This is a genomic window from Sphingopyxis sp. GW821-FHT02C12, from assembly GCF_059421785.1.
Genome location: NZ_JBWKVQ010000001.1, coordinates 3040929 through 3153067, shown reverse-complemented (window position 1 = coordinate 3153067; position 112139 = coordinate 3040929). Strand labels below are relative to the sequence as shown.

Genomic DNA, 112139 nt, shown 5'->3' with positions numbered 1-112139 from the left:
TGGCTCGCCTGCCCGCCCATCGGCCCCAACCCCGCCATTTGCCAGGTCAGCCAGGACAGGGCAGAAGCGCGCGCGGCGCCCGACGTGGGCAAAAAGCGCCCGCTCTTTTCGGCGAGATATTGCAGGATCGCGCCCGATTCGAAGACCGCGACCGGATCGCCGCCGTCCACCGGCGCCCGGTCGACGATCGCCGGCAACTTGTGGTTGGGGTTGATGCGGCCGAATTCGGCGGTGAGCTGGTCGCCGTTGAAGATGTCATAGGGGATGACCCGATAATCGGCGCCGATCTCCTCGAGCATGATCGCGACCTTTTGCCCGTTCGGGGTCGCCGAATAATGAAGGTCGATCATCATAGCACCTCGTAGATCTGGTGGCGGACGCCGAAGTCGGTGCGCTCGCCGACCCCGATGGCGAGGAGGCCGTTGAGCCAGTCGTATTTCGCGCTCGCGGTTTCGAACACCGGGGCGATTCGCAGATAATAGCGCGCCGAATCGACCGGCGGCGCGGCGGGATCGGCAAATTCGGCGCGGACATCCTCGGGGACGAGGCTGCGGCCGCTGTAGCCGAGCTGGATGAGGTCGCCGTCATCGGTCCGCCACACCGCGCGGGCATCGAAAGTGCCGACCGCGGCGCCCGAGGCGAGCCGGCCGCCGCGCGACCAATTGCCGCCGCCGGGCAGGACGATGCCGTTGATTCGTGGGCCGAAAAAACGGCCGCCGCTGATATATCCGATGCGCTGATCGCCGAACGGCGACACGCCGATGCCGAAGATTCCGCCACCGACCTCAAACTCCACGGTGCACAAAAACCGGCTCGAAAGGCCCGTGGGAACACCCGCTGAAAAATCCTGCTCCATCATTCGACTCCTGCTTGTGAGGCTCTGGACAAGCATAAGACCATTAGTATACTAAGGGTCAATGAGATTGACGGATCGGACCCGCATGTCCGGTATCGCCAGCAACCGTTCAATGGGAGGGTAAAGATGAATTTTCGTAACCAGATTCTGCTGGCAGGCGTCGCATCGATCGCGACGCTGACCTGTGCCGCACCGGCGATGGCACAGGATGCCGCCGCCCCTGCCGACACGACCGAGACCGAGGCCGACAGCGGCACCGACGAGATCATCGTCACCGCCCGTTTCCGCAATGAATCGTTGCAGGACGTGCCGCAGGCGATTTCGGCCTTCGGCGAACAGACGCTCGCCAAAATCGCCGCACGCGACATCACCGACCTCGCGCCCTCGACGCCGAACGTCAGCATCCAGCCCGTCGCGACCTTTTCCAACTCGGCGGCGATCTTCATTCGCGGGCTCGGCGCGCAGGGCATCGAATCGACCGAGGAAAGCCCGGTCGGGGTGTCGATCGACGGCGTCTATGTGACGCGCCCGGTCGCCACGATGCTCGACACCTTCGACCTCGACCGCATCGAAGTGCTGCGCGGGCCGCAGGGCACCTCGTTCGGCAAGAACTCGCTCGCCGGCGGTATCGCCGCCTATACCAAGAATCCCGGCCGCGACTGGGGTGTCCAGACCGAGGTCACCGTCGGCAACTATGGCCGGATGGATGCCCGCGCGGCGGTCAATATGCCGCTCATTCGCGACACGCTCGCGGTCCGGCTGGTGCTGAACAAGGAAACGTATGACGGCTATTTCACCAACCGCCTGAACGGGAAGAAGATCGGCGGGCAGGACCGGCTGACCTTGCGCGGCACGGTGGTGTTCACCCCGACCGACAATCTCGACATCAACCTCAAGGCCTTCCTCGTCCGCGACCGTTCGAGCGCGCCGGGCGGCGACACCGCGCCGAACCGGAACCAGTTGCTGTGGCAGGTTTTCCGCTTCGAAGAGCCGAACGACGGCGCCTATACGATCGGACGCGATTTCCCCGCCGATCACGACACCGACCAGCTTGGGCTGATCAGCAACATCGGCCTCGACATGGGGTCGTGGCAGGCCAAGTCGATCACGGGCTATATCGAGACCGACGATTTCAACGACAGCGACTTCGACCAGTCCGAAGTCTTCTTCTTCCCCACCTTCCGCCTGCAGTCGCACCGCCAGTTCAGCCAGGAACTGCGCCTGCAGTCCGATTTTTCGGACCGCACCGACGCGCTGTCACGCCTGAGCCTGGTGTTCGGCGGCTATTTCCTGAAGCAGAGCTTTGAACTGGCGCAGGCCTTCCCGACGCTGCCGGTGCTGCTCGCCCCGACCTTGCGTTTCGGCAGCGAGGACTTCGTCGCGCAGGACAACACCGCCAAGGCGCTGTTCGCGCAGGCGATCTATGGCATCACCGACCGCCTGAACATCACGCTCGGCGTGCGCCAGAGCTGGGAATCGAAGGATTATTTCCGCGACCCCACCGGCGTCCTGTTGTCGCCCGCCTTTTTCTCGACGCGCGCGACGGTCAAGTCGCTCGCCGAAATGGAGGCGATCGCGAACACCAACCTGGCGGCGGGCAAGGCCTTCAAGCTGGGTTACAACCGCGATCGCATGACCTTCAAGGCCGGGCTCGACTATCGCCTGACCGACGATGTGATGCTCTACGCGGGCTTCAGCCAGGGGTATAAGGGCGGCGGCTTCGGCGCGCGCTCGGCGACCACCTCCACCGCGGGGCCAACGGAAGACAACACCGCCAACCTGTTCGAGGCCGGGGTCAAGGGCGATTTCTTTGACCGCCTGCTTCGCCTCAACCTCACGGGTTTCGTCACCAAGTTCAAGCAGCTGGAATTCGGCGTCTTCTTCCCCAACCCCAATGTCGCATCGGGGCAGGAAACGGCGCAGTTGAACATCGGTTCGGCGACGACGAAGGGGCTTGAACTCGAAGCCACGCTGAAGCCGACGCAGAATTTCCGCCTGTCGGCGAATGTCGGCTATCTCGACGCGAAATATACCAGCTTCTGCGCCGATATCGACGGCCCCTCGGCTTTCCCGACGCCGCCGACGTCGACCTGCGGCGACGTCACCGCGCTGCCCAACGGCACCTATCTGGTCGACATCGATCACACCGGCAAAAAGCTGGTCCGCGCGCCGAAGTGGCAGACGCAGTTGTCGGCGGAATATACGATCCCGCTCGGCAGCGCCGGCAATATCAACCTGCGCGGCGCGATGTCGTATCGCAGCACCTATTATTCGACCGTCGCCAATGATTTGGCGGGCAAGACCGGCGACTTCACGCTGGTCGACGGCTCGATCGGCTGGGAAAGCGAAGACGGACGGTTCCGCGCGATGCTGTGGGGCAAGAACCTGACCAACAAGACCTATGTCGCGGCGCTGACGCCGACGGCGCAGTTCTTCACCCAGCGTTTCTACAACGCCCCGCGGACCTTTGGCCTGACCCTTGGCGCGAGCTTCTGATGGCGTGCCGCCGGGCCTTACGGTCCGGCGGCATCGCGATGCGGATGGACCGCGAGCTTTGAATATTTTCAGCCGTCCGGAATCGGCGGCCTTCGGGGAGTGTTATGACTGAGGCCACCACCCTCGCCGGAGGTCCCGCGGGCGCCGACCACGGACTTGCCGGGCGGCGCAACATCGCCCTCGCCATGCTGTTCCTCATCGGCACGATCAACTTCGTCGACCGCCAGTTGCTCGCGATGCTGATCGAACCGATCCGCGTCGACATCCCGCTCAGCGATACCCAGTTCGGGCTGCTCACCGGGCTGGCCTTCGCGCTCTTTTACGCCGGCATGGGTGTACCGGTCGCCATCCTCGCCGACCGCTGGAACCGCGTCAAACTGGTCGGCATCGCCTGCCTGGTGTGGAGCGTCTTCACCGCGGCGTGCGGGATGGTCTCCAATTTCTGGCAACTCGCCCTGATGCGGTTCGGCGTCGGCGCGGGCGAGGCGGGCGGCACCGCCCCCTCGGTTTCGGTCCTCGCCGACTATTATCCGCCGCACCAGCGGCCGATCGCGATGGCGCTGTTCACCTGCAATGGCCCCTTCGGCGTCTTCGTCGGCGCCGCGTTCGGTGCCTGGGCCGCGTCGACGATCGGCTGGCGCAACGCCTTTCTGTTGATCGGGGCGGTCGGCATCCTCGTCGCGCCGCTGCTAATCTGGCTGGTGCGCGAACCGGCGCGCGGCCAGATGGACAAGGGTGCGGGCGACGAGCCGATCCCCTTTGCCAAGGCGATGGCGCTGTTCCGCGCCTATGGTTCGCTGATGCTGCTGTTGCCGGCGACGGCGCTCGCCGCTTTCGTGAGCTATGGCATGCTCAACTGGATTCCGGCCTATCTGATGCGGGTGCAGGACATGCCGTTGTCGGCGATGGGGACCTGGTTCGCCCCCGCCGCCGGGATTACTTTTGCCGCCGGCACGCTCGGCGGCGGCTGGCTGGTAGCCCGGCGCGCGCGCACCTCGCCGCGCGCCTATGGCCAGGTCCCGGCGATCGCGACGCTGATCCTCATCCCGTCGCTGATCGCCTCGCTGATGGTCGACAGCTGGCCGCTCGCGCTGGCGCTGATGCTCGTCCCGCTGACCGCCTGCACCTTCTACATCGCCCCCGCCCTGGCGCTGGTGCAGAATCTGATGCCGCCGCGCGCGCGGGCGACGGGCACGTCGATCCTGATGCTGATGTTCAACATCATCGGGCTGGGATTCGGCCCGCTGTTCGTCGGGTTCGTCAGCGACACGCTGAAACCCGACTATGGCGTCGAAAGCCTGCGTTGGGGCATCATGGCGCTGATTCCGTTCGCCGCCGCCGCCTGCGCCGTGCAATTCGCGATGACGCGGCATCTGGATAAGGATTTTGCCGAATGATCAGGGAGACGCGATGATGGCCGAACTGGACGACATCCGCACGATGGCGACGCGCTTCTTCGACGCGATCGAGGAAGGCGACATCGCCGCGATTAAGAACAGCTTCGCCGCCGATGCCGAGATCTGGCACAACACCGACGAGGTGGTCGGCACGCCCGAGCAGACCGCCGCAGTGCTGACCGGCATGGTCGCGCGGATCAAGGACCGCGAATATGCCGAGCGCCGGCTCACGGTCTTTCCCGGCGGTTTCGTCCAGCAGCATGTGCTGAAGGGCCGCCGCACCCACGACGACGGCGCCGTACGCCTGCCCTGCGCGATCATCTGCAAGGTCGAGAACGGCAAGATCACGCGGCTCGACGAATATTTCGACAGCGCCCACGTTGCCGAATTCCGAAAGTTCGCCAATGCTTGATGCACGCCCTCGTCATGGCTCGTCATTGCGAGGAGCGAAGCGACGCGGCAATCCAGAGTCTGCGTGGACCGCTCTGGATTGCTTGGCTTCGCTCGCAATGACGAAGTTTCGAGTTCCAAGTTTTATTTAGGAGTATAGCATGCCCGTCCTGCGCCAGGTTCCGCGGTCCGAAGTCACCGACGAGACCGTTCTCGCCTATTACAACCGCCTGTTCGGCGACCGTGATCCCGTCGCCGAACCCGGCACCGCGACCGGCACGCCGGGCGACTGGTGGACGGTGTTCGCGCTGTCGCCCGACATCTTCGAACATGCGGTCAAGGGTTTCGCCGTGTACCGCAACCCCGCGCGCACGATCGATCCGGTGCTGCGCGAGCTCGGCCAGACGCGTGCGGGCTGGGTCAAGGGCAGCCAGTTCGTCTTTTCGCAGCATTGCAAGTCGCTGCGCGGTCTCGGCGTCAGCGACGAGAAGATCGCGGCGATCGCGCACTGGCAGGTTGCCGATTGCTACAACGAACAGGAACGCACCGTGCTCGCCTATGCCGACTGTCTGGCGCAGGCGAGCGGGCGCGTACCGCTCGAGGTGTTCGACAAGCTCAAGACCTTCTGGAACGACGAGCAGATCTTCGAATTCACCTACATCACCTGCCTTTACGACATGCATGCGGTGATCACCCGCGCGCTGCGCATGGAATATGACGCGCGCGAGGATCCGATCGTCGAGGTCGCCGCGCCCGAAGGCTTCAGCGCCGCCGACTTCCTCAGCGCGCCGCGGCCCGCGGGCCAATGAGCGCGGCGCCGATAACCGTCAATTAACTTGACGGTTATCGGCGCGCGTGATAAACAGACCAAGAGAGGATGGGCATGAAATATTATAACTCCATCGGCCCCAACCCACGCGTCGTGAACATGTTCATGGCCGAAAAGGGCATCGAGCTGCCGCAGGTCACGATCGACCTGCGCGGCGGCGAGAACCGGCGGGCGCCGTATAATGTCGAGGTCAATCCGGCGGGGCAGACCCCCGCGCTCGCACTCGACGACGGATCGGTGCTGACCGAGATCGTCCCCATCTGCGAATATCTCGACGAAAAATTTCCCGAACCGACGCTGATCGGATCGACTGCGGAGGAGCGCGCGGAAACGCGCATGTGGGTGCGCCGCATCGACCTCAAGATCTGCGAACCGCTGACCAATGGCTTCCGTTTCGCCGAAGGGCTGCCGCTGTTCGAGCCGCGCATGCGCTGCCTGCCCGAAGCGGCGGCGGGGCTGAAGGCGGTCGCGCAGGACGGTATCCAATGGGTCGATGCCCAGATCGCGGGCCGCAGCTTCGTCACCGGCGAGCGGCTGACGCTCGCCGACCTGATGCTGTTCGCCTTCCTCGATTTCGGCGCCGGGGTCGGCCAGCCGATCGACCCGGCCTTTACCAACATCACAAGCTGGTACGAGCGGATGAAAAGCCGCCCCGGCATCAATCCCAACTAAGCGCAAGGAGACGGACAATGGCTGCAGCAAACCCCGAATTCGAGTTCCGCGGCGTCAACCACCTGGCACTGGTGTGCAAGGACATGGCCAAGACGGTGGAATTCTACCGCGATATCCTCGGCATGCCGCTGATCAAGACGCTCGACCTCGCCGGCGGGCGCGGCCAGCATTTCTTCTTCGACGTCGGCAATGGCGACGCCCTCGCCTTCTTCTGGTTCAAGGATGCGCCCGAAGCGGTCCCCGGCATTTCGGCGCCCGAGGCGCTGCCCGGCGAGGGCAATTTCATGTCGGCGCACGGGTCGATGAACCATATCGCGATCAACGTCGCCGCCGACAAGTTCGATGCCTATTGCAACCGGCTGGTCGAAAAGGGCGTCAAGGTTTCGGGCGTTCTGAACCACGATGATTCAGAGACAAATATCGCCGCCGAAGTGCATCCCGGCGTGTTCGTGCGCTCGGTCTATTTCTTCGACCCCGACGGCGTGTGCCTCGAGTTCGCGGCGTGGACCAAGGAATTCGACGACAGCGACGTCGCGCATGACCCGATGCAGGCCGACGGCACCCGCCGCGATGGCTTCATCACCGGCCGCACCCCGGTGCCGGCCGAATAAACCTCTTCCCCAGGGACTCCTCTTGGCCCGGTGTGCGAGCACCGGGCCTTTTTTAGTGGCGGCTTGGGAGTGAAAAGCGGAGGCTCCGCCACAACCCGTTCACCGGCGAAGGCCGGGGTCCAGAACTTAACAACGCAACGTAGGTCCTACACCGTTCTGGGCCCCGGCCTTCGCCGGGGAGCAGATTGCATATGTCCCCTTTCGCCCGTTACCCGCCATTGGCGCGATGATATGCGGCTTGCCGGAACCTATCCCACCGCACGGCCCTTGCCCTCCCAGTAAGGCGCGCGCAGTTCGCGGCGGAGCACCTTGCCCGAGGGGTTGCGCGGCAGCGCTTCGATGAACTCGACGCTCTTGGGCAGCTTGTACGCGGCGATGCGCTTGCGCGCCCAGGCGATGACGGCGGCGGGGTCGGGGGCCGCGCCCGCGACGGGGACGATCAGCGCCTTCACCGACTCGCCCCATTTTGCGTCGGGGACGCCGATCACCGCGACGTCAGCGACGCCGGGGCAGCCCATGATCGCGCTTTCGACCTCGGCCGGGTAGATATTCTCGCCGCCCGACACGATCATGTCCTTGATGCGGTCGTGGACGAAATAAAAGCCGTCGGCGTCGCGGTAGCCGACGTCGCCGGTATGGAGCCAGCCGCCCGCGAGCGTCTCTTCGGTCGCGGGGCCGCGGTTCCAATATTGCTTCATCACGATACCGCCGCGGATCGCGATCTCGCCGATCTCGCCGTCACCGAGTTCCTTCCCCTCGCCGTCGAGGATCGCCATCGCGATCCCCGGCCAGGGCTTTCCGCACGAGGTGAGCTTGCCGGGCAGGTCGTGTGCCGAGGGCGAGAGATAGGAGCCGCCGCCGGCGGATTCCGTCATGCCATAGAATTGCACGAAGTCGCAGCCGAAGGTCGCGCGCGCGCGGCGCAGCACATCTTCGGCGATCGGCGAGGCCCCATAAGCGATCGACCGGAGCGCGGGATAGCGGCCGGCGGCGGCCGAGGGCTGCATCAGCATCATCTGGATCATCGCGGGGGCGAGGAAGGCGTGGGCGACGCGCTCGTGCCGAAGCATCTGGATCGCGTCGTTGGGGGTGAAGTCCTTGATGAGCAGCAGGCGGCCGCCCTGCGCCAACCCCGAGAAGCTGACGTTGGTGCCCGCGACGTGGAAGAGCGGCATGACGATCATCACCGTCTCGTCCTCGCCATAAGCGAAGCCGTCGACCTCGGTCGCGGCCTCGAGGAAGGTACGGTAATTGCGGTGGGTCAGCACGACACCCTTGGGCAGCCCGGTGGTGCCACTGGTGTAGAGTTGCAGCACATCGTCGGCGAGATCGGGGCCGCGCAGCGCGGCGTCGGACGCATCGCCGAGCCACTGGTCGAACGGCTCGAATTGCGGATGTTCGCCATAGAGCGCAACGAGGCGCGGCGGGTTGGCGAGACCGGCGACGGCGGCGAGCGCGCAGTCGAAGAAATCCTCGCCGACAAACAACAGCTTCGGCGCGGCATCGCCGACGATGAATCCGACTTCGGCGGGCACCAGCCGGTTGTTGATCGGGGCGAAACAGGCGCGTGCGAGCGCAGTGCCGAAGAAGAGCGGATACCAGGCATCATGGTTCTTGGTCAGCGCCGAGATGCGGTCGCCGGGCTGGATGCCCGCGGCGATCAGCGCGTTGGCGACTCGGTTCGAGCGCTTGTCGAGGTCGGCGAAGCTGGTTTCGCGGTCGCCATATTTCACCGCGACCGCCTCGCCGCGCACGCGTGCCTGCGCGCCCGGGATGTGGGCCAAGGTCCGGATGGCATCCAGATCGATCATTTCGCTCTCCCCAAGGTCAATTTTTCTTGAATTAGATAGAATACTAAGCAAATGCTTGGCCAGCAAAAAATCGAGAGGACAAGCCTTGGCTCCACTTCCCTTATTGCCGACAACGATCGTCGGAAGCTACCCCCAGCCCGACTGGCTGATCGACCGCGAACGGCTGAAGGCAAGCCTGCCGCCGCGCGTGCGCGCCGAAACCTTGTGGCGCATCCCCGAACCCTGGCTGGCCGACGCGCAGGAGGCGGCGACGCTGATGGCGATCCGCGATCAGGAAGAGGTCGGCATCGACATCGTCGGCGACGGCGAGATGCGGCGCGAAAGCTATTCGAACCGGCTCGCGACCGCGCTGTCGGGCATCGACACCGAGAAGCATGGCACCGCGATCGACCGCACGGGCAACGCCAATCCGGTACCGCTGGTGTCGGGTCCGATCCGCCGCGTGGCGCCGATCGAGGCGCAGGATGCGGCCTTCCTGCGGCGCCATTCGAGCAAGCCGGTGAAGCTCACCCTGCCCGGCCCGTTCACGATGACGCAGCAGGCCGAGAATGGCTATTATCCCGACGCGCGCTCGCTCGCGATGGACTATGCCGATGCGGTCAATGCCGAGGTGAAGGATCTGTTCGCGGCGGGGGTCGATGTCGTCCAGCTCGACGAGCCCTATCTTCAGGCGCGCGCGGCGGAGGCCAATGCCTATGCGATCGAGTCGATCAACCGCGCGCTCGACGGGGTCGGCGGGACGACCGCGCTGCATATCTGTTTCGGCTATGCGATGGTGCATCACGGCGCGGGCGCGACGGGGCCAAAGCCCAAGGCCTATGACTTCCTTGCCGAGCTCGAAGCCTCGAACGTCGACGTGATCTCGATCGAGGCGGCGCAACCGGGGCTCGACCCCGCGATCCTCGCCGAACTGCCGACCAAGACGATCATGTATGGCGTGCTCGACCTGTCGATCCCCGAGGTGGAGACGCCCGAGGTGGTTGCGGGGCGCATCCGTGAGGCTTTGCGCTATGTCGACGCCGAGAGGCTGTGGATCGCGCCCGATTGCGGGATGAAATATCACAGCCGCGCGCATAGCCAGGCCAAGCTGAAGGCGATGGTCGATGGGACGGCGCTGGTGCGGGGGGAGCTCAAATAATATTGTCATCCCCGCGAAAGCGGGGACCCAGGGGCTAGCTAAGTCGATGCACGCACTGGGTCCCCGCTTTCGCGGGGATGACAGAAAGTCAGGCGTCGATGAAATCGGCCAGCAATGGCACCACAACCTCGGGCGCCTCGACGGTCGGCAGATGACCGGCCCCCGCGATCACCTCGAGCCGTGCGCCGGGGATCGCGTCCAGTATTTCATCATGATGCGCGCGGCTGGTGATGCCGTCCTTTTCGCCCCAGATCAGCAAGGTCGGCACCGCGATCTCGCCAAGGCGCGGGCGGCTGTCGATGCGCGCCATGATCGCGCGCTGCTGGGCGAGGAAGGTGTCGGCGCCGGTGTCGGCCGCCATTTGCCGCGCGATGCCGAGCAGGTGGGCGTCGTTTCGCTTGTCCTCGGGGAAGAGGATCGGGATGCGTTCCTCGACGACCTGCTCGAACTGGCCGCTCTCGACGAGGTCGATATAGCCCTGCCGCCGCGCGGTCTGCGCGGGCCCGTCGGCGGAAGCGAGCGTCGAAATGAGCGCGAGCTTGGCGACGCGCTCGGGGGCGCGGCGCATGACTTCGAAGGCGATGAAGCCGCCCATGGCGTGGGCGACGAGCGCGAATTTGGGCGGGGCATTGTCGAGGAGGCGCTGTGCGAAACCCTCGATCGTGTCGTCGCTTTGGTTGTCGGCGACGATGATGTCGCGGTCGGGCCAGGCGTCGAGCAAAGGCTGCCAGACGGCGTCGGTCAGGAGCTGGCCAGTGATGAGGACGATGGGGAGAGGCATTAGATCACCTGATGCAGAAGCGGTTCGCCGGCAGCGAGGCGACGGCAATTTTCGTGCGCGACGGTGAGGCTGCGCATAAGCGTTTCGGGGGTGAGCCAGGCGATGTGCGGCGCGAGCACCGCGTTCGGCAGGCCGAGCAATGGATTGCCGCGCGGCAGCGGCTCCTCGGCGAAGACGTCGAGGCCCGCGCCGCGGAGATGGCCGCTGGTCAGCGCCTCGACCAATTTGCCTTGATCTACCAATTCGCCGCGCGCGGTGTTCACCAGCACCGCGCCCTTCTTCATCACCAAGGGATCGATGCCGGCGCGCGTTTCGTCGGTCAGCGGCATGTGCAGCGAGACGATGTCGCTGGTGGCGAGCAGTTCGTCGAGCGGCAGGATTTGGTAGGGCACATCGCGCTTGCTGCGCGCCGCATAGACGATCTTCGCGCCGAGCGCGGCCAGCGCGGGCGCGAGCAATTGGGCCGAATTGCCGAAGCCGACGAGGCCGATGGTGCGCCCGCCGATCTCGCCTACCTGATCGAGTTCGGACGGGTCGGCGGTCCAGCCTTCGCCGGCGCGGGTGCGGGCGTCGAAGAAGCAGGTGCGGCGCAGCACCGCCATCATCAGCGACAGCGCCATTTCGGCGACCGCCTGGCTGTTGGTGCCGGGCATGTTGCACACCGCGACGCCATGGTCGCGGGCCGCGTCGAGCGCGATGGTGTTCACCCCGACGCCGAGCTTCTGTATCAGCTTCAATCTGGGCGCCGCGGCGATGAACTCGGGCGTCACCGGGGTCAGGACATGGAGCAGCGCGGTGATGTCGGGCGCGACGGCGTCGAGCGGTTCGGCCTCGTCGACGTGGGTGACGACGCCCGGACCGAAGATGGCATCGACCGCGTCGCGGAAACCGGGGCTGGGACGCGCGTGGAGGACGATCATGCCGCGACCGCGCCGATCGTGCCCGCAAAGGCCGAGAAGCCCGCGAACACCGCGTCGGCGCCCATCGTCTCCTCGATGCGCAGCATTTCGTTCCACTTCGCCATGCGTTCGGAGCGGGTGAAACTGCCGACCTTGAGCTGCCCGGCGTTCCAGCCGGTCGCGAGATGCGCGATGGTGACGTCCTCGCTCTCGCCCGAGCGCGCCGAGACGATCGCGCCCCAGCCGCGCGCGACTGCGGCGTCGAGCGCGGCCTTGGCTTCGGTGACGGTGCCGACCTGGTTGACCTTGATCAGCGCCGCGTTGCAAACCCCCGCGTCGCCGGCGCGGGCGACGCGATCGGCATTGGTGACGAGCACATCATCGCCGATGATCTGGACGCGGTCGCCGAGCGCGGCGGTGACCGCAGCCATCGCGGTCCAGTCATCCTGCCCGGCAGGGTCCTCGATCGACAGGATCGGATAGCGACCCGCCCATTCGACAATGCGCGCGGCCATCGCCTCGCTCGTCAGGCGGCCGTCGTCGAGCGCGAGGCTGTAGCCCGAGGCGTCGCCGAGTTCGTTGGCGGCGATGTCGAGCGAGATGAAGACATCTTCGCCGGCGCGGTGGCCGCTTGCCTCGATCGCCTTGGTGAGCGTGTCGAGCGCATCCTCGTTCGACGCGAAATTGGGCCACCAGCCGCCCTCGTCGGCGACGCCGCTGAGTGGGCCCTTCGCCTCCATCAGCCTGCCTGCAGCGCGGTAGACATCGTCGGTGATTTCGAGCGCGCGGCGGAAGCTGCCGGCGCGCGGCGCCATGACCATGAAGTCCTGGACGTCGGTGCGCCGCCCGGCGTGGGCGCCGCCGCCGAAAATCTGGATTTCGGGGAGCGGAATGCGGACCTTCGCATCACCCGCGAGATAGCGCCACAGCGGCAGCCGCGCATCGGCGGCGGCGGCGTGGAGCACCGCCATCGACACCGCGACGACGGCGTTGGCGCCGAGGCGCGCCTTGTTCGGGGTGTTGTCGAGCGCGCAGAGCGCGGCGTCGACCGCGGCCTGATCGTGGGCGTCCATGCCGGTGATCGCGGGGGCGATCTCGGCGCCGATGCCGGCCACGGCGCGATTGACGCCGAAGCCGCCGAAGGCGGTGCCGCCGTCGCGGAGGTCAATCGCCTCGTGCGCGCCGCGCGAGGCGCCTGCGGGGGCGATGGCACGGCCGACGGCGCCCGAGGCGAGGATGACTTCGGCCTCGATCGTGGGGCGTCCGCGCGAATCCCAGAGCTGGCGGCCGGTGACGGAAGCGATAGGCGATGGCATTCTAGGTCCTTTTCCAATTGGCGACGAGCGCGTCGATGGCTTGCGGCGCGCGGATCAGCGCGCGCGCCTGATCGCGCACGATATGCTTGTGAGCGGGGTCGGTGAGATAGGGGGCGGGCGATTTGCCCTCGACGCGCGCGAGGAGCAGCGCCGCGGTGAGCTTGCCCGCGCGGAGCAGCAGATCGTCCGCATCCTCCCAGTCGATGCCCGCGCGATAGGCGGCGACGAGCGCGGCGGCGGCCGCGCTCAGCTGCGCATCGCCCGACCACACCGCCTTGAGCAGCAGGTGCGTAGCGCAGAAAGCGAGGTCGAAGGCGGGGTCGCCATAGACCGCGCATTCGGCGTCGAGGAAGACGGGGCCATCGGCGCTGACGAGGATATTCTTCGGGCTGACGTCGCCATGGACGAGCGCGATCTTGCGGCCCGACAGGTCGGCGGCGAGCGTCGTGAGCGCCGGCGCGAGTTCGGCGTCATGCTGTGCAACATAGAGCAGGAAAGGATCGACGCGCAGCGCGCGGAACATGTCGTCGTTGGGGAAGTCGGCACGGTCGCCGTCATTGTGCGCGGTCGCGGCGTGGACGGCGGCGATCCCCTCCCCCACCTGCGCCGCGAAATCGGCATCGACGCGGCCCGCCATCAACTCGTCCTTCCACACCGGGCAACCGGGGAGGAAGCGCATCGCAAAGGCGTGGCCGGGCAGTTCGGCGAGCACTTCGGGCACGATATGCGGATCGACCCCGCGCGCGCGGCGCAGCCAGCGCACCTCGCTGGTCCCGCGTTCGACGGGGGCGAGCCATTCGGCGGCGACGCGCAGTTGCGGCAGCGGGCGCTTGACGACGATCGGCCCGGCCGGGCCGTCGACCTTCCACACGTCGCACGACACGCCGCCCGTCAGCGGCTGGAGGACGACCTCGCCCTCCCCCGCCAGCCCGGCGCCGCGCAGCGCTTCGATGATGTCGGCGTCCGCCGTCACGTCACAGCTTCTCCCGGATCCACGCGCCGACGAGGTCGGCGGCGTCCTGCCGTTCCTTGATCGAATCCTCGAAATAATGCGCGCCGGGGATGAGTTCGATCTTTTTGTCGGTCGAGCCGAGGAAATCGAAGATCTTGCGCGCGTCGCTGGGGAAGACGCCGGTGTCGGCGAGCCCCTGCACGACCAGCGCGGGGGTGTCGTGCTTCGCGAGGTGCGGCTGACCCTGGCACGGCGAGGTTTCGAGGCTCCACATGTTGAGCCAGGTCCTGAGCGTGTTGGCGCGGCCGATGCTGGGGGTGCGATTGGCGAGCGCGGGATCACCGCGATAGCACCAGTTGGGCTTACGGTCCGACGGGTCGATCGCGGGGTCGACGCAGCGGATATCGCCCCAGCAGCGGAACATCGGGAAGATGCGGTCGGGGATGCCCGCAGCGTTGAGCCGCGCGAGTTCGGCCTTCGCCCAGTCGGTGATGCGCTGGTTGCGGGCGCGCTGACCGGCGCGGTATTTGGCGATGAAGGCGTCCGAATAGGGCGGGCCATTGTCGGGGTTGAACGGGTCGAGTTCGGGGTCGGTCAGGGTCGGGTCATTCTCGTCGATGACCGAGGCGTCCATCCAGTCGGTGAGGACTTCGGGGCGGCCCTGGTGCGCGTTGAAGCTGATGTAGAGATCGCCCTTGATGAGCTGCGCGAGCGCATCCTGTCCGACCGACGGCAGGCGATCGGTGAGCGTCGGGGCGATCGCTTCGGCCTGATAGGCGCCCATCAGCGAGCCGCCGCCCGAATTGCCGAGGATGACGACCTGTTCGACCCCGGCCTCTTCCTTCAGCCATTTCATGCCGACGCCGATGTCGAGCACGGCATGTTCGAGCAGGAACTGGTCCTCGAACCCGCGATAGCGGGTGTTCCAGCCGAGGAAGCCGAAGCCCTGCCGCGCAAAGTATGGCGCGATATAATGTTCGGAGAAATCAACGTTATAATGGGTGGCGATGATCGCAACCTTGGGGCGCTTGCCCGCCTCGGTCCAATAGATGCCCTGGCACGGGTGGCCGCCCGCCTGGATACGCGGCGCGGTCGGCGGCGCGCGGCCGATGAATGTCGCGTCGAGTCCCTCGATGCCATTGGGGTCCATAAGTCTCTCTCCTGTTTCCGGTTGTTCTAGCGGGTGACCTCGAAGGGCAATTCATAGCCCTCCAGCCCGGCGCGGATCGCCTTCTTGTCAATCTTGCCCGTCGGGCCGAGCGGGATGTCGTCGACGAAGATCACGTCGTCGGGCATCCACCATTTGGCGATCTTGCCGTCGAGATAGGCGGTCAGGTCGGTCGCCGTCGCGCTGGCGCCGGGCTTCAATTGACAGAGCAAGATCGGGCGTTCGTCCCATTTCGGATGCGAAACCCCGACGACTGCGGCGTTGGCGACCGCGTGATGTCCCATGGCGATATTCTCGATCTCGATCGAGCTGATCCATTCGCCGCCCGACTTGACGACATCCTTGGCGCGGTCGGTGATCTGCATATAGCCTTCGCGGTCGATCGTGCTGACGTCGCCGGTGTCGAAGAAACCTTCGGCGTCGAGCACGTCGCCGCCTTCGCCGCCGAAATAGGCGCCGGCGATCGTCGGACCCTTGACCATCAGCCGGCCGGGGGTCTTGCCGTCGTGCGGCAGGCGATTTCCGGCATCGTCGACGAGCTTCATCTCGAGCCCGCAAAGCAGGCGGCCCTGCTTGAGCTTATAGGCCATTTGTTCGGCATCGGACTTGGCGGCGACCGCGGCATTGGGCACCGACACGGTGCCGAGCGGCGAGGTTTCGGTCATGCCCCAGCCCTGGATGACGTCGACGCCATAATCGTCACGGAAGGTGCGGATGATCGATTCGGGGCACGCCGAACCGCCGATGGTGACGCGTTCGAGCGTGGTGAAGCGTTTGCCGTTCTCCTGCATATACTGGAGCAGCATCTGCCACACTGTCGGGACGGCGGCCGAGTAAGTCACGCCCTCCTGCTCGATCAGATTGTAGATCGATTCGCCGTCCATACGCTGTCCGGGCAGCACGAGCTTGGCGCCGACCGCAGGCGCCGAATAGACCACACCCCAGGCATTGGCGTGGTACATCGGGACGACAAGCAGCACCGTATCGCGCGCCGACAGGCCGAGCGCGTCGCGCTGGAGCGTCATCAGCGCGTGGATATAGTTCGAGCGGTGCGAATAGAGCACGCCCTTGGGATTGCCCGTGGTGCCGCTGGTGTAGCAGAGGCCGCAGGCGGCATTTTCGTCAAAGCCGCCCCACGCATAGTCGGCGGGCTGACCGGCGATCCAGTCGTCGAAGGCGATAGCGGGAAAGCTGGTTTTCGGCAGAGAAGCAGCGTCGCAGAAGAAGATCACCTTCTCGATGCTCGGCACCTGCGGCAGCAATTGCTCGACGAGTTCGGCGGTCGCGGGGTCGGCGATCAGCAGCCGGTCGCCGGCATGGTTCGCGATATAGGCGATCTGTTCGAGGAAGAGCCGCGGGTTGAGCGTGTGGAGGACGGCGCCCATGCCCGCCGCGCCGTACCAGGCCGACAGATGGCGCGCGCTGTTCCAGCCCATCGTCGCGACCCGGTCGCCCTGCGCGATCCCTTCGGCGGCGAGCGCGTTCGAGACGCGCTTCGCATCGGTGTGAATATCGGCATAGATCGAGCGGGTGACGCGGCCTTCGGCATCGCGCGACACGATTTCGCGGGTGCCATGCCAATTCGCGGCATGATCGACGATGCGGTCGACCGTCAGCGGCACATCCTGCATCAATCCCATCATCGCGCCATTCTCTCCTGTTCCCGATGGCGTCTAGCGCCTGTTTAAAGGATAGTATACTAAGTACTTTGCCTTGGCAACGCTCCCGCGCGCCTTGCGTCCCCCCTGCCCTTCTTCTAGCGTCGAAACAAAGGCAACGGGGGCCCATCGCAGCATCTTATGCGCACAAACCAATTGATCATCGCACTTTTCCAGCGCTTTTGCTGGATGGACGAGGGGCTGCAGGCGCGGCTGCACGACCGCGGCTGGCCTGACGTCAACCGTCCGCAATCGATGGTGATGACCAATATCGTCAGCGGCGTCGTTCGTCCGTCGGACATTGCCCGCAACCTGGGCCTGTCGCGGCAAGCCATCCACAGCACGATCAACCAGATGATCAAGCTGGACATCGTCCGGATGGAGACTGACCCCGACGACCGGCGCCATATGATCGTGTCGCTGACCGAAACCGGCGCGCGGATGCGCAAGGATGCACAACGCGCGATGGACGCACTGACCGCGCAGATCGCCGAGGTGCTGGGCCAGGACCGTTTCGACGCCCTGCTCGCCGCGCTCGAGGCCGACTGGGGCGACAATATCGAACGCGAACCGGCGCCGGCGAAGAAGAAACGGGCTTGATCCACGCACCGTAGCCCTAAGGGCGCTTCTCCGAGAAGCGCCCTTCGACAGGCTCAGGGCTACGGTTGATATTTAGACCGCGAGCGCTTTGGCAACAGCGACCAGCCGCGCGCTGGTCATGTCGACGAGCGAGGCGGGGAGCGGCTCCCGGAGTTGCCCGGCCTCGTCGAAGGCGGCGTGCGCGTTCGGGATCAGCACCTGGTCGGGAATCACGAGCATCTGAATCGTGCCGAGAATCTGGCGCAAGTGCGCGAGGCCGCGAATGCCGCCGAACGGGCTGACCGATGCGCCCATGATCGCCGCCGCCTTGCCGCGAAAGGCGTTCAGCGCGACAGGACCCTCGTCGCCGGTCGGACGCGAGGCCCAGTCGATCGCGTTTTTGAGCAGCGCCGGGATCGAGCCATTATATTCGGGCGACACGACGAGCAGCCCGTCCTGCGCGGCCAGCAGGTCTTTCAGTTTCAGCGCGTCAGCAGGAAAGGCATCGGCTTCGAGCGCGGCGGTGTAGATCGGCAGGTCGAGCGCGGCGAGGTCGACGACGGTCACGTCGGCCCCATGCGCCGCCAGCCGCGCCGCCGCGAGCGCACCAAGCGCCCGGTTGAACGATCCGTCGCGCGTGCTGCCGACGATCACCGCAATTCTGGTCATAATGCCTCCCGCTGCATTTGGTTAGAATACTAACCGATTCGCGGCGGGCATCGCAACTTAGCGCGGCCGGATCAAGCCTTGACGTCCGACAGCACCGACAGCTTTTGCGTTTCGTCGGCGAGGTTGCCGATCACGCGGCGCATCAGCGACTGCAGCACCTCGACCTCCTCATCGCTCATTCCGCGCGTCGCGATCTCGTGGATCTCGGCGTTCATCGGCGCGAGCACCAGCTCGAGTTTGCGCGCATGGGGAGTGAGGAAGATGAAGGTCTTGCGGCGGTCGTCTTCGGTCTTCTTGCGGGTGATGAAACCCGCCTTTTCCAAACCTTTGAGCGCGACGACCGTCGTCGGTTCGCGCATGCCGACGCGCTCGCTGAGTTCGCGCTGGGTGATGCCGTCCTCGCGCCACAACTGGCGCAGGAAGCGCCACTGGCCCGCGGACACATCATGGGTCAGCGTGCGGCGTTCGAGCAACCGCGAAAAGGATCGGAAGACGACGCGCGCGAGATAGCCGATGCTGTTTTCGGGATCGGTGTAAAATTCGGCGGGATGCCGAAAGCTCTGGTTGGTTTTGGCCAATGCACTGCTCCCCTGTGGCCGCTCGCGCGGCCTTGTGCCTGTCCCGATTCTTAGAGGCCGAAGAATCGGGCGGCAACCTCTATCGTCGCCGCACCGGTTCAAACCGTCGATAAGATTGGACAAAGCGGCGAAAGCAATTTACTTAGACTGCTAAGTTATTTGTTCGGAGATGATCGTGCAACAATTCGTCCGGGTGCGCGGCGTCGCGGCGCCGCTGCCGCTGGCCAATGTCGATACGGACATGATCATTCCGGCGCGATTCATGAAGGCACTGACGCGGAACGGGCTCGGCGCGCATCTGTTCGAGGAACTGCGTTTCGCGCCCGACGGCAGCGAACGCCCCGATTTCATCCTCAACAACCCGACCTGTCGCCGTGCGGAGGTCCTGATCGCCGACCGCAATTTCGGCTGCGGGTCGTCGCGCGAACATGCGGTGTGGGCGCTCGACGATTTCGGCATCCGCTGCGTGATCGCGCCGAGCTTCGGCGACATTTTCGCAAGCAATGCCCGCAAGAACGGGTTGTTGCTGGTCCGCCTGCCCGAAGCGATCTGCGCGCGGCTGTGCGCCGAGGTAGCCCTGTCGCAATATGCGCCGGTCGAGGTGGATCTGGCGGCACAGGAAATCCGGCTCGCGTCGGGCGAGGTCGTGGCGTTCGTGATCGATGCCGACGACCGGCGGGTGCTGATGGAAGGACTCGACGACATCGGACGGACGCTGCGGCACGAAGCGGCGATCACGCGGTACGAGGCCGCCTAGCCCAGCATATCGGGCGACGCGATCACGCCCGCTATCGCACTTGCCGCCGCGAGCGCCGGGCTCATCAGATGGGTGCGCCCGCCGCGCCCCTGGCGGTTCTCGAAATTGCGGTTCGAGGTCGCGGCGCAGCGCTCGCCGGGAGCGAGACGGTCGGGGTTCATCCCGACGCACAGCGAACAGCCGGGTTCGCGCCATTCGAAGCCTGCGGCGCGGAACACCCGGTCGAGCCCCTCGGCCTCGGCCTGCCGCTTGACGAGCCCCGAGCCCGGCACGACCATCGCGCGGATATGCGGCGCGACGTGCCGGCCGCGGGCGATGGCCGCCGCAGCACGCAAATCCTCGATCCGGCTGTTGGTGCAACTGCCGATGAAAATCCGGTCGAGCCGCTGGCCAGCGATCGGCCGACCGGGCGTCAGGTCCATATAGGCGAGCGCCCGTTCGGCCGTCGCGCGCGCATCGAGGTCGGGCAGTTCGGACGGATCGGGCACAAGCTCGCCGATGCCGACGACCTGCGACGGATTGGTGCCCCAACTGACCATCGGGCGAACGGCGGCGGCGTCGATGCGCAGTTCGCGGTCGAAGGTCGCATCGGCATCGCTGGTGAGGCCCCGCCAGCGGGCGACCGCCCCGCCCCATGCGTCCCCGGTCGGCGCCGCCGGACGCCCGGCAAGATAAGCAAAGCTCGTCTCGTCGGGCGCGACCAGGCCGGCACGCGCACCCATTTCGATGCTGAGGTTGCACAAGGTCATGCGCGCCTCCATCGACAGCGCGCGGACGGCCGCGCCGGCATATTCGACGACATGGCCGGTGGCACCATCGACGCCGACGGTACGGAGCAGGTGCAGCGCCAGGTCCTTGGCCGAAACATCGGCCGGAAGCGCGCCATCGACCGTGATCCGCATTCCCCGCGACTTGCGTTGGCGGATCGTCTGGGTCGCGAGCACATGTTCGACCTCGCTGGTGCCGATGCCGAAGGCGAGCGCGCCGAAGGCGCCGTGGGTCGAGGTGTGACTGTCGCCGCAGACAATCGTCATCCCCGGTTGCGACCGCCCCTGTTCGGGTCCGACGACATGGACGATGCCGTTGCGCGGATCGCCCATTGCAAAACGCTCGACGCCCGCACGGTCGGCGTTGACCTCCAGCGCCAAGAGCTGCGCGCGCGCCGCTTCGTCGGCGACCCCCGATGCCCCGGCCGCCTGCCCTTCGGTCGGAACATTGTGATCGGAGAGGGCCAGCGCCCGTTCAGGCCTGCGCACGATGCGGCCCGAGGCCGCAAGCGCCGCGAAGGCCTGCGGCGAGGTCACCTCATGAAGCAGGTGCAGGTCGATGTAGAGGATCGATTCGCCATCGTCCTGCGCCACGACATGCGCGTCCCATATCTTGTCATATAATGTGCGCGCTCGCGCCGGATTGGTCATGCCGCATCACCCCCGCCGGCACGACTTCGGGGCGCGCCATAATACTTAGATATCTAACTTATATGGCATGTTCGCGGCTCGTATCAAGCGCTTTTCCGCCAATCCCGATTTTCACAATCATGCAATACTTAGTAGTTGAAGTATTATTTCGGCATGATATGAGAGCCCTCGGGAACGAGGATAGAACCGACGGTACGAACCGAGGATGGATAATCCCGACCGGCGACAACACGGCACAAGCCGACACACCCGTTCCTTGGACAGACGAGCCGGATGCGTGCGCCGCACTTCCGAACGCGATTATCCGTGCGGAAACGGATTCCGCGCGCCGGCGAACGGGAGGACGACATGAAGACCGCTTTGCTATTGCTTTCGACCGCCGCAATCGCGCTTTCAGCCGCGCCGGCGCACGCTCAGGATATGGCCGCCCAGGCCGCGACCGACGAAGGCACGACCGCCGACGACACCTATGGCGAAATCCTCGTCACCGCGCAGCGCCGTTCCGAAAGCGTGCAGGACGTGCCGATCGCCATCTCCGCCTTCAACAGCGAGATGGTCGAGGCGAGTGGCAGCACCAACATCACCAGCCTCAACGGCCTCGCGCCCAATGTCGTGCTGCAGACGCAGGGCCTGGTCGCCAACGTGCCGATGATCTCGATCCGCGGCATGAGCACCGCCGACCCCGATCCGAACGCCGACCCCAAGGTGAGCACGATCATCGACGGCGTCTATATACCCTTCGTGTCGAGCACGATGCTCGACCTGTTCGATGTCGAGCGGATCGAAATCCTGAAAGGCCCGCAGGGGGTTCTGTTCGGCAAGAACAACCTTGCCGGCACGATCAACGTCATCAGCGCGCGCCCGACCGACGATTTCGGCGGCGAAGCGCGCGTCTCGCTCGGCTCCTACGGGCTCAAGCAGTTCCGCGGCAAGATCAACTCTGGCCGCTTCGCGAACGACGCGCTGGCGGCCAAGATCGCGGTCAATTTCCGCGACTATAATGGCTATGCGCGCAACGTGATCACCGGCAATCGCCTGAACGGCGCCAATGTGAAGTCGGTGCGCGGCGCGCTCGAATATGATCAGGGCGGCGCGTTCGATTCGACGCTGATCGTCGACTGGCTGAAGCAGAAGACGATCGGCCCGGCGCCGCATGTGCTCGACAATGGCGATCCCAATTGGGACCTGCTGCCCGACGCAGTGAAGACCGACGTCTATAAGGCGGCCGTTCTTTTCGATCCCTATGCCAAGACCGAAAGCTATGGCGGGTCGTGGAATTCGAACCTCGATGTGGGTTGGGGCACGATCAGTTCGGTGCTCGGCTATCGCCACCTGACCTATGTCACGCGCGGCGACTTCGACGGCCTGATCACCCCCGCCCCGCAGCTCGACGTCACCCGCGATTTCTCGGGCGAATCGAAGAGCGCCGAACTGCGCTATGTCTCGCCCGCCGGCGAGCCGGTCGATTTCGTCGTCGGCCTCTATTATCAGGCGGATAAATGGCGTCAGTTCAACACCGTGCTCGCCAACCCGACGACCACGACGCTGGCGCAGCTCCACCAGGATACCGAAAGCTATGCGTTGTTCGCGCTCGTCAACGCGCATCCCGCCGAGGGCCTCACGCTGTCGATCGGCGGCCGCTACAGCAACGACCGCAAGAAATACGACATCGCATCGCAGGCCTTCGTCAACGGTAACCGAATCTCGTCCTTCGCGAGCAGCCTCGAGGCCTCGTGGGCCGAGTTCACGCCGCGCCTGACGGTGAATTATGAAGTCACCCCCGACGTCATGGTCTACGCCAATTATTCGCAGGGCTATAAGGCCGGCGGCTATAACTCGCGCGGCACCATCCCCGAGAATGTCGGCCCCTATGATCCCGAGCGGGTTACCGCATTCGAGCTTGGCGCCAAGACCGACCTGTTCGACCGGCTGCTGCGCCTGAACGTCGCCGGCTTCCTCAACAATTACCGCGACCTGCAAAGTTCGGTAACCAAGATGGGATCGGTCCGCGCCGAGAATGTCACGACAAATATCGCCGCAGCGAAGATTTATGGCTTCGAGGTCGAAAGCGTGCTGCGCCCTGCAACCGGCTTCTCGATCGGCGCCAATGTGGCCTATCTGCATGCGCGCTACACCGACTTCTGCGCGGACACCAACGGCGTGTTCACCAATGGCGCGCCAGAGCCGGGCCAGTGCGGGCCGGCGGTGCCGGTCCTGCTCAACGGCGTTCCCAACGGCACCTTCGCGGTTCCGGTCGATTCGTCGGGGTTGGACCTCGCCAATGCGCCCAAGTGGAGCGGTAGCCTGTCGCTCGACTATGCGATCCCGACCTCGTTCGGCGAGGTGAAGCTGCACAGCGACGCGCGCTATTCGTCGCGCTTCAACACCTGGGGCCGCAGCAACAATCCGGGCTATTACCGCAACGAGGTGGTGCTGGTGAATGCGAGCATCGCGGTCGCCGGCGATGACGAGCGGTGGAAGGTCACGCTTTATGGCACCAATCTGACCGACAAAAAGGTGATGTCGGGCGCGACCAATGCGGGCGCAACGCCGATCAGCCAATTCTATCAGGCGCCGCGCGAGTTCGGGGTCGACTTTGCGGTGAAGTTCTAAAATCCTGCGCCCGCGGTGCGTGAGGCGCGCCGCGGGCCGGCAACGATCGGGAGAGAGACATGGGCTGGGATGTGAATCGGCGAACCTTCGTCGGCGGCATGGGCGCGCTCGCCGCGGCGGGGCTGGCGCTGCCGACCTATGCGAAGAACGGCAAGAAGCTCAACGTGCTGATGATCGTCACCGATCAGGAACAGAGCGTCGCGAGCTACCCTGCCGGGCTGCTCGAAAAACTGCCGCATCACCGCGAGTTGATGGAACGCGGGATGCTGGTCGAAAACTACCATGTCCACACCACCCCCTGCACCCCGTCGCGCTCGACGATCTTCCAGGGCCACCACACCCAGCAGACCGGGCTGTTCCTCAACAGCGACAATGCGCCGAACCCGGTCGCGGCGGAGGACATGCCGACGCTGGGCCATATGATGCAGGCCGCGGGCTATTACACGAGCTACAAGGGCAAGTGGCACCTCAGCCGGATGAATTTCGAGCGCAACTGGAACCGCGTGCCGGGCGGCATCTACCCGAGCACCGAGCGTGCGATGGAGAAATACGGCTTCCACGACTATGGCTTCGACGGCGAGGAGCTGGGGCTGACCTGGGACGGCTATCGCGCCGACATGTTCGTCGCGGGCGACGCGGCGCGCAGCATCTTCGACTTCGTGCGCCGCGACAAGGCGGGCGGGAAGCCGTGGTTCATGGTCGTCGGGCTGATCAACCCGCATGACATCATGTTCTATGACGCCACCGGCGAGCAGGCGAAGCATCGCGTCCATCCCGACATCCTCGCGCCGCTGCGCCGCGAACCGGGCGACCCGATCTATGAAGTCGACAACAAGTTCGACCTGCCCGAGAGCTTCTACAAGGACGATCTCAGCACCAAGCCCGAGGCGCACAAGGGCATCCAGCGGCTCAACGATCTTTTTTATGGCCCGATGCCGCTCGACGACCTCGACAGCTGGCACCGGTTCAACAATTATTATTACAATTGCCTGCGCGACGTCGACCGGCGGCTGGGGCAATTGCTGTGGGCGCTCAAGGAAAGCGGCCAGATCGACAATACGATCATCCTGTACACCAGCGACCATGGCGAACGCGCCGGGGCGCACGGGCTGCGCCAGAAGGCCGGCACGATGTACCGAGAGGAAACCAACATCCCGATGATTATCGCGCATCCCGATGTGAAGGGCGGACAGACCACCAAAGGGCTGATGGGCGCGATCGACATCGCGCCGACGCTGATGACGATCGCCGGGCTGTCGGCGGACGAAGGGAAGAACCGCTTCCCGAACCTGCCGGGGGTCGACGTGTCAGAACTGCTGACCTCACCGACCGTCCCGACCGAGCGCGACAAGCGCGGGCATTTCTTCAACTATGCGGTCGCGCATATGTGGGAGCCCAATTCGACCAAGGTCGTCGGGCCGCGCCCGCCGGGCGAACAGGTCGCCGACTACAGCAAGATCTACGATCTCGAAAAACGTCGTCTGCACCGCGGCGTCCACGACGGACGCTGGAAATTCGCGCGCTATTTCGCGCCGGCGCACCACCACCAGCCGAAGGACTGGAAGACGCTCAATGCCCGCAACGACCTCGAGCTCTACGACACCCACGCCGACCCCAGGGAAATGGTCAACCTCGCGAATGATCCGAAGCACCGCAAGGAGGTGATGCGGCTCAACGCGATGGTGAACGCGCTCGCGGACCGCGAGATCGGCGTCGGGCTCGACGACGGCCGCGAATATCCGGGGCCGACCGAGATGTACAACCAGCCCGGCTAGTCGTGCAGCGACGCCGCGTCGGCGCAGGGCGCGGTTTCGGGCTGGATCGTCGCGTGATGGATTTCGAACCGCGCCTCCAGCATCGCGGCCAACGCGACGCGGACCACGTCCACATCGCCGCCATCGGAGACGACGACATGCGCCGTCAGGCTCGCATCGTCGCCCGCGACCGACCAGATATGCAAATCGTGCACATCGGCGACCCCCGGCTGCGCGCGCATCGCCGCGCGCACCGCGTCGAGATCAATGCCGCGCGGTACGCCCTGCAACAGGATATGCGTCGTGTCGCGGAGCAATATCCACGTCCGCGGCAGCACCCACAGACCGATCGCTATCGCTACGACGGGATCGACCCAGTTCCATCCGGTCCCCCAGATCAGCAACGCCGCGCCGATCACGCCGACCGACCCCAACATGTCGGCCCACACCTCAAGATAGGCACCCTTGACGTTGAGGCTGTCGTCCTTGCCGCCCGCGAGGATACGCATCGCGAAGAGGTTGACGAGCAGCCCCGCGCTCGCGACCAGCAGCATGCCGAGCGACTGGACCTCGGGCGGCGCGAAGAAACGCTGAACACCTTCATAAAGGACGAAGCCCGCGACGAGGAACAACAGCACCGCATTGAAGGCCGCGGCGAGGATTTCAAAGCGGCGATAGCCATAGGTGCGTCGCTTGTCGGCGGGACGCTGGCCGATGCGGATCGCGGCGAGCGCGATCGCCAGCGCCGCCGCGTCGGTGAACATATGCGCGGCGTCGGACAGCAAGGCGAGGCTGTTGAACAGCCATGCACCGACGAGTTCGGCGACGAGGAAGGTCGCGGTCAGCCCGAGCGCGATCGACAGGCTGCGCGCATTGGCACCCGCGCCGTGATTGTGCGCGTGCCCCGCCTCGCCATGATCATGTCCTGCGCCCATGTCGCTTCTCCGTCAGGATGCCGCCAGCGCGGCGGCCTGCCGCAATTCGCCGCGCGCCTGGCGGAACACTTCGAGGCTGCCCCAGATCGCGAGGCCCGCCATGATCGCGGCGACAGCGAGGTCGGGCCAGCCGCGGCCGGTGCCGAACACTCCGAGCGCGGCGGCGAGCACCGCGAGGTTGCCGATCGCGTCGTTGCGCGAGCATATCCACACCGAGCGCATGTTCGCGTCGCCGGTGCGATAACGATAGAGCATCAGCGCGACGACGACATTGGCGGCGAGCGCCGCGCCGCCGACGAGGCCCATGGTTTCGGCGTGCGGCGTCGTGCCGCTGACGAAACCCCATACGGTCGCGCCGAGCACGCCGAGCCCGAAGAACAGCATCGTCGCGGCCTTGAACAGCGCGGCGCGGGCGCGCCAGGCGAGCGCCATGCCGGCGACGCCGAGGCTGATCGCATAGTTGGCGGCATCGCCAAGGAAATCGAGCGCGTCGGCCTGAAGCGCGCGCGAGTCCGCCGCGACGCTCGCGACGATCTCGACCGCGAACATCGCGGCGTTGATCAGCAGCGCGATCCACAACACGCGCCGCCACTTGGGATCATTGAGCGCGGTCGTGCCGCTTTTGCCGGCACAGCATTGGTCGGCCATCTGCCAAATCTCCTTGGGATTTCGAGTCGACATCGACTATGCACCCTGTAGCAACTACAGGGTCAAGACATGAAAATCGGCGAACTCGCGCGCACCACCGGCGCCAATATCGAGACGATCCGCTATTATGAGCGGATCGGCCTGCTTCCCGAGCCCGACCGCACCGCCGCCAATTATCGCAGCTATGGCGACAAGCACCGCTCGCGGCTGGCGTTCGTGCGCCATTCGCGCGAGCTGGGGTTCACGATCGAGGAAATCCGCTCGCTGCTCGACCTGTCGGACCATCCCGAGCGCGACTGTTCGGAAGCCGACCGGATCGCCACGGGGCATCTGGAGCAGGTCGAGGCGAAGATCGCGCAACTGGCTACGCTGCGCGACGAACTGGCGCGGATCGTCGGGCGGTGCCGCGGCGGGCTGGCGGGCGATTGCCGGGTGATCGAGGCGCTGGGCGATCATCAGCTGTGCGAAGCCACGCACGCATGAGCGCGCCGCTGGCGACGATCGGCTGGTATGTGCTGGCGGCGCTCGGCGAGGTCGGCGGCTGCTTTGCGGTGTGGGCGGTGTTGCGGCTGGACAAGCCGTCCTGGTGGCTGGCGCCGGGCGCGATCGCCCTCGCCTTTTTCGCTTATGCGCTCACGCGGGTGGAGGCCGAGGCAGCGGGGCGCGCGTTCGCGGCCTATGGCGGCATCTATATCATCGCCTCGCTCGTCTGGCTCAAGCTGGTCGAAGGGGTGTCGCCCGACCGGTGGGATTTGCTCGGCGGTCTCATCTGCCTCGGCGGCGCGGCGCTGATCCTGTGGGGTCCGGGGCGCAGCTAGAGCCGATGGGCAGAGCGAAGCGTCATTTTGAGTTATATAACTACGTTTACTTTCTATCGCGATTGACATATTGGCGGGGGAAAGAGGACAGACGGCCCATGGTCGCCGGTCACGGGAAAGGACGAATGGCATGGATTTGAAGCCGGGTTCGCGCTGGAAAAGCGCGGTGTGCGACGCGCAACTGGTGGTCGTGCGGCCACCGAGCGCGGCGGGCGAACTGCAGTGTGGCGGCGTTCCGGTGCTGCCGATCGACGATGCGAGCGCGCCAAGCGGCGATGTCAACGCCGATTTCGCCGAGGGCGTGATGATCGGCAAGCGCTACACCGATGAGGCGAGCGGGATCGAAGTGCTCGGCGCCAAGGCGGGCAAGGGATCGCTGGCGTTCAATGGTGTCGCGATGTCGATCAAGGGCGCGAAGCCGCTTCCCGCCTCGGACTGACAGATATGCGCACGCCGCTGCTCCTCGACATTGCCGCCGATGCGTGTAGCGACCGCCTGGCGATCGGCGGGCGCGACGGCGGCCTCGATTTCACCGCCTACCGCGCGCGGGCGAGCCGGGTTGCCGCGTGGCTGGCCGACAAGGGCAAGGCGAACACCGCGTTCCTCGGCATGAACGGCGACGCGCTGCCCGTGCTGCTGTTCGCGAGCGGGATGGCGGGGACGCCGTTCGTGCCGCTCAATTACCGCCTCGCCGATGGCGATTTGAACAAACTGGTCGCACGCACCGCGCCCGCGATGCTGATCGCCGACGACGATATGCTGCCGCGGATCGCGCCGGTCGAGGGCGTCGAACTGGTCGCGCGGAGTGATTTCGAGGCCGCGTTCCTGCGCGGCGACGTACCCGAACCCGTGATGCTGGACGAGGCAGAGAATGATATCGCGGTGCTGCTGTTCACCAGCGGCACGACGGGCGATCCCAAGGCGGCGGTGCTGCGCCATGGCAATCTGACCTCCTATGTGATGTCGACCGTCGAGTTTCTCGGCGCCGATGAGGATGAGGCGGCGCTGGTCAGCGTGCCGTCCTATCATATCGCGGGCATTTCCGCGATTTTGACCGCGGCCTATGGCGGGAGGCGGATCGTCTATCTGCCCGCCTTTACCGCCGAGGATTGGGTCGCGACGGTTGCGGCGGAGGGCATCACGCATGCGATGGTGGTGCCGACGATGCTCGATCGCATTCTCGATGTGATGGCGGCGACGGCCGAGACGCTTCCGACGCTACGCGCGCTTTCCTATGGCGGTGGCAAGATGCCCGAGCCGGTGATCGCGCGCGCGCTCTCGGCGTTGCCGCACGTCGCCTTCGTCAACGCCTATGGGCTGACCGAAACCAGTTCGACGATCGCCTTGCTCGGCGCCGAGGATCATCGCGCCGCCTTCGCCTCCGACGACCCGGTGATCCGCCGCCGCATCGCCTCGGTTGGCCAGCCTTTGCCGAGCCTCGAACTCGAAATCCGACGCGACGACGGGACTTGCTGCGACGTGGGCGAGCATGGCGAGATCCATGTCCGCGGCGAGCAGGTGTCGGGCGAATATCTGCACAAGAAGGCGATCGCCGACGACGGCTGGTTCGCGACCAACGACGCCGGCTGGCTCGACGAGGGCGGCTATCTGTTCGTCGAGGGACGGCTCGATGATGTCATCGTGCGCGGTGGCGAAAATATCTCGCCGGGCGAGATCGAGGATGTGCTGCGCGGGTTCGACGATATCGCCGATTGCGCGGTGCTCGGCATTCCATGCGTCCAGTGGGGCGAGAAGGTGGTGGCGGTGATCGTGTCGCGATCGGGCGCCCCCGACACCGATGCGATGGCGGCAACGATCCGCGCCAGGCTGCGTTCGACCAAGACCCCCGAACAATGGTTTGTGCGCGATGAGCTGCCCTACAACGAGACCGGAAAGCTGCTGCGCCGAATCCTCAAGGCCGAACTGGCCGAAGAGGTCTGCGCCGGGTAGGACGGCGCGATGACCGCACCCGATTGTCACGCCGATCATCTTGGGGCCGACCGTCTGTCGGCGCCGGGCGGCACGCCGGTGCTGGTGGTCGATGCGGCGCGATGGTCGCGACCGAAGGCACCGATCCAGGCGGTGGTGATCGGGGTCGATCGCGAGGGCGCGTTGCCTGCCGTAGTTGTCGATGATTTCGACATATTGGTCACAGCGGCGGTCGGTGCGCCGCGACCATGGGTGTCGCTGGGCAGCTTTTCGCATGTGGAAGAGCTTGCCGATGCGGTGCGGGCCAATCCGCTGGCGGCGACGATCGCGGCGCAAGTGTTGCGGCTCACGGCTAAAATGCCGCTGGCCGACGCGCTGACGGCTGAATCCTTTGCCTATTCCTCGTTGTTGGGCGGCGCGGAATTTACGCGCTGGCTGGATGCGGCGAAGATCGACGATGGTCCGCCCACGCCCGCCGAACCGATCGCGATCGCGCGCGAGGGCGACCAGCTGACGCTGACCCTGAACGATCCCACCAATCATAATGCGATGACCGCGGCGATGCGCGACGCGCTATACGAGGCGCTGGCCAACGCGCTCGACGATCCGAGCGAGCCCGACGTGCTGCTGCGCGGCGCTGGCAAATGTTTCTCGACCGGCGGCGACCTGCCCGAATTCGGCAGTGCGCGCGACCTGGCGGAGGCGCATCTGGTGCGGACATTGCACAGCTGCGCGCGCGCGCTCGATGCGCTGGGCGATCGGGGGACGGTGCGGCTGCACGGCGCCTGTGTCGGGTCGGGGATCGAGGTCGCGGCGGCGGCGCATCACCGCATCGCGGCGCCCGACGCATGGTTCCAGCTGCCCGAGCTTGGCATGGGGTTGATCCCCGGCGCGGGGGGCACCGCGACGGTTGCCCGTGCGATCGGCCGGCATCGCACGATGTGGATGCTGCTGTCGGGCAAGCGCGTCGGCGCGGCGCAGGCGCTCGACTGGGGCCTGGTTCACAAGATCGAGCGTGGACCTTGACCGCCTTGCTCGACGCGGTCGCGGTGGCGGGCGACCGGCTGGCGGCAGCGGCGAGCAAACGGATCGCCTTCGACCCACGCCGCGCGCTGTCGCGGCATGACGATCTGACGCTCGCCGAGCCGGGCCTATGGTCGCCAAACCGGCATTGCCGGCTGCTACCGTGCCGCGACGGGTGGATCGCGGTGTCGCTGGCACGCGACGAGGACCGCGAACTGGTTCCGGCATGGACCGGCGCGACATTCGACGACGAGCCGTGGGATGCGATCATGGGCTTTGCGGCGGAGCGCGCGGCGAGGGTGGTGGTTGGCGGGGCCACCGACCTGCATATGCCGGTGGCGCGGGTCGGCGAAGCGGAGGCGCTGGCGGTTTCCGACCTCGGGTCCGGCAAGCCCAGCGACGGCATCATCGTCGACCTGTCGGCGCTGTGGGCGGGTCCCTATTGCGGGGCGCTGCTCGCCGAGGCGGGGCATGCGGTGGTCAAGGTCGAAAGCCCCGAACGACCCGACCCGACCCGGCTGCATACGCCGCACCTCGACAAAAGGCTGAACGGCGGCAAGCGACATCTGGTCATGGCGCTCGACGGCCCCGACCTGATCGCGATGATCGCCGAGGCGCGGGTGCTGATCACTTCGGCACGGCCGCATGCGCTGGCGCGGTTGGGGCTTGACGAGGCGCGGCTGTTTGCGATCAATCCCGACCTGTTGTGGATCGCGATCACCGCGCATGGCTGGTCGGGCGATGCCGCGATGCGGGTCGGTTTCGGCGACGATTGCGCGGCGGCGGGCGGGCTGGTGCGGTGGGAGGATGGCCGGCCGCGGTTCATCGGCGACGCGCTGGCCGATCCGTTGACCGGGCTGACCGCGGCGACGCTGGCGCTGGAGGCGTTGGCGGCGGATGAGTGCGGGTTGCTCGATGTTTCGCTCGCCCGCACTGCCGCGACTTTCGCCAAGGCGATGGCATGAGCGAGCGGTTCGACCTGATTATCCGCAATGCGCGCGCCGCCGATGGGGAGCCGCGCGCTGTCGCCGTTCGGGATGGGCGCATCGCGGCCCTCGGCACGGCGGTGGATGGCCATGGGCCCGAGATCGACGCCAAGGGGCTGACTTTGGGGTCGGGCCTGCACGATCATCACCTCCACTTACTGGCGACGGCGGCGCGGATGGAGTCGGTCGATCTCGCCGATTGCCGGACGGTCGGCGCGGTGGTCGCCAAGCTGCGCGCCGGAGCCGGAGTCCCTGGAACCTGGGTACGCGCGATCGGCTATGACGAGCGGGTGGCGGGGTTGCCCGACCGGGTCTTGCTCGACGCCTGGCTGCCCGATCATCCGTTGCGGGTGCAGGATCGGACGGGGGGCTATTGGCTGCTCAACAGCGCGGGCGTCGCGAAGCTCGGCGAACCGCCCTTCCCCGATTGCGTCCAGCGCGATGCTGACGGACGCGCAAACGGGCGAATCTGGCGCGGCGATGCCTGGCTGCGCGGGCGGATCGGCGGGACACCGCCGTCGCTTGCGGCGTTGGGTATGAAGCTGGCCGAGTGGGGCGTGACGGGCGTGACCGATGCGGGTGCGTCGAACGGGCCTGCCGAGGCTGCGCTGCTCGCGGGCGCTATGCCGCAGCGGCTGGTGATGATGGGGAGCGAGGAGCTACCCGCGAGTGAAGGCTATGTGCTGGGGCCGCTGAAACTGCTGCTCGACGAGAATGATTTGCCTCCGGTGGACGCGGTCGCGCGGCGGATTGCGGCGGCGCGCGCTTTGGGACGCAATGTGGCGGCGCATTGCGTGACGTTGGGCGAACTGGTCTTTTATCTGGAAGCGTTGGTTGTGGCAGGCGGGGCGCAGACGGGCGACCGGATCGAGCATGGCGGGATGATCGCCGACAGCCTGATCGGCGATATCGCGGCGGCAGGATTGACGGTGGTGACCCAGCCGAATTTCATTCACGACCGCGGCGATCGCTATCGGGCGCAGATGGAGGCGGACGATCTTGGCGATCTCTATCGGCTGGGTTCGCTGACGCGCGGCGGGGTGCGAGTGCTTGGGGGTTCGGACGCGCCTTATGGCGATGCCAATCCTTGGGTGGCTTTGCGGGCGGCGACCGATCGGCGGACGCGCGGGGGCGACATCATCGGGGAGAGCGAAGCCGTCGGGCGGGCGGAGGCTTTGGCGCTGTATCAGGGCGCGCTTGCGATCGGGGCTCCAGCGGACCTGATATTGTATGACTGGTCCCAGGATATGGGTGCGTTGGGGACCGTTGGTTTGTCCATGATCGGCGGCGAGATCGTCTGGCAACAGTGAAACCGACCTCTGTCTGGATCGTCATTGCGAGGAGCGAAGCGACGCGGCAATCCAGAGTAGGCGTAAACCGCCCTGGATTGCTTCGCTGCGCTCGCAATGACGACGTTTATATGTCCGGGACGCGCTGCTTCAATCCCGCACCAGCAGCATTGCCCCCGCGAGCGGGCCGCCTGAGGTCGAGGTGGCGCAGACCTGCGGGTCGCCCTTCACCTGCCGCGCCCCGGCGCGGCCCCAGAGCTGGGTGCAGGCTTCGTGGACCGCACCATAGGCGTGGAGGCGGCCGCCCGACATCGCGCCGCCGCCGGTGTTGACCGGCAGTTCGCCGCCCAGCGCGATACGGTGGCCGCCGTCGATGAAATCCTTGGCGCCATAACGTTCGCAAAAGCCGAAATTTTCGAGCCAGTTGATCGTGTGGAAGCTGAACCCGTCATAAAGCTGCGCGATGTCGACGTCGGCGGGTTTGAGGTCGGTGCGGCCCCACATCATCTCGGCAACCTTGGGCTGCGCCTGCGTGTCGAGTTCGGCCAGTTGGGTCCAACTGTTGCGGTAGCGCATCGACGAGCCGATCGACTCGATGCGGATCGGCGGATTCTTCAGGTCGCGCGCGACGTCCATGCGCGAGACGATGATCGCGGCGGCGCCGTCGATCGGCACGTCGCAGTCGTATATGCGCAGCGGGGTCGCGATCAGCGGCGACGCGAGATAATCGTCGATGGTGATCGGGGTCTTGTAGATCGCGTTCGGATTGAGCGCGGCGTTGCGGCGCTGGTTGACCGCGATCTGGCCGACCTGCTCGGGCTTGATGCCGCTTTTGTGGACATAGAGATTGAAGAACAGCGCCTGCTGGAGTGCGGCCGCGTAAGTGTAATAGGGCGCGTACCAGGCGAAGGGGCCCGCCTGTCGCTGGCCCTCGCGGAGCAGCGAATTGGCGTAGGCGGTCTTGCGCGCGGTTGCCTCGTACATGGTGCGGAAGATCAGGACGTTGCGGCAGAGGCCCGCGGCGATCGCACCGATCGCGTTGAACACCGCGCCATATTGGCCGGGTGCCTCGCCGCCGCCGCCGTACCAGCCGACTTCGAGCCGCAGCGCATCCTGCAGCGCCGCGCAGCCGACCGGCGAGAAGCCCGAGCCGTCGGCTTTCTCGCCGGGCCAGGTCGCGATGCCGTCGATGTCGGCGCGAGTCAGCCCGGCGTCGGCGATCGCTTCGAGCGCGGCATCGACGGTGAGTCCGAGCGCGGACTTGGTCGCGCCGCGCGAGACTTCGGACATACCGACGCCGGTGATCGCGGTGTTTTTCTCGGCGAAACGGGTCATGATTGCACCGGACGGAAGAGGGGTATCCACAAATCCTCGGCGGGTTCGAAGACGACCTCGACCTCCATGTCGAAATCGACTGCGTCGGGCGGACATTCAACGATGTTGCAGGGAATGCGGACATCGTCCTGCTCCGCGATCGCGACCAGCGCGAGGACATAGGGTTCGGTCAGGTCGGGCACCCAGGCCTTGTGATTGACGGTGAAGGTAACCACCCTGCCCCGTCCCGACACCGCGTGCGGCGCGACGTTGCGGCTTTCGCAGCGCGGACAAAAGGGCACCGGCGGATGAACATAATATTCGCAGTCGGCGCAGCGGTGGATCGCGAGCTTGCCGTCGCGGCCCCATGTCCAATAGGCCTGATTGTCCCGGTCGATCACCGGCAACGTTCGCGCAATCATGTCTCTCTCCCAGTTATTACACTAGGTCATAAACCAAGAGTTGACACATCGTCAATTTTTGCGATGATGCGCCCAACGATAAATCAACTGGAAGAGGAGAGTCGCCATGCAGATGGACGATATGGTGATCATCAGCGTCGACGATCATGCGGTCGAACCCCCCGAGGCTTTTATCCGCCACTATCCCGAGGGCAAGAAGGACCGCGCGCCGCGGATCGTCCAAGACAATGGCAAGGATATCTGGTCGTGGAACGGTCAGCGTTTCCCGACCATCGGCCTCAACGCCGTCGTCGGCCGTCCGCGCAGCGAATATGGCATGGAGCCGAGCGCCTTCGCGCAGCTCCGCCCCGGCACCTATGACCCGAAACTCCGCGTCGACGACATGAACGCCAATGGCGTGCTCGCCTCGCTGAATTTTCCGACGATGCCGAGCTTTGCCGGCGGCACCTTCGTGTCGATGGCGCAAAAGGACCCCGAGGAGGCGCTGCTCGCCTGCCGCGCGTGGAACGACTGGCATGTGCAGGAATGGTGCGCGACCGCGCCCGGCCGCTTCATCCCGATGTGCCTGATCCCGATGTGGAACATGGACGACACGCTCGCCGAACTGAAGCGGATGAGCGACCTTGGCGTCCATGCCGTCAGCTTCTCCGACAATCCGTCGAACATCGGCCTGCCGAGCATCCACAATGAATATTGGGAGCCGTTCTGGAAGGCGTGCAGCGACTATAAGATGGTGATCAACTGCCATATCGGCACCGGCGCGCGCGCGATGCATCCCTCGCCCGAAAGCCCGATCGACGCATGGATCACCGCGATGCCGATCTCGATCGCCAATTCGGCGGCCGACTGGACCTTCGCGAAATTCTGGCAGCGTTATCCCGATCTGCGCATGGCGCTGAGCGAGGGCGGCATCGGCTGGATCCCCTATTTCCTCGAGCGCGCCGATTTCACGCACGAACATCATCATGAATGGACCTACACCGACTTCAACGGCGAACGGCCGTCGGACCTGTTCAAGCGCCACATTATCTGCTGCTTCATCGACGACCAATTCGGGGTGAAGAATCTGGAATATATGAACACCGACATGATCGCCTACGAATGCGATTATCCGCATTCGGACACGGTGTGGCCCAATGTCCCCGAATATCTGTGGGCATCGGTCAATGGGCTGGAGAAGAATGTGGTCGACAAGATCACCCACCTCAACGCGATGCGCGAATACAGCTTCGACGCCTTTGCGCTGAACGGCGGGCGCGAGAATTGCACCGTCGCGCACCTGCGCGAGCTGGGCAAGGACGTCGACGTCAGCCCGCGTCACAATCTGGGCGGGCTCAAGACCGACAGCATGGACGCGATCGGTCAGGCGCGGCGTCCGGTGACGTCGGGCGACATCGAACGCATGTTCGCGTCGGCCTGAGCGGAGGATATCATGACCGAGACGACGCTCTCTCGCTGTCCGATCGCGCATGCCCCGGCGGATGCGCCGCCGGTGCCGGCGCATGTCCCCCCCGAACGGGTGCTCGACACGCGCTTTGCGCAGGGCCAGATCGCCTATGATCTGCCCGATCCCTATCTGCCCGCCGATGTGATGCGCGACCCCTACGTACCGCGCATCCTCTATTACCCCTGGCCGACGAGCGGTCGCCAGCATGGTGCATGGACGGTGTCGCATTATGACGACATCCGCCGCGTCTATGAGGACAACGACATTTTTTCGACCGAGGGCGCTGCGCAGTTTCAGGCGCTGGCGGGCGAAACCTTCCCGTCGATCCCGCTCGGCATCGATCCGCCCGACCATGGTCGTTATCGCAAGTTCCTGAACCCCTGGTTCACCCCGGTCGCGATGAACGACATGGAGCCGAAAATCCGCGCGATCGTCAGCGAGATGATCGACGCCGTGGTCAAGGACGGCGAGGTCGATATCGCCTATGACTTCGGGCGCATCTACCCGGTCCGCGTCTTCCTGAACCTGATGGGCTTTCCCTTCAGCATGTTCGACCAGTTCCTCGAATGGGAATATGCGATCCTGCACAACCCCGACATCGGCGCCAAGGCCGAGGCGGTGAAGGGCATCCTCGCCTATCTTCGCGGCTTCATTGCCGAGAAGCAGGCGAGCCCCGACGAGACGCTGGGGAGCTATATCGCCAACGGGTCGATGGACGGCCAGCCGCTGACCCCCGACGAGACGATCGGCATGACCTGGTTCCTGTGGCTCGGCGGGCTCGACACGGTCGCGTCGACGATCAGCCAGATGTTCCGCCGCATGGCGCTCGACACCGAGCTTCAGGCGCGCATCCGTGCCAATCCGGAGATCATCAACAGCGCGGTCGAGGAGTTCCTGCGGGTCCAGCCGCTGGTCAACAGCGGGCGGCGGATCAAGAAGGATTTCACCTGGCACGGCGTCGACCTGAAAGAAGGCGACTGGATCGCCTGCATCAACAGTTCGGGCAATTTCGACGAAAATCAGTTCGCCCGCCCGCGCGATTTCGATCCCGAGCGCAAGAACAACCGCCATTTCACGCTGATCGGCGGAGTGCATATCTGCCTCGGCGCGCATCTGGCGCGGCGCGAGCTGCGCGTGCTGCTGAGTGAATGGCTGACGCGCGTGCCGCCCTTCCGCCTCAAGCCCGGCGCCGATACCACCGTGATCCCGGGGCTGCTGTCGATCCGCAACCTGCCGATCGTCTGGGACACCGAAACCGCCTGACAGGAACAAGACCATGGCCTTTTTGAAATATGACGACGCCATCTATGTCGGCGGCGAATGGCAGAAGACCGACCAGCGCGAGGCGGTGATCAACCCCGCCGACGAAAGCCTGCTCATCGAAGCACCCGTCGGCAGCGCGGCGCAGGTCGACGCCGCGATCGGCGCGGCGCGTGTGGCGTTCGACCAGGGCGACTGGGCCTATATGCCGGTTGCCCAGCGGCAGGCCATCCTGACGCGCTTCCTCGACGCGCTCGACGCGCGCAAGAGCGCGATCGTCGACATGATCGTTGCCGAAGCCGGCGCGACGCGGATGCTCGCCGAGTTCCTGCAGTACGGCATCCCGATGAAACATGCCCGGCGGACGATCGAGGTCGCCTCACGCCCCGCCGTCTCGTCGCTGCCGGTCGAGCTGACCCCCAATGCACAGGGCCGCACGACGCTGGGCACCGGAGTGGTCAGCCGCGAGCCAGTGGGCGTGGTCGCGGCGATCTCGCCGTACAACTTCCCCTTCTTTCTCAACATCGGCAAGGTGATCCCGGCGCTTGCGGTCGGCTGCACCGTGGTACTCAAACCCTCACCCTATACGCCCATGCAGGCGCTCATCCTCGGCGAGATCGCCGACGAGGTCGGGCTGCCCAAGGGCGTGCTAAGCATCGTCACCGGCGATATCGAGACCGGCAAGCTGCTGACCACCGACCCGCGCGTCGACCTCGTCCACTTCACGGGGTCGGACAAGGTCGGGGCGATGATCCAGGCGCAAGCGGCGCCGACGCTGAAGCGCATCGTGATGGAGCTTGGCGGCAAGTCGGCGCTGATCGTGCGCGCCGATGCCGATATCGCGAAGGCCGCAGCGGCGGGGATCATGGGGTTCACGACGCATGGCGGCCAGGGCTGCGCGCTCACCACCCGCCACATCGTCCACAACAGCATCCGCCCGCAGTTCGTCGCGGCGATGCAGGCGATGCTCGAGCATCTCAAGATCGGCAATCCCGCCGATCCGAGCGTCAATTACGGCCCGCTGATTCGCGAAGTCGCGCGCAAACGCACCGAGGATTATGTCGCGATCGCGCGGGATGAGGGTGCGACGCTGGTCGCCGGCGGCAAGCGGCCCGAGGGACTCGACAAAGGCTATTATTACGAGCCGACCTTGTTTGACAATGTGAAGAACGACAGCCGCCTGGCGCAGGAAGAGGTGTTCGGGCCGATCGGCGCGGTGATCGGTTATGACGATGACGACGACGCGATCGCGATGGCCAACCACAGCGATTTCGGGCTGTCGGGCGCGATCTACTCGGCCGATGCGGGACAGGCGTATCGCATGGCGCTGAAGCTGCGTACCGGCGGGGTCGGGATCAACGGCGGTGCCGGGACGATGCAGTCCGACGCGCCGTTCGGCGGCATCAAGCGCTCGGGCTACGGCCGCGAATATGGCGAAGAGGGCCTGAACGAATTCACCTACCAGAAGGTCATCGGCTTCCACGCCGAATAAGGGGACGAGCCATGACCAAAGTGATGTCCGGCATTCGCGTCCTCGAGGTCGCGCAATTCACCTTCGTTCCGGCGGCGGGCGGGGTGATGACCGACTGGGGCGCCGATGTGATCAAGATCGAGCATCCGGTGCGCGGCGACGCGCAGCGCGGCATCCAGATGCTGCAGCGACTGGCGGTCAATCCGCAGCGATCGTCGCTGATGCAACATCCCAATCGCGGCAAACGCAGCGTCGGGATCGACATTTCGACCGAGGAAGGCCGCGAACTCCTCTATGAGATCGCGAAGACCGCCGATGTCTTCCTGACCAACTACCTGCCCTCGGCGCGGCAGAAGCTGGGGATCGACGTCGAGCATATCCGCGCCGCGAACCCCGACATCATCTATGTGCGCGGCAGCGCGTTCGGCGACAAGGGGCCCGAGCGCGACAAGGGCGGGTTTGACAGCACCGCTTACTGGGCGCGCGGCGGATCTGCGGTGCTGGTGACCCCCAAGGAACTCGACGGGCCGCTGACCCAGCCGGGACCGGCTTATGGCGACACGATCGGGGGCATGAACATTGCGGGCGGGATCGCCGCGGCTTTGTTCCACCGCGAGCGCACCGGCGAGGCGACCGAGGTCGATGTGTCCTTGCTGTCATCGGGGATATGGGCGACCGCCTGTTCGGTCGACGTCGCGATGGAACTGGGCAAGGACCCGTTCGAGAATCTGATGCCCGGCGGCGGGCAGTCGGTCGGCACCAACCCCTTCATGGGGGTGTTCAAGACGGCGGACGGCAAGTTCATCAATCTCACCGTGCTGTCGCCCGGACCCTATATCGAGGATGTATTCGGCCATCTCGGCATCCCCGAAGCGGCGCAGGACGAGCGTTTCTCGACTGCCGAGGCGATCATGGCCAATGCGGCGGAGGCCTATCCGCTCGTCAAGGCGGCGATCGCGGCGCAGCCTTACGCCTATTGGATCCAGCATCTCAAGACGATGCGCGGGCAATGGGCCGCATACCAGTCGGTCCATGATGTCGCGAGCGACGAACAGGTGCTGGCCAACGACCTGATCTTCGAAGTCGAGTCCGCAGACGGCGGCGCGCCGATCCGGCTCGTCGCGAACCCGGTGCAGTTCAATCACGCGGGCGTCGAAAACACGCGCGCGCCCGAGGCGTCCGAGCATACCGAGCTGTTCTTGATGGAACTGGGGCTCGAGTGGGACCGGATCGAGGATCTGAAAAACAAGAAGGCGATCGCCTGAGGGCGCGACGGTCATGCCCCCTCCCCTGCGTGTCGGCATCATCAGCGCCGCCTGGGGCGCCAAGGCGCATCTTCCCGCCTGGCGCAGCCTCGACGGCATCGAAGTGACCGCGATCTGTACCTCGCGGCCCGAAACAGCGGCGAAGGCGGCGGCGGATTATGGCGTTGCGCGCGCCTTCCATGATTTTCGCGCGATGGCGGCCGATCCCGAGATCGACATCGTCGATTGCGGCACGCGGCCGCCTTTGCGCTACGCGATGGTGATGGCGGCGCTCGGCGCGGGCAAGCATGTCTATAACGGCATTCCTTTCGCCAAGGATCTGGCCGACGCGCGCGCGATGCACGCCGCATGGCGCTCGGCCGGCACGGTCGCGGTGGTCGACGCCTTCATGCAGGCGGTGCCCGCGATGGTGCGGATGAAGGCGATGATCGATTCCGGCTGGGTCGGCGAGGTCTTCGGCGCCGATGTGGCGTTCGAGGTGCCGTTGTTCAGCGCCGCGCAGACCAATGTGCCGGGCTATGTCTGGTTCGCCGATCCCGCCAATGGCGCGAGCGCGGGACGCAATTTGGGTAGTCATATGCTGCACCTGCTGGTGCATTTTTTCGGGCCGGTGGCGTCGGTGACGTCCGATATGTCGCTTGCCTTGAAAGAATGGCCGCTGGACGGCGAGATCATCCGCCCCGAAGTGCCCGACCGGGCGTCGATGCTGCTGCGCCATGCCTCTGGCCTGCCGACGCGGGTCGAGGCGAACTGGGGCAAGATCGGCGGCGAGGGTTTCCGCTTTTCGGTGTGGGGGTCGAAGGGGCGGCTCGAGGCGCGCGCGCCGGTGTTTCCGATGGCGCATGATACGCGATTGTTCGGAACGCGCGATGCGGCGCTGGGCACGGCGGCGATGGACGAGATTATGGTCGAGGCGGACTATCGGGCGGTGGCGGGTTGCCATGCGGTGGCCGAGCGCCCCGAGACCGGGCTGTTCGCGCTCGCGTCGATCTTTGCGGCGATGCGCGATGCGATCAATGGCGAGGGTATGGCGGCGCCCGATTTCGCGCAGGGATTGCATGTGCAGGACGTGGTCGAAGCGGCGGTGCGCGCGAGCGACGAGCGGCGCTGGGTCGATATTCAAGCTTAGAAAAAGAACCCGTGCTCCCGCGAATGGGGGAGTCCATCACCGGCCGGCGCCACTTTGAACCGACCGGAGATGGGTACCCGTCTTCGCGGGGACACAGACCCTTTTTCCACCGCTGGATTTCAATCCCGCCGCAGCAGCATCGAGCCCGCGATAAATCCGCCGCCCATGCCGCACGCCGCGACCTTGGCGTCGGCGACCTGACGTCCGTCGGCCTGCCCCCAAAGCTGCATGCACGCCTCGTGCAGCAACCCGAAGCCGTGCAGCCGCCCGCCCGACAACTGCCCGCCGCCGGTGTTGACCGGGAAGCGCCCGCCGGGGCCGATATTGCCCTCGGCGATGAAATCCTTCGCTTCGCCATGGCCGCAGAAGCCGAGCGCTTCGAGCCAATAGGGCACGAAGATGCTGAAGCCGTCGTAGAGCGCGAGCATGTCGACGTCGGCGGGTTTCAGGTCGGTGCGTTTCCACATGTCGGCGGCGCTGTCGTGCGCGCCCATCGTCGTCAGGTCGGACCGCTGGTCCCAGGTTTCCTGCGAACCGAGCGCGGCGCCCATCGCTTCGATCGTCAGCGGCGCGCGCACGCAGTCCTTGGCGGCGTCGGCGGCGGAGACGATCACGACGCAGGCGCCGTCGATCGGCACGTCGCAGTCGAACAGGCCGAGCGGCGACGAGATCATGCGGGCGCCAAGATACTCCTCCATCGTCAGCGGGGTGCGCATGACGGCAGAGGGGTTTTGCTGCGCAAAGGCGCGCTGGCCGGTGGCAACGAGGCCGAGATGCTCGCGGGTCATGCCGAACTCATGGAAATAGCGCTGCGCCATCCAGCCCGCCCAGTTCGACGCCGACATCGCATTGGCGGGAACGAGGTAGGAGTACCAGCCGCCGAGCCGGGCGCGGCCGGCGCCGGGGATGCTCGCGCGCCGGGTCGCGGTCTGCGAGCTGCTTTCGGTGAGCGCGCGGAAACAGAGCACGTGCCGCGCCTGCCCTGTCGCGACCGCCATCGCCGCGACCTGGATCGGCGCCATCTGCGACGGACCGTCGGGGACGGCGCTGTGCCAGCGGGTCTTGAGGCCGAGCGCATTGCGCACCTCGCCGGTGCCGAGCGGCGACATGCCCGGCGAATTGTCGGCCTTGCCCGGATAGGTCGAGATGCCGTCGATATCGTCCTTGGTGAGGCCCGCACAGTCGAGCGCGCGTTTGACGGCCTCGGCGAGATGGAGGATCGCAGGGCGGTTCGTCTTGCGGCCGATGTCGGACATGCCGACGCCGGTGATGGCGGCGTTCAGGGTCATTGCGCGGGCTCCCACTGCGGGAACCAGACATCGTCGACGTTGGCGAAGGCCACGCGCACGGCCTGCCCTATCCTGACGGTTTCTGGGTCGGTGTTCACCACCTCGGCGGTGACGCGAACGCCCGGGGCGCCGTCGAGATCGACCACTGCGAGCGCGAAAGGCACCGGCATGTCGGGCATCCACTGCTGGTAGTTCACGGTGTAGGTATAGACGGTACCGGTGCCGGGAACGGTTTTGAATTCAACCGCTTCGCTCCAGCACTTCGGGCAGACGAGTTGGGGCGGATGGATCGCATGATCGCAATCGCCGCAAAAGGCGATGATGAGTTCGCCTTGCGCGCCGCCGGTCCAGAAGGCGGTGTTTTCGGGGGTGAGTTCGGGGAGTGGTCGCATCGATTTTCCTGCAAAACGATCTTGGAAGTTCAAACCTGGAGCGTGGCACCGCCGCTTACGCGGAGCGTTTCGCCGGTGACGAAGCTTGCGCCCGGCGACACGAGCCACAGCATCGCCTCGACGATGTCGCGCTCCTCGCCTTCGCGTTGGATGATCTGCATCGCCATCACATGGTCGACCACCGGCTGCGGCAGTTCGGCGCGGATGGTGTCGGTGAAGATCAGTCCCGGCGCGATCGCGTTGACCCGGATGCCATCGGGCGCGAGTTCGTTCGCGAAGGAGACGGTCAGGCCGCGCACCGCGAGCTTCGAGACGCCATAGGCCTTTTGCGCGCCATAGGCCGCCATCGAGGCGATGTTGACGATCGATGCGCCTTCGCGCCCGGTCATGAAGGGCCGCGCGCCGAGCGTGCAATAGACGACGCCCCAGACATTGACCTCGAACATTTGCCGCGTGCGTGCGGTACCGAGTTTACCGATGAATTCATTCGCCTCGGCCGAATGGATGCCGGCATTGTTGATCAAGATATCGATGCCGCCATGACGATCGGCGATGTCGGCCATCGCGGCGCGAACGCCCTCCTCGTCCGCGACATCGACCATGACAGCCTCGGCGCCATGGCCGATTTCGGCGGCCGCCGCCTTTGCCGCAGCTTCGTCGAGATCGAGCTGCACCACCCGGGCGCCGCGCTCCGCGAGCGCCATGCCGAACGCCTTGCCAAAGCCGCGCCCGCCGCCGGTGATGACGGCGACCTTGCCCGTCAGATCATGCACGATCACGGCCTTCTCCGCCTGCGGCAGCCGCCGTCTTTGGCAGCAGCAATGCGACCAGCACGGCGGCGGTGCACAGCGCGGCGATGACGATGACGGTGATGTCGTAGGCGAAGGGCGACGGATAGCTTTCCTTGCCACGGCGAGCGATGTCGACGGCCAGCAGCGTGGTCACCATCTGTGCGCCGATGCCCATGAAGAGCTGGCGGATGACGGTGAGCAGGCCCGAAATCTCGCTGATCCGTTCGGGCGGCGAGGCCTGGGCGATGATCGTCGGGGCGACCGAAAAGAGCATGGTGGTGCCGAAGCTGATGACGATGAGCTGGACGACGACCTTCCCGAAGCTGTCGACATCCATGACGAACCAGAGCAGCCAGCCGGAGACCGTCACGATCCCGCCCGCGATCAGCGCAAAACGTCCACCACCGCGCGCCGCGAGCCAGCCGCCGAGTGGCCCGGCGAAGACCGAGCTGAGGTTCGACGGCAGCTTGGCGACGCCCGCGAGCGTCGCGGTGAAACCAAGGCCGGCGATCGTCCAGAGCGGCGCCTGCATCAGCAGCGAGAAGAAGACGGTGATCTGGAGTGTGCTCATCGCGACGAGCGCGGTCACCGCGCTGCCGACCGCGATGGTGCGGTCCGAAAAGCTGCGCACCGCGATCAACGGATTCGGGCTGGCGAGGCTGGCGCGCAACCACCAGAGGGTGAGCAATATCCCTGCGCCGAGCGCCGCGAGCGGCAGCGGGGCGGCCCAACCCCAGTCCTTGCCCATGGTGAAATAGACGAGGACAAGTGCGACGCCGGGCGCGAAGGCAAGGCCAGAGAGCCAGTCGACGGGTTGGCTCGCGGCTTGGCGCGGCGAGCGTGGCAAGAGGCCGGCGATCGCGACCGCGGAGACGGTGCAGAGGCCCGCGCTGGCGAAGAAGACGCCGTGCCAGCTGAAATTGTCGACGATCACGCCCCCGACGACGAGCCCCGCCGCGGTGCCGATCGAGGCGCCCGAGATCATCAGCCCGATCGCCATCGGCGCGCGGTCCTTGCCGGCATTTTCGTGGACGAGACCGATGCACAGCGGCAGGATCGCGCCGGTGACGCCCTGCATCAGGCGCCCCGCAAGGAGCACCGGGAAATTGGTCGACAGCGCGCTGATCAGCGAGCCGACCGCGCCGATGACCAGCACCACGACGAGCACCTGCCGCCGCCCGAACAGGTCGCCGAGACGCCCGACGATCGCGGCGATCGCCGCGCCGACGATCAGATAGCCGGTGATCAGCCAGCCGACCATCGCGGGGTTGCCGAAATCCTCGATCAGCTTCTTGAGCGCGGCGAGGATCATCGCGGTCTCGAACGAGCCCGTGACCTCGGCGATCCAGAGCGCGCCGATGATGAGCGGAAGATTGCGGCGCGGTGTCACCCTAGCCCGCGATCGCCTTGGCGCCCTCGGGCACCCCTACCTGTGCGGCGCGGACCTCGATCAGGTCGACGCCGATGTCGGCCGGCAGGCCGATGACCGAGAGCAAAGCCTTTGCCATCGATTCGGGGGTCGCGCCCTCGCCCGTCATCGACGCATGGCCGGTTTCGACGATCTTTTTGTAAAAGGCGGCGACGGTTTCCTGCGACCAGCTCTTGCCGCCCGACCCGCCCTTGACCGACCCCGAGCGCAGCACGGTGACGCGGATGTCGTCGCTGCGCAGTTCGTCGCGGAGGCCATGGCAGAGGGTTTCGACCGCCGCCTTGGTCGCGGCGTAGAGCGCCAGCATCGGGAACGGCATGTTCACCGACTCGCTGCTGATCGCGATGACCTGACCCTTGGTTGCGCGCAGATGCGGGATCGCGGCGCGGATCAGCCAGGAAACGCCGAGGATGTTGATGTCGATATGGCTGCGGATCATCTCGTCGCTGCCCGCTTCGAAGGCGAAGGGGTGGAAGATGGCGGCATTGGCAACGACGACATCGATGCGGCCGAAATGGGTGGCCGTCTGCGCGACGGCGGCGTTCACCGCCTCCGACGAGGCGACATCGCAGGCGATCGGCAGCACGGCATCGCCATATTCGGCGGCGAGGGTCTCGAACTCCTCCGACGGACGTGCGAGGCACGCGACCTTCACGCCCGCCGCGACAAGCGCGGCGACGAAATGTCGTCCCATTCCTTTTGACGCGCCGGTTACGACGGCGACCTTGCCGCTCAGCCCTTCCATCCCGAATCCCCTGATTTTTGGTCTTTTCGTTTCATTTTTGACGATACGTCAATTTTTTGCCATATCGCAACCCCGCTGTTAGGATGGCGGCAAGATTTCGGGGCAGGATCACCTATTTGACGCAGACACAGGCTATTACGACGGCACCGACCCCGCCCGAGCGCAAGCTCGGCGCAAAGGGGCAGCGGACACGGCAACAACTGATCGAGGCGACGGTCGACCTGCTCGAAACGCACGGATTGCGCGACGTGTCGGTGGTCGACGTCGCGCGCGCAGCGCAGACGTCGCCCGCAACCTTCTATGTCTATTTCAAAGGGGTGCCCGAGGTGGTGCTGGCGGCACTCGAGCATGCGAGCCAGACCTCGCCCGCGCTCGAAGCGGTGATCGCGCGCGACTGGCTGGCCCCCGGTGCCGAGGAAGCTGCGGCGGCGTTCGTCGAGGAATATACCGGCATCTGGAATCGCAACCGGACGATCTTCGTCGTGCGCAACCTCGCGGCCGAGGAGGGCGATGCGCGTTTCTATGAGGCGCGCATGACGCAGGCGCGTCCTATGATGGATGCGATCAGCCAGCAGGTCGTACGCGCGCAGGCCGCAGGACGGACACCCGCGCACCTGTCGCCGCGGTCGTGCGCGGGCACGGTGCTGATGATCCTCGAGCGCCTGTCGGCGATCGGGCCGATGAGCAGCCATTCGGACGGTGTCGGCTATGCCGATCTGAAGGCGGCGGCGGCGCATAGCATCGCGATGATGCTGGGCGCGCGGGGGTGAGAGATATTTCCCCTTCCGCTTGCGGGAGGGGCAGCGAGACTTGCGAGCTTGCTCGCTAGTCGCAGCGGGGAGGGTTGGCGAGGTCACAGGCCCTCCCCTAACCCCTCCCGCAAGCGGGAGGGGAACATTAGCCCGCCGCTTCCGCGATCATCTTCTGGATGTCGAGTACGCCGGTCGCCAAACCACCCGCGAGGCCCGCGTCGACGGGCAAACACACGCCGCTGATGAAGCTCGCGGCGTCGCTGTTGAGCAGGATCAGCGGCAGCGCCTGTTCCTCGGCGGTCGAATAGCGGCCCTTGGCCTTCGCGAAGGCGCCGAGCACCGCGTCGCCCGCCACTTTGCGGAATTCACCGAGCATCGGGGTGTCGATCGGGCTGGGCATGGTGCAGTTGATGCGGATGTCGCGACCGATCAGGTCGGGGGCGCGGACCTGCGTCCAGGTGTTGATCGCTTCCTTGGCGAGGCTGTAGGGGTCGCCCACTTCCTCGGCACGGTCGAGATACCATTGACGCGCCTCGGCAAAATCCTCGATCGCGATGAATTCGCGCAGCAACGGCTGGCGCGTCAGCCATTTCATGCCGCCGAGCGACGAGACCGAGACGATCGCGGCGCCGGGGTTGAGGTGCGGAATCCATCCCTCGGTCCAGGCGCGGATGCCGAGGAAGTTGACGGTGACGACATCCTCACCGGGGAAGGTCTGCGGCAGGCCCGAGACGTTGAAGACCGCGTCGATCTTGCCGCCGATCTTGTCGATACCCGCCGCGATGGCATCGGGGTTCTTGAGGTCGACGGTGGTAAAGCTCGCGAGATTGACCGGCGAGGGTTTGATGTCGGCGCCATGCACTTCGGCGCCGAGGTCGACGAGCGCGCGCGCGGCGGCTTCGCCGGTGCCCGAGAAGCAGCCCATCACGACGACGCGCTTGCCCTTATATCCCAAAATGTCGGTAGCCATGTCCCAAACCTTTCCTGATTGTGTCGGATCGCCGCTATGCGAGCGCGGCAAATTTCGTGTTCGCGAGGCCGCCCATCGCGTCGGCCATCAGCGCCGCTTCGCGCACCTCGTGCGCGTTGCAGAGGATGATCGCGGGGGCGGTGGCGATGGTGCCTGCCGCCACGGCGGTGCGAAAGGCCGTCCAGGCGGCGCGATAGTCTTCGAATTCGGCGCCGAGTGTGGCTTCGATTTCCTGCTTCTCGGCCGCGTGAAATCCCGGTTCGAAACGTTCGATCGCGCGCCACCATTTGATCAGCCGCGCCATGCCCTTTGCCTTTACCGCCGCCTGCTGGTCGGCGAGGCGCGGGACGATGGTGTCACGAATATCGTCGAGCGCGATGGCGAAGCTGCGGTCGTGCGATCCCTGCGGCGCGTCGGGCATTGTGACGGACGGCAGCGCAATGCCCGCGGCTTCTGCCAAGGCGTTCGAGAGGACGCGGCGGTGGATCGTCGAATAGACGAGGTTCATGCCGAGATTGGGCGGCGGCGGCGCGTCGGGATCGTCGTAGCGCGAGCGGCGTGCGAAGCTGGTCTGGAACAGCAGCCGCCAATAGCGGAGGCGCGGCAGGTCGACTTTGTGGCCGCCTGCGGCCTCATAGGCGGCGAAGGCCTGCGGGAGCGGCACGAAGCCCTGAAACAACATGCGCAGCGCCAGCATCGCGAGGTCGGCCATCGGGTCGCCATAATGGACGAGTTCCCAGTCGAGCAGCGCGGTGACTTTGTCGCCTTCGTAAAGGAAATTGCCGGGGCCGGCGTCGCCATGGACGATGACCGGCGCAGGCATGTCGGCCGGAATATTCGCCTCGAGCCAGTTCAGCGACAGGTGGATCAGCGGGTCCCAGCCCTTGCCGCCGTTGCCCGCGCGCAGCTCGGCGATGCGGCGACGGATGAAGACCTCGGCGGGTTCGACCGGGCCCATGCCGTCGATCGGGTGCGCGCTGACGTCGATGCGGTGGAGCGCGGCGAGCTGCGCCATGAAATCCTGCGCCAGCGTGTCGCGCTGCGCGGTATCGGCGATCGCGCCGAAGCGGTCCTTGCCCGGGATCATGCCGCAGACCAGCGCACGCTGGTCGGGCACCGAGGCGTAATAGGGCGCGACGCGGACGCCGGCGTGGGCGAGCGGACCCGAGAGCGCGCGGAGCACTGCAGCTTCGCGCAGGAAGGCGGCGTCGTCCCCTGCCCCGGCCTTGTGCACGTCGTAGTTCATATAAGCGCTGGCGGTGCGGCGGTCGGGCCATTGAAGATCGAGTTCGGCGCCCTCGCGCGAGGCGCCGCCGCCGCCGCGCGGGCGAACCGCGACAACGCGCGCGCCGCTGGCGTTTTCGACCGCGGCGGCAAGTCCCGGTGGAAGGAGGTCGTGCGGGGTCATCCGACGATCTTCGCTTCGCGGAACGCCGCGATCTCGGCGTCAGAATAGCCGATTTCGCGCAGGATCTCGTCGCTATGCTCGCCGACCGCGGGGCAGCAGCGCTTGAAGACGACAGGGATTTCGCCGAAATTCCAGAAGGCGCCGGGCTGTTCGACGATGCCGTAGAGCGGTTGCGGCAGCACCGAGACGAGGTTCAGTTCGCGATTGCGCGGATCGTCGAAGAAGCGGTGCATCGCATTTTCGAAATTGACCGCGTCGGCGGGGACGCCTGCGGCTTCGAGCGCGGCGATCAGGTCGTCGGCGTCGCGGGCTTTCGCGGCCACTACGAAATCGTCGCCGAGCAGGTCGCGCATCGCGGCCTGCTGGTCGGGCTTGAGCGCGGCGACCGCGACCCATCCGTCGACGCATTCGAAGATGCGGTGGTAAGGCGAAAAGCCGGTCTGGTCGCTGGTGAGGTGATAGGTTTCGGTGAGTTCGCCGTCGGCGCCGATCAACCGTTCGCCCTGGGTGAAGGCGGCCATTCCGAGCAGCGAGGTCTGGGTCGTGTAGCCACGCCCGGTGGTGCGCCTGGTGTAGAGCGAGGCCATGAGTTCGACGAGACAGCTTTGCGCTGTGGAAACGTCCATCGTGCCGGGGCGGTTGAAGATGGGTTTGTTGCCTTCGCCGCCATTTTCGAATTCCCAGCCGGCGATCGCGTTGAAGATCGAGTCATAGCCGGGCCAGTTGCCGCGCGCGCCGCGCTGGCCATAAGCGCTGGCATAGTTGAAGGCGACGTCGGGATTGTATTGGCGGATGCCTTCTTCGCTGAGGCCGAGCTTCGCCGCGCCCTTGAAGCGCATATTGTGGTGGACGAGTTCGGCCCACTGGATCAGCCGTTCGAGGATCGGCTGGGCTTCGGGCCTGGTGAGGTCGAGCGCGAGACTGCGCTTGCTGCGCGCCGCGGCCTGATAATAGCGGTGCATGAAGCGGATGCGGTCGCCGGTCAGCGCCTCGACCTTGATGACATTGGCGCCCATGTCGCCCATCATCGACGGCCCCATCGGCCCGGCGAGGAACATGCCGAGGTCGAGCACGCGGACGCCTTCGAGGACTTCGGCGGGGGCAGCGTTGGAAGCAGGCGCGGGTTTGGCGGTCCAGACGCGGTCGCCGCCTTCGCCGAGGCGCGGCGCCGGCCGGCCCTGCGGCAGGTCGGCGTCGGTGTGGAACGGGACGTTGGGCTGGCGGGTCCGACCGAGATCGGGATCATCGACTTCGACGACATAGCCGTTTGCTTCAACGTCGTCGTGGCGAAGCATCTCGCCCATCGGAAAGGCCGGTTCGGCGGCGATGTCGGCGGCGCGGAGGTCGGCGAGCCAGTTTTCGAGCGGACGGAGCTTGAAGGCGTCGGCTTGACCGGCTTCGGTTTCGAGGTCGATCTCCGCCTCGGCCATGACGTCCCACATCGTCGGCATCGTCGCATAGTCGAACTGGCGGGTCGGATCCATGATCTGGAGCCAGTCGCCGCCCTGGCATTGGAAAAGCTGCTGCGAAATCGGGCGGGCGCCGGGTGGATAGGTGATCGGGTTCGGCATCGGCCCCTCGCTGTTGCGCGCCCAGACGAGGGGAAGCGTCGCGAGGAAGCCCTGAAAGATCGAGGTGTGCGCGGGGCCGCCCTGCCCCGTCTGCAATCGCATGACGAGCCGCGCGAGCAGGCCGGCGGCGGCGAGATGCGCGGCCGACCAACTGCCTTGCTGGTAACGGTAAACGATCGGGCCGGGACGGTAGCCGTCATTCTCGTACATCGCGCCGACGCGTGCGGCGACGAGCAGTTCGTCGTCGCTGCGTTCGACATCGGGATGGTTCGCGGGCGAGCCGGTGATCGCGGTGACGACGAGATGCGGATGGCGCGCGGCGAGGCTGGCGTCGTCGAGGCCGAGCGCTTTCGCGCGCGACGGGGTGAACTGGTGCAGGAGCGCGTCGGCGCAGGCAAGGCGCTCATTCAGTGCGACCAAGCCTTCAGGCGTATCGAGGTCGAGCACGAGGCTCTTCTTGCCGCGGTTCCAGTTGGCGAAGGGCGCGGTGCCGCGCGCGGGGTCGCCGCCGGGGCGTTCGACCTTGAGGACATCAGCGCCGAGTTCGGACATCATCAACCCGGCGACCTGGACCGCCATGCCCTCGCCGATCTCGACGATGCGAAGGTCGCCGAGCATCGGTCAGGCCTTCTTGAAGTTGGGCAGGACCCAGTCGTCCTGGATCGGGGTCCAGTCGACGGTCACCTTCATCCCGATATGGACTTCTTCGGCATCGCAGCCCGAGACGTTCGCATTCAGGCGGGTGCCCGGCGCGCCGTCGAGGTCGACGACGACGGGGACATAGACATAATCCTCGCCATTCTTCGGATTCTTGTTGCAGATCGCAAAACTGAACACCGTCGCGGTCCCGGGGAGCGCGGGCCACTCCTTCGCGCGGCTGCCGCATTCGGGGCAGATCGCGGTCGGCGGCATGCGGAAATGGCCGCAGTCGCCGCACTGGCACGCGGTGAGCTTATGCTCTTTCGCCGCCTGCCAGAAGGGCTCGGTATCGGGGTTGGTGGTGATGCGAATCTGGTCGCCGGGAAGCGCGCGGGCGGGGCCATAGGTCATGTCGGTCAGTCCTTGCGCAGGATGAGGCTGGAGACGGGGAGCGACGCCGGGCCGCCCGAGACGAGCGCAAATTCGGCGTCCTTGACCTGATTGATCGCGGTGCCGCGCACCTGTTCGACGCCCTCGACGATGTGGGTCATGCCGATGATATAGGCTTCGTTGAGATTGCCGCCGTGGGTGTTCACGGGCACGCCGCCATTGACGCCCTTGCCGGTCGCGGGATCGTAGCGCAGCTTACCCGACAGGACATAATCATTGCCCTCGCCCTTCTCGCAAAAGCCATAATCCTCGAGCTGCATCAGCACCATCGGGCTGAAATGATCGTAGATCAGCGCGACGTCCATGTCCTTCGCCGACAGGCCCGACTGCGCCCATACGCGGTCGGCGGTGAATTTGTGGCCCGAGCTGGCGAAATGCGGGTCGGGCATGCCCATCCATGCGAACGCCCTGCCCCATTCGCGCTGGCCGCCATGCGCGGCGGCGTGGACCACCGCGGGCTTGTGGCGACAGTCCTTGGCACGGTCCATCGTCGTCGTGATCACCGCGACCGCGCCGTCGGTTTCGAGGCAGAAGTCGAGCCGGCGCAGCGGATCGGCGAGCATCACCGAGGCGTCATATTGCTCCTTGGTCAGCGGTTCCTTGCGCACCGCCTTCGGCCGGTTGTGGGTGTTGGCGCGGGTCGCCATCACGACCTCGCCGAACGCGTCCTGCGTCGTGCCGTAAAGATGCATGTGGCGACGCGCGAGGACAGACATCAGATGGCCGGGGCCGACGAGGCCCGAGGGCTGGAGGAAGCTGTTTTCGGGATTGGGCGCCGCCGAGCCGAAGACGACGCCGAGCCGATGCTGCGGCAATTGCTGCAGCGCCATCAGCGTGACGGTGTAGGTGCAATCCTCGTTCATCAGCCCCGCGGTCGCGAGGCCGATCGCGCCGGGGCAGCCGCCGCCGCCGCTGGTCAGCGTCGCCGACCAGCTGATGTGCGGCATGCCGAGGGTTTCCATGAGCGACGCGGTGTCGAACTTGTCGAGATAGCCGGCACCCGCGGTCGAATAGTAAGAGAAGCCGTCGATCTGCTTGTGGCTGATCCCCGCGTCGGCGCAGGCGTTCATGATCGCCTCGGCCGCCATGTCGTTGATCGTGCGCGGCCAGCTTTTGCCGCGGACATAATAGTCGGTCGCCCCGATCCCGACGATCGCGCACTTGTCCTGATTCACCCAGGCCATGCTTCTCTCCCGATTCCCAGTTATCTAACTAGGTTGGATATGATGCCTAGGCCATATTGTCCAGCCGTCAAGCGAAATGGAGTTTGCGATACTTGCCGCGGAAATAGAGCAAGGGGTCACGACGCGGTTCGAAAATGGCCTTGAGCACGCGCCCGACAAGGAGAAAATGGTCGCCGCCGTCGTGCACCGCGTCGCGCGAACATTCGAAGCTGCTGAGCGACCCGGTGAGCACCGGGGTGCCATATTCACCGACTTCCCATGGGGTGACGCCGAAGCGATCCTCGCCCTTGCCCGCGAAGCGATTCGAGGTCGGCTGCTGGCCGATCTGGAGCACATTGACCGCGAAGCGTTCGGCGTCGCGAAGATAGGGCGCACTGCCGGCATTGTTGGCGATGCAGACGAGCAGCAACGGCGGGTCGAGCGAGACCGAGGTGAAGCTGTTTGCGGTCAGCCCGATCGGCGTGCCGTCGGGGCACATCGCTGTGACGACGGTGACCCCGGTCGCGAAACAACCGAGCGCGTCGCGGAAGGTGCGCGCGTCGCTGCCGGCGCGAAATTCGGGCGAACCGCGCGGGGCGCGGCGTTCGAGGAAATCGATGAGATAGCCGCCGAGCGCGTCGGCGCGGTCGTCGGTGACGACGAGCGCGCTATTCTCGACCTCGACGAGTTCGCCGTCGGGAAGCTGGGCGACGAAAGCGGCGGCATCGCCCTTTGAGACCAGTTCGCTGATCGCACCGCGCACATAGAGCGTCGGCAGCGCGATCTTTGCCGCGACCCCGTCGAGCCGCTCGGCCATCGCCGAGGTGTCGAGCGTGTCGAACAGGCGGACGTCCCATTGCGCCTGTCCCGGCGCGAGCGTCGCGGCTTCGCGCAGCCGCTCGCCGACGCGCTGCGCCACCTGCGGATCGACATGGACGGGCGAGTCGACGAGGACGAGGCCCGAAGCGAGGACCGCAGCGTCGCGTTCGAGCGCGGCGCTGGCGATCCAGCCGCCAAGGGTCGAGGCGACGACGACCGGGCGCGTGCCCATCTGCGACAGCACGGCGCGCAGATCCTCGACCAGCGCCTCGAAATCATAGCGCGCGTCCTCGGGCCATTCACTGCCGCCATGACCGCGCAGGTCGAGGCTGATGACGCGACGCCCGGCCTGTTCGAGCGAATTCGCAACGCTCGCCCACACCGCGCGCGTTTGCCCGGCGCCGTGGAGCAGCAGCACCGCCGGGTCATTCTCGGCGCCGATCACCTCGGCTTCGAGCCGAACACCTGCGAAGCCGCGATACTCAACGATGCTCATGCCTGATCCTTCTTTGCCGCTCCGGTCAGGTGCAGCCATGCGTCGAACTGGTCCGACCGGCGCCGCATCATCAGCCGGGCGATATCGGCATCACCGTCGATGATCGCCGTACACAGGCTGCGCTGCATGGCGCGCGTGCGTTCGCGCCGGTCAGGATCGGCGTAGAGGTCGCTGCCGCGTTCGTCGAGGCCAAAGCTGTAGCCGATTTCGAGGATCAGCTCGACGACAGGATTGCCGCTCATGCCCGAGATCAGACGCGCCATTTCGACCTCGGCCGCGATCAACTCGCGCGGCGTGTCGCGGTCGTCGATCGTGGCGACGAAGGCCTGCAACGCTTCGACATCGGCAACACTGCGGAGCCGCGCGGCGGCGACGGCAGCCTCTTCGGACACCGGACGGGTGACCTGGATGACATGGCCGAGATGCGCGCCCTTCATGCGCAGGAAGCGCGCGAGCGAATGGATCGCGTCGCGCGCGTCGGGGCGCTCGGCGTAATAGCCGCCCTGCGCGCCGCGGCGGATGCTGATCAGGCGGTCGCGCTCGACGAGCTTCGCGGCCTGGCGGAGCGTCGGGCGGCTGACCCCGAAACGCGCGAGCAGATCGTCCTCGGCACCGAGGTGCGTGCCCGGATCGGATGCGAGGCTGAGATTTGCAAGGTCGCGCGCGGTACGGCTGGCGAGGGTTTCGCCGGGCCGGCGGAGTTCGGAGCTTGTTGTCATAACAGATATCTATTTATTCGCCCTTGGATGCAATGTCTATCCCTTGAGCCGCTTGACTTATATAACTAGGTATCTTTTAATGCCGCAAAGACCGTTTGCGAGTCGACAGGAGACTGTGATGAAACCCTTTGTGTTCAGCGCCGACAGCCACATCATGGAACCGGCCGATATCTTCCTCGACGGCCTGCCCGCGTCGCTCAAGGATCATGCGATCCATGCGCGGATGGAGGGTGAATATCTGGTCACCGGGACCAGGGACAAGATCATCTACCGCCTGCGCGTCGGGCAGCATCGCGAAAAGCAGCTCGGCGATGCGCAGCGCAAGGGCATTCGCGAAATTCCGGGGCGACTCGAGGATATGGAGATGGAGGGGATCGACAGCGAAATCTGTTTCCCCTCGCTCGGCCTGTGGCTCTATTGCCTCGATAACCCCGAGGCCGAAGCCGCGTCGGCGCGGCTGTATAACGACTGGAACGACAGCTTCCTCGGTGGCCATCCGAACCGCTTCGTGCGCTGCGGCATGCTGCCGGTGCTCGATTTTTCGAACACGCTGGCCGAACTCGACTATCTTGCGGGCAAGGGTTTTACCGCGGCGATGCTGCCCGCGGTGACCCCGCCGGGGTTGCCAAAATATAACAGCGACGCGTGGGACCCGATCTTTGCCAAGGGGGCAGCGCTCGGCATCGTGTTCGTCATGCACACGGGCACGGGCCTCGAAAGCGTGATCGTCGAGCGCGGTCCCGGCGCGGGAATCATCAACTACACCAACCAGATGAACGATGCGCAGCACAGCGCGATGTATCTGGTGTCAGGCGGAGTGCTCGATCGCAATCCGGGGGCGAAAGTCGCGTTCATCGAGAGCGGCGCGAGCTGGCTCGTCGCGCTGGCCGAGCGGATGGACGAGGTGTCGGTGGCGCATGCGAATTTCGTGTTTCCGAAGCTATCGCGCTCGCCGAGCCAGATCGTCGACGACCAGATCTGGGCGAGCTTCCAGCACGACCGCGCGTGCATCGCTTCGGCGGCGGCGGGATTGCCAGGCGCGAAGAATGTCATGTGGGGGTCGGACTATCCGCACGCCGAGGGCACCTTCCCGATCAGCCGCCGTATCGTCGACGAGCTGTTCGAGGGGATGGAGGTCAGCGATGAAGTGCGGCGGAATATATTGGGGCTGAACGCGGCGCGGCTGTTCGGGTTGGAGCCCAAGGTGGCGACGAGCGAGAAGGTGGCGGCGTAACGACCAATATTCAGTCCATCATTGCGAGCGCAGCGAAGCAATCCAGGGCGGGTTTAGGCCAGCTCTGGATTGCTTCGCTGCGCTCGCAATGACGAGGCTTTAGAAGCTTACTCCGCCAGCGGCTTCGCCGTCCTCCCCGCCATGATCGCCGCGATACCGCCGACCAGCAGGCAACAGGACAGGATCGCCAGCGACGGCTGCAGCGACAGTTCGCCATAGCCCGGCGTGAAGGCCTTGCTGAGATAACCGGCGACCGTGCCGCCCAGCCCGACGCCGGCCAGCCCGATGAACATGTTGATCGTCGCCGACATCATCGCGCGCATCTGGACCGGAACCTGCGCGAAGCAGAGCGCGATGATCGGGCCGAGGTGGAGCGTCATCATGAACTTCACGACGACGAAACAGGCGAGCGCGACATAGGCGTTGCCCGCGAGCGCGAAGCCGACCCCGAAGGGGAAGCTGACGAGCAGACCGATCCCCGCGAACCAGCCGTTGAAGCGCGGGTCGGCCTTGCCATAACGGTCGCTGACCCAGCCCGCGACGAGATTGCCGATGACGAGACCCGCCGCCATCGCGCCGCCGAGCCAGAAACCGGTTTCGGTCTTGTCCATGCCATGAACGCGCTGAAAGAAGGAGGCGCCCCACAGGATGAAGGCGAAGCCGGTGAGCGGGACCATGCAAAGCAGCAGCCCGACCCAGCGCAGCGAGGTGCTGGCGGCCATCGTCCGCAGCACCTCACCGAGGCTGGTCTGCGGCGGCGCGACGGGTTGAACCACGCCGCGGCGGCGCGGCTCGGCGGCGAGCAGATAGACGAGCAGGCCGACGCCGATGCCGGGCAGGCCGACGATCAGGAAGACGGTGCGCCAGTCATACCATTGCGACAGCCAGCCGGCGAGCGCGAGCCCGCCCGACAGGCCGACGGCATTGGCGGCGAGCATCACCGAAATGATCGTCGTGCGGCGATCCTTGGGGAAGATGTCGGTGAGCAGCGACATGCCCGCCGGCCCGGCCCCCGCCTCGGCCGCGGCGAGGCCGATGCGCGCCAGCAACATTTGCACGAAGCTGTTCGCGAAGGCCGAGAGCGCGGTCGCGGCGCTCCAGATCGAGACGCAGACCGCGATGACGAGACGGCGGTCGCCGCGGTCGGCGTAGCGCGCGATCGGGAAAGCGGCGATCGCGTAGAAGGCGGCGAAGGCGATGCCGGTGAGCAGCCCGAGCTGGCCGTCGTCGAGGCCGAGTTCGACCTTGATATCGTCCTGGAACAACGTGAAAACCTGGCGATCGACGTAGCTGAGGATGGCGACAATGATGAGCAGGGTCAGTGTGAGGCCGCGGCGGTTGCTGGTTTCCGAAGACATATTCTTCCTTTCGCGGGGGGACGAAGGTACAAAAATCCCGGGCAAAAAAAGAGGGAGGTCCGGCAAGCCGTCCCTCCCCCAATGCTCCTAGGAGCGCCCTGTGGTCCTTAGAATTTGAAAGTCCCCGTCACGCCATAGCTGCGCGGTTCGTTGTACGAGGTGCCGATGTAGATGTTGCTGAGCAAAAGCGTGTATTGCTGTTCCTGATCGCCCGTCAGGTTCTTGCCCCACAGCGCCAGCTCGAAGTTCTTCTCCGGCCCGAAGCTCAGCGCGACGCGCGCGTTGAGGATGCCGAGCGAACCCGATTGCGCAACAGCCGCGACCTGATCGGCCTGCGCCTGCGTCAGCGCCAGCCCGCCGGGCCCGGTCGAGGTGAACATGTTCGTCGGAATGTCGATCTGCGGCATCTTGCCCTGCCAGGCATAGACGATGTTGGCATCGAGGCCGACGCCGCCGAGGTCCTGCTTGAAATTGGCGCCAACCGAGAATTGCTTCTTGACGATGCCGACGAGCAGATAATCCTTCTTGTCGACGGTCACGATGGTCTGGGTCGGCGGGGCGCCGGCCAGCGCCTTGCCCTCGTAGCGCGTGTATTTGGGATCGGTCAGCGCGCCGTTGGCGAAGATGGTGAAGCCATCGACGACCTCGAACGAGGTGTCGATTTCGACGCCCCAGGTTTCGGTGTCGGCGTTTTCGATCACCGTCTGGCTGATGCCGTTCGGCGCGAGAACGGGACTGCGCTGCGCACCCTTCACGACGTTGTGGTAACCCGCGACGTTGAACTTGCCGCGGCCGTCCATGAAGCTCAGCTTGGCGCCGAGTTCCTGTTCGTAGACGAGTTCGGGTTCGGCCGGGATCGAGTCCGCGAGCGTCACCGTGCGCAGCTGCATCGCCCCCGAACGATAGCCCTTGCTGTGCTTGGCATAGAGCAGGATATCGTCGCTGACGTCATAATCGACGCCGGCGGTATAGGACAGGTTCGAGAAGGTTTTCTGTCGCGAGCGCAGGCAGGGCAGCGCCACCGTCGAGGGCGTGCAGCGCACGAATTCGTCGGTGTTGTCGACGACGTCGCCCGTCTGGGTGGTCACGCGCTTGTCGTCGATCGAATAGCGCAGGCCGCCGGTGACGCGGAAGCGGTCGGTCAGCTTGTAGTTGAGCTGGCCGTACAGGCCGAAGCTGTCGTTATCGAGCGCGCCGGAGAAGTTCGACCAGCTGGTGCGGCCGACATATTGCGCCGGAACCGTCGGGCCGGCGGTGAACTTGCCGTTGAACAGGTTCGAGCGCGACTGGTCGAAGCCGGTTTCGCGGAAATAGGTCAGGCCGGTCGCGAAGTTCAGCCGGTCGTCGAAACCGGTTCCGGTGAGCTGCAGTTCGGACGAATATTGCTTCAGGTCCTGCGTGCCGCCGGTGAAGTGACCGGCGAAGCTCGTCCCGTCGAGATCGACGAGATTGTCGCTCTGGATACCACGATAGCCGTTGATCCAGCGCACCTGGCCGAAGCTCGTGTCGAGAATGAACTTCGCCGAGAAGGTCTGGGTCTTGGTCTTGTTGAAGATGCCGCGCGGATCGGCGCCGATGACCGCCGAGGGCGGCGTGATCGACACCAGGTTCGGGTTGCCGCCGAACTGTGCGCGGTCGGTCGCGGCGATGCCGTCGACGATCGGCTTGGCGGGGCCGAAGGCGGCCGGTGCGTTGAAAAAGAGGTTCTGGCGGGCCGGGCCGTCGATGTCGGTATCATACCATTCGCCCGACAGGATCACCTCGAACGTGTCGGTCGGCTTCCAGCCGAGCTTGAGGCGACCGTTGATCGTCTCGCGGCCTTCATATTTCTTGCCGGAGTCGACATCGGTCTTGTAGCCGTCGCGCTTCTGATAATAGATCGCGCCGCGGATCGCGAACTCGTCCGACAGGCCAAGGTTGACGACGGCCTGGCCGGTGCGTTCGTCGAAACGGCCATAGGTCGCGCTGACCTTGCCCGAAACTTCGCCGTAGCGCGGATTGGCGGTCTGGATCAGCACCGCGCCGGCCGAGGTGTTGCGGCCGAACAGCGTGCCCTGCGGACCCTTGAGCACCTGGACGCTTTCGACGTCGACGAGTTCGGTGTTCAGGCCATAGGCGCGCGCGATATAGAGTTCGTCGAGATAGGTGCCGACCGACGGTTCGAGCGTCGCGATATTGTCGACCTGGATCTGGCCGCGCATCGACAGCGTCAGCGCGGTCGGATTGTTGCCGGCGCCGCGAATGTTGAAGCCGGGGGTGAAGGTCGCGATTTCGTCGACCTTGTTGATGCCCTGTTCGGTCAGCTTCTCGCCGCTGAATGCGGTGATCGCGATCGGCGTATCCTGAATGTTGGCATCCTGCTTGGTGATGCCGATGACGACGATGGCATCATCGTCATATTGCGTCTCTTCGGCGGCAGGCTGGGTGGTGGCCTGGGCAAAGGCCGGGGTCGACGACAGGGCAATGGCCGCCAGCGATACCGCGGCGAGCATTCGGGCCGAATCGCGCTTCTGCTTGAAAATCATGGTCAACATCCTCCCCGCGAGGCTTCCTGGCGTCCTCGCTTCGTCAGTTGTATAACTAAGTCTAACACGTCAGACAAGTGGATTGCGTCACATTGTCACGAAACGCTACGGAAACGGTGTCAATCGTGGCTTTTCGGCAACATCGCTGCGAGCGCGGGCACGTCGGCGAGCGCGCGCAGCACGTCGTTGAGGTGGGTGCAGCCGATCGTGCCGACGAGCGTGTCGAGCACCGACTGGCGGAATTCGCCGACATTTTGCCCGACCATGCGCGCCGCCTTCATCGAGGCGCCGGGGCATTCGCGAAACGGCAGGATCAACGGCAGCGCCTGCAGCGCGAGCAGGGTGCCGTCTGCCTCGTCGATTTCGGCATAGACGCGATATTCGTGGATCGCGGTGCGCGTGCCGCCGGGATTGGGGCCGCTGTCCTGGAACCCGGCATCGACCTTGAGCACCCCCTCGGCGCGCCAGAGATCGATGCGACGGGCGCGGCGGGCGAGCGGACGCCCCTCCTGCACCGGCATGTCGTGCCAGCCGTCGGGGTCGTCGGGATTGGCGAGCGGGCCGACCTCGGTCGCCGACTGGTCGCTGTGATCGACGCTGCCGTCCTCCGACAGCGAGCTGCCGCCTTCGGTGAAGCCGGTGCAGATATTGACCATCCGCCCCTTGTTGCCCGCGGTCGATTTGAGCTTCTGGCTCGCCATGCGGGCGTGCCAGTCGTCGGTCCAGCGCGACCATATCCACCCCGCGACGAGGCTCGCTCCCGCGAAATCGTCGAGCACCTGGAACAAAGGCGTGCCACGCAGGTCGCCCAGCGTCGCCGCCAGCGCCTGGCGGCTCGCGCCCCCTGCCCGCACCCCCACCATGTCCTGCGCGCGCGCATGATGCGGGGCGACGTCGATTTCCACGATCTCGCGGATCGGCGAGGTGCGGATACGAAACTCGCCGCTGTCCAGCACAACCGGTTCCCCTTCGAACGGCGTGAGCAGGTCGCGCGCGCGGCCCGACATGATCCATGGCTGGCCGAAGCCGTCGGGCCAGTCCGAGTCGATCGAGCTGGTACGGCGGATCGAACCCGGACGGCGGAGCGGCGCCGGACCCGCCGACTGGCGTGCGAAGGGGAATTGCTGGGGTGCGTTCAAAACGGGATTCCTATTTCGGGGGCATGCGGATGGCGCCGTCGAGGCGCAGGGTCTGGCCATTGAAATAGCCGTTGCGCGCGAGTTCGAGCACGAGGCTGCCGAATTCATGCGGATGGCCGAGGCGTTTCGGGAAAGGCACCGAGGCGGCGAGGCCTTCGAAAATCGCCGGCGCACGATCCTTGACCGCGAGCATCGGCGGGGTCGCGAAGATGCCCGGCATGATCGAGTTGACGCGGATGCCGAGGTCCATCAGGTCGCGCGCGAGCGGCAGTACGAGGCCGTTGACGCCAGCCTTGAGCGACCCGTAGCCGACCTGCCCGATCTGCGCGTCTTGCGCCGCCGCCGAGGCGGTCAGCACGATCGCGCCGCGTTCGCCGTCCTCGTTCAGCGGATCGGCGTTCGCCATGCCGAGTGCGGCAAGCGACGCGAGGCGATAGCTGGCGATCAATATGCCCTGCGCCGAGAAAGCGTAATCGTCGGTCGAATAGCGGACATAACCGCCGCTGGTCTTGTCGAAGCGGACGGTCTTGCCGCCTTTCGAGATTTGCGCGCAGTGGACGAGGATGCGTTCCTGGCCATGCGCGGCGCGCGCGGCTTCGTAACCCGCTACGACGCTGTCCTCGCTGGTGATGTCGACCTTGCAGAAGACGCCGCCGATCGCGTCGGCGACCGCCCTGCCGCCCTCTTCATTGACGTCGAAGATCGCGACCTTGACTCCCTCGCCCGCCAGCGCCTCGGCGCTCGCGCGGCCGAGGCCCGAGGCTCCGCCCGTCACCACTGCCGCGATATCGTTACCCAGTTTCATGTCGATTCCTTTGATTGCTAATTATTGCAGAACTTCGAGATTGCCGCCATCGATCACGAGCACCTGCCCGGTAATGAAGCCGGCGCGGTCCGAGCAGAGGAAGGCGGCGGCCGCCGCCATGTCCTCGGGCGTGCCCATGCGCGGGATCGGATAGGCCGCCGTGCGCTCGGCGATATGCTCGTCATAGGTCTGGCCCTGCGCCTCGGCGATCTTGGTGAAGACCTGCTTGAACTGCGGGGTCGCGATCGCGCCGGTGCCGAGCGTGTTGACGGTGATGCCCATCGGGCCGAGTTCGGCCGAGATCGTCTTCGACAGCGCGAGCGCGCCGACGCGGTAGGTGTTCTGCGCGGCGCGGGCGAGCTTGCGGTGCGGCGCCTTGACCGAATTGGTACCGATCGTGAGGATGCGGCCCCAGCCGCGTGCCTGCATATGCGGGATCACCGCCTGCACCGCCCAGCGAAAGGCCATGACATTGTTGGTGTTCGCGGCGGCGAAGGTATCGTCGTCGACTTCGAGGAAACTGCCCTTCGGTCCGGAATCGACGTTGAAGATCAGGATGTCGGGCGAACCGAAAGCATCGGTTGCGGCCTGTACGGCTTGCCCGATACCGTCCTTGGTCGTGCAGTCGGCGGAGATGCCAATGGCCGTGCCGCCTGCTGCCCGTACCTCCGCTACCGCGGCGTCGATGGTGGACTGGGTGCGTGCGGCGATGACGGTGCGGCAGCCCTCGCGGGCGAATTCGTGCGCGCAGCCGAGGCCGATGCCTTTCGAGCCGCCGAAGACGAGCGCGACCTTGCCGGAAATCCCGAGGTCCATCAGGGCGCCTTTCCTTGCTGGAGCTTGAGCCGCTCCTGCAAAATATCGTTGCGGCCCGGCGAGGCGGCGACGGTCGAACCGCCGTCCATCTTGATCGTCGTGCCGGTGATATAATCGGACTTCGCCGAGGCGAGGAACAAGCACGCGTGGGCGATGTCGGCGGGCGTTCCGGCGCGCCCCACCGGGACCGTCGCACCATAAGCGGCGAGCCCTTCGTCGCCGAGCACCGATCGCGCGCGGTCGCTGGCGACGAGGCCGGGGTTGATCGCGTTGACGGTGATCCCCTCGCCCACCACATCGCCCGCCGCGGCGCGGATGAAGGCGTCGAGCGCCGCCTTTGCCATGCCATAAGCGGTCATGTTGGGGACGACGTTGAAGGTGCCGTTGATCGAACCGATCGCGATGAAACGGCCGCCGTCCTCCGCCTTGGCAAGGTGCGGGCGCGCGGCATCGAGCAGCCACCAGGCCGCCTTGGCGATGCTCGCGAAGCCCGCCTCGAGCCGTTCGTCGTCGACATGGCCGAGGCCACCGTGCGGAATGTCGGCGGCGGCGTGAACGATGATGTCGACGCCGCCGAATGCCTGCGCGGTCGCCTCGACGAGCGCGCGGCAATCGGCGTGGCGCGCGATGTCTGCGGCGAAGCATTCGGCGATGCCGCCCGCCTTTTCGATCTCGGCCTTTACATCCTGGGCCGAGGAGATGGTGCGTGCGCCGAGCATGACCTCGGCGCCGGCCGCCGCGAACGCCTTGGCGACGCCGCGCCCGACGCCCTTGCCGCCGCCCGTCACGATCACCGATTTTCCAGCGAAGCTCTCGCTCATGCGCTTACTCCTTGTGCGGTGCCGTCGCTGCCGAACTGGCGCGGCGGGAACAGCGGGATGTCCATCTGGGTCAGCACGCCCGGCGGCGCGGCGCAGACGAAAGGCACCGCGTTGACCGCGATCGTCGGCGTCGCCGAGGTGCCGCGCGGGCGGTGCAATTCCTCGCTGACCTCGGGCGCCCCTTCGACGAAGATCTTGTGGGTCACCCCGGCGCCTTTCGCGAGCGCCGGCGTTTCCCATTCGGGCGCAGCGGCGTGGTGGAGGCGCAGGATTTTCTCGTAGCGGATCATCGGTCGGCCGAGGCAATGCGCGGTGACGCGCCAGCGGGTCGCGGCGGTCCGCCCGGCGGCGACCTCGCCGAAAGCCGCGGTGTCGATGGGATAGTCGACCGCGATCGAATCCCATTGCTGTTCGATCCGATCGACCGCGAGGCCAAGGAAGTCGGCAATGCCCTTGAGCGTCGCGATGTGCCACGACGCGCCGACCTGGCTGGCGAACATCGGCGGTTCGACTGCGGGGTCGCCGTTGAAACCGTACATCAGCAGCGAGTCGGTGCCGCCATAGCCCTGCACGTCGGACATCTCGACAATCCGCACCGCGTCGAGCCGCGCGATGGTCGAGAGGATCGCGAAAAGTTGCTGGCCGAAGGCGAAGCCCGGCTCCTCACCGGTGAGCAGGAAGCTGCTGCCGCCGCGTTCGCACGCCGCGACGATCGGATCGACATGGCGCGGGTCGCCGTGCGCCGGATATTGCAAGTCGAAGTGCGAGATGCTGACGACGTTGGTGCCAGCGGCGAGGAAGGGCAGGATTTCGGCGGTCGCTTCATCGTCGCGGCCGACGGTGCTGGCGAAATAGATGAGGCAGTCGGCACCGAGCGCGAGCAGCTCGTCGATGTTGGAGGTCGCAATGACGCCGGTGGGAGCGGTTCCGGCAATCTCGCCCGCGTCGCGGCCGCGCTTGTCGTCGCCCGAGACATGCAGGCCGACAAGCTCCAGTGCGGGGTCGCCGAGGATCTGGAGCAGTCCCTGTTTGCCGAGATAGCCCATGCCCCAGGCGATGACGCGGATCGGCATCGACCTACCCCTCGAACAACGCGCGCAGCCCCGGTGCCGATGGCTTCATCGACGGGGTGCGCGGGAAATCGGGGACGATGCGGAAATGGACGGGAACCTGATAGGCGATGAGCCGGTCCTTGAGCCACGCCTTAAGGTCGTCGGTTGCGGGCGCGGCAGCCCCGTCCTTGAGGATGATCGCGGCGGCGGGTACCGCACCGAGGCGGTCGTCCGGGACGCCGACAACCGCAGCCTCGCGGATCGCCGGATGGTCATTGAGCGCGCGGACGACATCGTCGGGGTGGATCTTGAAGCCGCCGCGAATGATCGCATTGTCGGCGCGGCCCTTGATGAAGAGAAAGCCGTCGCTGTCGAGCGCGGCGCGGTCGGTGGTGCGCAGCCATCGCAGGCCGTTGCCGAGCTGCTCGCCTTTGAGTTCGAGCAGGCCTTCGGTGCCGTGCGGCAATTCCGCTCCGCTGTCGGGATCGACGACACGCGCCGCCATATTGGCGTGGACGCGGCCGACCGCGCCGCGCTTTTCCGCCCAGTGGCGATGGAAATCGTCGATCGTCCAGCCCGCGATCGCACCGGCGAATTCGGTCGCGCCATAATTGCTGCAGATCGGGATGCCGTAGCGCGCGTAGAAGGCATCGACCAATTCGGGCGCGAGCGGCGCGGTGCCCGAGATCAGCGATTTGAGGCTCGACAGGTCGGCGGGGTCGACATCGGCGTCGAGCAGCATGCGCACCGCCGACGGCACGGCCGACGCCACGGCAGGCCGGTGGCGGCGGACCGCATCGAGCCAGGCGTCAACGCTGAATTTTTCGAGCAGCGCGATCTTGCGCCCCGCCATCAGCGCGCCGATGCAGCCATAGATGCCGCCGATATGGGTCAGCGGGTTGACCACCATCGTACAGCCCGAACCGAGCCGGGGCGGATCGTCGAAGCTCTTGCCGCGTTCATATTTGGCGAAGCCGCGGAAGCTCGCGTCGAAGGCGTCGCGGCTCAGCGGCACGCGTTTCGGCGTGCCCGTCGTGCCGCTGGTCAGCATCTCGATCGCGACACCAGGCGAGGTCTGGATCGCGGCGCGGATGTCGCGCTGCACCACGCGCACGCCTTCGAGGCGCGGGCCGATCTCGATGATCGCCGATCCGGCCCGGGTCAGCGCTTCGGCGAGCCCGGGACGGGCGAGATCGGTGGCATCGGCGATGACCACGGGAAGGCGGAGCGTTTCGACGTCGGCGAACAGCCTCGCGTCGGGCAGGACCGGATTGAGCGTGACGAGGCAGCGATCGGTCGAGAGCACCGCCGCCGCCGCCGCGACATGGCCGGGACGGTTACGCAGCATCACCCCGACGCGCGCGTCCTCGGGCAGGTCCATCGCGCCCAGCGCGACTTCGATCGCGCGAACATTCTCCGCGATCTGGCGCCAGCTGTAATCGACGCCCTCGAAATCGATCTGGGTGCGATCGGGATCGAGCGCCATGATCGCGCGCAGCTTGTCGGTCATCAACGCCATTACAGCGCGAGCCCCCCGCTCGCTTCGATGATCTGCCCCGTCACCCAGCGCGCATCGTCGCCAAGCAGCATCATTACCGCGCCCGCGATATCCTCCGGCTCGCCAAGCCTGCCCATCGGGGTGTGCTTGGCGGTCGCCTCGTCCCAGCCGGGCTGGTCGCGCAGCGCGGTGATGAAGTCGGTCGCGACCGCGCCGGGGGCGACGCAGTTGCAGGTGATCTGGCGTTTCGCCACCGCGAGCGCGGTCGAGAAGGTCAGGCTCTGCACCGCACGCTTGGTCATCGCATAGCTGGCGGCGAAGGGCTGGCCGACCTTGCCCGACATCGACCCGATGTTGACGATGCGACCGCCGTCGCGGAGGCGCGGCAGCGCCGCTTGCGTCACGAAATGCGGACCCTTGACGTTGACCGCGAACAGTTCGTCGAACAGGTCTTCGCCCGCGCCCTTGAGCGTGCCATCGCGGCCGCTGCGCCCGACGCCGGCGTTGTTGATCAGGAAATCGAGATTGGGCGCGCCGCCGAACTGGGCGTCGCACGCGGTGAACAGCGCCTCGATGCCCGAGAGGGTCGAAACGTCGGCCTGCACCGCAAAGGCCTGACCGCCCGCCGCGACGATCTCCGCGGCGAGAGCATCGGCAGCGTCCTTGCTCCCCGCATAGTTGATCGCGACATGCGCGCCGGCTTGCCCAAGCCGCCGCACGATCGCGGCGCCGATGCCGCGCGAGCCCCCGGTCACCAGCGCGGTCTTTCCGGTAAAGTCGCTCATAGAAACAATCCTCCGCTGGCTTCGACGATCTGGCCGGTGACCCAATGCGCCTCGTCGCGGCACAGCATCATCACCGCGCCGGCGATGTCCTCGGGCACGCCGAGACGCTTCATCGGGGTGAGCTTCGACGTCGCCTCGGCCCAGCCGGGCTTTTCGGACAGCGTCTTGTTAAATTCGGTATCGACCGCGCCGGGCGCGACGAGGTTGCAGGTGATGCCGCGCGGGCCGACGACGACCGCGGTCGACATGGTCAGGCTCTGCAGCGCACGCTTGGTCGCGGCATAGGCGGCGAAGGGCGGCAGCGCCGAACGCCCGCCGAGCGAGCCGATGTTGATGATGCGCCCGCCGTCGCGCAGGCGATCGAGGCAGAGCTGGGTGATGAAGTGCGGCGCCTTCTGGTTCACCGCGATCATGCGGTCGAACAATTCCTCGCTGCATTTCCTGAGGCTGCCCGCGTCACCCTCACCGCCGACGCCGGCGTTGTTGACGAGGATGTCGAGATTGGGCGCACCTCCGAACGCGGCGTCGCACGCGGCGAGCATCGATGTGATCCCCGCCATCGTCCCGACGTCAGCTTGCACCGCGAAGGCCTGGCCGCCGGCCGCGACGATTTCGGCGACGAGCGTTTCGGCGGCGTCCCTGCTGCCGGCATAGTTCACCGCGACATGCGCGCCGGCCATGCCGAGTCGGCGCGCGATCGCGGCGCCGATGCCGCGCGATGCGCCGGTGACGAGCGCGGTCTTTCCGCTCAGTTCCGCCATTTCGTCTCTCCCCATGTCGTTCGACGTAATTGACTTAGTTATATATGTCGTGCAAGCCCCGTCGCAAAGAAAATGGGAGCGGGCATGTCCGAATTGATCCTGAGCGAGCGCGAAGGCGCGCTGCGTATCCTGACGTTGAACCGGCCCGACCGGCACAATGCGATGGACGACGACATGTCGTCGCTGTTCCAGAAACTGCTCGGCGATGCGCTCGATGAAACCGAGTCGAGCGCGATCCTGATCCGCGCCAACGGCAAGAGCTTTTGTTCGGGGCGCGACACCAATGTGCTGGGGCACCGGGCGCGCGACGAGAGCGATTTCCACTTCGTGCGGCGGCATCAGGAGGGGCGGCTGCGGATGCAGGAATCGACCAAGCCGATCATCGCCGCGGTCAAGGGCGGCGCGATTGGCGGCGGGTGCGAACTGGCGCTCGCGGCCGATATCCGGATCAGCGACACGACACTGAAAATTGCGCTGCCCGAAATCCTGTACGGCGTGCTGCCCGATACCGGGGGGACGCAGATGATGACCGCGCTGATCGGGCCGTCGCGGACCAAATATATGGTGATGACGGGACAGAAGATCGACGCGGCGACCGCGCTCGAATGGGGCGCGGTCGATTTTGTCGTCGCACCCGAGGAGCTCGACGCGAAGGCGCTGGAGATGGCGCACGACATCGCCGCCAAGCCGCCGATCAACCTCGCGCTGGCGAAGGAGATGATCAACCTGACGCACGGCTCGACGATCCGCACCGGCACCCGCGCCGAACTCTACGCGCAAAGCTATTTGTTCAAGACCGAGGATTATCAGGAAGCCCGCGCCGCGATCCGCGAGAAGCGCGCGCCGCTCTACAAGGGGAAATAAGATGGCCCTCCCTTCCCCTCCTCCGCTCGGCGCCAAGGCGCTGCCCGACGGCACTTATGACGGACAGGTGGTCGCGGTGACCGGCGGCGGCACCGGGCTCGGCAAGGGCATGGCGGTCGAGTTCGCGCGGCTGGGCGCGAAGATCGCGGTGCTTAGCCGCAAGCCCGAGCATCTGGAAGCCGGACTCGCCGCGATCCGCGACGTCGGTGGCGACGTCATCGCGGTGGCCTGCGATGTGCGCGATCCCGAGGCGATTGCGGCGGCGTTCGACGAGATCGAGGCGCAGCTCGGCCCGGTCGACGTGTTGATCAACAATGCCGCAGGCAATTTCCCCGCGCCGGCCGAGGAGATGACGCCGAACGGGTTTCGCACCGTCGTCGATATCGTGCTCAACGGCACCTATAATTGCAGCCGCGAATTCGCGATCCGGCGGCTGGCGGCGGGGCTGCCGGGGGCGATCCTCAACATCGGGGCGACCTACAGCTGGACCGGCGGTCCGGGGACGTCGCATTCGGCGGCGGCGAAGGCCGGGGTGACCAACCTGACGCAGAGCCTGGCGGTCGAATGGGCGCCCGACGGCATTCGCGTCAATTGCATCGCGCCGGGGCGCTTCCCGCACGACGATCTGCCCGACCATATGACGCGCCACCGTGTCGGCGAGCGCGGCGACAATACGATCCCGGGGATGCGCGTCGGCGAAGTGCGCGAACTGGGCTGGGCGGCGACCTTTCTCTGTTCGCCCTATGCGAGCTATATCAGCGGGCATACGCTGGTCGTCGATGCCGCCAACTGGCTGCGCCGGAGCCTGGTGATGCCCGAGTTCGTGCCGATCCGCGAGCAGTTCGGCCAGCGGGCGCGAGAGAGCGGGACGGCGGCGGCGGCGATTGCGAAAACGCGCGGAGACAAGGCATGAGCGCGGCGCTGGTCCTGCGCGAGGATGCCGGCGGCATCTGCACGCTGACGCTCAACCGGCCCGACAAGCGCAATGCGATCAACCGCGAGCTGTTCCGCGAGTTTCGCGGCCATATCCGCGATATCGAGGATGGCGTCGGCGATGCCGGGCTGGTGGTGATCACCGGGGCGGGTGAGCATTTCTGCGCCGGGCACGATTTGAAATCGCCGCCGCATGCCGATGCGCTCGGCTGGCTGCGGCAGGAAATGCTGATCGTCGAGCGGCTGACCCAGTTGCGCCAGCCGGTGATCGCGAAGATCCGCGGCACTTGCTACACCGGCGGGCTGGAACTCGCGCTTGCCGCCGATTTCATCGTCTGCGGGACGAGCGCGCGCTTTGCCGACACGCATGGCAAATGGGGCCTCGTCCCCGGCTGGGGGATGTCGCAGCGGCTGCCGCGCCGCGTCGGGCAGGCAAAGGCACTCGAGATGATGCTGACGTGTCAGCCCTATTCGGGTGAGGATGCCGCCGCGATGGGACTCGCCAATACTTGCGTCGCCGATGACGCGCTTGACGCGAAGGTGGCCGAACTGGCCGCGCTGATCCTCGGCAACAGCCGACACAGCAATGCCGAGAACAAAAGGCTGATCTACGACACCGACGGCCTGGCGATCGGTGCGGGCCTCAATCACGAACTGATGCGCAACGCGGGGTTCGACCCGGCGATGCGCAAGAAGGGCGAGCCGATCGCGGCCGCGAAGAAGGCAGGCTGATGGATATCGGCTTCTCCCCCGGCGAAACGCGTTTCCGCGAAGAATGCCGCGACTGGCTGCACGCCAATGTGCCCGCCGAACAGCGTCCGCTGCACGCCGCCGACGCGATCGCCTTCGACAAGGCGTGGCAGCGGCAATTGTTCGATGCCGGCTGGGCGGGGATCAACTGGCCCACCGAATATGGCGGGCGCGGCCTGTCTATCGTCCAGCAGGTCATCTGGCTCGAGGAATATGCGAAGGCCCACGCGCCTTGGATCGGCGCCAATTTCGTCGGCATCAACCATGGCGGGCCGACGCTGATCATCAACGCGAGCGAAGACCAGAAAGCCTGGCACCTGCCCCGCATCCTGTCGGGCGAGGCGATCTGGTGCCAGGGCTTCTCCGAACCGGGCGCTGGATCGGACCTTGCCGGGATCAAGACGCGCGGGCGGATCGAGGGCGACGAACTGGTCATCAACGGGTCGAAGATCTGGACGAGCTTCGCGCATGTCGCCGACTGGCAGGAACTGGTGCTGCGTACCGAAGAGGGGTCGCGGCGGCACGCCGGCCTCAGCTGGGCGATCTGCGACATGCACGCGCCCGGGATCGAAGTCCGCCCGATCCGCAAGATGTCGGGGCAGATCGAGTTCGCGCAGGTCTTCTATGACGATGTTCGCATTCCGTTGGCCAACGTCGTCGGCGGGCTCGGCAACGGGTGGAAGGTGGCGATGTCGACGCTGAGCTTCGAACGCGGCACCGGCTTTATCGCCGACCAGGTCAAGCAGAGCCAGGAAATCGCCGACCTGATCGAGGCGGCGCGCACCAACGGCATGATCAAGGACGACCGTATCGCGCACGAACTGGCGCAGATGCGCGCCGAGGTCGCGGCGCTGCGCGCGATGACCTATCGCAATATTTCGGAAGTGGTCCGCACCGGACAGCCCGGTCCAGAGGCGTCGCTGATCCGCCTGTTCACCGCCGAGCTGGGCCAGCGGCTCGACCGCATGGCGGTGGCGCTGATGGGACCCGAAATGCTCGATTTCCAATATGGCGACGACAATGCGGTCGGCGACTATCTGCGCGGTTTTGCCGGCACGATCGCGGGCGGCAGCGCCCAGATCCAGCGCGACATCATCGGCGAGCGCTTGCTCGGCCTGCCCAAATCGCGATGAGCGCGCAGCGGGCATCGCGCCCCGGCGCAGGCCGGAGCCCAGAAACGAAGGACTCCGCATGGACCTGACCCCGAACGACGATCAGGCCGCCTTTGTGGCGGCGACCACCGACTGGTGCCGCGACGCGATGCCGCTGGAGCAGGCCCGCGGCCGGCCCGCCGATATCTGGGCACAGCTCGAGGCGATGGGACTGCCGCGCATCACGGCGCCGGAGGCCAATGGCGGGCTTGCGCTCGATCACGCGACCGAGGCGCTGGTCTTTGCCGAACTCGGCCGTTTTCTCGCGCCGGTGGGCCTGCTGTCCTCGGCGGTCGCGAACCGCTGGTTCGCGGAGCCGTTCGATGGCAAGGTCGCGCTCGCACTGACCGTCGAGGAACCAGGGCCGATCCGGGTGCTCGACCCTGAGAATTCGGCGGCGGTGCTGATGCTGCAGCCCGGATCGGTGCGCATGTTCGACATCCCCGACAGCTTTACCAACCAGAATAGCGGACAGCGGCACGTCACCGAACACCGGTCTTCACTCGACCCCTCGACGATGCAGAGCTGGCAAGAGTGGACGACGACCGCGGTGTGGACCGAGGATGATGTCCGCCCGCCGCTTCACCTGCAACTGCTCGCCGTCGCCTTCGCGGTCGGCTGCGCCGATGCCGCGCGCGACATGGCGGTCGATTATGCCAAGGTGCGCGAACAGTTCGAGCGCCCGATCGGGTCGTTCCAGGCGATCAAGCATATGTGCGCCGACATGGCGGTACGCGCCGCAGTGGCGCGGTCGCAGCTTTATTATGCGGCGTGCGCGCTCGACGAAAATGCTGCGGATGCGGCCTTTCATGTAGCTGCAGCAAAGCGGCTTGCCGACCAGGCGGCGCTCGACAACGGCCGTGCGAATATCCAGGTCCATGGTGGCATCGGCATGACCGACGAGGCGTCCCCGCACCTCTGCCTCAAGCGCGCGCACCTGCTGCAGTTCATCGCGCCCGCCGATGCGGCGCTCTTGCTCGGCTGACGATGTCAGTCGTCGACGATGGCCTGGAACTCCCGTTCGAGCCATTGACGCAGGCGCGGCTCGACGCGGCCGGCGAATTCGGCGAGCGGGAGCTGGTCGCGGTAGGCGAAGAAGCCGAGCGAAACCATCATGAAGCGCGCCGCCTTCACATCGGCATCGCCGCCGCCGAACCAGTCTTTGAGCGGCTCGAACACGCGGTCGCGGAGCAGGCGCTGCGCGACCGCGCGCGCCTCGCGGTCGGAGGCGGCGCTGAACATCATCGGCAGCGGGCTGACGCGATCATCGTCGTCGGCGAAGCGCGCGACGATCATCTTGCCGAAGCCTTCCTTGGGCAGATCGGTCATCATCCGCGTGTTGAGCGCAGCGTCGAGCGCCGCCTCGAACAATTTGAGCTTGCCGCCGAAATAGCGGCTGACGAGCGACGGGTTGACCCCGGCGCGCGCAGTGATGTCGCGCACCCCTGCTTCGGAAAATCCTTTTTCGGCGAAAATTTGCTGCGCAGCAAAAAGGATCGCCGCTTTTGTGCGGTCGGCATCGCGCGTCGGTGCTTCAATCGTCGTCGTCATGACATCTCCCCGTTGACTCGTTATGTAAACCATCGTTTACTTACGTCAATGGGAGAGAGAAAATGACCGAGTCGCAGGCTCCGGCGCGTTCGCCGGTCCATGAATTCGATTATATCGCGGACCCCGGCGTTCTGGCCGATTGTCACGCGCGCTACTGGGATCTGAAGGAGACTGCACCGCCGGTTTTCTGGACGAGCGCGCATGGCGGGCATTGGGTGTGTAACACCGGCGCGTCGGTGCAGCATGTGGTGCGGCATCCCGAGATTTTCTCGAGCCGCTATCTGTCGATTCCGCCCAATCCGAACCAGCCGAAGATGATCCCCGAAATGCTCGATCCGCCCGAGCACCGGCCGTATCGCCAGATGCTGCGGCCCTTTTTCGAATCCAAGGCGATCGAACCGCTCGAGCCGCGCGTGTCGGCGTGGACCGACCAGCTTCTCGACGAAGTGGTCAGCAAGGGCGAATGCGACTTCGTCGAAGCGATCGGGTCGCGGCTGCCCGTCGCGGTATTCATGGAATTGTTTGGCTTTCCGATGGAGAAGTTCGAGGAATTCCGCGGCCTCGTTACCGGCTTCTTCCACTCGCAGGCCAGCAACGAGGAGCGCAACGCTCTCGCGCAGGCGATCGTCGGTCATCTCGCCGAACTGATCCAGCAGCGCATGGCCGAGCCGCGCGACGACATGATCTCAAAGATCGTCGCGAGCGAGGTCGACGGGCGCACGGTCAATTTCGAGGAGCTGATGTCGATCGGTTTCCTGATGTTCCTCGCCGGGCTCGACACCGTCACCAACGCGATGAGTTTCGGGATGCGCCACCTCGCGCATGACGAAAAACTGCGCCAGCGCGTCATCGACGACCCGGCGGTGATCCCCGACATGGTCGAGGAATTGCTGCGCCGCTATGCCTTTGTCGCGACGCCGCGTTATATCGTCGAGGACACTATACTGGAGGGCGCGCAGCTGCGAGCCGGCGACTGCATCCTCGCGCCGCTGCCGCTGGTCGGCTGGGACGAAGGGTTGACCGAGGACCCGAAGACGGTGTCGGTCGAACGCCAATTTTATCGCCACGCGGCGTTCGGGTCGGGAATCCACACCTGCCTCGGGCTGCACCTCGCGCGGATGGAACTGATCGTCTTCTACCGCGCGTGGTTCGCGCGCGTCGGCCATTTCCGGCAGGTTGCAAAAGGCGACGAGACGTGCCGCGGCGGCAGCGTGATGGCGCTCGAACATCTGCATCTGGCGTGGGGGTGAGCAAGATGGATCAGGCCCTGCACATGCTGATGGTGCCCGCGGGCGACGTGGCGACGCTGCGTACCTTCTATCTGGACGGCCTCGGCTGGCAGCCATGGGGTCCCGACAGTCCGGGGTCGCTGATGCTGCGCGCCGGGACGGCGGTGATCGTCTTCGTTCCGCGCGACTATCTGGCGGCCGAAAGCGGCATCGATCTCGCCGCGGCGCCGCGCGCAGTCAACGCGATCTTCGTCGAAACCAAGGCCGACGTCGACACGCAATTCGCCGGAGCAATCGCCGCCGGAGCCACCGTCACCAGTCCGATCCGCGACCGCGATGGCGGCCTCTATTCGGGCTATTTCGCCGACCCCGAGGGCAATGGCTGGGAAATCGTCTGGAGCCCGGTGATGCGTCCGGGCGCCGATGGCGGACTCGTCCTCGCCACGCCCGAAACCCACTGACCAACCGAGAAGAGGATATCATCATGGCCAGCGCAGCACCCGCAGTTCACCTGCATCTGGGGCACGAACAACGCAGCAGCGGCAGCGGCGGGACGCACCCGCATCTGCATCCCGTTACACAAGTGACGCAAGCCGATATCCCGCTCGCCGGTGCGAAGGAGGTCGAGGAAGCGGTCGCCAAGGCCGAGGCGGTGCGCGAGTCCTGGCGCCGCACGGCGCCCGAGACGCGGCGCGACATCTTGAACCGGTTGGCCGACCTGCTCGAGGCGAACAAGGCCGAATTGGCGCGCATGGCGGCGCTCGACGGCGGCACGACGTTGATGGTCGGCGAGCGCGGGGTCGATACCGCGGTCGGCTGGACGCGCTATTACGCCGGCTGGTGCGACAAGATGTCGGGCGAACTGATCAGCACCTTCGATACGCGCGGCGAACTGAGCTATACGGTGCCCGAGCCGATCGGCATCGTCGGGATCATCATCACCTGGAACGGTCCGCTGATCTCGCTGGGCATGAAGGTTTGCGCGGCGCTGGCGGCGGGCAATTGCGTGATCTGCAAGCCCGCCGAATTGACTCCCTTTGCCCCCGAGCTGTTTGCACGGCTCTGTGCGGAAGCCGGGGTTCCCGACGGCGTGCTGTCGGTCTTCCCGGGCACCGCCGAGGCGGGCGAGGCGATCGTGCGCAACAAGAAGATCCGTAAGATCAGCTTTACCGGCGGGCCGATCACCGCGCGTAAGATCCTCATCGCCTGCGCCGAGGAGATCAAGCCGAGCGTGATGGAACTCGGCGGCAAGTCGGCGAGCCTGGTCTTTCCCGATTGCGACGTGCAGGCGGCGGCCGAGCGCGCGGTGTTCTGGACCGTCGGCTGCCTGTCGGGGCAGGGCTGCGCCCTCCCCACCCGCCAGCTCGTTCATGCCGATATCTACGACGATTTTGTCGCGCGGGTGAAGGCGATCATCGGCCAGTTCAAGGTCGGCGACCCGATGGACCCGACGGTGATGGTCGGACCCGTCATCAACAAGGCGGCGGTCGAGCGCATCACCGGCATGTTCGACCGCGCCAGGGCCGACGGCGCCGCGACCTTCCTGCTCGGCGGCGGACGCTGCGGCGGCGAATTTGCCGAGGGCAATTTCATCGAGCCGACGCTGATCGTCGATGCCGACCCAGACCATGAAATCAGCCAGGTCGAGATTTTCGGTCCGGCGGTGGTAGTGATGAAATTCCACACCGAAGATGAAGCCGTCGCAATCGCCAACAACAGCGAATACGGGCTCGCCGCGATGATCCAGTCGAACGATCTGCAGCGCGTGCACCGCCTGTCGGAGCGGCTCAATGCCGGCGGCGTCTATGTCAACGGCGGGTTCCAGATCAATCCCTACACGCCATTCGGCGGGGTCGGCATTTCGGGCTTTGGCAAGGAAGGCGGCAAGGCGGGGATCGACGAATTCCTGCACTACAAGACGGTGACAATCGGCGTCGGCGCGCCGATCTTTCCGAAGCAGGAGGCGTGACCATGGCCGATTTCACCAACGACCAGTTCCGGCTCGACGGCAAGGTGGCGATCGTCACCGGCGCCGGCGGGCGCGGGAACAGCATCGGGCGCGCTTATGCAGTGGGCCTCGCCAACGCGGGGGCTAGCGTTGTCGTCGCCGACCTCAACAAGGGAGGCGCCGAGCGCGTCGCGGGCGAGATCGAAGCGGCAGGCGGCAAGGCGCTGGCAGTGGAAGTCGATATCGCCGACGAGGCGTCGGTCGCGGCAATGATGGAGGCGACCGCCGCTGCGTTCGGCGGGCTCGATATCCTCGTCAACAACGCTGCGCTGATGGTCGAGGCGGTCGGTACGCCGGCGATTCAGACGAGCATCGCTGATTTCGACAAATTGATGCGCGTCAATCTGACCGGTGCCTTGATCTGTTCGAAGGCCGCTGTGCCGTTGTTCCAGGCGCGCGGCGGCGGCAAGATCGTCAACCAACTGTCGGCGGGCGGCTTCCCCGCGCAGACCACCTACGGGATCAGCAAGGTGGCGTTGCTCGGACTGACGACGACACTGGCGACCGAACTCGGGCGGATGAACGTAAACGTCAACGCTATCGCGCCGGGGATGACGATGTCCGACGCGGGCAAGGCACTGACCCCCGAGGAAAGTCCGTTCGTTCAGGCGGCGATGGCGCGCGTGGTCAAGCAGCCCCGCGGGCTGCCGGAGGATCTGGTTGGGGCGCTGTTGTTGCTGTGCTCGTCCGCGGGTGACTGGATCACCGGTCAGGCACTGAACGTCGACGGCGGGTTCATCATGCGGAACTGAAGACCTCGTCATTGCGAGCGAAGCGAAGCAATCCAGAGTGGCGTAAACCGTCCTGGATTGCTTCGCTTCGCTCGCAATGACGGAGTTTAAGAAGCGCGCCGCAGTTCGTGCTTCAGCACCTTGCCCGAGGCGTTGCGCGGCAGTTCGTCGACGATGCTCAGCCGTTCGGGCGTTTTCTGCTTCGCGATCCCCGAAGCAAAGAAATGATCACGCACCTCATCGAGCGTCAGCGACCCACCCGGCGCGAGCACGACGCAGGCGCGCACGACCTCGCCCATTCGTTCGTCCTTCGCCGCGACGACCGCGGCATCGAGCACCGCCGGATGCGCCAGCAGTACCGCCTCGACCTCTTTCGACGAGATATTCTCGCCGCCGCGGATGATGATGTCCTTCTTGCGGTCGGTGATCAGCAGGTAGCCCCCCTCGTCGAGGCGGCCGATGTCGCCGGTGCGATACCAGCCGCCGGGGAGGAAGGCCGCTTCGTTAAGCACGGGGTCTAGATAACCCAGGAAGAGTTCTGGACCGCGGGTGCAGATTTCACCGTCCTCGCCCGGCGCGACGTCGTGACCATCGTCATCGACGAACCGCATTTCCGATCCCGCGATCGCCCGGCCCTCGGTATGGAGTTGCTTGTCGAGCGGGTCGTCGAGGACGCCCGAGGTGACGGTCGGATGCTCGCTTGATCCGTAGCAATGATAGACGGCGAGGCGCTGCGCCTGACAGCGCTCGATCAACGAAGGCGGAACGGGTGCGGCACCGACGAGATACTGGCGCAGCGAGGTCAGGTCATAGCCATGGGTGTCGGCGGCGGCGAGCATGCCCGACAGGTGGAAGGGCGTGCCCGACGATGAGGTCACCTTGTGGCGGTCGATCAGCTCGGCGGCGAGCGCCGCATCCCACTGGTCCATCAGGATCAGCGGCGTGCCCTGGCACAGGAAGCGGTACATCGACAGCGCGCCCGCGACATGGCCTGGGGGCCAGGGCGAGATCACCGCGTCATCGTCGCTGCCCGCCCGCATCGCACGCATCGTTTCCAGCTCGGCGAGGAAACCGCGCGCGCTGTGCATCACACCCTTGGGATCGGCGGTGGTGCCCGAGGTGTAGACGAGCAGGGCGAGATCGTTCGCATCGACCGGCACCGGATCGGCAATCGGCCCGTCGGCTTCGAGCGCATCGAAATCGGGGCCGATGGCGATATGGCGATCGAGCGCGGGGAGATCGCCGCAATCGGCCACCACCTGGGCATAATCGACATTGCGGAAGCGGTCGGGGGTGAACAGCCATTTCGCACCCGACTGGCGCAGGATGAAGCCGAGTTCTTTCGCGCCATAGATGGTGACGACCGGCAGCATCACCGCGCCCGCCTGCGCCGCGGCAACCGCGACGACGAGCCATTCGCGCCAGTTGGCGAGCATGCAGGCGACAATGTCGCCGCGGCCGACGCCCGCCGCAGTCATCCGCGTTCCCATGCGGCGTCCCGCCGCAACGACGTCGCCGAGCGTGGTCGTGCAGGGCAGGCTGTCCGATGCGACGGTCAGCACCGCGCCGTGCGCGCGCGCCGCAGCGGCGGTCATCGCCTCGATGAAATTCGAACTCATCCGTGCAGGGAGTCGACGGTCCGCTCGCCCTCGCCACGCGCCGCCCAGGTGTCGTTGGCGTTGCGCAGGTGGAGCCGCCAGTGCGCGACGGCGCCTTCGACGTCGCCGGCCTCGATCATCGTAACCAGTTTCTCGAAAGATTTGAACCCCGCGCGCAGGCTCTTGTACTTGTCCTCGGTCGTGCGAGGGTGGCGGCGCTGATAGTCATTTTGATGATGGCGCCCCAAATTGAGCAGCATGCGGTTCATCAAGCTCAACGTCTTGTTTCCCGTTGCCTCGACCAGCGTCTGGTGGAAAATCGACACATTGTCGACGAATTCGGCATAGCCTTCATTCTTGAGCATGTCCTCAAGCTCGGAAAGCGCTTGCCGTAGCCTTGCGAAGCCGGGCGTCTGGCCCTTCGAGGTCGCGAGCCAGCGCACGACGGTCGGCTCGATCGCGAGCCGCGCGGCATAGAGATCGGCGATCGTCGTCCCCTCGGCCTCAAGCAGGTAGCCGGCGTAACGCGACACGAGTTCGACCGACGGCTGGTGCACCCGCGCACCGCTGCGCGAACCGCGAACGACGCTGATCAGATTTTCGGCCTCGAGGATACGGAAGGCTTCGCGCAGGGTCGGGCGCGATATGCCGAGGGTGGCCATCAACGTGCCTTCGGGTGGCAGCGAGTCGCCTTCTTTCAGCTCACCGCGGACGATCTGGGCCCTGATCTGGTCGGCGACCAGTTCCGACGTCTTCGGAACCCGGATGCGCGAATTGCCACTATCCATCTGCAAAATTCCTGCCCCCTGACCCGGTCATTCTATAAGGATGCGTTACTCTAACTGCGTCTTTAGTGGCTTTGGCGCCAGCCCGCAATGTTGCTGCCATTTCCTCCATTTAGGCGCCGAAAGACAATCCTTCGTTGAGCGTCCATTTGCCGTTTTGCCCGCGTACCCAGCCCGACGATGCCCAGGTGCCGCCATCGACGGGCAGCAGGACACCGCTGATATAGCTCGCCATCGCGCTCGACAGGAAGACCGCGGCATCACCGCACTCCATGTCGACACCCTCGCGCCCGAGCGGGATGAGGCGGTTCATCGCATCGACGGCCTCGTCGCTATGCTGTTTCCATGCCGCCGGATCGACCGGGCCGGCGCGATTGCCCTGATTGCCCGGGGTGATCGTGTGGTCGGGGGCAATGCAGTTGACGCGGATGCCATGGCCCGAGAGTTCGACCGCCATCGATTTGGTGAAGCTGAGCATGCCCGCCTTGCACGCGGCATAGACGGCGAAGTTCGGCGCGGCGCGGCTCGCCTCGATGCTCGCGACGTTGACGATCGATCCGCCGCGCCCGCCCGCGACCATATGCTGCGCCGCGGCTTGGGTGGCGATCAGCATCGACATCAGGTTGATGTCGACATGTTTGCGCATGCTGCGCTCGCTCTGTTCGAGGAACGGACGCGCCGAGACGCCGCCGGCGTTGTTGGCGAGGATGTCGAGCCGGCCATATTCGGCGGCGGCGCGGTCGACGGCGGCGCGGAGCGCGGCGCTGTCCATGACGTCGCCGGGGATCGCCAGCGCCTTGCGCCCCGCTTCGCGGACCCGCTCGGCCGCCTCTTCGGCGCGTTCGGGAAAGATGTCGAAGATCGCGATGTCGGCGCCCGCTTCGGCGAGGCGGATTGCGATGGCACGGCCGATGCCGCCGCCGCCGCCGGTGACGAACGCCGCCTGCCCGTCGAGGCGGATGCGGTCAGTCATCGAGGGTGATGCCCATGACCGCGCCGGTGACATAAGCGGCGTAATCGCTGGCGAGATAGGCAGCGAGCTTTCCGAGCGTGTCGCCGGTCTCGCGCGTGAGAATGCTGTTCACGCGGATACCGTCGCGCGCCCATTCGACGCCAAGCGTCTTGGTGAGGTTGCCGAGCGCACCCGCGGCGGCGGCCTGGTCGGCGCCAAGCGCCTGTTCCGGGGCGCCGATAAACAGCACTGCCCCGCCCTGCCCGCGAGCGCGACAGGCCTCGGCGAAATCCTTCGCGCCGAGAAAGCGGCGGTCGAGACCGAGGTCGAGGCTGGCGCGCCATTCGGCGTGTGTGAGGTCGTGCGCCAGCTTTGTCGCGGACGGCGGCGCGATATGGACCCAGATGTCATGATCGCCGTCGTTCACCAGCGTCGCGCCCGCCGCCTCGAAAGCGTCGGCGATCGCCGGGCTCTCGCCCTCGATCCGTGCGCGTTTGCCCGCCAGCCAACCACTCATTTCCACCCGCGTCATTTCCACCCCCAAGGCCCGTCGGCGCGTTCGCGCGGCGGCACGAAGTCGGGCATCATCAGCGACCGGCGCAAGCTTTCGCCGCCGTCCTGCACGATCACCTGTCCGGTCATGTCGCCAAACAGGGGTGTGCAGGTCATCGCCGAAAGCCAGCCGAATTCCCAGATGCTGCCGGTGCGCCCCGCGGGGATCATATTCTGAAGCGGCTCGATGCCGCCTTCGCGGTTTCCGGCGGTCGAGCTGGCGTGCGGAAAAAACCCCGCGGCGATCGCGTTGACCCGGATGCCATAGGGCGCCCAGTCGGCGGCGAGTTTGCGGGTCATCGTCGCCTGCGCGGTCTTGGCGGCTGCGCTGTGCGCGTCGCCGGGAAAGCCAGTCCAGATATATTGGGCGCTGTTGTTGACGATCGCCCCGCCCTGCCCCGCGGCGATGCGGCGGCGAGCAAATTCGGTCGAACAAAGGAAGGTGCCGTCGATCGCGATCCGGGTGACGGCATTCCATGCGTTGGGCGAGATATCCTCGGCGAGGACCGGAAAATTGGCGCCGGCATTGTTGGCGAGCAGCCCGATCGGACCGAGCGCCTCTTCGGCCTCGTCGAAAGCCGTGGCGACAGCGTCGGGGAGCCGCACGTCGCAGCTCATCGCATGGGTGCGCACGCCAAGCGCCGCGATTTCCGTCGCACCTTCCCGCGCGCGTTCGATGCTGCGGCCCATGACCGCGACATTGGCGCCGCCCTGTGCGAAGGCCTTGGCCATCGCGAGCCCCATGCCCGATCCGCCGCCGGTGACGAGCACCGTCTGACCCGCGAAGATATCCGCCGGATAGGGCGGTGCGTCGAACGGCGGCGGGGCCGCCACGATATGATGTGCTGGAACCGGCAATTTTCTCTCCCTTCGCGCAGGGTTGCGCCTCAGCCACGTGCGTGTCAAGACATACATAACTAGGTTATATAGGAGAGGATGATGGAGATAATCGCGGAAGGTCTCGCCTTTCCCGAAGGCCCCGTGGTGATGGCCGACGGATCGGTGATCGTCGTCGAACTCGCAGGCGGGCGGATCACGCGCTGCTGGAACGGCCGGACCGAGACGGTCTGCGACATCGGCGGCGGACCGAACGGCGCGGCGATCGGGCCCGACGGCGCGCTCTATGTCTGCAACAGCGGCGGGCTCAACCTCGTTAAATTCCAGAATGCGCGCGGGGCCGGGCATGAGGGCCGCATCGAGCGTGTCGACCTGGCGACCGGCCGGTATGAGCGGATTTGCGACAGCTGCGACGGCATCGCGCTCGAAGCGCCGAACGACATCGTCTTCGATGCCGAGGGGCGGATATGGTTCACCGACCTCGGCAAGACCCACGACGGCATCCGCACCGCGAGCGGGCTGTTCAGCACGCTGCCCGACGGGTCGGACATCGTCGCGATCAACCGCCATGCGGTGTCGTACAACGGCGTCGGCCTGTCGCCCGACGGGCTCCACGTCTATGTCGCCGACACGCACCAGGCGCGGCTGTGGCGCTATGACCGCAAGGTCGAGCCGCAGCGCCCGGCGTGGGTCGCGACCGCACCCGGCCCCGTCGGGTTCGACAGCCTCGCGGTGACGGCGGCGGGCAATATCTGCGTCGCGACGCTCTATGACGGCGGCATTTCGACGATCACCCCCGACGGCGCGGTGTCGAAGTTCGCGATCGCGGGCGAACCCTATGTCACCAATATCGCCTTCGGCGGCGCGGATATGCGCGATGCCTATATCACGCTGTCGACCACCGGCCGGCTGGTGAAGACACGCTGGGACGAGCCGGGGTTGGAGTTGTATTATTATGGCTGATCTTGCCGGTGATCGCGACGCGATCCGCGACCTGCTCGCGCGCTACACCTACAATGGCGACCGCGGGCGGCTGAACGAAATGACGGCGTGTTTCGCAGCCGACGGCGTGCTCGAATATCTCGGTAAGGCGCCGCAGGGTGCCGCCGCGATCGAGGCTGCACTGTCGTCGGGAACGCGCGATGCGCGGCTGACCTTCATCCGCCACCATATCACCAACCCGCTGATCGCGGTCAACGGCGATCGCGCGACCGCGCGCAGCTATTTCGCGGTGCACAGCAATTTCGGGCCCGACCATAGCGGCACCTATGACGACAAGCTGACACGGACCGCCGACGGCTGGCGCTTTGCGCATCGCCGGGTGCGGATCGACTGGCAGGCCGAAGGGTCGCTGTTCGACTCGATGACGTCGCGCTGAACCCCAATCGAATTCAACACAGCCGCCTTTGGCATATTGACACCTTAGTGTCATTTTGACATCAAAGTGCCATGTCAGAACGTTTCACCGATTTCGAACGATTCGCCGACGAGGTCGCGCGGCTGCGCGGGCGGATGCGGGCGCTTTTTGCCGACACGCGCGCCGAGAGCGGGTTGCCCGAGATGGAGCTGATGGTGCTGACCGCGGTAGTGAACGCCGCGGCGCCGCCCACGGTCGCACAGATCGGGCGCAGCCTCGGCCATCCGCGCCAGGTGGTGCAACGCGCGGCGAACCGGCTCGCCGAGCTGGGCCTGGCGGCCTTTGCCGACAATCCGGAGCATAAGCGTGCGTCGCTGATCGTTGCGACCGCGGCCGGGCGGGCCTTGAAGGCGGCCGATCATGAACGTGCGCAGGTGGCAACACGCGCAGTGATGGCGCGGGTCGGCGGCAGCGCCTTCGCCGACGCCGCGACGCGGATGCACGCGATCCGAACCGAAATCGAAGCCTATTTGCGGGAGCGCGAGCGATGAGCGACGATGTGACGGCGCTGGCCGATCCCGTGCGGCTGACCGCATGGCTCGACGCCAATATTCCGGCGCTCGGGAACGGGCCGCTGGTGACCCGCAAGATCCATGGCGGGACGTCGAACGTCATCCTGTCGCTGAATCGCGGCGGCGACACGCTGATCCTGCGCCGCCCGCCAGCGGTGCCGCCGCCGGGGAGCGCAAAGAGCGTGCTGCGCGAGGCGCGGGTACTCACCGCATTGAACGGCACCGCTGTCCCCCACCCCGTCTGCCACGGCAGCTGCGCCGACGCCGATGTGATCGGCGCGCCCTTCTATGTCATGGATCTGGTCGAGGGCTGGCCCGCCGACCTCACCGACGGACGCATCCACGACCGCCCACCCTTCGACAAGCCGCCGCATGCGCGCGAAGTGCCCTTCGCGATGGTCGACGGGCTGATCGCGCTCGCCAATGTCGATTATAAGGCCGTCGGTCTCGAAGATTTCGGACGCCCCGACAATTTCCTCGAACGGCAGGTCGACCGCTGGGAAGGCCAGATCAAGAGCTACAAGCAGCTCTATGATTTCGAATGGCGCGAGCTGCCCGGTTTTGCGCTCGCGCGCGACTGGCTGCGCGCGAACAAGCCTGCGGATTTCCGCCCCGGAATCATCCACGGCGATGTCGGAACGCCCAACGCGCTGTTCGCCTTCGACCCGCCGTGCCGGCTGACCGCGCTGATCGACTGGGAGCTGTCGACGATCGCCGATCCGCTGCTCGACCTTGCCTGGTTCTGCAACGGCATCCGCGACGATCGTTTCCCCGGCCATGTCCCCGAAAAGGCTCTGTACAATGTCATGGACTGGCCGACGCGGCAGGAACTGATGGCGCATTATGCCGCGGGAACCGGGCGCAGCATGGCGAGCTTCGATTATTATCTGATCCTCGCGATGTTCAAGGGCGGCTGCATCCTCGAATATAAGGTCGCGCAGGCCGCCAAGGGCATTCTCAGCGCCGAGACCGGGCGCTTCTTCGACCGGCTGGTCCGCGGCAATTTCGCCGAGGCCGAAAAACTCATCCGCCTCATCGGCTAATCAAGGACAGACGCATGATCGATTTCCGCATCGAACCCGAATTGCAGGCAAAGCTCGACTGGATGTCGAAATTCGTACGCGACGAATGCGAAGCGATGGACCTGCTCTTCCCCGGCCACGGCGCGCCCTATGACGTCGCGAACAGGGAATCGCGGGCGTATATGAAGCCGCTGCAGGACCAGGTGAAGGCACAGGGGCTGTGGGGCTGCCACCTCGGCACCGAGCTTGGCGGCCCTGGCTTTGGCCAGCTCACCCTCGCGCTGATGAACGAGATTCTCGGGCGGAGTTACTGGGCACCGACGGTGTTCGGCACCGCCGCGCCCGATACCGGCAACAGCGAGATCCTCGCGATGTTCGGGACCGCGGAACAGAAGGCGGCCTATCTTCAGCCGCTGATGGACGGCACGATCGTCTCGACCTTTTCGATGACCGAGCCGCAGGCGGGCGCCGACCCCAAGGAATTCACCTGCCGCGCGTGGCAGGAAGGGAATGAATGGGTGATCGAAGGCGAGAAATGGTTCTCGTCGAACGCGCGCTTCGCAGCCTTCCTGATCGTGATGGTGGTGACCAACCCCGAAAGCCCGCCCCACGAACGGATGTCGATGCTGATCGTCCCCACCGACACGCCGGGGGTCGAGTTCATCCGCCATTCGCAAACGATGGGCGACAGCAAAGGCGAGGATGACGGCACCCACGCCTATATCCGCTACAACAAGGTGCGCGTGCCGCTCGACGCGATGCTCGGCGGGCCGGGCGAAGGCTTCAAGGTCGCGCAGGCGCGGCTCGGCGGCGGGCGCGTCCATCATGCGATGCGCACCGTCGGCAAATGCCAGCGCGCGATCGACATGATGCTCGAACGCGCGGTGTCGCGCCGCACGCAGGGCAAGCAGCTCAGCGAGCATCAGTTCGTCCAGGGGGCGATCGCCGATTCGATCATCGAACTCGAACAATTCCGCCTGCTGGTGCTCAAGACCGCGTGGATCATCGACGAGGTCGAGGCCGGCCGCATGCCGCACGGCGCGTCGCGCACGCACATCGCGATGTGCAAGGTGCAGATGGCGAAGGTCTATCACGACATCATCCAGCGTGCGATCCAGCTCCACGGCAGCCTTGGCATGACGCTCGAACTGCCGCTCGCCGACATGTGGATGGGCCTGCCGAGCATGGCGCTGGCCGACGGACCGACCGAAGTGCACAAGGTGCAGGTCGCCAAGGCTTATCTGCGGAACGCCACGCCGGCGGCGGGGCTGTTTCCGAGCGAGCATATCCCGACCCGGCTGGCGGCGATCCGGGCGCGCTAAACGCGATGCGCGCATCCTTTGCGATCGAGGGGCGGACCGCCTTTGTCACCGGTGGCGGCAGCGGGATCGGCCTTGCGATCGGCCGTGCGCTGGCGCGGGAAGGTGCGCGCGTCGCGCTCGCAGACATCGACGGCGAGGCCCTCGAGCGCGAGACGGCGGCGCTGGGCGACGCGGCGATGGCGGTTGCGCTCGACGTGACCGACCGCGATGCTTGGGCGCGCGCGCGACAGGCTGTCGAGGCGCGGTTCGGTCCGGTCTCGATCCTCGTCAACAACGCGGGCATCGGCCCCGATCTCAATCCACTCGATGCCATGCCCGAGACGCATTTCGACCGGATCGTCGCGGTCAAGCTGACCGGCACCTATAATGGCGTCCGCTGCGTCGTCCCCGCCATGCGCGCGGCAGGTCGCGGCGGCCACGTCGTCAACACCGCGTCGATGGCCGGGCTGATCGCCAGCGCAAAGCTGGGAGGCTATACCGCGAGCAAATTTGCCGTCGTGGGCCTGAGTGAAGTGCTGCGCGCCGAACTGGGGCCCGACGGGATCGGCGTTTCGGTGCTCTGCCCCGGACTGGTGACGACCAACCTCGGCCGAAACACGGGGCGTGCGCCCCGGGCCGGCGGGATGGACCCGGCCATGGTCGGCGACATGGTCGTTCGCGGCATTCGCGAAAACCGGCTGCACATCGTAACCCACGGACAGCATCGCGGGCTCGTCGCCGACCGCATGGCGCGGGTTGTCGCCGCCTTTGACGATATTCCAACCGATCACCCCGACAGCCGCCCGGCGTCGGATACCCAAAAATATGAGGAACCGAAAAATGACGCCTGATCCCTTGTTCGATTTCACCGGCAAAGTCGCGCTCGTCACCGGCGGATCGCGCGGGTTGGGCTACCGCATGGTCAAGGCGCTGGCCGAACGCGGCGCCGATGTGATCGTGGCGAGCCGCAAGCTCGACAAATGCGAAGAGGTAGCGGCGGAATGCCGCGCTCTCGGCCGCCGGGCGATGGCGCATTCGGTACATTGCGGACGCTGGGACGAGATCGACGGCCTGATCGCGGCCACTTATGCGGAATTCGGCCGTGTCGACATATTGATCAACAACGCCGGCATGTCGCCCGCCTGCCCCAGCCACGAAATGCCCGAAAACCTGTTCGATTCGGTGCTCAACCTGAATTTCAAGGGACCGTTCCGGCTCGCGAGCCAGGTCGCGCACCGGATGAGCGAGGGCGATGGCGGCACCATCATCAACATCAGTTCGACCGGCGCGCTGATGGCGCTGCCGATGGTGATTCCTTACGGGTCGGCGAAGGCGGCGCTCAACGCGATGTCGGTGTCGCTGAGCCGCGAATATGCGCCGAAGGTGCGGGTGAACACGATCAGCCCGGGACCGTTCCTGACCGACATCGCCGAGGCGTGGGACGAGCGGAAGCGCGAGACGCAGCCGGTCGCGCTGGGGCGGCCGGGGAACCCCGACGAGATCGTGACCGCGGCACTGATGCTCGCGAGCCCGGCGTCGTCGTACACGACGGGCGCGCTGGTGCGAGTGGATGGCGGGCAGCTGTGAAATATAATCCTCCCTGTCGCGGAGCGATGGGGAGGTGGCAGCGCGGAGCGCTGACCGCCGGTGAATGCCGGTGCCCCTCGACCACGCCCTTCGGGCGCGGTCTCCCTCCCCATCGCTTCGCGACGGGGAGGATTTTGCGCAAGGCTTACCGGCGAAACCCCGCCAGCCGCTGGTCGACGATCGCTTCGGCTTCCGAAATGATCCGGTCGATCAATTCCTGACAGGTCGGAATATCGTGGATCAGCCCCTGCACCATCCCGGCCCAGAAGACGCCCTTCGACAGGTCGCCGGTGGCCAGCAGTTCGCGGCCCGCGGTGCCGGCAACCAGTTCCTGCACGTCGCCGAACTTCGCGTCGGGTTGGGCAAGGCGGCGGACGACCTCTTCGCTGACTTCGCTCTTGCCGACGCGCGCGGTGTTCTTGAAGTTGCGGAAGATCAGGAAGCTGCCGCGCTCGTCATTGTCGACATAGGCCTGCTTCACATTGTCGTGGACCGGCGCTTCCTTGGTGGCGCAGAAGCGCGTGCCCATGTTGATGCCCTCGGCACCGAGGCTGAGCGCCGCGATCAGGCCGCGGCCGTCGCCGAAACCGCCCGACGCGAGCATCGGAATTTTCACCTTGTCAGCCGCCGCCGGGATCAGGATCAGGCCGGGGATATCATCTTCGCCCGGATGGCCCGCGCATTCGAAACCGTCGATCGAGATGATGTCACAGCCGGCTTTCTCAGCCGACAGCGCATGGCGGACCGCAGTGCATTTGTGGAGGATGGTGACGCCGTGCGGCTTCACCCGCGCCCAGATCTCGCGCACCGCCGGGGTGCCCGCGGTCTCCATGATCTTGACCCCGCTTTCGACGACAGCGTCGGCATAGGCGTTGTAGTCGGGCGAATTGATCGTGGGGAAGACGGTCAGGTTGACGCCGAACGGCTTGTCGGTCATCGACCGGCACTTCTCGATCTCGTCGCGCAGCGCCTGCGGCGTCGGCTGGGTCAGCGCGGTGATGATGCCGAGCCCGCCGGCGTTCGACACCGCGCTCGCCATCTCCGCGGTGCCCACCGCCTGCATGCCGCCCTGGACGATCGGATGTTCGATCCCCAGCATTTCCGTGATTCGCGTCTTGAAGCCCATCCGCTTTTCCTCCAATAGTTATATAACTTGGTTATACTTCTAAACCCGCAATGACAAGAGGTGTCCGATGACCGCTCCCCTGCTCCGCGCCGTTCGGGCCGACGAACTCGGCCCGCCCGAAAATTACGCTCTGGTCGATTATGATCCGGGTCCACCCTCGCCCACACAAGTGAGCATTTCTATCAGGGCGGCGGGGATCAGCTTCGTCGATGTGCTGACCGCGGGCGGCGGCTATCAGGTGAAGCCGCCGGTGCCCTTCATTCCGGGCAGCGAGTGCGCAGGGGTGGTGACCGCGGTCGGGGCCGAGGTGTCGGGGCTGGCGATCGGCGACAGGGTCGTCGCCAGCGGCTGGGGCGGGATGTTCGCCGACGCGACCAACCTGCCCGCGCGCACGGTGCGCAAGATGCCCGCGGCGCTGTCGTTCGCGGAAGCCGCGGTCTTCCCCGTGAGCTATGCGACCGCGTGGCACGCGCTGGTCGATCGCGGCAGCCTCAAGGCGGGAGAGACCTTGCTGGTGCTCGGCGCGGGCGGCGCAACCGGCTATGCTGCGGTACAGATCGGCAAGCATCTGGGCGCGCGGGTGATCGGGTCGGCATCGAGCGAGGAAAAACGCGCGCTGGCCACTGCGGGCGGCGCCAATGCCGTGGTCGACGCGCGCGGCGACGACTGGCGCGATCAGGTCAAGGCGGCGAACGGCGGCAAGGGCGTCGACGTCGTGTTCGACCCCGTCGGTGGCGAGGCGACCGATCCGGCATTCCGCTCGCTGGCGTGGAACGGACGGCATCTGGTGATCGGCTTTCCGGGCGGGATCGCGGCGCTAAAGACCAATTTGCCGCTGCTGAAAGGCGCGAGCCTGATCGGGGTCGATATCCGCCAGTTCGGGATTTTCGAGCCCGAGAAGAGCGAGAGCAATCGCGATGCTGTGTTTGGGCTGGCGGGCGAAGGCACGCTGCGACCGGCGGTGGCGCGGGCCTATCCGCTGGAAGAGTTTCGCGCGGCGATGACCGATGCGGCGGCGGGCAAGAGCGCAGGGCGGATCGTGTTGGTGATGGACTAGACCCAGCCGGAGGCGATTTCGGCCAGCCGAGCGCGCCAGTCCGGCCCCGGTCGCAGCGCTTCGAATTCGACCTTGAGCCTCGCCACCAGATCCGCCACCGGCTCGACCGCATCGATCAGTCCCGCGCTTTGTCCGGCGCTCCAGATGTCGCGCCAAGGCATCACGCCCTCGGGCATCGGCGAGCGCGTGTTGGGTAGCGTTTTCGCATCCAGGCCGACCGCCTCGATAGATTGCCGCATCCAGTGCGCGGGAACGCCGTTCATCGCCGCCGAGGCGACGATATCGTCGGCGCTCACCACGGGGATCATCGTCCGGTGCCCTTCGACCACGCCGCTCTCCGGCGTCGCGATGAAGCGCGTGCCCATGCACGCGATATCGCCGCCGAGCGCGAGCGCTGCGGCGATGCCATGCGCGTCGGCGATGCCGCCCGCGACGATCAGCAGCCCGTCGAACATCCGCCGCACCGCGGGAACGAACGCCATCGGGGTCAGGAAACCGGTGTGTCCGCCCGCCCCCGCGCAGGTCAGCATCAGCCCGTCGGCGCCCGCCGCGATCGCCTTTTCGGCGTGCTTCATCGTCGTCACGTCATGGACGACGCGCCCGCCCCAGCCATGGACGCGCTCGACGAGCGCCGAGGGATCGCCGAGGCTCGAGAGGACGAACGGGACGCGATAGCGTTCGAGCAGCGCAAGTCGGTCGGCTCCCGCGGGGTCGCTGCCCCAGCGCGCGGGCATGTTGACGATCGGCGGCGCGCCGCCCGTGTCGGCGAGCGCCGCCAGATAGTCTTCGAACTGTTCGAACGGCGTGATCGTGCCGCCCTGCCAGCCGCCGATCACACCCGCCTGGCAACAGGCGACAGCGAGCGGGACCGACGAGGCGAAGCTCATCGGTGCGCACATCAGGGGAAGCGAGAGGTAGGAAAAGATCGTCATCCGCGCGTCTTGGCAGATTTCTTCGCATCCTGCGCCTGTTTGAACGCAGCCTTGTGTGCGGCCTGCTCTTCCGCCGAATAGACGCGCTGATGGATATCCTGATAAAAGACGATCTTGCCGTCCTTGACCTGATAGACGCCGACCCACGGCTGTTCGTCGTTCGGTGCGTGCAGCGTCCAGAAGGCCCAGCCGACATTGCCATCAGTGACCAGCCGGTCGAGTGTGCAGCAGCCGTCGCCGGCGCCTTCGAACTGCGCGAGGAATCTGGTCGCCGCTTCCTTGCCCTCATAGCGTCCCCATATCGGGTCGATGAAGACGATGTCGTCGGCAAGCAGCGCCCCGTTGGCGCCGAAGCGGTTCGCGTCGGTGTTATTCCAGAACGCTTCCATCACCGCCTTGGCATCGCGCTCCGGCGCCGCGGCTTCGGGCTTTGGCTGGCATCCGACTAGCGCAACCGCCGCCGTCAGTCCGATCAGGATTTTCCGCATATCTCCCCCTTATTTCAGACAGTCGCCTTCAGCGCGTCGAGCACCCGGACATAATGGACCGGATTCCATACGTCCTGATCCTCGCCCCAGCCGATGCCGCCGTCGATGTCCCAGCGCATCAGCTGGTTCACGCCATAACCCGCTTCGCTCATCGTGCTGACGACGAAGCCTTCGCTCTTCATTTCGCGGCCATGCTCGTCGACCAACTCGACTTGCATATGCGTGCTCCAGCCGGTTTTCGGGCTGCGAAACACGCGCATGCGCGATTGGCTCGAATCGAGGCTGCCAAAGCTCCCGTCGCGGCGGATCCAGCCGGCGTTCATCGGCGACCAGCCGTCGGCGTCGCCGTCCTGCACGCGCGCGAAGCCGAGGAAGCCGGTGCCGTCGAGGCGGTGGCCGAAGATATACTGGATCCGTCCGCGGCCGCGCTCACGCTCGATCTCGCGCCAGCGCGCGCCGCCGGGGTGCTTCACGCGTTCGATGTCGCTGGCATAGACTTTCGGACTCGCCGCATAGGGTCCGCCGCGCGGCCCCCAGGTGCGGTCGCGCACCCCGATGCCGTCGATACGGATGCGCTCGCCGCGCAGGGTCATCCAGCCTTCGACATGGCCAAGTTGGTCGTAATGCGGGGTCGCCATGAACGGCGGCTTGCCCGGCGGGAAGCGGTGCGGTTCGTGGAGGCCCGTGTGGGTGAAATCGAGCGCGAAACCGCGCGACGCGTCCTCGTACTGGAGGTGATATTTCATCCCCGGCTCGATCATCTTGAGGCTGTAGCCGCCACCGTTCTTGTCGCCGGGAAAGACGATGTCGGTGAGGTCGGGCGCGTCGGGCATCGCCGCTTCCTCGACCTTGCGATAATAGGCCATGCGCGCCTGGTCATAGCCCTCGTCATCCCAGGCGAAGATGCGCCAGGTGACCGCCTTGCGGTTCTGATAATAGGGCGCATGGATCCAGCAGCCGATCTTGCGTTCGGGGATGTTGAACGACCACCAGTTGGTCTCGGTTTCATAGGGATCGTCGGATAGCTGATGGTAGCGGTCGTCTTCCGGCTTGAACGCCAGGTCGTCGGTCATGCAATCGTCTCCAGTTCGTCGAGCGCGGCGGCGAACAGCGCCGCGATGCGGCCCGCGTCGGCGATTTTCTCGGCATCGGCGATCACGCCCATGTCGAGATTGTCGCCGCTGCGCCGCGAGGTGATGTTGAGAAAGCGGCCCGAGCCGATGATCGGCACGGGGTAATTGTTGCGCTGGCGAAAGCCGGCATAGCTGCGCGCCTCGGCCGGGCCGGGCACGTTCGACAACGTCAAATTGCCGGGGATCAGGCGCTTGCCACCCGCCAGCCGCTCGGCAAAGGCGATACGGCGATCCTTGGCGCCGAAAGGCTTTTCGGCGGCGTCGAGCAGCGCCTCGTCGTGCGGCGTGCGGCGCATCTCTGCGGCCATTGACGCCTGGATCGCGCGCAGGCGTTCGACGGGGTCAGCGAGGTGCGTCGCGAGATGCGGATGCAACGCGACGATGCGGTTGCCGAAATCGCCATGTTCGGGGCGGCGATAGGACCGCGCCGAATTGACCACCAGCGGCGTGCCGGGAAGATCGTCGATCTCGATCAGATATTTGCGGAGCGCCGTGCTGGCGAGCGTCAGGAAGATGTCGTTGACCGTGGCTTCGAGCGCCTTGCCGACCGCCTTCACGCGGGCGAGCGGCAGGCTGATCGTCGCGTAGCGGCGGCGTGCCGAGGTCGGGCCCGACATCTTGAGCTGCGGCGTTGGGGCGCGGTCGCCCTTATGGGCTTCGAGCTTAGCGAGCGCATCTCGGCGGCGCTCCGACTGTTCGGCGCGCTGCGCGGCCTCGTCGGCGAACCGCGTCTGCGCGAGCACGCGCCAAGTCCCCCCGTCGGGCAACGCCGCGTCGGCGGTGCGCTGCGGTACCGAGGGCGCGGCGTCGCTGAGCAGGGCGAGGACGGTCTGAAAACCGATGCCGTCGGCGACGCTGTGGTGCATCTTGAGGTAGAGCGCGCTGCCGCCGTGCGCGAGCCGTTCGAAGACATGCGCCGCGAAGGGCGGACCTTCGAGGTCGAGCCGCCGCATGTTGAGCATCGCGACGGCGGCATGAAGCTCGTCGTCGGCCCACGCGCCGGGATGCGGCTGGACCGCGACAAGCGCGTCGAGATTGCAACTCGCGAGATCGGCCCATACGTCCGAATCGAAACCGTCGGGGGCTTCGTGCAGCCGCGCGAGCAGCGGCGTCGCGGGCAGACGCTCGGCAAACTGGCGGCGGATCGCCGCGGCAAAACCCTCCTGCCGGTCGGGCGGCACATCGAGCAGGATCAGTGCACCGACATGCATCGGAGACGCGTCGGTTTCGGACAGGATCATAAAATGATCGTCGGGGCGCAGCCGGCGGACGCCCGCGGCGAGTTGGAGCGGGTCGCGGACGCCGCTCACGCCGTCACCACCCCGCGAGGACCGCCGCCCGCGCGCGATGCGCGGCGGGGCTTCCGAGCCATGCCCGGTCAAAAGCCGCGCGACGAAACCAGTAATGGAGTCCATATTCCCAAGTGTACCCGATGCCCCCATGCGCGGCGACCGCCGCCCGGGTCGACCGGACGTAGATGTCACACAGGTGAGCCTTTGCCATCGCGGCCGCACGCGGCGCGTCGGGGAGGCCAGCATCCCAGGCATAGGCGGCGTACCACAAGAGCGCGCGCGCTGGCTCCACGTCGAGCGCCATATGCGCGAGCTGGTGCTTGAGCGCCTGGAAACGGCCGATCAGCTGGCCGAACTGTTCGCGGTCCTTCGCATAGGCGACACTCATGTCGGTGACCTTCTGCGCGCCGCCGAGCGCGTCGGCGGCGACCAGCACCAGCGCGGCATCGACGAGACGGCCGGTCATCGGGTCGCTCGCGGCGAAGAGCGTCTCGCCGGCATCGACGGGAATCTCGACCTTCGACACCGGGCGGCTGCGGTCGGCGGCTTTCACCGCCTCGATCGCCGCGTCGGCAGCGGCGACGAGGCGGACCCCGGCTTCGCAGTCGACGATCAGGAAAAAGTCGGCGGCGCGCGCGCAAGGGACAAACGCGCTGCCGCCGTGGACCAGCGTCGCGACCTTTTCGCCGCTCGCCAGCGTTTCGAGATGGGATTTTGCTGCGTCATCGTCGCTGTGCGCAACGGCGGCGACGGCGAGAAGCTGGCCGATTAGCGGCCCAGGTGCAGCTGCCTCGCCCACGACCTCGCACACCAGCGCGGCGTCGAGCAGACCCATGCCGCTATCGGGCGCGAGCGTGCCGCCGAGGCCGAGCGCCATCAGCGCGTCCCAGCTGGTGCGGTCGAAATCATCGTCGCCATCGGCAAAGGCATGAAGCCGCTCGATCGGCCAGGCGTCGGCGAGCGTACCGCGCACCGCGTCCTGGATCGCCATCTGTTCTTCGGTCAGGTGAAAATGCATCTCAGCGCTCCCCGCTCATCGCAAGATCGCGCGGCAGGCCGAGGCCGCGTTCGCCGATGATGTTGCGCTGGATGTTCGACGCGCCGCCGGCGATCGAATTGCCGAGGCTGCCCATGATCTGGTCGAGCCATTTTTCGGGTCCGCGCGGCCCGCGATTGCCGCGTCCTCCGGCGCCCGCGGGTTCGACAAAGCCATGCTCGCCGATCAGGTCCTGCGCGAGCAGTGCCATCTCGTGCCCGATTTCGGTGAGCAGCAATTTCATCATCAGCGCGACCGGACCGGGGTCCTCGCCTGCCGCCGCACAGCTGAACAGGCGGTAGCTGGTGTAGCGGTGCGAAAGGACGGACCCTTCGATCTGGGCGAGCTTGTCGCGGACGATCGGATCGTCGATGCGGTCGACCTCCTTCGCGAGTTCGACGAGCTTGGCGAACTGGCGCCCGAGCCCGTCGGCGCCGCCGATGCTCGCGCGTTCGTGCTTGAGCGTCGTGCGGCTGACATACCAGCCCTGCCCGCGTTCGCCGACCTGCCACGACACCGGGGTCTCGGCATTGTCGAAGAAAAATTCGCAGAAGGTGTGATCGCCCTCCTCGCCGGTCATCTGGCGGATCGGACGGCGGGTGACGCCGGGCTGGTCGAGGTCGATCAACAGATAGGTGATGCCGTCATGCTTGGGCGCATCGGGTTCGGTGCGCACCAGCATGAACATATGCGTCGATTGCATGCCCTGCGACGTCCATATCTTCTGACCGTTGATGATCCACTTGCTGCCGTCGGGCGACAGCTCGCCCTTGGTGCGCACGCTCGCAAGGTCGCTGCCCGAACCGGGTTCGGAATAGCCTTGCCCCCAGATATAATCGCCCGACACCGTCTTGCGGATGAAAAGGTCCTTCTGCTCGTCACTGCCCTTTTCGAGGAGGGTCGGCACGGTCATGTTCATGCCGTTGCCGCCGACTTCCATCGGCGCACGGGCGCGCGCGAATTCCTCCCGGATCACCTGCGCCTTGATGACATCGACGCTTTGCTCGGAGCCACCATAGATCTTGGGAATAGCGCGGTAGAGATAGCCCGCGTCGGTCGCCTGGGTGCGAAAGGTACGGATGAACGCCTTGAGATCGGCGCCGCGCAGGTCGGCGGCCCGGGGCCAGTGCGACGACAGAAAGGCGCGGACCTCCGTACGAAAGACCTCGGCGGCCTCGCCATAGCTCAGATCCATCGCTCGCTCTCCCTTGTCGATGGCGATTCTATGCTTAAGTTATATAACTACGTCAACCATGTTGTGCGGCGGGCGAAGCATGGTAGGAGGCGCCGATGAACAGCACCGCCGACCCAATCCCCCATTATTTCGTCCACACCGCCGAGGGTTTCGAACCCACCGGCCTGTCGCGCAACCCCTGGTTCGCCGATGCGGTCGCCGGCGGGCCGATCTCGGCGCTGTTCGCGCATGCGATCGAACAAGCCGGTTTCGATCCGGGGTTCGAAATTTGCCGCGTGACGATCGACTTTTTGGGCATCGTGCCGCGCGCGCCGCTGGTCCCGCGCATCGTCCCGGTGCGCCAGGGACGGCAGGCGCAGCTCTATCGCATCGAACTGCTGGCAGGCGCGAAGATGGTCGCGCAGGCGCATGTGCTGCTGGCACGGCAGCTCGACACGCCCGAATTTCATCCCCTGCACCCGCACCCCGCGCCCGAGGATGTGACCGAGGACGATTTCCTGATCGGCGCGAGCATGGCTGGGGCGATCCGAACGCGGCCGGTCATGGGGCAGGTGCGCGAACCGGGCCGCGGCGTGGCCTGGATGTGCATGAACGGCGAGGTCGTGCGCGGCGTGCCGGCGTCGCCCTTCGTCAAGGCGTGCCTGTTCGCCGATTTCGGCAATGGCGTAGGCAGCGCGACGCACGCGCATGAATGGAGCTATGCGAACCTCGACATCGGCATCCAGTTCTTTCGCATGCCGCGCGGCGCATGGCTCCTGCTCGACGCCCACACCGAGGGCGCGGGCAACGGGCATGCGGTGGCGCAGAATCTCTTCGCCGATGAGGACGGCGTTTATGCCAAGGGCACGCAGACAGTCTTTGTCGCGCCCGGAAGTCCGCGGTAAAAAGTTCGTCATTGCGAGCGAAGCAAAGCAATCCAGGGTGGTCTTGCGCCTACTCTGGATTGCCGCGTCGCTTCGCTCCTCGCAATGACGGAGGTGCGTTATTCGCCCCTGAAAACCGGCGCGCGCTTTTCGGTGACCGCCGCCAGTCCCTCGCGGTGATCCTGGCTACCGAGCAATAGCGCCTGATTGGGCAGATTGGCCTGCCATTCGGCCTCCATGCTGCTTTCGAGCGCGCGCTGGATCGATTGCTTGACCGTCGCATAGCCGAGCGGGGCCGATGCGGCGAGTTCGCGCGCCATGTCCATGCCGCGCGCCGCGAGATCGTCCTTCGCGACCACCTCGCTCACCAGTCCGATGCTCAGTGCTTCCTCGGCGCGCACCTGTTTCCCGCGCAGGCACATTTCCATCGCGCGGCCGAGCCCGACGATGCGCGGGAGCAGGAAGGTGCCGCCGAGCGGCGGCATGATGCCGAGCTTGATCCAGCTTTCCTGGAACATCGCGCTGTCGGCGGCGATGCGGAAGTCGCAAGCGAGCGCGAGTTCGCACCCGACCGTGACCGCCGCGCCCTGCACCAGCGCCAGCGTCGGTTTCGGACAGCGATAGATGGCGCGGGCGGCACCCTGGAAATTGGCGTAGACGGTGTCCTTGATCTCGCTTGCCGCCATGCCGGTCAGGCGTTGCAGGAAAGCGAAATCGGCACCAACCGAGAAATGCTTGCCCTCGGCGGCGAGGATGATTGCGCGAACGTCGCGATCCGAAGACAGTGCCACGAAAGCGTCGCGTATCTCGCCGAGCATTTCGGGCGAAGACGCGTTGCCGATGTCGGCGCGCGCGACGGTGACGGCGGCGATGCCGGCATCGTGGCGGTCGATGCGGATATGCGCAAAATCAGCCATCGGGATTTTCGGCCTTTTTCTTTTCGCGCCAGACCATTGCGGTCGCGCTGGTCGACAGGCCCATGTTGAGCGCCTCGGCATCGAGCGCGGCCTCGAAGGCCCAATCCTCGGCATTGTTGAGGTTCGCCTTCATATAGCGATAGCCCATGCGCGGGCCGTCGGCGAGGCGGCGGGCGGCCTTGATCGTTTCTTCGCGCAGCACGTCGTCGTCGAACAGGCGGGTGTAGAGTCCCTTGGCGAAGGCCTCGTCGGCGGTCAGTTTTTCACCGAGCAGGAAAAGCTCGCGCGCGACGCCGGTGCCGACGATCTTGGTCCAGAACCAGGTCGATCCGAAATCGCCGCCCGCGCCGATGCGGTCGAACGCGGTCAGGAAGCTCGCGCTTTTCGCGGCGAAGCGCAGGTCGCACGCCCCAGCGATGCCGATGCCAGCGCCCGCGACGGGTCCGTTGACCATCGCGATCGTCGGCTTTGGCATTTCGTGGAGCAGGCGCGAGGTTTCCATGAAGCTGCGGAGGCGCACATGACCCTGTTCGGTGCGGCTGCCGCTGTCGGCATTGGCGGGCACGACCGCCTTGTCGGCGCCGCCTTCCTTGAGGTCCCCGCCGGCGCAAAAGCCCCTGCCCGCTCCGGTGACGACGACGCAGCCGACCGACGCATCGCGCGCCGCATCGGCGCAGGCGTCGGCGAGCGGCGCCATGATCGAACCGGTCAGCGCATTGAGCCGGTCGGGCCGGTTGAGGGTGATGGTGCGGACCCCCGCATCATCGTCGATCAGTATTTCGCTCATAAATCTCTCCGTTCTCTCCCTTCGTCATTGCGAGCGAAGCGAAGCAATCCAGGGCGGTTTGCGCCTGCTCTGGATTGCCGCGTCGCTTCGCTCCTCGCAATGACGACGTGAAGACGATCGGCGATCGGCCGTCCGGTCAATCCCCGCCAAGTTCGCGGTGGCGCGCCAGCATCTGGACCGCTTTTTGCGCGAGTTCTTCGGGAACCTGCGGATAGAGCGGCTGCGGGCGATCCTTGCTCGGCAGCGCGATCGTCGCGGTGGCCCGAACCGTTTCCTCGTCGCGCTGGTTGGTGAACTTCACCGCGACGTCGACGAGATTCTGGCCACCCTCCTGGCGCTTCGCCAGCACTTCGCCGGTGACGCGCTGGACGTCGCCCATATAGTTGAACTTGCGGATCTCGTCGTGGATGTGGGTGATGACGGCATCGTCGCCGGCCCAGTCGCTCAGATATTGCCACAGGTAATTTTCGCGCATGACTCCATAGTCATAGGCCATCGGATTGCCGATCGCCTGCGCCCACACCGGGTCCCAGTGCAACCGCTGTGCGACGTCGGGAATGCCATGCTCGTTCTTCACATAGAAGGCCGGGATGCGCTGGCGATTCTTGTGCGCGAGGCGGTTGGCGGTCGGCGCATAGGGCACGAAGCCATAGCCGCCGGCGTGGAAACAGATAACGTCGGTGACGGTCAGCGGACCTTTCGCTTGCAGCCCGACCGAATCGCCCTTTTCGACGCTTTCGAACCAGCGCTTCTTGGCGCCCTGAACATGCTCCTTGGCATAGATGTCCTCGATCGCCTGCATTTCCTCGTCGGTGTAGCTCGCGGGTTCGATCGCCGAATATTTGCCCTTCTTCGCGGCGGTCTTGCGCTCGGTGAGCACGCGCAGGATGCGATAGACCGCGACGACCTCGCCGCGCTGGTTGATCTTCACGTCGCGGCGATTGGTGATCACCGAGCGCCCGGCGAATTCGGACTGCTTGACCTCGCACGTCTCGTCACCGTTGAAGCTGTAGATGGTGTCGCCCGGAAAGATCGGGCGATAGAAATCCCATTGCGACCCCGACACGAAAACGTGGATGCCACGGAACAGGCTTTTCTTGAGAGCCTTGATGTCGTCGGGAATCGGGTCCCCCTTCATCGGCTTGTTGATGATGCCCGCCATCATGCCCGGTGCGATCACGCTGCCCCAGCGGGTCTTCTTGGCATAATTGGGATCGGTGTAGAGCGGCTTGTCGTCGCCCATGCCGTGCGCGAAGTTGCGGATATTATCCTCGGTCGCGGTGGTGATATATTCGCGGGTCTTCGCGGCCTGATCGAATCCCAGCAATTTGCGCTGCCGCTCGATATCCTCGTCGGTAATCTCATAGGCGACGGCTTTCTGCCACTCATCGCTCTGCTTGATGTCACTTTTCGCCTCGGCCATCACTATCTCCCTTGTCACGAGTTGTATAACTAGGTAATACATGCCCAACAATGACGCAAGGGGATAAAGCCGCAATGGAAGTTCGCCGCATCAGCGATGCCTTGAAGGTGCGCGCGACGCACCAGTCGAATGACATCGCGCACGACGACACGCGGCGGCAAATCACCTTCGCCGAATGGGACCGCGAAGCCGACGAAGTAGGCGGCGGTCTGGCGGCGGCGGGACTGGTTCCCGGCGACCGGGTATTCCTGCCGATCAGCAATGCGCATGCGATCGAGATGGCGATCGCGGTGTTCGCGGTGTTCCGCGCCGGCGGCATCGCCTGCCCGATCAGCACGCGCCTCAACCCGCGGGAAATCGCCGATTATGCGGCCTTGTGCGAACCGCGTTTCTGCCTGACCGATGCGCCCGATTTGATGAAGGATGTGCCGCTTGCCGGTTGCTGGCGCGTCGATGCCATGCCGCGCGATATCGCGGCGCTGCCCGACCAGACGAGCCTCGACCCGGCGGCCGACGCCGAAATCCTCGGCACCTCGGGCACGACCGGCAAGATCAAGGGCGTCGTGATATCGCACCCCGATCTGATGACCGGCGTCACCGGCCTCAACATGGACCGCTCGCGCTCGACGCTGAACGCGCTGCCGCTCACCGGGTCCGGCGGCAACATCGGCATCGTGATGCTGCCCGCGCGCGGCGGCGCGACCGCGATCACCCAGCAGAAATTCGATCCGAAGGGCTTTCTGGAGCTGGCGAAGGAAAAGCGGCCGAATCTTGTCTACCTGGTGCCGTCGATGCTGCGGCTCGTGCTCGATCATCCCGATGTCGGCGATTACGACATGGAGGGAGTCAAATATCTGATGACCGGCACCGCGCCGCTACCGCATGATTCGGTGAAGCGCGCGGCCGAACTGTGGCCGCACCTGCGCATACGTAACAGCTATGGCATGTCCGAGGGCGGCGTGGGCTTGGGCACGACCAGCCAGGAACAGGTGCTCAAACCCGGCTGCGTCGGCAAGCTACCCGCGCATATGCAGATCCGCGACGAGGGCGGCAATGTCATCACCGAAGCGGGCGTCGTCGGCGAGATCTACGGCTGGCAGAAGCATGCACGGCGTTACTGGAACGATGAAGAAGCGACCGCAGCGAGCTTCAAGGGCGGCTGGACCAAGACCGGCGACCTCGGCTTCGTCGACGAAGACGGCGACCTGATCATGGCCGGCCGGTCGAAGGAGCTGATCATCCGCGGCGGCTACAACATCACCCCGCTCGAGATCGAGACGGTGCTGCATTTGCATCCCGCGGTCCAGCAGGCGGCGGTGGTCGGCGTCCCGCATGAGGTGCTGGGCGAGGATATTGCCGCCGCTGTCACATTGCGCCCCGGCTGCGGCGAAGCGACGGCCGACGACATCATCGCATTCTGCAAGGCCCATCTGGGCGACAACAAGGTGCCGCGCACTTTGGTCGTGATGGATCATATGCCGCTCAACCCGAACGGGAAGATCCTGAAGAAGGATCTGGCCGAGCCGCTGGCGAAAGCGGCGGAAGCGCGGCGGCGGGCGGCGTAGCTCCCCAACACTCGTCATTGCGAGCGGAGCGAAGCAATCCAGGGCGGTTTACGCCACTCTGGATTGCCGCGTCGCCTTCGGCTCCTCGCAATGACGAGCATTGTACTTAACCCTTCAAACTCTCGAACGGCACATCCTTGTCCATGCGCACCTCGCCGGGCATGCCCAGCACGCGTTCGGCGATCTGGTTGCGCAGCACCTCGTCGGCGCCGCCCGCGATGCGCATCACGGTCGAATAGATATAGTCGTACTGGACGTCGCCTGTCGCGGTATCCCTCGCCTCGGGAGCGATGCCGGCGAGCCCGCGCAGTTCGAGCGCGAGGCCGTTGGTCTTCTGGTAGCGGCCCGCATAAGCGAGCTTGACCATGCCCGCGAGCGCACCGGGGTTCTCGCCCTTCGACACCATCGTGCGCAGCCGTGCCTGGAAGAAGCGTTCGCCCTGCTCCTCGGCCAGCGCCTCGGCGAGCTGCTGGCGGATCGCGCGATCGTCGAGCATCGTGCCGCCATGGCCGTCGGGGGTCGCGGCGGCATAGTCGATCAGCGGCTCGACCCCGCTGCGATGCGCGCCCGAGCCGAGGCGTTCGCCCATGAGTACCGTCATGCAGCATGCCCAACCCTCGCCCTCGGCGCCGAGACGGTTCCCATCGGAGATGCGAACATCGGTGAGGAAGGTTTCGTTGAACTCGCTCGCGCCCGAAATCTGGCGGATCGGGCGCGTTTCGATCCCCGGGGTCTTCATGTCGACGACGAAGAAGGTCAGCCCCTTGTGCTTGGGCAGCGTCGCATCGGTGCGCACGACCAGGATGCCCCAATCGGTCAGATGCGCCCAGCTCGACCAGACTTTCTGGCCGTTGACGATCCAGTCGCCCGACCCATCCTCGGCGCGCACCGCCTTGGTGCGCAGCGCGGCGAGATCGGACCCGGCGGCGGGTTCGGAGAAAAGCTGGCACCAGGTGATGTCGCCTTTCAACGTCGCCTCGATGAAGCGCGCCTTTTGCTCGTCACTGCCGTGCTTGGCGATGACGGGCAGCGCCATGCCCGTGCCGATCGACGTGAAGGGGCCCTTGGGCAAATGATATTTGCCTTCTTCCTCGGCGAAGATCACCGCCTCCGGCCCCGACAGGCCGCGCCCGCCGAGCGCCTTGGGAAAGGTCAGCCCCGACCAGCCGCCGGCATAAAGCGCGCGCATCCACGCGCGGCCGCGATCGGCCTCTTCGGTGTCGGGCATCTTCTCGCCGGGCGTCAGCACATGCGCTGGGGCGTGAGCGGCGAGCCAGGCGCGGGCTTCGGCGCGGAAGGCGGCTTCTTGCGCGTTGTCGTTGAAATCCATCTTACGCCGCTTTCCCTTGGCTGCCCGGTTGGGCGTTCAGCAGCCGGTCGGCCCAAAAGCCGCGATTGCCGAGATGCACCGCGAGCATCCGCTCGCGCCGGTAATAGAAATGGCAGTTCGCCTCGAAGGTGTAGCCGATGCCGCCATGGACCTGCAGATTCTCGCGCGCCGCAAGCTCGAGGCACTTAATTCCAGAGAGCCGCGCGGCGGCGGCGGCGGCGGGCAGGTCGTCGGGCGAGGATTCGGCCGCCCAGCCGCCATAATAAGCGTTGGAGCGCGCGAGTTCGGTCGCGACCGCGACATCGGCGAGCTTGTGCTTGATCGCCTGATAGCCCGCGAGCGGACGGCCGAACATCTGGCGCTCCATCGCATAGTCGCGCGCCATGGTCAGGCACGCCTCGGCAGCGCCGGCGGCTTCGAACGCGGCCTGCACCGCAGCCTGGTCGATCAGTCGGTCGAGCTTGCCCGCGCCGGGCAGCGCTTCGGCAACCGCATCGGCAAAGTCGAGGCGGTAGTGCGGGCGGAGCTGGTCAAAGCTGTCGAGCCGCGTGCGGGTGACGCCGGGCTGGTCGAGTTCGACGAGCGCAAAAGTGCCGCCCGCGACGAGCACGACCGCGATGTCGGCGATGCCCGCGTCGGCAACCGGCAACTTGTTCCCGCTGAGCTTGCCGCCTTCAAGTTTCGCGCCGGTCGCGAACACCGGCCCTGGCCCCTCGGCATAAGCGAATGTCGCGACAGCCTCGCCGCTCGCCAGTTTCGGTAGCCACGCCGCCTTCTGCGCCTCGCTGCCCGCCAGCCGGATCGCCTCGGCACCCAATATGATCGAGCTCATGAAGGGGACCGCGGCGTTGGCGCCGCCGAGCGCTTCCATGATCACGCCAAGGTCGAGCGCGCCGAGACCGAGCCCGCCATGCTCTTCCGGAATCGCGGCGCCAAGGAACCCCATATCGGCAAGTTCGCGCCACAAAGGCTCGTCCCATTCGGCGCCCGAATCGATCAGGTGGCGCAGCCGGTCAAACGGCGACAGGTCGGAAAGCAGCGCGCGGGCTTGCTCGCCGAGCATTTTCTGTTCATCGCTAAGGTCGAAATTCATCGCAGGCCTTGCCCCTTCATATCGGTCTGTGTCATAGCGAGTTGTATAACTAGGTCAACCATGAGCGCTCAGCGATAACCGGGCCGGGAGAGGAAGCACCGTCATGCAATATGAAACCATCCTGGTCGACGTCACCGACCATATCGCGACGATCACGATCAACCGCCCCGACGCGATGAACAGCTTCACCAAGCGGATGATGGACGAATTCGAGCATCTGTGGAAGTGGATCGGCAGCAACGACGACGTCCATTGCTGCGTGCTGCGCGCCGCGCCGGGCAAAGCCTGGTGCACCGGGGTCGACGTCAAGGAATCGCAAAAGGAAGGCGGCACCGTCGTTGACCTTGCGAACATCTGGCACTGCGAGGACCCGGGCAATTATCTTGGCCCCAAGTCGATGAAATGCTGGAAGCCGGTGATCGCCGCGGTGCACGGCATGGCGGCGGGCGGCGCCTTTTACTGGCTCAACGAGAGCGACATCATCATCTGTTCGGAGGACGCGACCTTCTTCGACCCGCATGTCACTTACGGGATGACGAGCGCGCTCGAGCCGATCGGCATGACCTATCATATGCCGCTTCACGATGTGCTGCGCATGGTGCTGCTCGGCAATGATGAACGGATCGGCGCGGGGACCGCGCTGCGCATCGGGCTGGTCAGCGAGATTACGACGCTCGAGGATCTGTGGCCGCGCGCGCAGGAACTGGCGACCGCGATCGCCGCCAAGCCGCCCGCGGCGACCGCGGGTTCGGTGAAGGCGATCTGGGAATCGCTCGACCTGCCGCGCAGCGTCGCGATGCAACAGGGCCTGAAATATTGCCAGATCGGCAATCCGGTCGGGGTGCCGCAAGTCGACCGCGCCGCGCTGATGGCCGACAAGGCCAAGAAATTCACCGTCCGCTAGACGTAGCGGCAATTCCACTTGACGTTTACGTCAACGTCCGGTCATGGTCTCAAAACATAGGGTGAGGACTCGAACGCGCATGTCGATTTTATACGACGAAGGGCAACAGGCGATCGCGACCGAGTCGCGGCGCGTGCTCGAAGCCCGGATAAACAAGGACGAGCTGCTGCCGCTGCTCGAAACCACCGGAAAATTTCACGACGGCTTCTGGACCACCGCGAAGGAACAGGGCTGGACCGCCCTAGCCCTGCCCGAAGCCTATGGGGGGCTCGATCTCGGCCTCGTCGAACTCGGGCTGATCGCGCACCAGGCGGGCCGCAGCCTCAGCGGCGCGCCGTTCCTCACCGGCAGCTTCGGCGCCGCCAAGGCGATCGAGCTTTACGGTAGCGACGAGCAGAAAGCGAAATATCTCCCCGGCCTCGCGAGCGGCGAGACGATCGGTGCGATCGCCTTCGCCTCGGGATCGAACGCCCTGCCGGTACTGCCGAGCATAACGCTCACCGATAACTGCCTCGACGGGACATCGACCGGCGTCGCTGGCGGGCTCGCTGCCGATATCGCGGTCGTCTATGCCAATGGCCCCGGCATGCCGGTACTCGTGGTGGCCGACCTGGCGAACGTCGCGCGCAGCGCGATCGACAGCTTCGACAACAGCCGCCTCTACGCCGACCTGACTTTCGCCAGCACGCCCGCCGAGACACTGGTCGTCGGGGGCACAGCGCGCGAGGCGGCGCTGCATATCCTGGCGCTCCAGGCGGTGATCACTGCGCACGAACAGACCGGCGGCGCTGAGGCGATGATGGAGATCGCACGCGACTATGCCGTCACACGCCGCGCCTTCGGGCAGGTCATCGGCGCCTTCCAGTCGATCAAGCATCGCATCGCCGAGCTCTATGGCTTCGTCGAACTGGCGCGCGCCAACTGCATCCATGCCGCGTCGCGCGAGGGACAGGCCGATTTCATCACCGCCGCCGCCGCGGCGCGCATCTCGGCGACCGAGGCCTATGATACCGCATCGCGCGACTGCGTGCAGATTCACGGCGGCATGGGCGTGACGTGGGAGCTTGGACTCCACCTCCACACCCGCCGCGCGCGTAGCCTCGCGATCGAACAGGGCAATTTGCTGTTCTGGGAGGATATCCTCGTCGACCGCATGACCGGAGAAGCAGCATGAGCGATCTCGACGCCTATCGGACCAGGGCCGCGGCCTGGCTGGAATCGATGGTTCCGGCCTATGGCAAGGAAGCTCGCAAGGGCCTGTCAGTCGAAGAAGACCTCGCTGTTGGCCGCAAATATCAGCGCGCCAAGTTCGACGCTGGCTATGCCGGCATCAACTGGCCGACCGAGTTCGGTGGCCAGGGCCTCGGCCATCTCGAAAAGGTCACCTTCGACAGCGAGGAAATGAAGCACGGCTTCCCGAGCTTCTATTTCGGCATCTCGCTCGGCATGCCGATCCCGGTGCTGATGCAGTTCGGCAGCGACAAGGAATTCGTGAAGACCCGCGTCCTGAAGGCGCTGAAGGGTGAGGAAATCTGGTGCCAGCTTTTCTCCGAACCCTCGGGCGGCTCGGACCTTGCAGGCCTGCGCACCAAGGCGGAAGCCGATGGCAACGGCTGGAAGATCAACGGACAGAAAATCTGGACGAGCTGGGCGCAATATAGCGACTATGGCGTCATCGTCGTGCGCACCGACCCCAATGTGCCCAAGCACAAGGGTCTCACCTATTTCTGGGTCGACATGAAGGCTCCGGGCGTCACCGTGCGCCCGATCAAGCTGGTAGGCGGCGACAGCCATGTCAACGAGGTGTTCTTCGACGATGTGAAGATCACCGACGATCATCGCATGTCGCCGGTCGGCGGCGGCTTTGCCGTCGCGATCGCGACGCTGATGATCGAGCGCTATGTCGCGACCGACAGCGGCGGCTTCGGCCCGCACCTCGACCTGTTCGTCGAACTTGCCAAAAACACCGAACTCAACGGCAAGCCCGCGATCGAGGATGGCCGCATCCGTCAGCAGATCGCGCGCAACTATGCGATGCGCAACGGACTGCAGTCGATCACGGCGCGCGCGATGGCGATGATGCAGGCGGGCATGGTTCCCGGCCCCGAAGGCTCGCTCAACAAGCTCGTCGCGGTGCGTTCGCGCCAGAAGCTCTCCGAACTCGCGATCGACCTGCAGGGGTCGGGCGGCTTCGCTTATGACGACCATGCCTCGCAAAAGGAGAATTGGACGTCGAGCTGGATCAACGCCCCCACCGGCCGCATCGCCGGCGGCTCGGACGAGACCTTGCTGAACACCATCGCCGAAAAGATCCTCGGCCTGCCGCAGGACCATCGCCCCGACAAGGGCGTCGCCTTCAACCAGATTCCGGCCTGAGGAGGGCCAGCGCATGAAGATCGATTCCACCACCGCAGCCGTCGTCACCGGCGGCGCATCGGGCCTCGGCCGCGCGACCGCAGAGGCGCTCGCGGCGCAGGGCGTCAAGGTCGCCATCTTCGACATCAACGACGCGCTCGGCGAAGAAGTCGCCGCATCGATCGGCGGCCTGTTTGTCCATGTCGACATCACCGACGAGCAATCGGTACTCGACGGCTATGCCGCCGCGCGCGCCGCGCACGGGCAGGAGCGTATCTGCGTCCATTGCGCGATGACCTCGCGCCGCGGCAAGACGCTTGCCTTCGACAAGACGAGCGGCAGTTTCCGCCGCACCCCGACCGAGGATTATGCCTTTGGCGTCGCCGGCATATTGACCGCGAGCTACCGCATCGCCTCGATCTCGGCCGAGGGTATGGCGACCTTGCCTGAACTCGAAGACGGCGAACGCGGCGCGATCGTCCTCACCGCGTCGGTCGCGGCGCAGGACGCGCAGATCGGCCAGGTCATCTATGGCTCGGCGAAGGCGGGCGTGAACGGGCTTGTGCTGCCGATGGCGCGCGACCTGATGGACCTTGGGATTCGCGTCAATTCGATCATGCCCGGCGTGTTCAAGACGCCGCTCGTCGCGGGGTTGCCCGAACCGGTACTCGCCAGCCTCGGCGCCTCGGTCCCCTTCCCCAAGCGCCTCGGCCACGCCGAGGAATATGCCAGCCTGGCGATGGAGATGCTCCGCAACAGCTATTTCAACGGCCAGGCAGTCCGGTTGGACGGCGCGATCAGAATGGCCCCGCGTTAATCCGAAAACTCCCCTCGAAGAAGGAACCCTGTAAAATGTCCGAAGCCTATATCATCGACGCCGTCCGCACCCCGCGCGGGATTGGCAAGCCCGGCAAGGGCGCGCTGTCGCACCTCCACCCGCAGCATCTCGCCGCGACGGTGCTGAAGGCGATCAAGGAACGCAACAACCTCGACACGGCAACCGTCGACGACATCATCTGGTCGACCTCGACGCAGAAGGGCAAACAGGGCGGCGACCTTGGCCGCATGGCCGCGCTCGCCGCGGGTTATGACACCAAGGCCTCGGGCACGACGCTCGACCGCTTCTGCGGCGGCGGCATCAGCAGCGTGAATTTCGCTGCGGCGACCGTGATGTCGGGCATGGAAGATTGCGTCATCGCCGGCGGCACCGAAATGATGAGCTACACCGCGCAGATCGGTGCCGAGGAAGTCAATGCGGGCCTCAAGCCGCTCGGCATGGGGTCGGGCAACGCCGCACTCGACGCCATCCACCCCCAGTCGCACCAGGGCGTGTGCGGCGACGCGATCGCCGCGAAGGAAGGCATCAGCCGCGAAGCCGTCGACGCGCTCGCGCTCGTCAGCCAGCAGCGCGCCGACCGCGCGATCAAGGAAAACCGCTTCGCCAAGTCGGTCGTGCCCGTCTATAACGAGGACGGAAGCGTCGCGCTCGACCGCGAGGAATTCCCGCGTCCCGAAACCACCGCCGAAGGCCTTGCCGGCCTGAAGGCGAGCTTCGGCGCGCTCAAGGATTTCGATCTCGGTGGCGGGGTAACCTTTGGCAAGCAGATCCAGCGCGTCTATCCCGACCTCGAATGGGAAGGCGTCCACCACGCCGGCAACTCGTCGGGTGTCGTCGACGGCGCCGCAGCGTTGCTCCTGACCTCGAAGGACTATGCCGACAAGCACGGCCTGAAGCCGCGCGCGCGCATCGTCGCTTATGCCAACCAGGGCGACGATCCGACGCTGATGCTCAACGCCCCGGTTCCGGCGGCGAAGAAGGTGCTCGAAAAGGCCGGGCTGACCGTCGCCGACATCGACGTCTGGGAAATCAACGAAGCCTTCGCCGTGGTCGCCGAAAAGTTCATCCGCGACCTGAAACTCGACCGCGAAAAGGTGAACATCAACGGCGGCGCGATGGCGCTCGGCCATCCGATCGGCGCCACTGGCTCGATCCTGATCGGCACCGCACTCGACGAACTCGAACGCTCGGGCGGCCGCTATGGCCTCGTCACCATGTGCGCCGCAGGCGGCATGGCGCCGGCGATCATCATCGAACGCATCTGATCCTGAAGCGAAGCCCCTCTCCTTGCGGGAGGGGCTTCGATCAGAACGGCCCGCGCACCGCGATCGTCCGCGCGGGGTTGTAGAGGTTCAGGAACATCGTCTTACCGTCGGGCGCGAAGCACACACCCGACACCTTGGTTGCCGCGCTCACCCGCGCAAAGGGATAGACCTTCCCCTCCGGCGTCACCCCACGCAGCCAATTGTCGGGGCGGCTGCCGCGCCGGTCCTCGCACACCATCAGGTCGCCATTCGGCGCAACGCTCAGATTGTCGCCGAAGCTGAAATGCGCGGGATCGGTCGTTTCGACGAACAATTGCAATTGCCCCGGCTGCGCCGTCTCGGCCGCCGTCCCTTCGGCCGGCGACGGGCGATAACGCATGATCTGCCCGCGCCGCGCCGGACCACCCGAGGTGCAGGTGAAATAGATCTCGCCGTCGCCGCCATGGATACCCTCGCCGCGAGCGAACACGGTCGCACCGGCACGCGCACCGCGTTTGCGCAAATCATCCTTCGGGCTTTCGACCTCGTCGAGATCGATCCAGCGCGCGTCGTGCCAGCCGCCGCTCGCCAGCACCGGCCGCGTCCAGTTGCGCGTATCGGACAGCGCCGGGTCGATCAGCGCCAGCGCCTGCAATCGCCCGCCCTTTTGGAGCTCGCCCGGCAAAGCGGGCAGGAAGCGGTAGAAGAGGCTGTCTTGCCGGTCCTCGGTCATATAGACCGCGCCGCTCCGGGGATCGACGACTGCGGCCTCATGGTTGAAACGCCCCATCGCCTTGAGCGGCTCGGCGGCGACCAGCCCGCCCGGGGCGACGGGCATTTCGAACACCCAGCCATGATCTTCCTTGTGCAGCCCGCCGGCCCGCGAAACATCTTCCTCGCAGCTGAGCCAGGTACCCCACGGCGTGATACCGCCCGAGCAATTGTAGATCGTGCCGACGAGCGAAAGATATTGCTCCTCGACCGCGAGGGTCGCGGGGTCGAGGATGATCGTCGAGACACCGCCAGGCAGCGCCTCGCCGCCGCCGCTGCGGTAACAGTCGAACGCCGCCGCATCGCCGACGGTGCCGACCGGACACGCGCCATGCTTCAGCTCATCCGCGCCAAGCTCGTGATTGCGCATCAGGCACAGCCGTCCGTCGGGCAAGGTAGTGCAGCCCATGCCGTCGGCGCTGTTCGGCACCTGCCGCCCGTCGCTCATCAGCTGGCCATATTGCGAAAGGATCTTGTACGAAAAGCCGCGTGGCAGATCGAGGAGCCGCGCCGGGTCGGGGATCGGCGCCCCGAAGCCCTGCCCTTCGGCCGGCATCGCAGCGGAAACATGGCGGCTGTGCAGCGCGAGCCCGGCGAAGGCAGTGGCCATCAGCCCCTTGGCGAAGTCGCGGCGATCGAGTGCGATGGATGCCCGTTCCATGGCCGCGCGATAGGGGCGTGAGGTGACAGGCGGGCTGCGGAAGCCTGACAGTTTGGCGACATTTTGAAGTTGGCTGGCACATTAGTGCAACATTTGGCGCAGCCGCCCTGTTCGCATCTCGCACGACGCCCTGGGAGCAAAGAAATCCTTTCCCTCCTAAGGGTTCCTTCGCCCTTGCACTGCCCCTTTTGCGTCGGCATGGCCAAGGAGACATATTGGGAGAAAAAGACATGGCAGGTCCGCTTCAGGGTATCCGTATCATCGAATTCGCCGGCATCGGTCCCGGCCCCTTCTGCGGCATGATGCTCGCCGATCACGGCGCCGAGGTCATCCGTATCGACCGCCCGGGCGGCTTCATGGACCCGCGCGATCCGCTGTCGCGCAACCGCACCTCGATCTCGCTCGACATGAAGAACCCCGAAGCCGTCCAGACCGCGCGTGACCTGTGCAAAAGCGCCGACGGCATCATCGAGGGCTATCGCCCCGGAGTGATGGAGCGGCTCGGCCTCGGCCCCGATGTGCTGCTCGCGGACAATCCGAAGCTCGTCTATGGCCGCATGACCGGCTGGGGCCAGTTCGGTCCATATGCGCAAGCTGCCGGCCATGACATCAACTATATCTCGCTGTCGGGCGTGCTCCACACCGTCGGCGTGCGCGGCGGCAAGCCGGTGCCGCCGGTCAATTATGTCGGCGATTTCGGCGGCGGCGGCATGATGCTCGCCTTCGGCATGTCGAGCGCGCTGCTCCATGCGTCGAAGACCGGCGAGGGCCAGGTGATCGACTGCGCGATGACCGACGGTTCGGCGCTGCTCGCGGGCATGAGTTGGTGGTTCCACGCCGCGGGCGCGCTCAAGGACGAGGCCGGCGTCAACCGTCTCGACGGCGGCGCCCCCTATTACGACACCTACACCTGCAGCGACGGCAAGTTCATCTCGATCGGGTCGATCGAGCCGCAATTTTACGCGCTGCTGCGCGCCAAGACCGGGCTCGACGCCGACCCCGCTTTCGACGTGCAGGACGACCAGGAAAATTGGCCCGCCAAGAAGGAAAAGGTCGCCGCGCTCTTCGCCACCAAGACCCGCGACGAGTGGTGCGAGCTGATGGAGATGACCGACGTCTGCTTCGCCCCCGTGCTGTCGCTGAGCGAAGCGCCGCATCACCCGCACAATGTCGAGCGCGAGACCTTCGTCACCGTCGCCGGCGTCCCGCATCCCGCCCCGGCGCCGCGCTATTCGGCGACAATCAACGACACCCCGCGCGCCGCCCCCGCGGTCGGCGGCGACGGTGACGATGTGCTCGCGAAGCTGGGCTATGACGCCGAAAAAATCGCGGCGCTGCGCAGCGGCGGCGCGGTGCGCTGAACTTGCACGCGGCGGCCGCGAGGCGTAGCCTGCGGTCGCCGATAAGGAGAAGAATATGGGCGAATTTCTGAGTGTCGAACGGCGCGGCAAGATCGCGATCCTGACGATGATCAAACCCGAGAGCATGAATGCGATCGGCACGCACGAGGATTGCCAGGACATCATCGACACGCTGCGCACCCTCGGCGACGACCGCGGCGTCAGCGCGATCATCCTGACCGGCAGCGGCAAAGCGTTCAGCGCCGGTGGGAACCTGAAGGGCATGCAGGACCGCACCGGCATC

General features: G+C 65.9%; 108 protein-coding genes (2 of these 108 cut by a window edge). 51 read left to right on the top strand and 57 right to left on the bottom strand.

Annotation, left to right across the window (positions count from 1 at the left end; genetic code table 11):
* Positions 1-350 carry the 5' end (the start) of a glutathione S-transferase N-terminal domain-containing protein gene (locus AC07U1_RS15010; RefSeq protein WP_495197726.1) on the bottom strand. Its footprint begins 376 nt before the window's first position, so the window shows 350 of its 726 coding nt (coding positions 1-350); it begins with the start codon at positions 348-350; the stop codon falls past the left edge of the window.
* The gene (locus tag AC07U1_RS15005; protein ID WP_495197725.1) at positions 350-856 is read right to left on the bottom strand and encodes a DUF3237 domain-containing protein; all 507 of its coding nucleotides are present in this window, start codon (positions 854-856) and stop codon (positions 350-352) included. Before AC07U1_RS15005 ends, AC07U1_RS15010 begins: the two co-directional genes overlap by 1 nt.
* Positions 857-982: 126 nt before the next feature.
* On the opposite strand from AC07U1_RS15005, the gene AC07U1_RS15000 reads away from it, so the two are divergent.
* From AC07U1_RS15000 to AC07U1_RS14975, 6 genes are all read left to right on the top strand, one after another.
* A complete protein-coding gene (locus tag AC07U1_RS15000; RefSeq protein ID WP_495175945.1) occupies positions 983-3352 on the top strand; it encodes a TonB-dependent receptor in 2370 nt (789 codons plus the stop codon).
* 104 nt (positions 3353-3456) lie between these two features.
* Positions 3457-4749 carry a spinster family MFS transporter gene (locus AC07U1_RS14995; protein WP_187139964.1) on the top strand — a complete coding sequence of 431 codons (1293 nt, stop codon included), beginning with the start codon at positions 3457-3459 and terminating at the stop codon, positions 4747-4749.
* 16 nt (positions 4750-4765) lie between these two features.
* A complete protein-coding gene (locus AC07U1_RS14990) occupies positions 4766-5161 on the top strand; it encodes a nuclear transport factor 2 family protein (RefSeq protein WP_495197724.1) in 396 nt (131 codons plus the stop codon).
* Between the two features lie 139 nt (positions 5162-5300).
* Complete coding sequence (locus tag AC07U1_RS14985; RefSeq protein ID WP_056347445.1) at positions 5301-5948, top strand: carboxymuconolactone decarboxylase family protein; 648 nt, start codon at positions 5301-5303, stop codon at positions 5946-5948.
* A 74-nt stretch (positions 5949-6022) separates the two neighbouring features.
* Complete coding sequence (locus AC07U1_RS14980; RefSeq protein WP_056347448.1) at positions 6023-6640, top strand: glutathione S-transferase family protein; 618 nt, start codon at positions 6023-6025, stop codon at positions 6638-6640.
* Between the two features lie 17 nt (positions 6641-6657).
* Complete coding sequence (locus AC07U1_RS14975) at positions 6658-7251, top strand: VOC family protein (protein WP_056347450.1); 594 nt, start codon at positions 6658-6660, stop codon at positions 7249-7251.
* A 248-nt stretch (positions 7252-7499) separates the two neighbouring features.
* Here AC07U1_RS14975 and AC07U1_RS14970 read toward each other — a convergent pair whose 3' ends face one another.
* Positions 7500-9062 carry a long-chain-fatty-acid--CoA ligase gene (locus tag AC07U1_RS14970; RefSeq protein ID WP_495175947.1) on the bottom strand — a complete coding sequence of 521 codons (1563 nt, stop codon included), beginning with the start codon at positions 9060-9062 and terminating at the stop codon, positions 7500-7502.
* Between AC07U1_RS14970 and AC07U1_RS14965 the strand changes: the two genes are divergently transcribed.
* Positions 9025-10200, top strand: a complete 1176-nt coding sequence (locus AC07U1_RS14965) for a 5-methyltetrahydropteroyltriglutamate--homocysteine methyltransferase (protein ID WP_495197723.1) — start codon at positions 9025-9027, stop codon at positions 10198-10200. The genes AC07U1_RS14970 and AC07U1_RS14965 overlap by 38 nt on opposite strands.
* A gap of 88 nt (positions 10201-10288) precedes the next feature.
* Here the strand turns inward: AC07U1_RS14965 and AC07U1_RS14960 are convergent, their stop codons facing one another.
* From AC07U1_RS14960 to AC07U1_RS14935, 6 genes are read right to left on the bottom strand one after another with little or no spacing between them, the layout of a single operon-like run.
* The gene (locus AC07U1_RS14960; protein ID WP_495175949.1) at positions 10289-10981 is read right to left on the bottom strand and encodes an alpha/beta fold hydrolase; all 693 of its coding nucleotides are present in this window, start codon (positions 10979-10981) and stop codon (positions 10289-10291) included.
* Positions 10981-11901, bottom strand: a complete 921-nt coding sequence (locus AC07U1_RS14955; protein WP_495175950.1) for an NAD(P)-dependent oxidoreductase — start codon at positions 11899-11901, stop codon at positions 10981-10983. The genes AC07U1_RS14960 and AC07U1_RS14955 overlap by 1 nt, the downstream gene beginning before the upstream one ends.
* The gene (gene eno / locus AC07U1_RS14950) at positions 11898-13196 is read right to left on the bottom strand and encodes a phosphopyruvate hydratase (protein WP_495175951.1); all 1299 of its coding nucleotides are present in this window, start codon (positions 13194-13196) and stop codon (positions 11898-11900) included. The genes AC07U1_RS14955 and eno overlap by 4 nt, the downstream gene beginning before the upstream one ends.
* Position 13197: 1 nt before the next feature.
* On the bottom strand, positions 13198-14169 hold the full coding sequence (locus AC07U1_RS14945; protein ID WP_495175952.1) for a phosphotransferase family protein: 972 nt from the start codon (positions 14167-14169) through the stop codon (positions 13198-13200).
* 1 nt (position 14170) lies between these two features.
* The gene (locus tag AC07U1_RS14940; RefSeq protein ID WP_495175953.1) at positions 14171-15298 is read right to left on the bottom strand and encodes an alpha/beta hydrolase; all 1128 of its coding nucleotides are present in this window, start codon (positions 15296-15298) and stop codon (positions 14171-14173) included.
* Positions 15299-15324: 26 nt separating this feature from the next.
* Positions 15325-16959: a long-chain-fatty-acid--CoA ligase gene (locus AC07U1_RS14935; RefSeq protein ID WP_495175954.1), complete on the bottom strand. Its 1635-nt coding sequence runs from the start codon at positions 16957-16959 to the stop codon at positions 15325-15327.
* A 171-nt stretch (positions 16960-17130) separates the two neighbouring features.
* Here AC07U1_RS14935 and AC07U1_RS14930 point away from each other — a divergent pair, with 171 nt between their 5' ends.
* Complete coding sequence (locus AC07U1_RS14930) at positions 17131-17574, top strand: MarR family winged helix-turn-helix transcriptional regulator (protein WP_495175955.1); 444 nt, start codon at positions 17131-17133, stop codon at positions 17572-17574.
* A 72-nt stretch (positions 17575-17646) separates the two neighbouring features.
* Here the strand turns inward: AC07U1_RS14930 and AC07U1_RS14925 are convergent, their stop codons facing one another.
* Complete coding sequence (locus AC07U1_RS14925; RefSeq protein ID WP_495175956.1) at positions 17647-18222, bottom strand: NADPH-dependent FMN reductase; 576 nt, start codon at positions 18220-18222, stop codon at positions 17647-17649.
* Positions 18223-18293: 71 nt separating this feature from the next.
* On the bottom strand, positions 18294-18800 hold the full coding sequence (locus AC07U1_RS14920) for a MarR family winged helix-turn-helix transcriptional regulator (RefSeq protein WP_056347472.1): 507 nt from the start codon (positions 18798-18800) through the stop codon (positions 18294-18296).
* A gap of 175 nt (positions 18801-18975) precedes the next feature.
* Here AC07U1_RS14920 and leuD point away from each other — a divergent pair, with 175 nt between their 5' ends.
* Positions 18976-19557, top strand: a complete 582-nt coding sequence (leuD, locus tag AC07U1_RS14915) for a 3-isopropylmalate dehydratase small subunit (protein ID WP_495175957.1) — start codon at positions 18976-18978, stop codon at positions 19555-19557.
* Here leuD and leuC read toward each other — a convergent pair.
* Positions 19554-20975 carry a 3-isopropylmalate dehydratase large subunit gene (gene leuC, locus AC07U1_RS14910; RefSeq protein WP_495175958.1) on the bottom strand — a complete coding sequence of 474 codons (1422 nt, stop codon included), beginning with the start codon at positions 20973-20975 and terminating at the stop codon, positions 19554-19556. The genes leuD and leuC overlap by 4 nt on opposite strands.
* 420 nt (positions 20976-21395) lie before the next feature.
* Here leuC and AC07U1_RS14905 point away from each other — a divergent pair, with 420 nt between their 5' ends.
* On the top strand, positions 21396-23588 hold the full coding sequence (locus AC07U1_RS14905) for a TonB-dependent receptor (RefSeq protein WP_495197722.1): 2193 nt from the start codon (positions 21396-21398) through the stop codon (positions 23586-23588).
* A gap of 59 nt (positions 23589-23647) precedes the next feature.
* Positions 23648-25363: a sulfatase family protein gene (locus AC07U1_RS14900; RefSeq protein ID WP_495175960.1), complete on the top strand. Its 1716-nt coding sequence runs from the start codon at positions 23648-23650 to the stop codon at positions 25361-25363.
* On the opposite strand, the gene AC07U1_RS14895 is transcribed toward AC07U1_RS14900, so the two are convergent.
* Positions 25360-26277: a cation diffusion facilitator family transporter gene (locus AC07U1_RS14895; protein ID WP_495175961.1), complete on the bottom strand. Its 918-nt coding sequence runs from the start codon at positions 26275-26277 to the stop codon at positions 25360-25362. The genes AC07U1_RS14900 and AC07U1_RS14895 overlap by 4 nt on opposite strands.
* Before the next feature lie 12 nt (positions 26278-26289).
* Positions 26290-26925, bottom strand: coding sequence for a cation efflux transmembrane domain-containing protein (locus tag AC07U1_RS14890; protein ID WP_495175962.1), 636 nt, complete (start codon positions 26923-26925; stop codon positions 26290-26292).
* Between the two features lie 69 nt (positions 26926-26994).
* On the opposite strand from AC07U1_RS14890, the gene AC07U1_RS14885 reads away from it, so the two are divergent.
* From AC07U1_RS14885 to AC07U1_RS14855, 7 genes are all read left to right on the top strand, one after another.
* Positions 26995-27408 carry a MerR family transcriptional regulator gene (locus tag AC07U1_RS14885; RefSeq protein WP_056347484.1) on the top strand — a complete coding sequence of 138 codons (414 nt, stop codon included), beginning with the start codon at positions 26995-26997 and terminating at the stop codon, positions 27406-27408.
* Entirely contained in the window at positions 27405-27743 is a 339-nt protein-coding gene (locus AC07U1_RS14880) for a YnfA family protein (protein WP_492738231.1), read from the top strand. The genes AC07U1_RS14885 and AC07U1_RS14880 overlap by 4 nt, the downstream gene beginning before the upstream one ends.
* A 130-nt stretch (positions 27744-27873) precedes the next feature.
* Positions 27874-28182, top strand: coding sequence for a hypothetical protein (locus tag AC07U1_RS14875; protein WP_492738234.1), 309 nt, complete (start codon positions 27874-27876; stop codon positions 28180-28182).
* A gap of 5 nt (positions 28183-28187) precedes the next feature.
* Positions 28188-29693: a class I adenylate-forming enzyme family protein gene (locus tag AC07U1_RS14870; protein WP_495175963.1), complete on the top strand. Its 1506-nt coding sequence runs from the start codon at positions 28188-28190 to the stop codon at positions 29691-29693.
* 9 nt (positions 29694-29702) lie between these two features.
* Positions 29703-30698: an enoyl-CoA hydratase/isomerase family protein gene (locus AC07U1_RS14865; RefSeq protein ID WP_495175964.1), complete on the top strand. Its 996-nt coding sequence runs from the start codon at positions 29703-29705 to the stop codon at positions 30696-30698.
* Positions 30695-31660 carry a CoA transferase gene (locus AC07U1_RS14860; protein ID WP_495175965.1) on the top strand — a complete coding sequence of 322 codons (966 nt, stop codon included), beginning with the start codon at positions 30695-30697 and terminating at the stop codon, positions 31658-31660. The genes AC07U1_RS14865 and AC07U1_RS14860 overlap by 4 nt, the downstream gene beginning before the upstream one ends.
* On the top strand, positions 31657-32991 hold the full coding sequence (locus tag AC07U1_RS14855; protein ID WP_495175966.1) for an amidohydrolase family protein: 1335 nt from the start codon (positions 31657-31659) through the stop codon (positions 32989-32991). The genes AC07U1_RS14860 and AC07U1_RS14855 overlap by 4 nt, the downstream gene beginning before the upstream one ends.
* Before the next feature lie 129 nt (positions 32992-33120).
* On the opposite strand, the gene AC07U1_RS14850 is transcribed toward AC07U1_RS14855, so the two are convergent.
* Positions 33121-34305 (bottom strand): thiolase family protein, encoded by a 1185-nt coding sequence (locus AC07U1_RS14850; RefSeq protein ID WP_492738245.1) that lies wholly within the window; start codon positions 34303-34305, stop codon positions 33121-33123.
* Complete coding sequence (locus AC07U1_RS14845) at positions 34302-34706, bottom strand: Zn-ribbon domain-containing OB-fold protein (RefSeq protein ID WP_492738247.1); 405 nt, start codon at positions 34704-34706, stop codon at positions 34302-34304. Before AC07U1_RS14845 ends, AC07U1_RS14850 begins: the two co-directional genes overlap by 4 nt.
* Before the next feature lie 106 nt (positions 34707-34812).
* On the opposite strand from AC07U1_RS14845, the gene AC07U1_RS14840 reads away from it, so the two are divergent.
* Genes AC07U1_RS14840 through AC07U1_RS14820 form a run of 5 tightly spaced genes read left to right on the top strand, consistent with a single transcriptional unit; the run spans position 34813 to position 41278 of the window.
* Positions 34813-36126, top strand: a complete 1314-nt coding sequence (locus AC07U1_RS14840; protein WP_492738249.1) for an amidohydrolase family protein — start codon at positions 34813-34815, stop codon at positions 36124-36126.
* Positions 36127-36138: 12 nt separating this feature from the next.
* A complete protein-coding gene (locus AC07U1_RS14835; protein ID WP_495175967.1) occupies positions 36139-37416 on the top strand; it encodes a cytochrome P450 in 1278 nt (425 codons plus the stop codon).
* A gap of 13 nt (positions 37417-37429) precedes the next feature.
* Entirely contained in the window at positions 37430-38905 is a 1476-nt protein-coding gene (locus tag AC07U1_RS14830; protein WP_495175968.1) for an aldehyde dehydrogenase family protein, read from the top strand.
* 11 nt (positions 38906-38916) lie between these two features.
* Positions 38917-40149 carry a CaiB/BaiF CoA transferase family protein gene (locus AC07U1_RS14825; RefSeq protein WP_495175969.1) on the top strand — a complete coding sequence of 411 codons (1233 nt, stop codon included), beginning with the start codon at positions 38917-38919 and terminating at the stop codon, positions 40147-40149.
* A gap of 13 nt (positions 40150-40162) precedes the next feature.
* On the top strand, positions 40163-41278 hold the full coding sequence (locus AC07U1_RS14820; protein ID WP_495175970.1) for a Gfo/Idh/MocA family protein: 1116 nt from the start codon (positions 40163-40165) through the stop codon (positions 41276-41278).
* A gap of 119 nt (positions 41279-41397) precedes the next feature.
* On the opposite strand, the gene AC07U1_RS14815 is transcribed toward AC07U1_RS14820, so the two are convergent.
* From AC07U1_RS14815 to AC07U1_RS14795, 5 genes are read right to left on the bottom strand one after another with little or no spacing between them, the layout of a single operon-like run.
* Positions 41398-42567 (bottom strand): thiolase family protein, encoded by a 1170-nt coding sequence (locus AC07U1_RS14815; protein WP_495175971.1) that lies wholly within the window; start codon positions 42565-42567, stop codon positions 41398-41400.
* Positions 42564-42959 (bottom strand): Zn-ribbon domain-containing OB-fold protein, encoded by a 396-nt coding sequence (locus AC07U1_RS14810; protein WP_495175972.1) that lies wholly within the window; start codon positions 42957-42959, stop codon positions 42564-42566. Before AC07U1_RS14810 ends, AC07U1_RS14815 begins: the two co-directional genes overlap by 4 nt.
* Positions 42960-42988: 29 nt before the next feature.
* Entirely contained in the window at positions 42989-43738 is a 750-nt protein-coding gene (locus AC07U1_RS14805; RefSeq protein WP_495175973.1) for an SDR family NAD(P)-dependent oxidoreductase, read from the bottom strand.
* Positions 43725-45140 (bottom strand): MFS transporter, encoded by a 1416-nt coding sequence (locus AC07U1_RS14800; RefSeq protein WP_056347508.1) that lies wholly within the window; start codon positions 45138-45140, stop codon positions 43725-43727. The genes AC07U1_RS14805 and AC07U1_RS14800 overlap by 14 nt, the downstream gene beginning before the upstream one ends.
* A gap of 1 nt (position 45141) precedes the next feature.
* Positions 45142-45924, bottom strand: a complete 783-nt coding sequence (locus AC07U1_RS14795) for an SDR family oxidoreductase (protein WP_056347510.1) — start codon at positions 45922-45924, stop codon at positions 45142-45144.
* Positions 45925-46040: 116 nt separating this feature from the next.
* On the opposite strand from AC07U1_RS14795, the gene AC07U1_RS14790 reads away from it, so the two are divergent.
* Complete coding sequence (locus AC07U1_RS14790) at positions 46041-46694, top strand: TetR/AcrR family transcriptional regulator (protein WP_187139929.1); 654 nt, start codon at positions 46041-46043, stop codon at positions 46692-46694.
* Between the two features lie 127 nt (positions 46695-46821).
* On the opposite strand, the gene AC07U1_RS14785 is transcribed toward AC07U1_RS14790, so the two are convergent.
* The 7 genes from AC07U1_RS14785 to AC07U1_RS14755 form a co-directional block, all read right to left on the bottom strand.
* Entirely contained in the window at positions 46822-47646 is an 825-nt protein-coding gene (locus AC07U1_RS14785) for a coniferyl-alcohol dehydrogenase (RefSeq protein WP_495175974.1), read from the bottom strand.
* Between the two features lie 34 nt (positions 47647-47680).
* Complete coding sequence (locus AC07U1_RS14780; protein WP_495175975.1) at positions 47681-49054, bottom strand: phosphotransferase family protein; 1374 nt, start codon at positions 49052-49054, stop codon at positions 47681-47683.
* A complete protein-coding gene (locus tag AC07U1_RS14775) occupies positions 49051-51243 on the bottom strand; it encodes a CaiB/BaiF CoA-transferase family protein (RefSeq protein ID WP_495175976.1) in 2193 nt (730 codons plus the stop codon). Before AC07U1_RS14775 ends, AC07U1_RS14780 begins: the two co-directional genes overlap by 4 nt.
* 3 nt (positions 51244-51246) lie before the next feature.
* The gene (locus AC07U1_RS14770; RefSeq protein WP_187139925.1) at positions 51247-51675 is read right to left on the bottom strand and encodes a Zn-ribbon domain-containing OB-fold protein; all 429 of its coding nucleotides are present in this window, start codon (positions 51673-51675) and stop codon (positions 51247-51249) included.
* 5 nt (positions 51676-51680) lie between these two features.
* Positions 51681-52898: a thiolase C-terminal domain-containing protein gene (locus AC07U1_RS14765; RefSeq protein ID WP_495175977.1), complete on the bottom strand. Its 1218-nt coding sequence runs from the start codon at positions 52896-52898 to the stop codon at positions 51681-51683.
* 67 nt (positions 52899-52965) lie between these two features.
* Positions 52966-54192 (bottom strand): alpha/beta fold hydrolase, encoded by a 1227-nt coding sequence (locus AC07U1_RS14760; protein ID WP_056347523.1) that lies wholly within the window; start codon positions 54190-54192, stop codon positions 52966-52968.
* Positions 54189-54911, bottom strand: a complete 723-nt coding sequence (locus AC07U1_RS14755) for a FadR/GntR family transcriptional regulator (protein WP_495175978.1) — start codon at positions 54909-54911, stop codon at positions 54189-54191. Before AC07U1_RS14755 ends, AC07U1_RS14760 begins: the two co-directional genes overlap by 4 nt.
* A gap of 118 nt (positions 54912-55029) precedes the next feature.
* Between AC07U1_RS14755 and AC07U1_RS14750 the strand changes: the two genes are divergently transcribed.
* The gene (locus tag AC07U1_RS14750) at positions 55030-56145 is read left to right on the top strand and encodes an amidohydrolase family protein (protein WP_495175979.1); all 1116 of its coding nucleotides are present in this window, start codon (positions 55030-55032) and stop codon (positions 56143-56145) included.
* Positions 56146-56252: 107 nt separating this feature from the next.
* Here the strand turns inward: AC07U1_RS14750 and AC07U1_RS14745 are convergent, their stop codons facing one another.
* The 10 genes from AC07U1_RS14745 to AC07U1_RS14700 form a co-directional block, all read right to left on the bottom strand.
* Entirely contained in the window at positions 56253-57503 is a 1251-nt protein-coding gene (locus tag AC07U1_RS14745) for an MFS transporter (RefSeq protein WP_495175980.1), read from the bottom strand.
* A gap of 107 nt (positions 57504-57610) precedes the next feature.
* A complete protein-coding gene (locus AC07U1_RS14740) occupies positions 57611-60028 on the bottom strand; it encodes a TonB-dependent receptor (RefSeq protein WP_495175981.1) in 2418 nt (805 codons plus the stop codon).
* Positions 60029-60147: 119 nt separating this feature from the next.
* Entirely contained in the window at positions 60148-61167 is a 1020-nt protein-coding gene (locus AC07U1_RS14735) for a DUF2889 domain-containing protein (RefSeq protein WP_495175982.1), read from the bottom strand.
* 10 nt (positions 61168-61177) lie between these two features.
* Positions 61178-61972 carry an SDR family oxidoreductase gene (locus tag AC07U1_RS14730; protein WP_056347534.1) on the bottom strand — a complete coding sequence of 265 codons (795 nt, stop codon included), beginning with the start codon at positions 61970-61972 and terminating at the stop codon, positions 61178-61180.
* Positions 61973-61993: 21 nt separating this feature from the next.
* Complete coding sequence (locus AC07U1_RS14725) at positions 61994-62788, bottom strand: SDR family oxidoreductase (protein ID WP_495175983.1); 795 nt, start codon at positions 62786-62788, stop codon at positions 61994-61996.
* Positions 62788-63609: an SDR family NAD(P)-dependent oxidoreductase gene (locus AC07U1_RS14720; protein WP_495175984.1), complete on the bottom strand. Its 822-nt coding sequence runs from the start codon at positions 63607-63609 to the stop codon at positions 62788-62790. Before AC07U1_RS14720 ends, AC07U1_RS14725 begins: the two co-directional genes overlap by 1 nt.
* The gene (locus AC07U1_RS14715; protein WP_495175985.1) at positions 63606-64682 is read right to left on the bottom strand and encodes a hypothetical protein; all 1077 of its coding nucleotides are present in this window, start codon (positions 64680-64682) and stop codon (positions 63606-63608) included. Before AC07U1_RS14715 ends, AC07U1_RS14720 begins: the two co-directional genes overlap by 4 nt.
* A gap of 4 nt (positions 64683-64686) precedes the next feature.
* Positions 64687-66171 (bottom strand): class I adenylate-forming enzyme family protein, encoded by a 1485-nt coding sequence (locus AC07U1_RS14710; RefSeq protein ID WP_495175986.1) that lies wholly within the window; start codon positions 66169-66171, stop codon positions 64687-64689.
* Positions 66172-66179: 8 nt separating this feature from the next.
* Complete coding sequence (locus AC07U1_RS14705) at positions 66180-66944, bottom strand: SDR family NAD(P)-dependent oxidoreductase (RefSeq protein WP_495175987.1); 765 nt, start codon at positions 66942-66944, stop codon at positions 66180-66182.
* Positions 66941-67705, bottom strand: coding sequence for an SDR family NAD(P)-dependent oxidoreductase (locus tag AC07U1_RS14700; protein ID WP_495175988.1), 765 nt, complete (start codon positions 67703-67705; stop codon positions 66941-66943). The genes AC07U1_RS14705 and AC07U1_RS14700 overlap by 4 nt, the downstream gene beginning before the upstream one ends.
* 84 nt (positions 67706-67789) lie before the next feature.
* Between AC07U1_RS14700 and AC07U1_RS14695 the strand changes: the two genes are divergently transcribed.
* The 5 genes from AC07U1_RS14695 to AC07U1_RS14675 are packed head-to-tail and all read left to right on the top strand — an operon-like array spanning position 67790 to position 72388.
* A complete protein-coding gene (locus tag AC07U1_RS14695) occupies positions 67790-68569 on the top strand; it encodes an enoyl-CoA hydratase/isomerase family protein (RefSeq protein ID WP_495175989.1) in 780 nt (259 codons plus the stop codon).
* A 1-nt stretch (position 68570) separates the two neighbouring features.
* On the top strand, positions 68571-69482 hold the full coding sequence (locus AC07U1_RS14690) for an SDR family oxidoreductase (protein WP_495175990.1): 912 nt from the start codon (positions 68571-68573) through the stop codon (positions 69480-69482).
* Positions 69479-70234 (top strand): enoyl-CoA hydratase/isomerase family protein, encoded by a 756-nt coding sequence (locus AC07U1_RS14685; protein ID WP_495175991.1) that lies wholly within the window; start codon positions 69479-69481, stop codon positions 70232-70234. The genes AC07U1_RS14690 and AC07U1_RS14685 overlap by 4 nt, the downstream gene beginning before the upstream one ends.
* Complete coding sequence (locus AC07U1_RS14680) at positions 70234-71385, top strand: acyl-CoA dehydrogenase family protein (RefSeq protein ID WP_495175992.1); 1152 nt, start codon at positions 70234-70236, stop codon at positions 71383-71385. The genes AC07U1_RS14685 and AC07U1_RS14680 overlap by 1 nt, the downstream gene beginning before the upstream one ends.
* A 58-nt stretch (positions 71386-71443) precedes the next feature.
* Positions 71444-72388, top strand: coding sequence for an acyl-CoA dehydrogenase family protein (locus tag AC07U1_RS14675; protein ID WP_495175993.1), 945 nt, complete (start codon positions 71444-71446; stop codon positions 72386-72388).
* A 5-nt stretch (positions 72389-72393) separates the two neighbouring features.
* On the opposite strand, the gene AC07U1_RS14670 is transcribed toward AC07U1_RS14675, so the two are convergent.
* On the bottom strand, positions 72394-72954 hold the full coding sequence (locus tag AC07U1_RS14670; protein ID WP_495175994.1) for a TetR/AcrR family transcriptional regulator: 561 nt from the start codon (positions 72952-72954) through the stop codon (positions 72394-72396).
* A gap of 62 nt (positions 72955-73016) precedes the next feature.
* On the opposite strand from AC07U1_RS14670, the gene AC07U1_RS14665 reads away from it, so the two are divergent.
* From AC07U1_RS14665 to AC07U1_RS14650, 4 genes are read left to right on the top strand one after another with little or no spacing between them, the layout of a single operon-like run.
* Entirely contained in the window at positions 73017-74204 is a 1188-nt protein-coding gene (locus AC07U1_RS14665) for a cytochrome P450 (protein WP_495175995.1), read from the top strand.
* A 5-nt stretch (positions 74205-74209) separates the two neighbouring features.
* Positions 74210-74644, top strand: coding sequence for a VOC family protein (locus tag AC07U1_RS14660; RefSeq protein WP_492738316.1), 435 nt, complete (start codon positions 74210-74212; stop codon positions 74642-74644).
* A 23-nt stretch (positions 74645-74667) separates the two neighbouring features.
* A complete protein-coding gene (locus AC07U1_RS14655) occupies positions 74668-76152 on the top strand; it encodes an aldehyde dehydrogenase family protein (RefSeq protein ID WP_495175996.1) in 1485 nt (494 codons plus the stop codon).
* Positions 76153-76154: 2 nt separating this feature from the next.
* Positions 76155-76943, top strand: a complete 789-nt coding sequence (locus AC07U1_RS14650; RefSeq protein WP_056347567.1) for an SDR family oxidoreductase — start codon at positions 76155-76157, stop codon at positions 76941-76943.
* Between the two features lie 86 nt (positions 76944-77029).
* On the opposite strand, the gene AC07U1_RS14645 is transcribed toward AC07U1_RS14650, so the two are convergent.
* The 5 genes from AC07U1_RS14645 to AC07U1_RS14625 all read right to left on the bottom strand — a co-directional run bounded on the left by AC07U1_RS14645 (position 77030) and on the right by AC07U1_RS14625 (position 81667).
* On the bottom strand, positions 77030-78541 hold the full coding sequence (locus AC07U1_RS14645) for an AMP-binding protein (RefSeq protein WP_495175997.1): 1512 nt from the start codon (positions 78539-78541) through the stop codon (positions 77030-77032).
* The gene (locus tag AC07U1_RS14640; RefSeq protein WP_187139900.1) at positions 78538-79308 is read right to left on the bottom strand and encodes a FadR/GntR family transcriptional regulator; all 771 of its coding nucleotides are present in this window, start codon (positions 79306-79308) and stop codon (positions 78538-78540) included. The genes AC07U1_RS14645 and AC07U1_RS14640 overlap by 4 nt, the downstream gene beginning before the upstream one ends.
* Positions 79309-79417: 109 nt before the next feature.
* Positions 79418-80278 (bottom strand): SDR family NAD(P)-dependent oxidoreductase, encoded by an 861-nt coding sequence (locus tag AC07U1_RS14635; RefSeq protein WP_495175998.1) that lies wholly within the window; start codon positions 80276-80278, stop codon positions 79418-79420.
* A complete protein-coding gene (locus AC07U1_RS14630) occupies positions 80271-80789 on the bottom strand; it encodes an SDR family oxidoreductase (RefSeq protein WP_495175999.1) in 519 nt (172 codons plus the stop codon). The genes AC07U1_RS14635 and AC07U1_RS14630 overlap by 8 nt, the downstream gene beginning before the upstream one ends.
* Positions 80786-81667: an SDR family oxidoreductase gene (locus AC07U1_RS14625; RefSeq protein WP_495176000.1), complete on the bottom strand. Its 882-nt coding sequence runs from the start codon at positions 81665-81667 to the stop codon at positions 80786-80788. Before AC07U1_RS14625 ends, AC07U1_RS14630 begins: the two co-directional genes overlap by 4 nt.
* A gap of 81 nt (positions 81668-81748) precedes the next feature.
* Here AC07U1_RS14625 and AC07U1_RS14620 point away from each other — a divergent pair, with 81 nt between their 5' ends.
* The 7 genes from AC07U1_RS14620 (at position 81749) to AC07U1_RS14590 (ending at position 87485) form a co-directional block, all read left to right on the top strand.
* Positions 81749-82609, top strand: coding sequence for an SMP-30/gluconolactonase/LRE family protein (locus AC07U1_RS14620; protein WP_495197721.1), 861 nt, complete (start codon positions 81749-81751; stop codon positions 82607-82609).
* On the top strand, positions 82602-83024 hold the full coding sequence (locus AC07U1_RS14615) for a nuclear transport factor 2 family protein (RefSeq protein ID WP_187139895.1): 423 nt from the start codon (positions 82602-82604) through the stop codon (positions 83022-83024). The genes AC07U1_RS14620 and AC07U1_RS14615 overlap by 8 nt, the downstream gene beginning before the upstream one ends.
* Positions 83025-83095: 71 nt before the next feature.
* Positions 83096-83554 carry a MarR family winged helix-turn-helix transcriptional regulator gene (locus AC07U1_RS14610; protein WP_187139894.1) on the top strand — a complete coding sequence of 153 codons (459 nt, stop codon included), beginning with the start codon at positions 83096-83098 and terminating at the stop codon, positions 83552-83554.
* Positions 83551-84618, top strand: a complete 1068-nt coding sequence (locus tag AC07U1_RS14605) for a phosphotransferase family protein (RefSeq protein WP_187139893.1) — start codon at positions 83551-83553, stop codon at positions 84616-84618. Before AC07U1_RS14610 ends, AC07U1_RS14605 begins: the two co-directional genes overlap by 4 nt.
* Before the next feature lie 14 nt (positions 84619-84632).
* Positions 84633-85919, top strand: a complete 1287-nt coding sequence (locus AC07U1_RS14600) for an acyl-CoA dehydrogenase family protein (RefSeq protein ID WP_495176002.1) — start codon at positions 84633-84635, stop codon at positions 85917-85919.
* 5 nt (positions 85920-85924) lie between these two features.
* A complete protein-coding gene (locus AC07U1_RS14595; protein ID WP_495176003.1) occupies positions 85925-86749 on the top strand; it encodes an SDR family oxidoreductase in 825 nt (274 codons plus the stop codon).
* Complete coding sequence (locus AC07U1_RS14590) at positions 86739-87485, top strand: SDR family NAD(P)-dependent oxidoreductase (RefSeq protein WP_492738350.1); 747 nt, start codon at positions 86739-86741, stop codon at positions 87483-87485. The genes AC07U1_RS14595 and AC07U1_RS14590 overlap by 11 nt, the downstream gene beginning before the upstream one ends.
* Before the next feature lie 145 nt (positions 87486-87630).
* Here the strand turns inward: AC07U1_RS14590 and AC07U1_RS14585 are convergent, their stop codons facing one another.
* On the bottom strand, positions 87631-88611 hold the full coding sequence (locus AC07U1_RS14585; protein ID WP_056347599.1) for an NAD(P)H-dependent flavin oxidoreductase: 981 nt from the start codon (positions 88609-88611) through the stop codon (positions 87631-87633).
* A 67-nt stretch (positions 88612-88678) separates the two neighbouring features.
* Between AC07U1_RS14585 and AC07U1_RS14580 the strand changes: the two genes are divergently transcribed.
* Complete coding sequence (locus AC07U1_RS14580; RefSeq protein ID WP_495176004.1) at positions 88679-89668, top strand: NADPH:quinone oxidoreductase family protein; 990 nt, start codon at positions 88679-88681, stop codon at positions 89666-89668.
* Here the strand turns inward: AC07U1_RS14580 and AC07U1_RS14575 are convergent.
* Genes AC07U1_RS14575 through AC07U1_RS14550 form a run of 6 tightly spaced genes read right to left on the bottom strand, consistent with a single transcriptional unit; the run spans position 89665 to position 95744 of the window.
* Positions 89665-90555: an NAD(P)H-dependent flavin oxidoreductase gene (locus tag AC07U1_RS14575; RefSeq protein WP_495197720.1), complete on the bottom strand. Its 891-nt coding sequence runs from the start codon at positions 90553-90555 to the stop codon at positions 89665-89667. The two genes, AC07U1_RS14580 and AC07U1_RS14575, sit on opposite strands and share 4 nt — an antisense overlap.
* 41 nt (positions 90556-90596) lie before the next feature.
* Complete coding sequence (locus AC07U1_RS14570; RefSeq protein WP_495176006.1) at positions 90597-91088, bottom strand: nuclear transport factor 2 family protein; 492 nt, start codon at positions 91086-91088, stop codon at positions 90597-90599.
* Positions 91089-91102: 14 nt separating this feature from the next.
* The gene (locus tag AC07U1_RS14565) at positions 91103-92161 is read right to left on the bottom strand and encodes a DUF7064 domain-containing protein (RefSeq protein WP_495176007.1); all 1059 of its coding nucleotides are present in this window, start codon (positions 92159-92161) and stop codon (positions 91103-91105) included.
* Positions 92158-93531, bottom strand: coding sequence for a wax ester/triacylglycerol synthase domain-containing protein (locus tag AC07U1_RS14560; RefSeq protein ID WP_495176008.1), 1374 nt, complete (start codon positions 93529-93531; stop codon positions 92158-92160). The genes AC07U1_RS14565 and AC07U1_RS14560 overlap by 4 nt, the downstream gene beginning before the upstream one ends.
* A 4-nt stretch (positions 93532-93535) precedes the next feature.
* Positions 93536-94531, bottom strand: coding sequence for an acyl-CoA dehydrogenase family protein (locus AC07U1_RS14555; RefSeq protein WP_495176009.1), 996 nt, complete (start codon positions 94529-94531; stop codon positions 93536-93538).
* A 1-nt stretch (position 94532) separates the two neighbouring features.
* On the bottom strand, positions 94533-95744 hold the full coding sequence (locus tag AC07U1_RS14550; RefSeq protein ID WP_495176010.1) for an acyl-CoA dehydrogenase family protein: 1212 nt from the start codon (positions 95742-95744) through the stop codon (positions 94533-94535).
* 95 nt (positions 95745-95839) lie between these two features.
* Here AC07U1_RS14550 and AC07U1_RS14545 point away from each other — a divergent pair, with 95 nt between their 5' ends.
* Entirely contained in the window at positions 95840-96628 is a 789-nt protein-coding gene (locus tag AC07U1_RS14545) for a thioesterase family protein (RefSeq protein WP_495176011.1), read from the top strand.
* Positions 96629-96726: 98 nt separating this feature from the next.
* On the opposite strand, the gene AC07U1_RS14540 is transcribed toward AC07U1_RS14545, so the two are convergent.
* The 3 genes from AC07U1_RS14540 to AC07U1_RS14530 form a co-directional block, all read right to left on the bottom strand.
* The gene (locus AC07U1_RS14540; RefSeq protein ID WP_495176012.1) at positions 96727-97524 is read right to left on the bottom strand and encodes an enoyl-CoA hydratase/isomerase family protein; all 798 of its coding nucleotides are present in this window, start codon (positions 97522-97524) and stop codon (positions 96727-96729) included.
* Complete coding sequence (locus AC07U1_RS14535) at positions 97517-98311, bottom strand: enoyl-CoA hydratase-related protein (RefSeq protein ID WP_495176013.1); 795 nt, start codon at positions 98309-98311, stop codon at positions 97517-97519. The genes AC07U1_RS14540 and AC07U1_RS14535 overlap by 8 nt, the downstream gene beginning before the upstream one ends.
* A 136-nt stretch (positions 98312-98447) precedes the next feature.
* Entirely contained in the window at positions 98448-99734 is a 1287-nt protein-coding gene (locus tag AC07U1_RS14530) for an FAS1-like dehydratase domain-containing protein (RefSeq protein ID WP_495176014.1), read from the bottom strand.
* Between the two features lie 74 nt (positions 99735-99808).
* On the opposite strand from AC07U1_RS14530, the gene AC07U1_RS14525 reads away from it, so the two are divergent.
* Complete coding sequence (locus AC07U1_RS14525) at positions 99809-101299, top strand: class I adenylate-forming enzyme family protein (RefSeq protein WP_495176015.1); 1491 nt, start codon at positions 99809-99811, stop codon at positions 101297-101299.
* A 106-nt stretch (positions 101300-101405) separates the two neighbouring features.
* Here the strand turns inward: AC07U1_RS14525 and AC07U1_RS14520 are convergent, their stop codons facing one another.
* Positions 101406-102629 (bottom strand): acyl-CoA dehydrogenase family protein, encoded by a 1224-nt coding sequence (locus AC07U1_RS14520; RefSeq protein ID WP_495176016.1) that lies wholly within the window; start codon positions 102627-102629, stop codon positions 101406-101408.
* A gap of 1 nt (position 102630) precedes the next feature.
* On the bottom strand, positions 102631-103722 hold the full coding sequence (locus tag AC07U1_RS14515) for an acyl-CoA dehydrogenase family protein (RefSeq protein ID WP_495176017.1): 1092 nt from the start codon (positions 103720-103722) through the stop codon (positions 102631-102633).
* A 103-nt stretch (positions 103723-103825) separates the two neighbouring features.
* On the opposite strand from AC07U1_RS14515, the gene AC07U1_RS14510 reads away from it, so the two are divergent.
* From AC07U1_RS14510 to AC07U1_RS14490, 5 genes are all read left to right on the top strand, one after another.
* Positions 103826-104626: an enoyl-CoA hydratase/isomerase family protein gene (locus AC07U1_RS14510; RefSeq protein WP_492738386.1), complete on the top strand. Its 801-nt coding sequence runs from the start codon at positions 103826-103828 to the stop codon at positions 104624-104626.
* Positions 104627-104705: 79 nt separating this feature from the next.
* Positions 104706-105800 carry an acyl-CoA dehydrogenase family protein gene (locus AC07U1_RS14505; RefSeq protein WP_495176018.1) on the top strand — a complete coding sequence of 365 codons (1095 nt, stop codon included), beginning with the start codon at positions 104706-104708 and terminating at the stop codon, positions 105798-105800.
* On the top strand, positions 105797-107002 hold the full coding sequence (locus AC07U1_RS14500; RefSeq protein ID WP_495176019.1) for an acyl-CoA dehydrogenase family protein: 1206 nt from the start codon (positions 105797-105799) through the stop codon (positions 107000-107002). The genes AC07U1_RS14505 and AC07U1_RS14500 overlap by 4 nt, the downstream gene beginning before the upstream one ends.
* A 13-nt stretch (positions 107003-107015) precedes the next feature.
* Positions 107016-107798: an SDR family oxidoreductase gene (locus AC07U1_RS14495; protein WP_187139872.1), complete on the top strand. Its 783-nt coding sequence runs from the start codon at positions 107016-107018 to the stop codon at positions 107796-107798.
* 35 nt (positions 107799-107833) lie between these two features.
* Positions 107834-109084, top strand: coding sequence for an acetyl-CoA C-acetyltransferase (locus tag AC07U1_RS14490; protein WP_495176020.1), 1251 nt, complete (start codon positions 107834-107836; stop codon positions 109082-109084).
* Positions 109085-109124: 40 nt separating this feature from the next.
* Here AC07U1_RS14490 and AC07U1_RS14485 read toward each other — a convergent pair whose 3' ends face one another.
* Entirely contained in the window at positions 109125-110495 is a 1371-nt protein-coding gene (locus AC07U1_RS14485; RefSeq protein WP_495176021.1) for an alkaline phosphatase PhoX, read from the bottom strand.
* Positions 110496-110725: 230 nt separating this feature from the next.
* Between AC07U1_RS14485 and AC07U1_RS14480 the strand changes: the two genes are divergently transcribed.
* Both AC07U1_RS14480 and AC07U1_RS14475 read left to right on the top strand, forming a co-directional pair.
* Positions 110726-111856: a CaiB/BaiF CoA transferase family protein gene (locus tag AC07U1_RS14480; RefSeq protein WP_495176022.1), complete on the top strand. Its 1131-nt coding sequence runs from the start codon at positions 110726-110728 to the stop codon at positions 111854-111856.
* Between the two features lie 55 nt (positions 111857-111911).
* Positions 111912-112139: the start of a crotonase/enoyl-CoA hydratase family protein gene (locus AC07U1_RS14475; protein ID WP_056347641.1), read on the top strand. It continues 576 nt past the right edge of the window; only the first 228 of its 804 coding nucleotides appear in the window; its start codon is at positions 111912-111914; its stop codon lies beyond the right edge, outside the window.

Bases quoted from the DNA above. Each gene is read 5' to 3' on its own strand.
- AC07U1_RS14820 (WP_495175970.1), top strand. From the start codon at position 40,163: ATGCCCCCTCCCCTGCGTGTCGGCATCATCAGCGCCGCCTGGGGCGCC.
- AC07U1_RS14815 (WP_495175971.1), bottom strand. From the start codon at position 42,567: ATGACCCTGAACGCCGCCATCACCGGCGTCGGCATGTCCGACATCGGC.
- AC07U1_RS14840 (WP_492738249.1), top strand. From the start codon at position 34,813: ATGCAGATGGACGATATGGTGATCATCAGCGTCGACGATCATGCGGTC.
- AC07U1_RS14965 (WP_495197723.1), top strand. From the start codon at position 9,025: ATGTGGGCCAAGGTCCGGATGGCATCCAGATCGATCATTTCGCTCTCC.
- AC07U1_RS14685 (WP_495175991.1), top strand. From the start codon at position 69,479: ATGAGCGCGGCGCTGGTCCTGCGCGAGGATGCCGGCGGCATCTGCACG.
- AC07U1_RS14845 (WP_492738247.1), bottom strand. From the start codon at position 34,706: ATGATTGCGCGAACGTTGCCGGTGATCGACCGGGACAATCAGGCCTAT.
- AC07U1_RS14660 (WP_492738316.1), top strand. From the start codon at position 74,210: ATGGATCAGGCCCTGCACATGCTGATGGTGCCCGCGGGCGACGTGGCG.
- AC07U1_RS14925 (WP_495175956.1), bottom strand. From the start codon at position 18,222: ATGACCAGAATTGCGGTGATCGTCGGCAGCACGCGCGACGGATCGTTC.
- AC07U1_RS14865 (WP_495175964.1), top strand. From the start codon at position 29,703: ATGACCGCACCCGATTGTCACGCCGATCATCTTGGGGCCGACCGTCTG.
- AC07U1_RS14960 (WP_495175949.1), bottom strand. From the start codon at position 10,981: ATGCCTCTCCCCATCGTCCTCATCACTGGCCAGCTCCTGACCGACGCC.
- AC07U1_RS14870 (WP_495175963.1), top strand. From the start codon at position 28,188: ATGCGCACGCCGCTGCTCCTCGACATTGCCGCCGATGCGTGTAGCGAC.
- AC07U1_RS14900 (WP_495175960.1), top strand. From the start codon at position 23,648: ATGGGCTGGGATGTGAATCGGCGAACCTTCGTCGGCGGCATGGGCGCG.
- AC07U1_RS14765 (WP_495175977.1), bottom strand. From the start codon at position 52,898: ATGGCCTGGGTGAATCAGGACAAGTGCGCGATCGTCGGGATCGGGGCG.
- AC07U1_RS14825 (WP_495175969.1), top strand. From the start codon at position 38,917: ATGACCAAAGTGATGTCCGGCATTCGCGTCCTCGAGGTCGCGCAATTC.
- AC07U1_RS14580 (WP_495176004.1), top strand. From the start codon at position 88,679: ATGACCGCTCCCCTGCTCCGCGCCGTTCGGGCCGACGAACTCGGCCCG.
- AC07U1_RS15005 (WP_495197725.1), bottom strand. From the start codon at position 856: ATGGAGCAGGATTTTTCAGCGGGTGTTCCCACGGGCCTTTCGAGCCGG.
- AC07U1_RS14700 (WP_495175988.1), bottom strand. From the start codon at position 67,705: ATGGCGGAACTGAGCGGAAAGACCGCGCTCGTCACCGGCGCATCGCGC.
- AC07U1_RS14760 (WP_056347523.1), bottom strand. From the start codon at position 54,192: ATGAGCATCGTTGAGTATCGCGGCTTCGCAGGTGTTCGGCTCGAAGCC.
- AC07U1_RS14670 (WP_495175994.1), bottom strand. From the start codon at position 72,954: ATGACGACGACGATTGAAGCACCGACGCGCGATGCCGACCGCACAAAA.
- AC07U1_RS14905 (WP_495197722.1), top strand. From the start codon at position 21,396: ATGGCCGCCCAGGCCGCGACCGACGAAGGCACGACCGCCGACGACACC.
- AC07U1_RS14605 (WP_187139893.1), top strand. From the start codon at position 83,551: ATGAGCGACGATGTGACGGCGCTGGCCGATCCCGTGCGGCTGACCGCA.
- AC07U1_RS14690 (WP_495175990.1), top strand. From the start codon at position 68,571: ATGGCCCTCCCTTCCCCTCCTCCGCTCGGCGCCAAGGCGCTGCCCGAC.
- AC07U1_RS14490 (WP_495176020.1), top strand. From the start codon at position 107,834: ATGTCCGAAGCCTATATCATCGACGCCGTCCGCACCCCGCGCGGGATT.
- AC07U1_RS14985 (WP_056347445.1), top strand. From the start codon at position 5,301: ATGCCCGTCCTGCGCCAGGTTCCGCGGTCCGAAGTCACCGACGAGACC.
- AC07U1_RS14810 (WP_495175972.1), bottom strand. From the start codon at position 42,959: ATGCGACCACTCCCCGAACTCACCCCCGAAAACACCGCCTTCTGGACC.
- AC07U1_RS14750 (WP_495175979.1), top strand. From the start codon at position 55,030: ATGAAACCCTTTGTGTTCAGCGCCGACAGCCACATCATGGAACCGGCC.
- AC07U1_RS14645 (WP_495175997.1), bottom strand. From the start codon at position 78,541: ATGAGTTCGAATTTCATCGAGGCGATGACCGCCGCTGCGGCGCGCGCG.
- AC07U1_RS14570 (WP_495176006.1), bottom strand. From the start codon at position 91,088: ATGCGGAAAATCCTGATCGGACTGACGGCGGCGGTTGCGCTAGTCGGA.
- AC07U1_RS14710 (WP_495175986.1), bottom strand. From the start codon at position 66,171: ATGACCGACAAGCTGCGCGCGATCATGGCGCTCGATCCCGATCGCACC.
- AC07U1_RS14540 (WP_495176012.1), bottom strand. From the start codon at position 97,524: ATGGCTGATTTTGCGCATATCCGCATCGACCGCCACGATGCCGGCATC.
- AC07U1_RS14505 (WP_495176018.1), top strand. From the start codon at position 104,706: ATGTCGATTTTATACGACGAAGGGCAACAGGCGATCGCGACCGAGTCG.
- AC07U1_RS14880 (WP_492738231.1), top strand. From the start codon at position 27,405: ATGAGCGCGCCGCTGGCGACGATCGGCTGGTATGTGCTGGCGGCGCTC.
- AC07U1_RS14745 (WP_495175980.1), bottom strand. From the start codon at position 57,503: ATGTCTTCGGAAACCAGCAACCGCCGCGGCCTCACACTGACCCTGCTC.
- AC07U1_RS14705 (WP_495175987.1), bottom strand. From the start codon at position 66,944: ATGAGCGACTTTACCGGAAAGACCGCGCTGGTGACCGGGGGCTCGCGC.
- AC07U1_RS14565 (WP_495176007.1), bottom strand. From the start codon at position 92,161: ATGACCGACGACCTGGCGTTCAAGCCGGAAGACGACCGCTACCATCAG.
- AC07U1_RS14885 (WP_056347484.1), top strand. From the start codon at position 26,995: ATGAAAATCGGCGAACTCGCGCGCACCACCGGCGCCAATATCGAGACG.
- AC07U1_RS14855 (WP_495175966.1), top strand. From the start codon at position 31,657: ATGAGCGAGCGGTTCGACCTGATTATCCGCAATGCGCGCGCCGCCGAT.
- AC07U1_RS14680 (WP_495175992.1), top strand. From the start codon at position 70,234: ATGGATATCGGCTTCTCCCCCGGCGAAACGCGTTTCCGCGAAGAATGC.
- AC07U1_RS14675 (WP_495175993.1), top strand. From the start codon at position 71,444: ATGGACCTGACCCCGAACGACGATCAGGCCGCCTTTGTGGCGGCGACC.
- AC07U1_RS14895 (WP_495175961.1), bottom strand. From the start codon at position 26,277: ATGGGCGCAGGACATGATCATGGCGAGGCGGGGCACGCGCACAATCAC.
- AC07U1_RS14615 (WP_187139895.1), top strand. From the start codon at position 82,602: ATGGCTGATCTTGCCGGTGATCGCGACGCGATCCGCGACCTGCTCGCG.
- AC07U1_RS14665 (WP_495175995.1), top strand. From the start codon at position 73,017: ATGACCGAGTCGCAGGCTCCGGCGCGTTCGCCGGTCCATGAATTCGAT.
- AC07U1_RS14495 (WP_187139872.1), top strand. From the start codon at position 107,016: ATGAAGATCGATTCCACCACCGCAGCCGTCGTCACCGGCGGCGCATCG.
- AC07U1_RS14530 (WP_495176014.1), bottom strand. From the start codon at position 99,734: ATGGCCGAGGCGAAAAGTGACATCAAGCAGAGCGATGAGTGGCAGAAA.
- AC07U1_RS14555 (WP_495176009.1), bottom strand. From the start codon at position 94,531: ATGCATTTTCACCTGACCGAAGAACAGATGGCGATCCAGGACGCGGTG.
- AC07U1_RS14715 (WP_495175985.1), bottom strand. From the start codon at position 64,682: ATGCCGATCCGCGTCATCGCCTGGGGCATGGGCTATCTCGGCAAACAG.
- AC07U1_RS14730 (WP_056347534.1), bottom strand. From the start codon at position 61,972: ATGAAACTGGGTAACGATATCGCGGCAGTGGTGACGGGCGGAGCCTCG.
- AC07U1_RS14550 (WP_495176010.1), bottom strand. From the start codon at position 95,744: ATGGATCTGAGCTATGGCGAGGCCGCCGAGGTCTTTCGTACGGAGGTC.
- AC07U1_RS14770 (WP_187139925.1), bottom strand. From the start codon at position 51,675: ATGACCTATGGCCCCGCCCGCGCGCTTCCCGGCGACCAGATTCGCATC.
- AC07U1_RS14785 (WP_495175974.1), bottom strand. From the start codon at position 47,646: ATGGCTACCGACATTTTGGGATATAAGGGCAAGCGCGTCGTCGTGATG.
- AC07U1_RS14590 (WP_492738350.1), top strand. From the start codon at position 86,739: ATGACGCCTGATCCCTTGTTCGATTTCACCGGCAAAGTCGCGCTCGTC.
- AC07U1_RS14630 (WP_495175999.1), bottom strand. From the start codon at position 80,789: ATGACGCGGGTGGAAATGAGTGGTTGGCTGGCGGGCAAACGCGCACGG.
- AC07U1_RS14835 (WP_495175967.1), top strand. From the start codon at position 36,139: ATGACCGAGACGACGCTCTCTCGCTGTCCGATCGCGCATGCCCCGGCG.
- AC07U1_RS14850 (WP_492738245.1), bottom strand. From the start codon at position 34,305: ATGACCCGTTTCGCCGAGAAAAACACCGCGATCACCGGCGTCGGTATG.
- AC07U1_RS14600 (WP_495176002.1), top strand. From the start codon at position 84,633: ATGATCGATTTCCGCATCGAACCCGAATTGCAGGCAAAGCTCGACTGG.
- AC07U1_RS14480 (WP_495176022.1), top strand. From the start codon at position 110,726: ATGGCAGGTCCGCTTCAGGGTATCCGTATCATCGAATTCGCCGGCATC.
- AC07U1_RS14725 (WP_495175983.1), bottom strand. From the start codon at position 62,788: ATGGACCTCGGGATTTCCGGCAAGGTCGCGCTCGTCTTCGGCGGCTCG.
- AC07U1_RS14515 (WP_495176017.1), bottom strand. From the start codon at position 103,722: ATGAATTTCGACCTTAGCGATGAACAGAAAATGCTCGGCGAGCAAGCC.
- AC07U1_RS14935 (WP_495175954.1), bottom strand. From the start codon at position 16,959: ATGATGGGATTGATGCAGGATGTGCCGCTGACGGTCGACCGCATCGTC.
- AC07U1_RS14610 (WP_187139894.1), top strand. From the start codon at position 83,096: ATGTCAGAACGTTTCACCGATTTCGAACGATTCGCCGACGAGGTCGCG.
- AC07U1_RS14585 (WP_056347599.1), bottom strand. From the start codon at position 88,611: ATGGGCTTCAAGACGCGAATCACGGAAATGCTGGGGATCGAACATCCG.
- AC07U1_RS14525 (WP_495176015.1), top strand. From the start codon at position 99,809: ATGGAAGTTCGCCGCATCAGCGATGCCTTGAAGGTGCGCGCGACGCAC.
- eno (WP_495175951.1), bottom strand. From the start codon at position 13,196: ATGCCATCGCCTATCGCTTCCGTCACCGGCCGCCAGCTCTGGGATTCG.
- leuC (WP_495175958.1), bottom strand. From the start codon at position 20,975: ATGACCAATCCGGCGCGAGCGCGCACATTATATGACAAGATATGGGAC.
- AC07U1_RS14720 (WP_495175984.1), bottom strand. From the start codon at position 63,609: ATGAGCGAGAGCTTCGCTGGAAAATCGGTGATCGTGACGGGCGGCGGC.
- AC07U1_RS14545 (WP_495176011.1), top strand. From the start codon at position 95,840: ATGAACAGCACCGCCGACCCAATCCCCCATTATTTCGTCCACACCGCC.
- AC07U1_RS14485 (WP_495176021.1), bottom strand. From the start codon at position 110,495: ATGGAACGGGCATCCATCGCACTCGATCGCCGCGACTTCGCCAAGGGG.
- AC07U1_RS14890 (WP_495175962.1), bottom strand. From the start codon at position 26,925: ATGGCCGACCAATGCTGTGCCGGCAAAAGCGGCACGACCGCGCTCAAT.
- AC07U1_RS14940 (WP_495175953.1), bottom strand. From the start codon at position 15,298: ATGGACCCCAATGGCATCGAGGGACTCGACGCGACATTCATCGGCCGC.
- AC07U1_RS14500 (WP_495176019.1), top strand. From the start codon at position 105,797: ATGAGCGATCTCGACGCCTATCGGACCAGGGCCGCGGCCTGGCTGGAA.
- AC07U1_RS14640 (WP_187139900.1), bottom strand. From the start codon at position 79,308: ATGGATAGTGGCAATTCGCGCATCCGGGTTCCGAAGACGTCGGAACTG.
- AC07U1_RS14595 (WP_495176003.1), top strand. From the start codon at position 85,925: ATGCGCGCATCCTTTGCGATCGAGGGGCGGACCGCCTTTGTCACCGGT.
- AC07U1_RS14970 (WP_495175947.1), bottom strand. From the start codon at position 9,062: ATGATCGATCTGGATGCCATCCGGACCTTGGCCCACATCCCGGGCGCG.
- AC07U1_RS14535 (WP_495176013.1), bottom strand. From the start codon at position 98,311: ATGAGCGAAATACTGATCGACGATGATGCGGGGGTCCGCACCATCACC.
- AC07U1_RS14955 (WP_495175950.1), bottom strand. From the start codon at position 11,901: ATGATCGTCCTCCACGCGCGTCCCAGCCCCGGTTTCCGCGACGCGGTC.
- AC07U1_RS14740 (WP_495175981.1), bottom strand. From the start codon at position 60,028: ATGATTTTCAAGCAGAAGCGCGATTCGGCCCGAATGCTCGCCGCGGTA.
- AC07U1_RS14620 (WP_495197721.1), top strand. From the start codon at position 81,749: ATGGAGATAATCGCGGAAGGTCTCGCCTTTCCCGAAGGCCCCGTGGTG.
- AC07U1_RS14695 (WP_495175989.1), top strand. From the start codon at position 67,790: ATGTCCGAATTGATCCTGAGCGAGCGCGAAGGCGCGCTGCGTATCCTG.
- AC07U1_RS15000 (WP_495175945.1), top strand. From the start codon at position 983: ATGAATTTTCGTAACCAGATTCTGCTGGCAGGCGTCGCATCGATCGCG.
- AC07U1_RS14795 (WP_056347510.1), bottom strand. From the start codon at position 45,924: ATGGAAGGGCTGAGCGGCAAGGTCGCCGTCGTAACCGGCGCGTCAAAA.
- AC07U1_RS14830 (WP_495175968.1), top strand. From the start codon at position 37,430: ATGGCCTTTTTGAAATATGACGACGCCATCTATGTCGGCGGCGAATGG.
- AC07U1_RS14650 (WP_056347567.1), top strand. From the start codon at position 76,155: ATGGCCGATTTCACCAACGACCAGTTCCGGCTCGACGGCAAGGTGGCG.
- AC07U1_RS14775 (WP_495175976.1), bottom strand. From the start codon at position 51,243: ATGCTCGGCGACCTTCGCATCGTCGAGATCGGCGAGGGCATGGCGGTC.
- AC07U1_RS14755 (WP_495175978.1), bottom strand. From the start codon at position 54,911: ATGACAACAAGCTCCGAACTCCGCCGGCCCGGCGAAACCCTCGCCAGC.
- AC07U1_RS14635 (WP_495175998.1), bottom strand. From the start codon at position 80,278: ATGACTGACCGCATCCGCCTCGACGGGCAGGCGGCGTTCGTCACCGGC.
- AC07U1_RS14575 (WP_495197720.1), bottom strand. From the start codon at position 90,555: ATGAGCTTCGCCTCGTCGGTCCCGCTCGCTGTCGCCTGTTGCCAGGCG.
- AC07U1_RS14510 (WP_492738386.1), top strand. From the start codon at position 103,826: ATGCAATATGAAACCATCCTGGTCGACGTCACCGACCATATCGCGACG.
- AC07U1_RS14875 (WP_492738234.1), top strand. From the start codon at position 27,874: ATGGATTTGAAGCCGGGTTCGCGCTGGAAAAGCGCGGTGTGCGACGCG.
- AC07U1_RS14990 (WP_495197724.1), top strand. From the start codon at position 4,766: ATGGCCGAACTGGACGACATCCGCACGATGGCGACGCGCTTCTTCGAC.
- AC07U1_RS14655 (WP_495175996.1), top strand. From the start codon at position 74,668: ATGGCCAGCGCAGCACCCGCAGTTCACCTGCATCTGGGGCACGAACAA.
- AC07U1_RS14520 (WP_495176016.1), bottom strand. From the start codon at position 102,629: ATGGATTTCAACGACAACGCGCAAGAAGCCGCCTTCCGCGCCGAAGCC.
- AC07U1_RS14980 (WP_056347448.1), top strand. From the start codon at position 6,023: ATGAAATATTATAACTCCATCGGCCCCAACCCACGCGTCGTGAACATG.
- AC07U1_RS14780 (WP_495175975.1), bottom strand. From the start codon at position 49,054: ATGACCCCGCACGACCTCCTTCCACCGGGACTTGCCGCCGCGGTCGAA.
- AC07U1_RS14995 (WP_187139964.1), top strand. From the start codon at position 3,457: ATGACTGAGGCCACCACCCTCGCCGGAGGTCCCGCGGGCGCCGACCAC.
- AC07U1_RS14975 (WP_056347450.1), top strand. From the start codon at position 6,658: ATGGCTGCAGCAAACCCCGAATTCGAGTTCCGCGGCGTCAACCACCTG.